The sequence below is a fragment of the Neobacillus terrisolis genome (assembly GCF_051233475.1).
Taxonomy (GTDB): Bacteria; Bacillota; Bacilli; order Bacillales; family Cytobacillaceae; genus Bacillus_BU.
Map to the genome: position 1 here is coordinate 57,672 of NZ_JBKFGH010000020.1, position 115,343 is coordinate 173,014.

At 39.4% G+C, this 115,343-nt stretch carries 101 protein-coding genes and 2 pseudogenes (2 of these 103 cut by a window edge); 77 read left to right on the forward strand and 26 right to left on the reverse strand.

The annotated features are described in order from the left end of the window. On the reverse strand, window positions 1-12 hold the beginning of the coding sequence (gene pflB, locus ACI48O_RS13380; RefSeq protein ID WP_435562320.1) for a formate C-acetyltransferase. 2,214 nt of this gene lie to the left of the window's left edge; 12 of the gene's 2,226 nt are visible here — the first part of the coding sequence; it begins with the start codon at window positions 10-12; its stop codon lies off the left edge, out of view. 416 nt (window positions 13-428) lie between these two features. Next, the gene (locus ACI48O_RS13385; RefSeq protein WP_435562321.1) at window positions 429-878 is read right to left on the reverse strand and encodes a cupredoxin domain-containing protein; all 450 of its coding nucleotides are present in this window, start codon (window positions 876-878) and stop codon (window positions 429-431) included. Window positions 879-992: 114 nt separating this feature from the next. On the opposite strand from ACI48O_RS13385, the gene hutU reads away from it, so the two are divergent. The 4 genes from hutU to ACI48O_RS13405 all read left to right on the forward strand — a co-directional run bounded on the left by hutU (window position 993) and on the right by ACI48O_RS13405 (window position 6,303). Beyond that, window positions 993-2,666 carry a urocanate hydratase gene (gene hutU, locus ACI48O_RS13390; protein WP_435562322.1) on the forward strand — a complete coding sequence of 558 codons (1,674 nt, stop codon included), beginning with the start codon at window positions 993-995 and terminating at the stop codon, window positions 2,664-2,666. A gap of 1 nt (window position 2,667) precedes the next feature. Then, window positions 2,668-3,957, forward strand: coding sequence for an imidazolonepropionase (gene hutI, locus ACI48O_RS13395; protein ID WP_435562323.1), 1,290 nt, complete (start codon window positions 2,668-2,670; stop codon window positions 3,955-3,957). Next, window positions 3,939-4,937, forward strand: a complete 999-nt coding sequence (locus tag ACI48O_RS13400; protein WP_435562324.1) for an agmatinase family protein — start codon at window positions 3,939-3,941, stop codon at window positions 4,935-4,937. The genes hutI and ACI48O_RS13400 overlap by 19 nt, the downstream gene beginning before the upstream one ends. 307 nt (window positions 4,938-5,244) lie before the next feature. Continuing rightward, on the forward strand, window positions 5,245-6,303 hold the full coding sequence (locus tag ACI48O_RS13405; protein WP_435562325.1) for a D-alanyl-D-alanine carboxypeptidase family protein: 1,059 nt from the start codon (window positions 5,245-5,247) through the stop codon (window positions 6,301-6,303). Window positions 6,304-6,336: 33 nt separating this feature from the next. Here the strand turns inward: ACI48O_RS13405 and modB are convergent, their stop codons facing one another. Both modB and ACI48O_RS13415 read right to left on the reverse strand, forming a co-directional pair. After that, the gene (gene modB / locus ACI48O_RS13410; RefSeq protein ID WP_435562326.1) at window positions 6,337-6,990 is read right to left on the reverse strand and encodes a molybdate ABC transporter permease subunit; all 654 of its coding nucleotides are present in this window, start codon (window positions 6,988-6,990) and stop codon (window positions 6,337-6,339) included. A 236-nt stretch (window positions 6,991-7,226) separates the two neighbouring features. Beyond that, a complete protein-coding gene (locus tag ACI48O_RS13415; RefSeq protein WP_435562327.1) occupies window positions 7,227-7,469 on the reverse strand; it encodes a YkuS family protein in 243 nt (80 codons plus the stop codon). 105 nt (window positions 7,470-7,574) lie between these two features. Here ACI48O_RS13415 and ACI48O_RS13420 point away from each other — a divergent pair, with 105 nt between their 5' ends. Then, complete coding sequence (locus tag ACI48O_RS13420; RefSeq protein WP_435562328.1) at window positions 7,575-7,706, forward strand: YuzL family protein; 132 nt, start codon at window positions 7,575-7,577, stop codon at window positions 7,704-7,706. 57 nt (window positions 7,707-7,763) lie between these two features. Here the strand turns inward: ACI48O_RS13420 and ACI48O_RS13425 are convergent, their stop codons facing one another. Next, window positions 7,764-9,389, reverse strand: a complete 1,626-nt coding sequence (locus tag ACI48O_RS13425; RefSeq protein ID WP_435562329.1) for an ABC-F family ATP-binding cassette domain-containing protein — start codon at window positions 9,387-9,389, stop codon at window positions 7,764-7,766. Window positions 9,390-9,588: 199 nt separating this feature from the next. Between ACI48O_RS13425 and ACI48O_RS13430 the strand changes: the two genes are divergently transcribed. Next, window positions 9,589-9,729, forward strand: coding sequence for a hypothetical protein (locus ACI48O_RS13430; protein WP_435562330.1), 141 nt, complete (start codon window positions 9,589-9,591; stop codon window positions 9,727-9,729). Between the two features lie 41 nt (window positions 9,730-9,770). Here the strand turns inward: ACI48O_RS13430 and ACI48O_RS13435 are convergent, their stop codons facing one another. Then, complete coding sequence (locus ACI48O_RS13435; protein WP_435562331.1) at window positions 9,771-10,370, reverse strand: SCO family protein; 600 nt, start codon at window positions 10,368-10,370, stop codon at window positions 9,771-9,773. A 263-nt stretch (window positions 10,371-10,633) separates the two neighbouring features. Here ACI48O_RS13435 and ACI48O_RS13440 point away from each other — a divergent pair, with 263 nt between their 5' ends. From ACI48O_RS13440 to ACI48O_RS13480, 9 genes are all read left to right on the forward strand, one after another. After that, window positions 10,634-11,032, forward strand: coding sequence for a CidA/LrgA family protein (locus ACI48O_RS13440; protein WP_435562332.1), 399 nt, complete (start codon window positions 10,634-10,636; stop codon window positions 11,030-11,032). Further along, a complete protein-coding gene (locus ACI48O_RS13445) occupies window positions 11,007-11,693 on the forward strand; it encodes an LrgB family protein (RefSeq protein ID WP_435562333.1) in 687 nt (228 codons plus the stop codon). Before ACI48O_RS13440 ends, ACI48O_RS13445 begins: the two co-directional genes overlap by 26 nt. A 159-nt stretch (window positions 11,694-11,852) precedes the next feature. Then, complete coding sequence (gene napA, locus ACI48O_RS13450; protein WP_435562334.1) at window positions 11,853-14,393, forward strand: nitrate reductase catalytic subunit NapA; 2,541 nt, start codon at window positions 11,853-11,855, stop codon at window positions 14,391-14,393. Between the two features lie 14 nt (window positions 14,394-14,407). Beyond that, window positions 14,408-14,806, forward strand: coding sequence for a nitrate reductase cytochrome c-type subunit (locus ACI48O_RS13455; RefSeq protein ID WP_435562335.1), 399 nt, complete (start codon window positions 14,408-14,410; stop codon window positions 14,804-14,806). A 375-nt stretch (window positions 14,807-15,181) separates the two neighbouring features. Further along, window positions 15,182-15,448, forward strand: a complete 267-nt coding sequence (locus ACI48O_RS13460) for a chaperone NapD (protein WP_435562336.1) — start codon at window positions 15,182-15,184, stop codon at window positions 15,446-15,448. Continuing rightward, the gene (locus tag ACI48O_RS13465; protein WP_435562337.1) at window positions 15,441-16,010 is read left to right on the forward strand and encodes a 4Fe-4S dicluster domain-containing protein; all 570 of its coding nucleotides are present in this window, start codon (window positions 15,441-15,443) and stop codon (window positions 16,008-16,010) included. The genes ACI48O_RS13460 and ACI48O_RS13465 overlap by 8 nt, the downstream gene beginning before the upstream one ends. A gap of 147 nt (window positions 16,011-16,157) precedes the next feature. Further along, the gene (locus tag ACI48O_RS13470; RefSeq protein WP_435562338.1) at window positions 16,158-17,342 is read left to right on the forward strand and encodes an MFS transporter; all 1,185 of its coding nucleotides are present in this window, start codon (window positions 16,158-16,160) and stop codon (window positions 17,340-17,342) included. Between the two features lie 23 nt (window positions 17,343-17,365). Beyond that, on the forward strand, window positions 17,366-17,530 hold the full coding sequence (locus ACI48O_RS13475; RefSeq protein WP_435562339.1) for a hypothetical protein: 165 nt from the start codon (window positions 17,366-17,368) through the stop codon (window positions 17,528-17,530). Window positions 17,531-17,593: 63 nt separating this feature from the next. Further along, on the forward strand, window positions 17,594-17,788 hold the full coding sequence (locus ACI48O_RS13480; protein ID WP_435562340.1) for a hypothetical protein: 195 nt from the start codon (window positions 17,594-17,596) through the stop codon (window positions 17,786-17,788). A 51-nt stretch (window positions 17,789-17,839) separates the two neighbouring features. On the opposite strand, the gene yhfH (ACI48O_RS13485) is transcribed toward ACI48O_RS13480, so the two are convergent. Both yhfH (ACI48O_RS13485) and yhfH (ACI48O_RS13490) read right to left on the reverse strand, forming a co-directional pair. Next, window positions 17,840-17,977, reverse strand: a complete 138-nt coding sequence (gene yhfH / locus ACI48O_RS13485; RefSeq protein ID WP_435562341.1) for a protein YhfH — start codon at window positions 17,975-17,977, stop codon at window positions 17,840-17,842. After that, on the reverse strand, window positions 17,978-18,118 hold the full coding sequence (gene yhfH / locus ACI48O_RS13490; protein ID WP_435562342.1) for a protein YhfH: 141 nt from the start codon (window positions 18,116-18,118) through the stop codon (window positions 17,978-17,980). 328 nt (window positions 18,119-18,446) lie between these two features. Here yhfH (ACI48O_RS13490) and ACI48O_RS13495 point away from each other — a divergent pair, with 328 nt between their 5' ends. Together ACI48O_RS13495 and fdhF are read left to right on the forward strand one after the other, a co-directional pair. Then, the gene (locus ACI48O_RS13495) at window positions 18,447-20,597 is read left to right on the forward strand and encodes a PAS domain-containing protein (RefSeq protein WP_435562343.1); all 2,151 of its coding nucleotides are present in this window, start codon (window positions 18,447-18,449) and stop codon (window positions 20,595-20,597) included. A gap of 124 nt (window positions 20,598-20,721) precedes the next feature. Then, entirely contained in the window at window positions 20,722-22,800 is a 2,079-nt protein-coding gene (gene fdhF / locus ACI48O_RS13500) for a formate dehydrogenase subunit alpha (RefSeq protein ID WP_435562344.1), read from the forward strand. Window positions 22,801-22,839: 39 nt separating this feature from the next. On the opposite strand, the gene ACI48O_RS13505 is transcribed toward fdhF, so the two are convergent. The 6 genes from ACI48O_RS13505 to ACI48O_RS13530 form a co-directional block, all read right to left on the reverse strand. Beyond that, window positions 22,840-23,046, reverse strand: coding sequence for a DUF1657 domain-containing protein (locus ACI48O_RS13505; RefSeq protein WP_435562345.1), 207 nt, complete (start codon window positions 23,044-23,046; stop codon window positions 22,840-22,842). A gap of 56 nt (window positions 23,047-23,102) precedes the next feature. Then, window positions 23,103-24,047 carry a magnesium transporter CorA family protein gene (locus tag ACI48O_RS13510; protein WP_435562346.1) on the reverse strand — a complete coding sequence of 315 codons (945 nt, stop codon included), beginning with the start codon at window positions 24,045-24,047 and terminating at the stop codon, window positions 23,103-23,105. Between the two features lie 721 nt (window positions 24,048-24,768). Then, a complete protein-coding gene (locus tag ACI48O_RS13515; protein WP_435562347.1) occupies window positions 24,769-25,515 on the reverse strand; it encodes an amino acid ABC transporter ATP-binding protein in 747 nt (248 codons plus the stop codon). A gap of 52 nt (window positions 25,516-25,567) precedes the next feature. Continuing rightward, window positions 25,568-26,251, reverse strand: coding sequence for an amino acid ABC transporter permease (locus ACI48O_RS13520; protein WP_435562348.1), 684 nt, complete (start codon window positions 26,249-26,251; stop codon window positions 25,568-25,570). Window positions 26,252-26,265: 14 nt separating this feature from the next. Further along, complete coding sequence (locus tag ACI48O_RS13525; protein ID WP_435562349.1) at window positions 26,266-27,078, reverse strand: amino acid ABC transporter substrate-binding protein; 813 nt, start codon at window positions 27,076-27,078, stop codon at window positions 26,266-26,268. Between the two features lie 391 nt (window positions 27,079-27,469). Further along, window positions 27,470-28,213, reverse strand: coding sequence for a hypothetical protein (locus tag ACI48O_RS13530; RefSeq protein WP_435562350.1), 744 nt, complete (start codon window positions 28,211-28,213; stop codon window positions 27,470-27,472). 175 nt (window positions 28,214-28,388) lie between these two features. Between ACI48O_RS13530 and ACI48O_RS13535 the strand changes: the two genes are divergently transcribed. From ACI48O_RS13535 to ACI48O_RS13550, 4 genes are all read left to right on the forward strand, one after another. After that, window positions 28,389-29,360, forward strand: a complete 972-nt coding sequence (locus ACI48O_RS13535; RefSeq protein ID WP_435562351.1) for a DMT family transporter — start codon at window positions 28,389-28,391, stop codon at window positions 29,358-29,360. 81 nt (window positions 29,361-29,441) lie between these two features. Next, the gene (locus ACI48O_RS13540; protein WP_435562352.1) at window positions 29,442-29,750 is read left to right on the forward strand and encodes an iron-sulfur cluster assembly accessory protein; all 309 of its coding nucleotides are present in this window, start codon (window positions 29,442-29,444) and stop codon (window positions 29,748-29,750) included. 132 nt (window positions 29,751-29,882) lie between these two features. Continuing rightward, on the forward strand, window positions 29,883-30,176 hold the full coding sequence (locus ACI48O_RS13545; RefSeq protein ID WP_435562353.1) for a hypothetical protein: 294 nt from the start codon (window positions 29,883-29,885) through the stop codon (window positions 30,174-30,176). A 27-nt stretch (window positions 30,177-30,203) separates the two neighbouring features. Beyond that, window positions 30,204-30,881 carry a hypothetical protein gene (locus ACI48O_RS13550; RefSeq protein WP_435562354.1) on the forward strand — a complete coding sequence of 226 codons (678 nt, stop codon included), beginning with the start codon at window positions 30,204-30,206 and terminating at the stop codon, window positions 30,879-30,881. A 370-nt stretch (window positions 30,882-31,251) separates the two neighbouring features. On the opposite strand, the gene cls is transcribed toward ACI48O_RS13550, so the two are convergent. Continuing rightward, the gene (cls, locus tag ACI48O_RS13555; RefSeq protein WP_435562355.1) at window positions 31,252-32,697 is read right to left on the reverse strand and encodes a cardiolipin synthase; all 1,446 of its coding nucleotides are present in this window, start codon (window positions 32,695-32,697) and stop codon (window positions 31,252-31,254) included. Between the two features lie 123 nt (window positions 32,698-32,820). Between cls and ACI48O_RS13560 the strand changes: the two genes are divergently transcribed. From ACI48O_RS13560 to ACI48O_RS13645, 18 genes and pseudogenes are all read left to right on the forward strand, one after another. Next, window positions 32,821-35,814 carry a PD-(D/E)XK nuclease family protein gene (locus tag ACI48O_RS13560; protein ID WP_435562356.1) on the forward strand — a complete coding sequence of 998 codons (2,994 nt, stop codon included), beginning with the start codon at window positions 32,821-32,823 and terminating at the stop codon, window positions 35,812-35,814. Beyond that, a complete protein-coding gene (locus tag ACI48O_RS13565; RefSeq protein WP_435562357.1) occupies window positions 35,807-39,016 on the forward strand; it encodes a UvrD-helicase domain-containing protein in 3,210 nt (1,069 codons plus the stop codon). The genes ACI48O_RS13560 and ACI48O_RS13565 overlap by 8 nt, the downstream gene beginning before the upstream one ends. Window positions 39,017-39,253: 237 nt before the next feature. After that, window positions 39,254-40,114: an MBL fold metallo-hydrolase gene (locus tag ACI48O_RS13570; RefSeq protein WP_435562358.1), complete on the forward strand. Its 861-nt coding sequence runs from the start codon at window positions 39,254-39,256 to the stop codon at window positions 40,112-40,114. Window positions 40,115-40,269: 155 nt separating this feature from the next. Beyond that, window positions 40,270-42,003 (forward strand): SulP family inorganic anion transporter, encoded by a 1,734-nt coding sequence (locus ACI48O_RS13575; protein ID WP_435562435.1) that lies wholly within the window; start codon window positions 40,270-40,272, stop codon window positions 42,001-42,003. Window positions 42,004-42,048: 45 nt separating this feature from the next. Continuing rightward, window positions 42,049-42,405 carry an ArsR/SmtB family transcription factor gene (locus ACI48O_RS13580; RefSeq protein ID WP_435562359.1) on the forward strand — a complete coding sequence of 119 codons (357 nt, stop codon included), beginning with the start codon at window positions 42,049-42,051 and terminating at the stop codon, window positions 42,403-42,405. Window positions 42,406-42,548: 143 nt separating this feature from the next. After that, entirely contained in the window at window positions 42,549-43,631 is a 1,083-nt protein-coding gene (locus tag ACI48O_RS13585) for a branched-chain amino acid aminotransferase (RefSeq protein ID WP_435562360.1), read from the forward strand. A gap of 219 nt (window positions 43,632-43,850) precedes the next feature. Next, window positions 43,851-44,189, forward strand: a complete 339-nt coding sequence (locus ACI48O_RS13590) for a hypothetical protein (RefSeq protein WP_435562361.1) — start codon at window positions 43,851-43,853, stop codon at window positions 44,187-44,189. Between the two features lie 1,495 nt (window positions 44,190-45,684). Beyond that, window positions 45,685-46,221, forward strand: a complete 537-nt coding sequence (locus ACI48O_RS13595; RefSeq protein ID WP_435562362.1) for an HD domain-containing protein — start codon at window positions 45,685-45,687, stop codon at window positions 46,219-46,221. 95 nt (window positions 46,222-46,316) lie between these two features. Beyond that, on the forward strand, window positions 46,317-47,483 hold the full coding sequence (gene trpB, locus ACI48O_RS13600) for a tryptophan synthase subunit beta (RefSeq protein WP_435562363.1): 1,167 nt from the start codon (window positions 46,317-46,319) through the stop codon (window positions 47,481-47,483). A gap of 118 nt (window positions 47,484-47,601) precedes the next feature. Next, a complete protein-coding gene (gene ade, locus ACI48O_RS13605) occupies window positions 47,602-49,338 on the forward strand; it encodes an adenine deaminase (RefSeq protein ID WP_435562364.1) in 1,737 nt (578 codons plus the stop codon). 228 nt (window positions 49,339-49,566) lie between these two features. Next, a complete protein-coding gene (locus tag ACI48O_RS13610) occupies window positions 49,567-50,910 on the forward strand; it encodes a 5'-deoxyadenosine deaminase (protein ID WP_435562365.1) in 1,344 nt (447 codons plus the stop codon). A 139-nt stretch (window positions 50,911-51,049) separates the two neighbouring features. Beyond that, window positions 51,050-51,934, forward strand: a complete 885-nt coding sequence (locus tag ACI48O_RS13615; RefSeq protein WP_435562366.1) for an FAD binding domain-containing protein — start codon at window positions 51,050-51,052, stop codon at window positions 51,932-51,934. Then, on the forward strand, window positions 51,921-52,481 hold the full coding sequence (locus ACI48O_RS13620) for a (2Fe-2S)-binding protein (protein WP_435562367.1): 561 nt from the start codon (window positions 51,921-51,923) through the stop codon (window positions 52,479-52,481). Before ACI48O_RS13615 ends, ACI48O_RS13620 begins: the two co-directional genes overlap by 14 nt. After that, window positions 52,468-53,943, forward strand: a pseudogene (gene pucL, locus ACI48O_RS13625) (factor-independent urate hydroxylase). Before ACI48O_RS13620 ends, pucL begins: the two are co-directional and overlap by 14 nt. A 5-nt stretch (window positions 53,944-53,948) precedes the next feature. Then, window positions 53,949-54,305, forward strand: a complete 357-nt coding sequence (uraH, locus tag ACI48O_RS13630) for a hydroxyisourate hydrolase (protein WP_435562368.1) — start codon at window positions 53,949-53,951, stop codon at window positions 54,303-54,305. 119 nt (window positions 54,306-54,424) lie between these two features. After that, the gene (gene allB, locus ACI48O_RS13635; RefSeq protein WP_435562369.1) at window positions 54,425-55,696 is read left to right on the forward strand and encodes an allantoinase AllB; all 1,272 of its coding nucleotides are present in this window, start codon (window positions 54,425-54,427) and stop codon (window positions 55,694-55,696) included. A gap of 18 nt (window positions 55,697-55,714) precedes the next feature. Continuing rightward, entirely contained in the window at window positions 55,715-56,941 is a 1,227-nt protein-coding gene (locus tag ACI48O_RS13640) for a Zn-dependent hydrolase (RefSeq protein ID WP_435562436.1), read from the forward strand. A gap of 27 nt (window positions 56,942-56,968) precedes the next feature. Then, on the forward strand, window positions 56,969-58,219 hold the full coding sequence (locus tag ACI48O_RS13645; RefSeq protein ID WP_435562370.1) for an ArgE/DapE family deacylase: 1,251 nt from the start codon (window positions 56,969-56,971) through the stop codon (window positions 58,217-58,219). A 64-nt stretch (window positions 58,220-58,283) separates the two neighbouring features. On the opposite strand, the gene ACI48O_RS13650 is transcribed toward ACI48O_RS13645, so the two are convergent. After that, complete coding sequence (locus ACI48O_RS13650; RefSeq protein ID WP_435562371.1) at window positions 58,284-59,135, reverse strand: thermonuclease family protein; 852 nt, start codon at window positions 59,133-59,135, stop codon at window positions 58,284-58,286. A 159-nt stretch (window positions 59,136-59,294) separates the two neighbouring features. Here ACI48O_RS13650 and ACI48O_RS13655 point away from each other — a divergent pair, with 159 nt between their 5' ends. Then, window positions 59,295-61,109 carry an SEC-C domain-containing protein gene (locus tag ACI48O_RS13655; RefSeq protein WP_435562372.1) on the forward strand — a complete coding sequence of 605 codons (1,815 nt, stop codon included), beginning with the start codon at window positions 59,295-59,297 and terminating at the stop codon, window positions 61,107-61,109. A gap of 52 nt (window positions 61,110-61,161) precedes the next feature. Here the strand turns inward: ACI48O_RS13655 and yfkAB are convergent, their stop codons facing one another. Beyond that, window positions 61,162-62,274, reverse strand: a complete 1,113-nt coding sequence (gene yfkAB, locus ACI48O_RS13660) for a radical SAM/CxCxxxxC motif protein YfkAB (protein WP_435562373.1) — start codon at window positions 62,272-62,274, stop codon at window positions 61,162-61,164. 268 nt (window positions 62,275-62,542) lie between these two features. Between yfkAB and ACI48O_RS13665 the strand changes: the two genes are divergently transcribed. From ACI48O_RS13665 to ACI48O_RS13675, 3 genes are all read left to right on the forward strand, one after another. Continuing rightward, entirely contained in the window at window positions 62,543-64,072 is a 1,530-nt protein-coding gene (locus tag ACI48O_RS13665; RefSeq protein WP_435562374.1) for an acyl-CoA carboxylase subunit beta, read from the forward strand. A 238-nt stretch (window positions 64,073-64,310) separates the two neighbouring features. Further along, complete coding sequence (gene mug, locus ACI48O_RS13670; RefSeq protein ID WP_435562437.1) at window positions 64,311-64,817, forward strand: G/U mismatch-specific DNA glycosylase; 507 nt, start codon at window positions 64,311-64,313, stop codon at window positions 64,815-64,817. Between the two features lie 71 nt (window positions 64,818-64,888). Beyond that, window positions 64,889-65,329, forward strand: coding sequence for a peptidylprolyl isomerase (locus tag ACI48O_RS13675; RefSeq protein ID WP_435562375.1), 441 nt, complete (start codon window positions 64,889-64,891; stop codon window positions 65,327-65,329). 408 nt (window positions 65,330-65,737) lie between these two features. On the opposite strand, the gene ACI48O_RS13680 is transcribed toward ACI48O_RS13675, so the two are convergent. After that, a complete protein-coding gene (locus ACI48O_RS13680) occupies window positions 65,738-66,334 on the reverse strand; it encodes a hypothetical protein (RefSeq protein ID WP_435562376.1) in 597 nt (198 codons plus the stop codon). A 212-nt stretch (window positions 66,335-66,546) separates the two neighbouring features. Between ACI48O_RS13680 and ACI48O_RS13685 the strand changes: the two genes are divergently transcribed. From ACI48O_RS13685 to ACI48O_RS13695, 3 genes are all read left to right on the forward strand, one after another. After that, window positions 66,547-67,653: a CotH kinase family protein gene (locus tag ACI48O_RS13685; RefSeq protein ID WP_435562377.1), complete on the forward strand. Its 1,107-nt coding sequence runs from the start codon at window positions 66,547-66,549 to the stop codon at window positions 67,651-67,653. A gap of 123 nt (window positions 67,654-67,776) precedes the next feature. Continuing rightward, window positions 67,777-68,760: a spore coat protein gene (locus tag ACI48O_RS13690; protein WP_435562378.1), complete on the forward strand. Its 984-nt coding sequence runs from the start codon at window positions 67,777-67,779 to the stop codon at window positions 68,758-68,760. Between the two features lie 114 nt (window positions 68,761-68,874). After that, window positions 68,875-69,549 (forward strand): DUF2642 domain-containing protein, encoded by a 675-nt coding sequence (locus ACI48O_RS13695; RefSeq protein ID WP_435562379.1) that lies wholly within the window; start codon window positions 68,875-68,877, stop codon window positions 69,547-69,549. A gap of 144 nt (window positions 69,550-69,693) precedes the next feature. On the opposite strand, the gene ACI48O_RS13700 is transcribed toward ACI48O_RS13695, so the two are convergent. The 4 genes from ACI48O_RS13700 to ACI48O_RS13715 form a co-directional block, all read right to left on the reverse strand. Beyond that, window positions 69,694-71,022 carry an arsenic transporter gene (locus tag ACI48O_RS13700; protein ID WP_435562438.1) on the reverse strand — a complete coding sequence of 443 codons (1,329 nt, stop codon included), beginning with the start codon at window positions 71,020-71,022 and terminating at the stop codon, window positions 69,694-69,696. A gap of 277 nt (window positions 71,023-71,299) precedes the next feature. After that, complete coding sequence (locus ACI48O_RS13705) at window positions 71,300-72,841, reverse strand: solute symporter family protein (protein ID WP_435562380.1); 1,542 nt, start codon at window positions 72,839-72,841, stop codon at window positions 71,300-71,302. A 12-nt stretch (window positions 72,842-72,853) separates the two neighbouring features. Next, the gene (locus ACI48O_RS13710) at window positions 72,854-73,195 is read right to left on the reverse strand and encodes a DUF485 domain-containing protein (protein WP_435562381.1); all 342 of its coding nucleotides are present in this window, start codon (window positions 73,193-73,195) and stop codon (window positions 72,854-72,856) included. 315 nt (window positions 73,196-73,510) lie between these two features. After that, window positions 73,511-74,647 (reverse strand): IscS subfamily cysteine desulfurase, encoded by a 1,137-nt coding sequence (locus ACI48O_RS13715; protein WP_435562382.1) that lies wholly within the window; start codon window positions 74,645-74,647, stop codon window positions 73,511-73,513. Window positions 74,648-74,753: 106 nt separating this feature from the next. Between ACI48O_RS13715 and nadB the strand changes: the two genes are divergently transcribed. From nadB to nadA, 3 genes are read left to right on the forward strand one after another with little or no spacing between them, the layout of a single operon-like run. Beyond that, window positions 74,754-76,349 (forward strand): L-aspartate oxidase, encoded by a 1,596-nt coding sequence (gene nadB / locus ACI48O_RS13720; protein WP_435562383.1) that lies wholly within the window; start codon window positions 74,754-74,756, stop codon window positions 76,347-76,349. Further along, a complete protein-coding gene (gene nadC / locus ACI48O_RS13725; RefSeq protein ID WP_435562384.1) occupies window positions 76,303-77,142 on the forward strand; it encodes a carboxylating nicotinate-nucleotide diphosphorylase in 840 nt (279 codons plus the stop codon). The genes nadB and nadC overlap by 47 nt, the downstream gene beginning before the upstream one ends. 26 nt (window positions 77,143-77,168) lie before the next feature. Continuing rightward, window positions 77,169-78,272 carry a quinolinate synthase NadA gene (gene nadA / locus ACI48O_RS13730; RefSeq protein WP_435562439.1) on the forward strand — a complete coding sequence of 368 codons (1,104 nt, stop codon included), beginning with the start codon at window positions 77,169-77,171 and terminating at the stop codon, window positions 78,270-78,272. Between the two features lie 355 nt (window positions 78,273-78,627). Here nadA and ACI48O_RS13735 read toward each other — a convergent pair whose 3' ends face one another. Then, the gene (locus tag ACI48O_RS13735; RefSeq protein WP_435562385.1) at window positions 78,628-79,962 is read right to left on the reverse strand and encodes an APC family permease; all 1,335 of its coding nucleotides are present in this window, start codon (window positions 79,960-79,962) and stop codon (window positions 78,628-78,630) included. 269 nt (window positions 79,963-80,231) lie between these two features. Here ACI48O_RS13735 and ACI48O_RS13740 point away from each other — a divergent pair, with 269 nt between their 5' ends. The 5 genes from ACI48O_RS13740 (at window position 80,232) to ACI48O_RS13760 (ending at window position 89,274) form a co-directional block, all read left to right on the forward strand. Then, the gene (locus ACI48O_RS13740; protein WP_435562386.1) at window positions 80,232-82,799 is read left to right on the forward strand and encodes a DEAD/DEAH box helicase; all 2,568 of its coding nucleotides are present in this window, start codon (window positions 80,232-80,234) and stop codon (window positions 82,797-82,799) included. Window positions 82,800-84,150: 1,351 nt separating this feature from the next. Beyond that, window positions 84,151-86,337: a malate synthase G gene (locus ACI48O_RS13745; RefSeq protein WP_435562387.1), complete on the forward strand. Its 2,187-nt coding sequence runs from the start codon at window positions 84,151-84,153 to the stop codon at window positions 86,335-86,337. Between the two features lie 292 nt (window positions 86,338-86,629). After that, a complete protein-coding gene (locus tag ACI48O_RS13750; protein ID WP_435562388.1) occupies window positions 86,630-87,424 on the forward strand; it encodes a hydroxypyruvate isomerase family protein in 795 nt (264 codons plus the stop codon). Then, a complete protein-coding gene (locus ACI48O_RS13755) occupies window positions 87,421-88,353 on the forward strand; it encodes an NAD(P)-dependent oxidoreductase (RefSeq protein WP_435562389.1) in 933 nt (310 codons plus the stop codon). Before ACI48O_RS13750 ends, ACI48O_RS13755 begins: the two co-directional genes overlap by 4 nt. Window positions 88,354-88,434: 81 nt before the next feature. Continuing rightward, window positions 88,435-89,274 carry a pirin family protein gene (locus ACI48O_RS13760; protein ID WP_435562390.1) on the forward strand — a complete coding sequence of 280 codons (840 nt, stop codon included), beginning with the start codon at window positions 88,435-88,437 and terminating at the stop codon, window positions 89,272-89,274. A 142-nt stretch (window positions 89,275-89,416) separates the two neighbouring features. Here the strand turns inward: ACI48O_RS13760 and ACI48O_RS13765 are convergent, their stop codons facing one another. Further along, window positions 89,417-90,763: an MFS transporter gene (locus ACI48O_RS13765; RefSeq protein ID WP_435562391.1), complete on the reverse strand. Its 1,347-nt coding sequence runs from the start codon at window positions 90,761-90,763 to the stop codon at window positions 89,417-89,419. Window positions 90,764-90,967: 204 nt separating this feature from the next. Here ACI48O_RS13765 and ACI48O_RS13770 point away from each other — a divergent pair, with 204 nt between their 5' ends. From ACI48O_RS13770 to ACI48O_RS13780, 3 genes are all read left to right on the forward strand, one after another. Beyond that, window positions 90,968-91,789 (forward strand): uroporphyrinogen-III synthase, encoded by an 822-nt coding sequence (locus ACI48O_RS13770; RefSeq protein ID WP_435562392.1) that lies wholly within the window; start codon window positions 90,968-90,970, stop codon window positions 91,787-91,789. A 304-nt stretch (window positions 91,790-92,093) separates the two neighbouring features. After that, the gene (locus ACI48O_RS13775) at window positions 92,094-92,576 is read left to right on the forward strand and encodes a flavodoxin domain-containing protein (protein WP_435562393.1); all 483 of its coding nucleotides are present in this window, start codon (window positions 92,094-92,096) and stop codon (window positions 92,574-92,576) included. A gap of 228 nt (window positions 92,577-92,804) precedes the next feature. Then, complete coding sequence (locus tag ACI48O_RS13780) at window positions 92,805-93,701, forward strand: hypothetical protein (protein ID WP_435562394.1); 897 nt, start codon at window positions 92,805-92,807, stop codon at window positions 93,699-93,701. Between the two features lie 97 nt (window positions 93,702-93,798). On the opposite strand, the gene shc is transcribed toward ACI48O_RS13780, so the two are convergent. After that, window positions 93,799-95,697 carry a squalene--hopene cyclase gene (gene shc / locus ACI48O_RS13785; protein WP_435562395.1) on the reverse strand — a complete coding sequence of 633 codons (1,899 nt, stop codon included), beginning with the start codon at window positions 95,695-95,697 and terminating at the stop codon, window positions 93,799-93,801. A 156-nt stretch (window positions 95,698-95,853) separates the two neighbouring features. On the opposite strand from shc, the gene ACI48O_RS13790 reads away from it, so the two are divergent. Together ACI48O_RS13790 and ACI48O_RS13795 are read left to right on the forward strand one after the other, a co-directional pair. Next, entirely contained in the window at window positions 95,854-96,933 is a 1,080-nt protein-coding gene (locus tag ACI48O_RS13790; RefSeq protein WP_435562396.1) for a DUF2515 domain-containing protein, read from the forward strand. A gap of 7 nt (window positions 96,934-96,940) precedes the next feature. Next, the gene (locus ACI48O_RS13795) at window positions 96,941-97,324 is read left to right on the forward strand and encodes a CBO0543 family protein (RefSeq protein WP_435562397.1); all 384 of its coding nucleotides are present in this window, start codon (window positions 96,941-96,943) and stop codon (window positions 97,322-97,324) included. 31 nt (window positions 97,325-97,355) lie between these two features. On the opposite strand, the gene ACI48O_RS13800 is transcribed toward ACI48O_RS13795, so the two are convergent. After that, on the reverse strand, window positions 97,356-97,619 hold the full coding sequence (locus ACI48O_RS13800) for a DUF2533 family protein (RefSeq protein ID WP_435562398.1): 264 nt from the start codon (window positions 97,617-97,619) through the stop codon (window positions 97,356-97,358). Window positions 97,620-97,837: 218 nt separating this feature from the next. On the opposite strand from ACI48O_RS13800, the gene ACI48O_RS13805 reads away from it, so the two are divergent. The 18 genes and pseudogenes from ACI48O_RS13805 to ACI48O_RS13890 form a co-directional block, all read left to right on the forward strand. After that, window positions 97,838-98,473 carry a helix-turn-helix transcriptional regulator gene (locus ACI48O_RS13805; protein ID WP_435562399.1) on the forward strand — a complete coding sequence of 212 codons (636 nt, stop codon included), beginning with the start codon at window positions 97,838-97,840 and terminating at the stop codon, window positions 98,471-98,473. A 26-nt stretch (window positions 98,474-98,499) separates the two neighbouring features. Beyond that, entirely contained in the window at window positions 98,500-99,315 is an 816-nt protein-coding gene (locus ACI48O_RS13810) for a pyruvate, water dikinase regulatory protein (RefSeq protein WP_435562400.1), read from the forward strand. Between the two features lies 1 nt (window position 99,316). Beyond that, the gene (gene ppdK / locus ACI48O_RS13815) at window positions 99,317-101,992 is read left to right on the forward strand and encodes a pyruvate, phosphate dikinase (RefSeq protein ID WP_435562401.1); all 2,676 of its coding nucleotides are present in this window, start codon (window positions 99,317-99,319) and stop codon (window positions 101,990-101,992) included. Between the two features lie 301 nt (window positions 101,993-102,293). Continuing rightward, window positions 102,294-102,644, forward strand: coding sequence for a hydrogenase maturation nickel metallochaperone HypA/HybF (locus tag ACI48O_RS13820; RefSeq protein ID WP_435562402.1), 351 nt, complete (start codon window positions 102,294-102,296; stop codon window positions 102,642-102,644). Then, the gene (gene hypB, locus ACI48O_RS13825) at window positions 102,641-103,300 is read left to right on the forward strand and encodes a hydrogenase nickel incorporation protein HypB (RefSeq protein ID WP_435562403.1); all 660 of its coding nucleotides are present in this window, start codon (window positions 102,641-102,643) and stop codon (window positions 103,298-103,300) included. The genes ACI48O_RS13820 and hypB overlap by 4 nt, the downstream gene beginning before the upstream one ends. Next, the gene (gene hypF, locus ACI48O_RS13830) at window positions 103,252-105,570 is read left to right on the forward strand and encodes a carbamoyltransferase HypF (RefSeq protein WP_435562404.1); all 2,319 of its coding nucleotides are present in this window, start codon (window positions 103,252-103,254) and stop codon (window positions 105,568-105,570) included. Before hypB ends, hypF begins: the two co-directional genes overlap by 49 nt. A 36-nt stretch (window positions 105,571-105,606) precedes the next feature. Next, the gene (locus tag ACI48O_RS13835) at window positions 105,607-105,828 is read left to right on the forward strand and encodes a HypC/HybG/HupF family hydrogenase formation chaperone (protein ID WP_435562405.1); all 222 of its coding nucleotides are present in this window, start codon (window positions 105,607-105,609) and stop codon (window positions 105,826-105,828) included. Then, a complete protein-coding gene (gene hypD / locus ACI48O_RS13840; RefSeq protein ID WP_435562406.1) occupies window positions 105,815-106,921 on the forward strand; it encodes a hydrogenase formation protein HypD in 1,107 nt (368 codons plus the stop codon). Before ACI48O_RS13835 ends, hypD begins: the two co-directional genes overlap by 14 nt. A 5-nt stretch (window positions 106,922-106,926) precedes the next feature. Continuing rightward, complete coding sequence (gene hypE / locus ACI48O_RS13845; protein ID WP_435562407.1) at window positions 106,927-107,934, forward strand: hydrogenase expression/formation protein HypE; 1,008 nt, start codon at window positions 106,927-106,929, stop codon at window positions 107,932-107,934. Between the two features lie 56 nt (window positions 107,935-107,990). Further along, a complete protein-coding gene (locus ACI48O_RS13850) occupies window positions 107,991-108,518 on the forward strand; it encodes a cytochrome b5 domain-containing protein (protein WP_435562408.1) in 528 nt (175 codons plus the stop codon). Continuing rightward, window positions 108,518-109,423, forward strand: coding sequence for a hydrogenase small subunit (locus ACI48O_RS13855; protein ID WP_435562409.1), 906 nt, complete (start codon window positions 108,518-108,520; stop codon window positions 109,421-109,423). Before ACI48O_RS13850 ends, ACI48O_RS13855 begins: the two co-directional genes overlap by 1 nt. Beyond that, window positions 109,416-110,822 (forward strand): nickel-dependent hydrogenase large subunit, encoded by a 1,407-nt coding sequence (locus ACI48O_RS13860; protein ID WP_435562410.1) that lies wholly within the window; start codon window positions 109,416-109,418, stop codon window positions 110,820-110,822. The genes ACI48O_RS13855 and ACI48O_RS13860 overlap by 8 nt, the downstream gene beginning before the upstream one ends. Then, the gene (locus ACI48O_RS13865; RefSeq protein ID WP_435562411.1) at window positions 110,822-111,277 is read left to right on the forward strand and encodes a hydrogenase maturation protease; all 456 of its coding nucleotides are present in this window, start codon (window positions 110,822-110,824) and stop codon (window positions 111,275-111,277) included. The genes ACI48O_RS13860 and ACI48O_RS13865 overlap by 1 nt, the downstream gene beginning before the upstream one ends. Before the next feature lie 105 nt (window positions 111,278-111,382). Next, window positions 111,383-111,922, forward strand: a pseudogene (locus ACI48O_RS13870) (cupin domain-containing protein); the annotation flags it as partial. 54 nt (window positions 111,923-111,976) lie between these two features. Continuing rightward, on the forward strand, window positions 111,977-112,270 hold the full coding sequence (locus ACI48O_RS13875; RefSeq protein WP_435562440.1) for a DUF5661 family protein: 294 nt from the start codon (window positions 111,977-111,979) through the stop codon (window positions 112,268-112,270). A gap of 392 nt (window positions 112,271-112,662) precedes the next feature. Then, window positions 112,663-113,658 (forward strand): thiamine pyrophosphate-dependent dehydrogenase E1 component subunit alpha, encoded by a 996-nt coding sequence (locus ACI48O_RS13880; protein WP_435562412.1) that lies wholly within the window; start codon window positions 112,663-112,665, stop codon window positions 113,656-113,658. A gap of 17 nt (window positions 113,659-113,675) precedes the next feature. After that, complete coding sequence (locus tag ACI48O_RS13885) at window positions 113,676-114,704, forward strand: alpha-ketoacid dehydrogenase subunit beta (protein ID WP_435562413.1); 1,029 nt, start codon at window positions 113,676-113,678, stop codon at window positions 114,702-114,704. 17 nt (window positions 114,705-114,721) lie between these two features. Then, window positions 114,722-115,343: the 5' portion of a dihydrolipoamide acetyltransferase family protein gene (locus ACI48O_RS13890; protein ID WP_435562414.1), read on the forward strand. The gene runs 725 nt beyond the window's last position; only the first 622 of its 1,347 coding nucleotides appear in the window; its start codon is at window positions 114,722-114,724; its stop codon lies off the right edge, out of view.

A 115,343-nucleotide genomic window follows, 5' to 3' on the forward strand; every position in this document is an offset into this window, starting at 1 on the left:
CCATTGTTCCATGAATAAGCACCTCTTTAGGTAATTTAAGTATATAACAGTTTCGACGTATTTATCATACATTCATTATAACAGAATTCATGTGAGAAAAATCACTATTTTTACCTAAGAGAATTGACGATATTGTGAAATTGTTGGTATGTAAGGGTTTGTGGATTTTTGACATATTTGTGAACGGATATAAGTGGAATAATTTAGGATGAAAAATTCGAATCTGTACTATAATTGTGTGCTATTTTTCGTAGACTGTTATACAAAAAGATGATAACGTTTCCACTAACTCTATCTAATTAATAATTTGCCAATTTTCGAATGGAAAAGATACTGGAAATATTTTCAGTTCTAAAAAATTCCTACCTTGTCTATTCTCAATAAAAAAGAACAGAGATGTATTCCTCTGTTCTAGATTAGATTGCATTTTAATCTACTATTATATAGGCAATCATTGGTCCATTATGTGCTCGATCAGGATGGGTTAAACAAATGATTCGATAAACTCCTTCTTTTTCAAACTGTAGTGAAAGGACAGTTTCTTTATTTTGCTCAACAGTTCCCTTTATATTAGTGCCCTCAATAATGAAGGGATGGCTCCTGCCGTTTATTCCAAAAATAGATAAATTAAACTTTTCACCTTTATTTACAAAAATTGTACCGGGGTCCCATCTGTATGCTTCTATTTCTTTCCCATCGATTGTTTTTGCTTTAAATTCTCCTGTTACCAGATGGATCTCCCTGTTTTTTTCCTGTGGCTGGTTAATGGTGGCAATGGTTTTATTGTTTAAAAAAAGCCAAATAGAAGTCACAAAAAGGGAACAGCAAATGATGAATAGTATCGCAATCGTTTTTCTTTTTAAAATCAAGAAATGCATTCATCCACCCCCAAATAGTTGTCCATTACAATATATGCTCGGATAAGGGGAAAACTTGTCCGTTTTTTTCCAAATCTTTATTTTCCTTAACAAAATGGGACGGGAGGTCTTTAAATGGATAGTATACAAAGGAATGGAGATCCTCTGTTAGTCGGAACACAATTGCATGCGAAAGGATGGGTTCAGGAAGCTGCGTTAAGAATGTTAATCAATAATTTGGACCCGTGTGTTGCTGAAAATCCAGATGAACTAGTTGTTTATGGAGGAATCGGAAAGGCAGCAAGGAATTGGGACTGTTATAGGGCAATCAAGAAATCTCTATTGAACTTAGAAGACGATGAGACCTTGTTGATTCAATCGGGGAAACCCGTCGCCGTTTTTAAGACTCATGCTAATGCCCCGAGGGTTTTATTGGCTAATTCAAATTTGGTTCCTGCCTGGGCAAATTGGGAGACCTTTTTTGAGTTGGATCGAAAAGGTTTAATGATGTATGGACAAATGACGGCAGGCAGCTGGATTTACATTGGCAGCCAGGGAATTGTACAAGGAACATATGAGACTTTTGCAGAAGTTGCCCGTCAGCATTTTGGAGATACTTTGCGGAATACGATTACGCTGACGTCCGGGTTAGGTGGAATGGGTGGGGCACAGCCCTTGGCTGTTACCATGAATGATGGAGTATGTATTGCTGTCGAAATTGATCCTGATCGAATCGAGCGGAGGATAGCCACTAAATATCTTGACCGAAAGGTTGATTCGATTGAAGAAGCCATTCGGCTGGCGAACGAGGCAAAATGTCAGGGAGTCCCCTTATCAATTGGTCTATTGGGCAATGCTGCAGATGTCCTTCCGAAAATGCTGGACATGAATTTTCTCCCCGATATCCTTACAGATCAGACCTCGGCTCATGACCCGTTAAATGGATATATTCCTGTCGGTTTTTCCTGCCACAAAGCTGCTGAACTTCGCAATAAGAATCCTGATGAGTTAATAAGAAGGGCAAAAGAAAGCATGGCTGTTCATGTTCAAGCTATGTTAAAAATGAAGAAAAAAGGTGTTATTGCATTTGATTATGGAAATAACATTCGTCAGGTGGCGAAGGATGAAGGGGTAGGAGAGGCGTTTAGCATTCCAGGTTTTGTTCCCGCTTATATTCGACCGTTATTTTGTGAAGGTAAGGGACCGTTTCGTTGGGTCGCTTTATCAGGTGATCCAAAGGATATCTATAAAATTGATGAGATGATTCTGCAGGAATTTAAAGAAAATGAATCACTTTGCAAATGGATCAAGCTGGCTCAAACAAAAATACATTTTCAAGGACTTCCCGCCAGGATTTGTTGGTTAGGTTATGGGCAAAGGGCAAAGCTTGGGAAACTGATTAACGATATGGTGGCAGATGGACGGTTAACAGCACCTATTGTAATCGGAAGGGATCATCTTGATTCTGGATCGGTTGCTTCGCCAAATCGTGAAACAGAAGGGATGTTGGATGGCAGTGATGCCGTTGCCGATTGGCCGATCTTAAACGCATTGATAAACGCGGTCGGAGGTGCAAGCTGGGTTTCCCTTCATCATGGGGGTGGAGTAGGGATGGGATACTCTATCCATGCAGGAATGGTGATTGTTGCAGATGGGACAAAAGCCGCTGAACAAAGGCTTGATCGCGTATTAACAACTGACCCGGGTATGGGGATTATTCGTCATGCAGATGCGGGATATCCAAGTGCAATAATAGCTGCTAAGCGACATCACCTGAACATCCCAATGTTAAAGGACGAGGTGGAATGACATGGAAAGAAAGCCGATATTTATTAAATGCGCTGCCCAGCTATTAACGGTAAACGGCTTTTCTGATCGGCCGGCTAAAAAAGAGGAAATGAACAATCTTTCAATTATCGAAGATGGAGCGGTTTGGATTGAAAATGGAATCATCGTAAAGCTCGGAAAAACGGGGGAACTCGAACGATTTTTTGCTGAAAAAATTTCACAGGCAACCATTATTAACGCGAAAGGAAAGGTAGTACTCCCCGGTTTGATCGATCCTCACACCCATCTTATTCATGCGGGTTCAAGAGAAAAAGAATTTCAATTGCGCCTTGCTGGGGCAATGTATATGGAAATGATGAACAAAGGCTGGGGAATTCATGCAACGACTGAAAAAACACGTGCGGCCTCGATCGAGAGTTTAATAAATGAAGGCTTAAAACGGCTTGACCTGTTCCTATCCTTTGGTGTTACCACTGTGGAGGCAAAGAGTGGATACGGGCTGACCTGGGAAACTGAAAAAAAGCAGTTAGTCGCAGCGGGAATGATAAATTCCTTGCATCCAATCGATATAGTTCGGACCTTTATGGGTGCCCATGCGATTCCAAGTGAGTACAAGAAAAAACCGGAACAATATGTTAATGAAGTGATCGAAACGATGATCCCGAGGGTCGCTGAAGATAAACTTGCTGAATTCAATGATGTTTTTTGTGAAAGAGGAGTGTTTACACCTGAGCAATCAAGGAAAATACTTGAATCCGGCAGGGGCTATGGGTTAATACCTAAGATCCACGCAGATGAAATAGAGCCTTATGGAGGAGCCGAACTTGCCGCCGAGGTCGGGGCCATTTCAGCGGATCATCTATTAAAGGCTTCCGAAAAAGGGATTCAGGACCTTGCTGATCAGGGTGTTATTGCTGTATTACTGCCTGGAACGGCTTTTTTTCTAATGACCGGAATGGCCAATGCGAGAAAAATGATCGAATCAGGTGTGCCAATCGCCTTGGCCACTGATTGTAACCCGGGGTCCTCTCCCACATGTTCATTGCCTTTTATAATGACTCTTGCCTGTCTACAAATGAGGCTAACACCCGCAGAAATCATAACCGCTGTTACAATCAATGCGGCTCACGCCATTAATCGGGCTCATGAAATTGGCAGTATTGAAGCCGGGAAAAAAGCTGATATTACCATTTTAAATATTCCTGATTTTCTGCAGTTCTTCTATTTCTATGGACAAAACCATACTGATTGCGTAATAAAAAACGGTAAGGTAGTTGTCAAAGGAGGGGTGCTGTGCAAGACTTACCATTAACTCCTCCGTCGTTTTTTTGGTCAAAAGCAGCTTCAACCACTGACAAGATGGTTCATGAATGGATCTATCAAATGAAGGAACAGGATGAAATAAAAATGAAAGCATTTTGGGATGTCGTGTTATTTGGCGTTCCATTATCCCGATCCTCGATTAGCCCTTCCGGAGCCTCGGAATTTCCGGAAGCGTTCAGGCGATCGTGGAAAGGCTTTTCAACCTATAATATTGATCATGAAATTGATCTAAGTGAACTGTCTGTGGCGGATTTAGGTGATGTTTCCATGCATTTTACTGATATTAATAAAAGTCATCAAAATATTAAAGAAATTAGCCAATGGGCAAAACAAACATTTCCAAGAAGTTTTCCAGTGGCAATTGGCGGGGACCATTCGATTACTGCGATGCTAGTTGCAGGGATCAAAAACTGTGAGCCAGAGCAGAAAATCGGCTTAATACAATTTGATACCCATTTAGATTTACGGGATCTAAAACCCCATGGTCCGACAAATGGAACGCCTATTCGCAATTTGATTGAATCAAAGATAGTAGAAGGGGATCATATTTATAACATTGGGGTACACGGGTTTTATAATAATCATTCACTTATTCAATTTGCTAAAGAAAACGGGGTCCATTATATCCCATTAAGAGAAATGCGAAAACAAGGAGTCCAGCAAACTGTTACAAGAGTTCTCAACGAATTAAGTGCAAAGGTGGATTCGATTTATCTAACGGTTGATATGGATGTTCTAGACATTAGTATAGCTCCCGGGGTCGCAGCCTCAACACCAGGGGGAATGCATTCAAACGAATTATTTGAAGCAGTCTATTCTATAGGCATGGGTCAAAAGGTAAAAGCAATGGATATCGTTTGCATTGATCCTACTAAAGATAGTCTAGCTCTCCCAACAGTGAAAGCGGGTACTCATGTTTTTTTATCATTTTTATCTGGATTTGTGAAGCGCAGGCAAAAAATGAAATGAACATGTGAATGAAATAATACATGGAAATGTAATATCTATATAATATTTATAGTGATATAATAATATAGTTTGAATAACCGCTTTCCATCTGGTAGTGGTTTTTCTTTGTGTAAATATATGGATTAAGTTTTTCATTTAATTAACAAATGAATGACAAATAAAATTTGATTTTCTTTTTTTGATAAAATGATTTTAATTTTAAAATAGAAAGTTGTGTATATTAGTGCGGAAAATATTCATCCTTATTCTTTTTGTATTCAGTCTATTCTCAGCTCAAACCAATGCATTTGCACAACACCAGGAGCCGTTGCAGCTCAGAAGTGAAGCTGCAGTGTTAATGGATTCGACAACCGGGGCTGTTTTATACAGTAAAAATGGAAATGAAAAGATGTATCCGGCTAGTTTAACAAAAATTGCTACAGCCATATATGCAATCGAAAATGGAAATTTAGAAGATCGTGTAGTGATTAGTCATAATGCGGTAAATACAGAAGGGACAAGAGTGTATTTAGAGGAAGGTGAGGTTGTAACATTACACCACCTTATCCAAGGCATGTTGATTAATTCTGGAAACGATGCTGCGGTGGCAATTGCCGAGCATATAGATGGAGATATCGAGAAGTTTTCGAAAAGCTTTAATGAGTATTTGAAGAAGCAGATTGGCGTTTCGAACACTCATTTTTCTAACCCTAATGGCCTCTATGGAGAGGACCATTATACGACAGCAGAGGATTTGGCGAAAATTACAAATTACGCCCTCAAAAATAAAGTCTTTAAAGACATTTTCGGAACAAAGGAGCTCGTTTGGGACGGCTTGTCATGGGATACTACCTTATTCACACATCATCAAATGCTAAAAGGTGAAGTTCCTTATTCGGGCATTACCGGCGGGAAAACCGGATTTGTAAATGAATCGAAACAGACATTAGCTACGACTGCTGAAAATGGTAATATGAAACTGACTGCCATCGCTTTGAAAGCAGATTATAAACGTGATATATATAATGATACGAAACAATTACTTGATTTTGGATTCCAGCATTTTAAAACCTCATACTTGCCAAAAGCAAAGACTTTTACGGTTAATGACAAAACATTTCAGCCGGAAAAGTCAATCGTAATAAGTGAACCGCTTGAAGGGGCCGTCTATGAAGTAACGAAACAAGGTGAGCTTAAGGTTCAAACACAAAATCAAGATACAATTCAGGTTGTTCAATTAAAGAGGGTAAAAGAAAGGGAAGAGGAGCCTGTTTCAGGAGAACCTGAAACAGAGGATCCGTTTACTAGAATGAATTCCTTATTTGGGACGATTGTAGTGATGGCGGCTGGTGCGGTCTATAAAGTAACAAAAAGAAAACGAAAATAGAAGCAAAGAGGGTGCCCTTTAGGGGACCCTCTTTTACTTTATGATCGTCGTTAATAATAGCATCACAAAAGAAATTATAATCATCGCAATCACTAAAATCCATGCCAATTGCATATTCCCGGCATCTAAAGCGATATATACCGCAATCGGGATGGTTTGGGTTTTTCCCGGAAGGTTGCCGGCGAACATAAACGTAGCTCCAAATTCACCAAGGGCACGCGCAAAGGCAAGAATTAATCCGGAAATGATCGATTTAAGTGACAATGGGAGGGTGATGAATAAAAAGACTTTCCAGTTCGCTGCCCCATCCATTTTCGCCGCCGCTTCGATATCGGGATCTACTGTTTGAAAACCTGTTTTTGCAGATTGATACATTAATGGAAACGCGACAACAGCTCCCGCAATCAACGCAGCCCACCAGGTAAACATGATTGATTGGCCGAAAAGCTTTTCGATGGCAGCGCCAATGGGACTTTGATTGCCAAAAATCATAATGAGTAAAAAGCCAACAACAGTTGGAGGTAATACAAGTGGAAGGAGCAAAATGGTTTCAACGACGACTTTCCCCCTAAAGTGGAGGTTCCTCATCAAAATGGCCGCTACGATTCCAAATACAAAAACAATGATGATTGTCACCGAGGCAATTTCAAGGGAAAGTTTTATGGGTGTCCAAAATGATTCGTTCAAGTTTATCAGTCCAATACAAAAATCGATATGTATAATCATTTGCTGTTTTGCTTTATGAGCACACCTTAATAATGAAGGGATTTCTGTAAAGAGAAAAACCGTTCATTTTAGGCATATAAGAATTATACCGAATTGGAAGCAGAACGAACAGACTTGGAACGAGATGTGGGTGATTTTTTTGTGGAAAAAGTTGAGGGAAAAAAGACTAAAGAATGGACTTTAGTCTTTTGGTGGAATTATTGAATTCTTGCTTCGACCTGCCGGCAAACTTCATCAGCGGAAAGACCGTTTGCCTCAATGACGGAAGCACTCGTAACAGTTGTGCTAATGCCCATTACGTTGGAATCTAATCCTGTGATAACACAGCAATCACAACCCTTTGCATCCTGCTCTTGCTTTAATTCAACAACATCATAGCCCTTTTCGCGAAGAACCTGTTGAACATTCGTAAGAGATTGTTCTACACCGATTTTAGCCAAATAAAACACCTCCTCTTTCATGTAAGCTTTCCATTCTTTATCAGAAATATTCTTTTGATAAGAGGAGAAAATAATCATGTGAAGAGTGGTGAGGGAGGTGTCTTAATGTCAAAACGGAAAAAAGATCCATCAACTATTGGACTTAGTTCTCCACAGGTAGAGGGGCAGGGAACGACGAATTTTGAAACGGGAAATAAGCAAGCAGATTCGTCTCGACGGAAACAAAAGCGTTCTTAATGATTTTAGGATAGAAAAAGGGAGATGCTCGAATCATCTCCCTTGATTGTTATTGATTTATTCTTCTTTATACATCTCTGCAATTTGCTTCTGAAGCTCAGCATCCTCTAAATACTCGTCATAAGTCATTTGCTTATCAACGACACCGCTTGGAGTAATTTCTACGATCCGGTTAGCAATCGTCTGGATAAATTGATGGTCATGAGATGAGAAAATTAGCGATCCTTTAAAATTAATTAATCCATTATTTAATGCTGTAATCGATTCTAGATCTAAGTGGTTAGTTGGTTCGTCTAGCAACAGCACATTTGCACCGCTTAACATCATTTTAGAAAGCATACAGCGAACCTTTTCGCCCCCGGAAAGAACGGAAGGTTTCTTTAATACTTCTTCACCAGAGAATAACATCCGGCCAAGGAATCCTCTAAGGAAGCTTTCACTATCATCCTTAGGGGAAAATTGGCGCAGCCAATCAACAAGGGATTGCTCATCCCCTTCAAAATATTCAGCATTATCCTTAGGGAAATAAGCTTGAGATGTAGTGACTCCCCACTTGAAAGTTCCGCTATCGGCTTCCATCTCACCCATTAAAATTTTAAAGAGAACCGTTCTAGCTAGTTCGTTTTGACCAACTAGAGCAATTTTATCATCCTTATTCATGATTAAATTCACATTATTAAGAACCGTAACCCCGTCGATCACCTTTGTTAATCCTTCGATTCTTAAAAGATCGTTTCCAATTTCACGGTCTGGAGTAAAACCGACATAAGGATATTTTCGAGAAGACGGCTTAATATCGTCTAATGAAATTTTATCTAATAATTTTTTACGGGAGGTTGCTTGCTTCGACTTAGATGCATTTGCACTAAAGCGGGCAATAAATGCTTGAAGCTCTTTTATTTTTTCTTCTTTCTTTTTGTTTGCATCTTGAGTCATTTTAAGAGCCAATTGGCTAGATTCATACCAGAAATCATAGTTTCCTACATAGATTTGGATTTTTCCGAAATCAAGGTCAGCAATATGTGTACAAACCTTATTCAAAAAGTGACGATCATGGGAAACAACAATAACGGTATTTTCAAAATTAATAAGGAACTCTTCGAGCCATTGAATGGCTTTAATGTCTAAGTGGTTAGTCGGTTCGTCCAGAAGTAATACATCCGGTTTCCCAAATAGTGCCTGTGCAAGTAGTACTTTAACCTTTTCGCCACCAGTCAATTCGGCCATTTTTTTGTAGTGAAGTTCTTCTGTAATTCCAAGCCCTTTTAATAAAATTGCCGCTTCTGATTCTGCTTCCCATCCGTTTAACTCGGCAAATTCACCTTCAAGCTCAGCTGCGCGCATACCATCTTCATCAGTAAAATCTGCTTTCATATAAATAGCATCTTTTTCCTGCATAATGTCATAAAGGCGTGTATGACCCATAATAACCACTTTTAATACTTCATCTTCCTCATATTCAAAGTGGTTTTGCTTTAACACTGCAAGTCTTTCTCCTGGCCCCATAGAAACAGAGCCGGATTGCGCTTCAATTTCCCCAGATAAAATTTTAAGAAATGTGGATTTGCCGGCACCATTAGCACCAATTAATCCATAGCAATTTCCAGGGGTAAATTTTATATTTACATCTTCAAATAACTTTCGCTCACCGTATCTTAAACCTACATTACTTACTGTAATCATGATATTAATCCTCCAAAAACATAATCTACGAAATTATACCATAAAAAATCAACATACCGAAATATTTGTCATAAAGGATAATAAAGCAGAAATTTTCGAAAGGCAAAAAATTTAGTTTATTTTTTTGATTTTTTTAATTTTTTCTGTTCATTTTGTTGTACAATAATAGTGAGTCGGGGAAAATAAAGGGGTTTTTAAAATGGCTAAAAAGCAATTAATAGACTTTGTCAACAAATTAAAAGAATCCGGGATTAACGTAAGCTTTACAAAGCCTAGATCTCAATTTTTATTAACATTAGTCCAGCCAAAACCTTCTGCAACTATAACGATTAAATCGTAAATAAAAACAAGCGGTGAATCTATATTCACCGCTTCTCTTTTTTATAATTCATCCATAATTTTCTCGAATACTTCTTTTCGATCAAAATCTTCGCCCATTGGGAATTTTTTTATGAATTGATTGTTTTCATCCACCAGGAATGTAAGGGCTGTATGGACATAGTAACCATCACCAGGGTCGCGGAACTGAAATTTAAATGGTTCGGCGGCTTCTTTAATTTCCAATAAATCCTCACGTACATGATTCGGATCAGCGGTTAGAAAGAACCAATTACCGTCATTTTCGATTTCGAAGTTATTCATATAAGTTGTCAGTGCTTCAGGATTGTCTTTATATGGATCAATCGTTATCGATATAAATTGAACCTTACTTCCAAACACACCTTCTTTTTCTAAATCCTTTTTTAATAAATTCATTTTTTGTGTAGTAGTTGGACAAATATCCGGACAGTTAATATACATAAATTCTATCAGTTTTAATTTTTTATCCGCATTTTTAAATATGTATGGGTCCCCATCTTGAGTGACTAATGAAACATCATCCGGAATTTTTGCGTTCGCATCACGTATAACGAAAAAGAGAATTCCAGAAGTAATGCCCAATATGATTAGTCCAATCGTAATAAAATATCCTTTTTTCATCCTTATCCCCCCTAACTCAAAGATAAGGAAAAATCTCACAGAATCATATGGACATTTTGTGAACACTTATGAATATACATTCATTATTTACTTAATATGGGAATATATATAAAATAACGAATTAATATTCTGAATTTATTGAAAAGATAACAAATTTAAGATATTATTATTTAAATATATAGATAGAACGGCCGATATAGGAGAATGTAATTCAAGCTTTCTGGCTTTTTGTCACGGGTAAGGATTTGAAAGGAGAATTCTTTTTGAAGTTCGCAAGACTATTTTTCATCTTGTTCCAGCTTTGTATCTTATTTTTAATAAATAAAGCTGGATACTACTTTGTCGAGATTACACATCTACCGATTCCTGGAAATGTTATGGGGATGCTATTTCTTTTTCTACTATTATACACAGGTGTAATTCGATTGCAGTGGATTGACGAGGTTGCTTCTATGTTGATTAAACATCTTTCATTCTTTTTTATACCAATTTCAGTTGGATTAATGACATTAGCACCGGTCTTTATGAAAAGCGGAATCGCGCTGCTTGTTGTGTTGGTTATTAGCACTTTAGTGGGGATTGTCGTCTCGGGATCTCTTTCTCAAGCACTTGTAATTAGGAAGGAAGCGGTTCAAAGTGAGCAACATCATCACAGCTTATAGTATTATTTTAACCATAGTAGTCTATTATTTTGTTAAAAGAGTTTCGAAAAAATATCCTTCGCCATTTACAACACCGGTATTCTTAGGAACGATTATTGTCATTGCCATTTTACTTTTAAGCTCAGTATCCTATGATCAATATGAAGCAGCAAAGGACGTCATGACATACCTTTTAGGACCTGCAACGGTAGCATTAGCCGTTCCTTTGTATCGTAATCGGACACTATTAGCTAAATATCTTGTCCCTGCTTTGGTTGGACTTATCGTTGGTACAGTTGTGACCATAATGTCGGCCGTTTATTTAGCGAAAATATTTCATCTTGCCAAATATATATTAGCATCCATCAGTATTAAATCTGTTACCATTCCAGTAGCCTCGGAGATTTCGAAAATTATTGGGGCTGATACGATCCTGGTGGCAGGAATTGTCATGATCACCGGAATGTGCGGAGCGATGTTCGGACCTTGGCTTATGAATCTTTTAAACATAAATCATCCATTTGCCAGAGGCTTGGCAATCGGTGCAATGGCGCATGGAATTGGAACGGCAGAGGTTGCAAAAGAGGGAGAGCTCCAAGGAGCTGTTGCAGGTGTTGCAATGGGGGTAGCCGCTATTTTCATTTCAACGGTATTGCCATTTGTTTTACCTCATTTATTGTAGGTACGGATATGAGTCAAGTAAAGACCCGAGCTCTCGGGTCTTTTATTTGTATATATAATGAATTTTGGTAATCTGTGCAATAAGTCACGGATTCCATTTGTTTTTCTAGAATACGATGGTAGTAGCCCTTTATATATAGATAGGAAAGGAAAGTTGTCAATGGAATTTACGAGAAGAACGCTGTTAAAAGCAACTGCAGTGTCGTTAACAATGGCTGCTGCAGGGTGTGCACCAAAAAGCACAAACACATCTCAAGAAAATGACGCCAAAGCTGTAACAGAACCAGACGAATGGAAACAATCTGTCTGCAGGTTTTGTGGGACAGGCTGCGGTATCCTTGTGGGTATTAAAGATGGCAAAATAATCGCTACCAAAGGGGACCCTGATAACCAATCCAACAAAGGGTTGAACTGTATTAAGGGGTACTATATTGGGAAGATTTTATTTGGGAAAGACCGATTAACGAAACCATTAATTCGTGAAGATAAATCAAAAAAAGGATCGATGGAAGGGTTTAGAGAAGCAACATGGGAAGAGGCATTGGATTTAGTTGCAGCAAAGTTGAAAGAAGCTAACGCACAAGATCCAAAATCGATTGCTTTTTGGGGATCGGGCCAACAAACCATTACGGAAGGGTATGCGTCTGTTAAGCTTTGGAAAGCCGGTCTGTTAAATAATAATATTGATCCGAATGCAAGACTATGTATGGCAAGTGCAGTAGCAGGGTTTATGACAACTTTCCAGTCAGATGAGCCAATGGGATCCTACCGTGATTTGGACGAGGCGGATGTGTACGTTACATGGGGCGCGAATATGGCGGAAATGCACCCGGTTCTCTATTCACGTATGACAGCACGGAAGCTTAAAAATAAAGCTCAGGTTAAACATTATGATCTAACAACAAGAACGTCCAGAACATCAGAAATGGCTGATGTGACGATGGTGTTCCGACCTCAATCCGACCTAGCAATCGCTAATGCCATTGCTAATTATTTAATAGAAAAAGACTTGTATGATAAGAAATTCGTAGAGGAACACACCCAGTTTAAGGCTGGAACCGAAAATCTAGGTCACTCCTTTGAAGATCAATATGATATGTCTGATATTGGCCAAGCTGCCGACAAAGACTGGCCGATCAGCTTTGATGATTATAAGAAGATGATAAGTTCTTATACCCTTGAAAAAGCTTCGGAATTATCGGGAGTTTCCGTGGAGGATATTGAAGCATTGGCATTGGAATTTGCCGACCCAAATAGAAAGGTTTTATCATTGTGGACGATGGGAGTTAACCAGCATACAAGAGGAACCTGGATGAACAATCTCATTTATAATCTCCATTTGTTAACTGGAAAGATTTCCAAACCAGGCTGCGGGCCATTTTCCTTAACCGGTCAACCGAGTGCATGCGGCACTGCTAGGGAAGTTGGGGTATTTTCACACCGCTTACCTGCTGATATGGTGGTGAAAAATCCAGAGCATCGCCAGTTTACTGAGCTAGTTTGGAATTTGCCTAAGGGATATCTAAATCCCATCGAAGCCCCAGGGTTCCACACAATGAAGATGTTCCGTGAATTAGCGAACGGAAAGGTAAAGTTTTTATGGAGCATGTCCAATAACTGGGCTCAAACCCTCCCGAAATTAAATCGTTTTACAGGCAAAGATGAAAATGGAAAAGGGGTATTGGACGCATTTATAGTTGTGTCAGAGGCGTACCCTACAAAATCAACAGAGCTTGCAGATGTCGTTTTTCCAGCTGCAATGTGGGTGGAACGAGAAGGTCAATTTGGAAATGCCGAACGCAGAACCGCAATTTTTGAAAAATGTATCGAGGCACCCGGCGAAGCAAAATGGGACCTATGGCAAATTGTTCAAGTGGCAAAGCGAGTACTGGATGGAAAATTAATTGGTGACAAACTAGCATTTGACGTTTTATTTGGCTCAGTTTGGGATAAAAACAAAGACGATTTAATTGAAGATCAACGTGAGGTTAATAAACGATTGTGGGACGAGTACCGTGGATTTACAAATCCCCATGAACACCCTAACATCGAGGTTCAACAACTGGGGAATAAGTTGAAATTAAAAGCCAAGCAAATTGCACCATATGATGAATATATTAAAGACCATGGTTTGTGCTGGCCAGTAAGGAATATCAATGGTAAATGGATGGAAACCAATTGGCGCTATTCTTATGGAAAACAAGAGGATGGTTTTGACCAGGTTGGAATTGAAGAATTTGGTTCCGCCAATAAATTTAAAGAAATCGATTTTTATAAATCGACTGAACACCGTCCATCCATTTACTTCCGACCGTTTGAGGAGGCAGCTGAGGTTCCGGATGAGGAGTATCCTTTCTGGTTAAGCACAGGACGAGTGTTAGAACATTGGCATAGCGGTTCGATGACAAGGCGGGTACCTGAGCTGCATCGTGCCTTTCCGGAGGCTCTTTGTGAAGTACACCCTGATGATGCAAAGAAATTGGGGATTAAAACAGGGGACATGATTAAATTAGTATCCCGCCGCGGTGAGATTAACATAAAGGTCACTACCACTGGCCGCGGAAATCCGCCAACAGGACTTGTCTATGTTCCGTTTTTTGCAGAGGAAACATTAATCAATAAATTGGTTCTGGACTGTTATTGTCCAATATCAAAGCAGCCAGATTTTAAGAAATGCGCTGTTAAAATCATAAAGGCTTGATGGGAGGCACAACAGTGAAACATAGAGAACTACTATTCATCCTTGCATTTGCGGTTCTTTTGGCAGTGGCAATTGGATCGTACGTTATATTTAATGATTCTAAGTCAAGTGAACCGCAAAAGAAGAACGGCTTAATTCAATTGACGGAAGAAGGCAGACAAGATGCAACAACAATGGTCCTTTTGGATGCGCCCCCAATGCAGGGTGCAGACCATAAAGACCGTTGGGTTCCGGAACTGCGTCACGAGGCATGTTTAACCTGTCACGGAAAAGAAGGAACTGGAGCGCCTACACCGCCTAAGGACCATTACTATAATAATGATGTAGCAGGAAAGATCTTTAGAGACAACTGTGTTCAATGTCACGCAGAACAAAATGAAGTTGCCGAAACATCTTTTAATAAGAATAAATGAACAGGTTTAAAAAATATGCTGTGTTAAAGAACAATGTTGATTAGAACACTCTGTTGATTGGAGTGGAAGGTGCGAGACTCCTGCGGGAGAAGGTGTCACGGGAGACCCCACAGGCGCTATGGCGCCGAGGAGAAGGAAAAGCGGAAGCGGCTTGCCCAGGGGCGACAGGCATAAGTCGAGCCGGCATGAAGGTCGTTCTTTGACCTTCTTGACGGATTGGCTTATGACCCCGAGCCCCTAGCTGCTGTAGCTAGACAGGCTCCCGGACTCCCCCGCGGAAAGGGAGCACCTGGAACAGAAATCAACAGCCAAATTTAACAAAGCAAAAAAATAAAACAGATTTTTTTAAAGGTTTTCAACTAAGGAGAGATTTTCATGGTTATATCGGGTTTATACGTTGAAACCATTCCTGGCCAAGCAAAGGGTGTTGCTGCGAGCCTGGATCAAATCGCGGGAGTTGAGGTTCATCATATACAGGATGATTATAAAATCGTCCTGACTATTGAGGCGGACACCATCGAGAAAAGCTACAAAACGGCTGAATCCTTTAATAAAATTAATGGTATTTTAGCCATTTGCCTCGTATATACCAATTTTGAAGATGAACCGTTTTATCAAACGGTGGAAACAAATCATGCCTGAAAAGCTAACAAGAAGGGATTACCTGACATTAAACTGGGAGTCAACGGTTGGATTCCTTAGTAACTTCCTTGTTCCTCAAATGGAAGTAGAGCGCACCTTTATCAGACCACCTGGATCGAGTGAAGAGCTTCAGTTTTTAACGAGTTGTTCAAGGTGTGGGGATTGTAAAAAGGCTTGTCCCGAACAATGTATCCAGCTATTTTCCATGTCCAATGGGGTGAAAATAGCTGGTACACCTTACCTGGATTTAACAGAAACAGCTTGTACATTTTGTAAAAAATGCATTGAGGTCTGTCCAACTGGAGCATTAAATGAGAGGGATGAAAGGCTAAACCGTTCGATTGGTTCAGCAACAATTAATCGTCAATTTTGCTTGGCTTATCATGATGTAATGTGCGACTATTGTGTGCGATCATGCCCAGTGGAAGGGGCGATTCGACTTCGTGAAGGAAAGCCGGAAATACAATTTGATTTATGCACGGGATGTGGAATTTGCCGTCAACATTGCCTCTCAGAAAATAAAGCAATTAGCATAATCCCTCAATCAAATGGAATGAAATAAAAATATAGGAGGCTGGCTCAAAAGGAGTCAGCCTCTTAGTTCATTTTATCCAGATCATGCCATAGATAGCGGTTCGCCTAGTTTAGGTGATACAATGGATGATGGACCGTCAAGGTTTTAGGCTTTTTTCATCAGGAGGATTCTTTAATGAACAATGAGATAAAAAATAAGATATTAACAATGAAAGGATTTTATCTTCTCACCTTTTTTGGCGTCGGAAGTTTGTATCCATTATTAAGTGTATATTTGAGTGAAGTAGAGCATTTATCCGGCTATCAGATTGGAAGCGTTATGTCGATTAGTCCCATTATGATGATATTTTTTCAACCGGTTTGGGGGATGATTGCAGATGCCACTAACTCGCCTGTAAAGGTGTTAACGATCACGACATTGCTTGCCGGGATTTTTTCCCTTGGTTACGTTTTTTTTCATACATATTATTGGTTTTTATTTATTGCTATTTTGGTTGCATTGTTTCAAAGCGCGATTATCCCGGTCTCCGATAGTATTTCCTTAACCTATACTAGCCGGGTAAGGGTGAATTATGGGAGTATCCGACTTTACGGGTCGCTCGGATTTGGCGTAGCTGTTTTTGTAATGGGCCGTTTGTCAGAGCTTAATGAATCGATCATTTTTTATGCTTTCTTTAGCGCACTCGTCATATCTGCGGTTTTGGCGACCAGACTCCCACGCGAAAAGACAACAGGTAACAAACAAATTCTTTCTGGCATTAAAGAAATCTTATCCGTTAAACGGTTTATCTTGTTCCTGTTGATTACTTTTCTCATTTTTGGTCCTAATTTGGCTAATAATGTTTATTTTGGTTTGTTTGTAGAGGACAGAGGTGGTTCTTATACAGGAATTGGGATTGCGTTTTTAATTGCGGTCCTTTCTGAAATACCTTTTATGCGGATGTCGGGAGGATGGATTCAAAGAGTGGGGCTCCTGCCGATTGTAGCTTTAGCGGGTATCGTTTCGCTTGTTAGGTGGTTTTTTTATTTTACTGAGCCTAGTCTTTCAATCATTTATGTTTCCGCATTTCTTCAAGGTGCTTCGGTAGGATTATTTATTCCGGCTGGATTACAGTATATTCGTGAAATTACACCGAAACATATTACCGCTACTGCTGTTACCATTTATTCAGCAATTGGAAATGGTTTTGGTAATTGGTTCTCTACCTTTGTGGCAGGAATCATTTTTGACCGTTTTACAATTTACTCGGTCTATCTATTCTTTGGAATATTGGCGTTTATCGGAGTTATTTTAAATATATGGTTAATAAAAATGGACAAAAAATCTCATATTAGTAAAGAACTAATTGCAAGAAATTAGCACATTAGGGGGGTATCAAAGAAATGTCAGAAAAAGGCGAGTTTCAAGCTAATGAAGAACAGTACAAAATGCCAAAAGCTCTTAAAGGAGAAAAGAATGGTGTGTACCGAGTGGGATATAATGCTACGACAGGAAATCAAGCAAATGGTGAGCCGAATTTAGGAAAAAGATCGGATTTAAATAGTTAAAATTTGGCTAAAATGAAATGGCTGATTCTGAAATTGAAAGTTTTCCTTTGAAGGAGAGAGAAAATGAAAAAAGGTATAAAGAATTTAAACTACGAAACAACAGCACCAAAGCAGCCTTCTTTCACCATTCAGACAGATAATGCCTCACCAAACCCTACAAGTATCCCTGGTGACTCAGTAAATGAACATAAAAATCTTGAGTTGGCCAACGCGATCATTACGGGTGATGAAATAAAGCAGCAAAATGAGAATTTGTAACAAAATACCTTAATGTAAACAAAAAAAGAAACGGCTCTTTTGGCCGTTTTTTTATTCTTCTTTTTTAGATAAGCAGCGATCGCACTCTTGCAGATAGGATTCTGCTTGTTCAGTCATATGTTCACCACATTCAGAACAGACCTTATACGGAAGTTGGCGGTAAAATTCAACTGGGCTTTTCATTAACATTTAGAATTCCTCCTTTTTAGAAAGACAACGATCACATTCTTGGATATACGATTGCTCCTGCTCGTTCATTTGTCCTCCACACTCCGGACAAACCTTGTAAGACCCTTGGCGGAAATTCTCAACTGGATTTTGATAAATCATTTAATATTCCTCCCTTTTTATAATACAGAATTTATTGTTTTCCTTCTGTTATAAAACAGTATATTACGGACATTGAGTTTTGTATAGCCCTTTTTTCAAAAAAATCAAAAAATTTTAACAAATCCGTTTTGTTATCTTTTTAGAACAAAAAAAATCAAAAAAGTTGGTAAAATCTATAAAGTCACTAACATTATTTTCCATATATCAGGAAAGTTTTATTTTTGTAGAAAATTGTTGAAAAATCGTCAAATTTAGCTTCCATTCAGACTGATTTTCCATTACAATCATGGTAGATAACTGATGTCAGATTGATAGGAGAGATGGATAAATGATTACATCCTCAAGTCCGATCCTAATGATGGTTGCTATCATATTAACAATGATGTCCACCTATGCAGCATTAGATCTTTATTCTTTGTTGAATTCATCTGAACAGAATAAAAGACTTCTATTTTTAGGAGGCACCTTTTCAATGGGAATCGGAATTTGGGTGATGAATTTTTTCGGAATGTTATCCGGAAATATGAATGGCTCATTAATCTTCCATCTCCCAATCGTGTTGCTTTCGATGATACTGGGAATATCATTTTCTGGTATGGCCTTTTATTCTGTTACGGGAAAATCAATCAAACTTACTAATATTCTGCTAGGCAGCTTCTTTATGACAATGGCTGTCTTTGCCAACAACGTCATCGGTATGTACTCGATGAATCTTACTGTTCGTTACCACCAACTCCTTATCTTATTATCAATCGTATTAGTCTTTAGTGCATTTTTGTTTGCATTTTGGCTGTTGTTTTATAATAAGAGCTTTGCACATAGCAATCAGGTTTGGGTGAAACCTGTAGGAGCGCTCATTATTGCGGCTACCATTGTTAATGGGCATTTTTTACTCATTAGAGCAGCGGCTTTTCAGCTTGGCAACCAAGCTGGACCGATTCAAACTACTTCTGAAAACTTTGTATTCTATGTCATCTTATTTGTATCCATCATCATCTTAGGTGGGTTAATTAGTTCAAGTGCATTAATTAGCAAACGCTTGGCGGTTAGCGATACAAATTTAAAGGATATTACAGCTGCGCTTGATGAATCGGCGATTGTCGCCATTACAGATCCAAAAGGGATCATTACCTTTGTTAATGAGAAGTTTACCGAGATATCAAAGTATTCAGAGGCAGAACTGATTGGAGAGGACCACCGGATTTTAAATTCCGGTTACCATTCAAAAGAGTTTTTTAAAGAGTTATGGGCTACAATTGGCCGAGGAAACGTATGGAAGGGTGAAATCCAAAATAGAGCGAAGGATGGAACGCATTATTGGGTGTATACGACTATCGTTCCATTTTTGAATAAAAGTGGAAAGCCGTATCAATATGTTTCAATTAGAACGGATATCACGTCAAGGAAACAAGCTGAAGCGGACTTAAGAAATTCTGTAAAAGAATTAAGCGATATAAAATTTGCCTTGGACCAATCTTCGATTATTGCTTTTACGGATGCAAAAGGAAGAATCACCAGTGTAAATGACAAGTTTTGTGAAATCTCAAAGTATGAACGCAGTGAATTAATCGGCAAGGATCATAAAATGCTGAATTCCGGTTATCATACAAAAGGGTTTTTCAAGGAGCTTTGGAGAACGATTGGACAAGGCGAAGTTTGGAAAGGTGAAATAAAAAATAGGGCTAAGGATGGCACGTTTTACTGGGTTGATACGACGATTATTCCTTTCTTAAATGAAAACGGGGAGCCGTATCAATATTTGGCGATTCGGAATGACATTACAGAACGAAAGAAAACTGAGGAAACCTTGCACCGTCAGGACAAACTGGCTGCTGTAGGTCAGCTTGCCGCAGGGGTAGCCCATGAAATACGTAATCCACTAACTTCTATTAAAGGCTATGCGGAGTTTCTGCAGTTGGACGAAAAAAATCCAGAGCGCCTAGAATTTCTTGACATTATTTTGGATGAAATTGAACGTGTGAATACTATTGTTGAGGAATTTATGGTACTTGCTAAACCGAAAGCAGCCAATCTAGAAGAGAAAAATATTGTACCAATCATCAAGGATGTTCTTAATTTACTCGCTTTCGAGGCTAGAAAGAAGCATGTCCGCCTTCATTTTTCTTCTTGTGATGAGATTATTCAAGTGGAATGTGATAAGGACCGTTTAAAACAAGTCTTTTTAAATTTAGTGAAAAACGGAATCGAAGCCATGCCCGATGGTGGAGATTTAAGTGTTTATACAAAAGTTCGTGAAGATAAGGTTGAAATTTCGTTCCAGGATACGGGTATAGGAATTCCACAGGAAAAGCTAAATAAAATAGGGGAGCCTTTCTATACGACTAAAGAGAATGGAAACGGTCTTGGACTGATGGTCAGTTTTAAAATTATTGAGAGCCACAATGGCAATGTGTATATTGAAAGTGAAGTGGACAAAGGAACGACATTTAATATTGTTTTACCGGCCCGAACGGCATAAATATTGGTAACGTGAGCTTAATCACTGCTCACGTTATTTTTTTTTAATAAAATGTACTAAAAGTTTAATACATTTCTACCAAATTCTCGATTAATATAGTAATATGTGTTTTATTTTTTTTAAAATGTATTTTGGAGGGGAAATTGTGGGGACTGAGAGCATAAAAACAGTGTGCGGATATTGTGGCACTGGCTGTGGTCTGATTGTTGAAGTAGAAGATAATCAGATAAAGAGAATAAGAGGGGACAAGGATGCACCCGTTAATAATGGGCAAACTTGTGTAAAAGGTGCTTTTGCCTATAAATATGTCCATGCACCGTCACGGCTTAAAACGCCATTAATCCGTAAAGCCGGAGAGCTTGTCGAAGCTACGTGGGAGGAAGCATTGAATTACGTAGCAGAACGATTAAATTCAATTAAAACTACTTTTGGGCCTGAAGCGATTTCAATGTTCGCATGTGCGAGAACGACAAATGAATCGAATTTCGTCACTCAGAAGTTTATGCGTACTGTAATTGGATCAAACAATATTGATGGCTGTAACCGAACGTGACACGCCCCTAGCGTTGCCGGTCTGGCAACTGTATTTGGAAGCGGTTCACCAACAAGCCGAATTGAAGATATCAACGAAGCAAAAGTTTTATTACTAATGGGTTCTAATACAACTGAAGCCCATCCAATCATTGCAAATCGAATGAAAAAGGCTGCAAAGTCAGGAACAAAGATTATTGTAATTGATCCACGAAAAATAGATATGGTGAAAGTGTCACACCGTCACCTTCAAATAAGTGTTGGTTCAGATATTGCCTTAATCAACAGTTTGATGCATGTCATCATTCGAGAGGGGCTTTATGATGGACAGTTCATTCTGCAAAGAACGAATGAATTTGAACAATTAAAGCAGAAGGTTGAGCAATATACGCCAGAATTTGCTGCATCCATCACAGGATTGAGTCCTGAAGATATTATTGAAACCGCTCGTGAATATGCAACTAGCGGCAGCTCGATGATTGCCTATACACTTGGTATTACAGAGCATCATTGCGGAGTAAACAATGTCTTTGATATTGCTAATCTTGCATTATTAACAGGAAACATTGGTAAACCAGGAACGGGAATTATGCCGCTCCGAGGTCAGAATAATGTTCAGGGCGCTGGAGACATGGGCTGTCTACCAAATCAGCTAACTGGTGCGATTAGCCTTGCTGATGATGAGAAAAGAGCACGCTTTGAATCTCATTGGGGTGTTGAAATCAATCCAATGGCCGGAGACACGCAAACAAGAACATTTGATAGAATCGAATCAGGTGCTCTTAAAGCATTGTTTGTAATCGGAGAAAATCCACTTATGGCGGATGTTCATATGAATCACACAAGAAAATTACTTGAGAAGCTTGATTTGCTGATTGTTCAAGATATTTTCTTAACCGAGACGGCCTTAATGGCTGATGTTGTATTACCAGCAAAATCTTGGGGCGAAGTGGATGGTACATTCACCAACACAGATCGTCGTGTTCAACGGGTTCGCAAAGCGGTTGATGCCCATCCGAATGTGAAAGAAGACTGGCAAATTCTTTGTGAACTAGCTACGCTAATGGGCTATCCAATGTCCTATGAAACGAGTGAACAAATTTGGGATGAAGTACGTTTACTTGCCTGGGAGCTGTTTGGTGGAATGTCGTATGCACGACTAGATCAACAGTATTGCCTGCATTACCCATGTCCGGATGACAGCCATCCAGGTACGTTCCTAATGCATGAACATTTCCATCAAGAACCAGGTGATCAAATCCAAAAATCTTCCTTTGTTCCGGTTGATTATACAGCACCACTTGAATTGCCTGATGCGGAGTATCCGTTTACTTTAACAACAGGCCGTCGCTATGAATCATATAATACACATTCACAAACCAAGTTTTATGCTGACGGTGTTAAAATAAAACAGACAGAAGAAACACTAGACATCCATCCAAGTGATGCAAGTGCTCTTAACATTGAAGACGGGGACCTAGTTGAAGTGAAATCCCGTCGTGGAGAGCTTACAGTTAAAGCAAAAGTAACAGAGCAGGTTGTTCCAGGGCTTGTCTTTATGAGCTTCCACTGGAGTGAAGTGCCAACGAATGTCTTAACATTAAATGAGTTCGATCCAATCTCCGGTACAGCAGAATTCAAAGCATGTGCCGTTGCAATTAAAAAGGCTTAACAAGAAACAGAACCAGGTGAGAATCCTGGTTCTGTTTCTTTATGTTTTTTTATATTGCGGTTCCTCTAGCTCAAGTTGGTTTTTTCGTTCATTCAGATCTTGTTTTATTTCTTCAAAAACGAGCATCGCTTCATGAAATATTCGCTGGGCTTCTTTATCTAAGGAGTTGAGCGCAAGGGTGGAAAGCTGCGCTTCTATTCCTTTAATGGTTGCAAGGCATTGGCCTACATTTGAAGCAACGGTCAATTTTGTTCACATCCATTCGTAGAAGTTTATTGAGAGTGGAAGAGAATGTAATTCGTTTATTTTTGTTCATTTTTACCCCACCAGCCTTTGACTCGAAAAAATGCCGCGATGATTGTACCAACCCCGAACATCAATATAAGTGCAGCTCCATAGCCAAAACGCCATTTTAATTCCGGCATATGCTCAAAATTCATCCCATATAACCCTGCAAGAAAGGTCATCGGCAAAAAGATAACACTGACTAACGTTAATGTTTTCATGATGGCATTCGTATGATCCGCTTTTAATGACATTTGAAGATTGTATATACTCATCAGGTTTTCTTTGAAAGTATCAAGTGCACTGATGATTCTGGATTGATCACTTTCTAAATCTTGAAAATAAAATCTAGATTCATCATTGGAAAATGGGAAATCCTCTTTACCTGCCACCTTTATTACCTCTTCTTGAGGCTCAATCATTTGCCTTAATCCATGTAAGCGTGATTTCCAGCGATAGGCCGTTTTCCCTATTTGATTTTCAAAAGGGTCTTTAAAAACACTTTTTTCAAGCTTCAATAGTTCATCGGCTATTTCATCAATGGCAGTTAAAATGTGGTCTGTTGCCGTATTAATAACATGGAACAGTATTTGCCCTGGATGAGCCATCTGCTTCGGATCTTCTCTGAATAGAGTAGGGAGTGGCTGGAAAAGCTTTTTTTCTTTTTCATCCACAATCGTTATTACATAGTTTTTCGCAGCTAATATATTTACTTTTACTGTTTCATAATTTGGGGTTATCGAACAAATCGACAATACTACTTCATTTTCATATTCATTGACCTTGGGGATTTCGGAAAAATGAAGCAGATTTTTCTTTGCCAGCTGGTGGATAGGAAGCTGGTCTATAATTTGTTTTTTGTTTGAATGATCGAGATAAAACCATGCAACTTCATCCTGGTTTGGGATTGAAAAAGTATCGAGTTTTTGGATTTGGTTGTTTGATGCTTGATAGAGCCACATGTAAATGCCTTCTTTCGGAAGGAGGTTAAATTTATGATGCTGTCTAAGTTAATTTTCCCAATATAGGGTTATTTATTTAATAGGTTATGTTAAATATTTCTGTGGAAAACCCTTCTCAAGGACAAAAGGAGGGTAATTGTGGGGTGATTTGTCCTTTAGGGGCTCTTTCAAGGACAAAAGGAAGGAAATTGTGGGGTGATTTGTCCTTGATGGGCTCTCTCAAGGACAAAAGGAAGGTAATAGCAGTGTGATTTGTCCTTGACGCCCTCTCTCAAGGACAAAAGGAAGGTAATAGCAGTGTGATTTGTCCTTGACGCCCTCTCTAAAGGACAAAACGAAGGTAATTGTAGCGTGATTTGTCCTTGAGACGCTCTCTATAGGACAAAACGAAGGTAATTGTAGCGTGATTTGTCCTTGAGACGCTCTCTATAGGACAAAACGAAGGTAATAGCAGTGTGATTTGTCCTTGATGGGCTCTCTCAAGGACAAAAGTAAGGTAATAGCAGTGTGATTTGTCCTAGACACCCTCTCTAAAGGACAAAACGACGACAATTCCAGCCGGATTTGTCCTTGAAACCTCCTCTCAAGGACAAAACGACAACAATTCCAGCCAGATTTGTCCTAGACACCCTCTCTAAAGGACAAAACCACGGAATCTTAACCCGAATTTGTCCCTGAACCCTCCTCTCAAAAACAAAAAAATGCATGGATATCCATGCATTTAACGGGCGATTACTTTATTTAGAAATTGCGACATGCGGGGGTTATTTGTGTTGTTAAATATTTCCTCTGGTGAACCTTTTTCAATGATTTTTCCTTGATCCATAAAAATAACTTGATCGGCAACGTCACGGGCAAATTGCATTTCATGGGTAACAACGACCATGGTCATGCCTTCTTCTGCCAAATCCTTTATGACCTTTAGTACCTCGCCAACAAGCTCCGGATCCAGTGCAGAAGTAGGTTCATCAAATAGTAGCACAGCAGGATCCATTGCCATCGCCCGTGCGATTCCAACGCGTTGCTGTTGACCGCCTGAAAGCTGGTGTGGATACATTTCAGCTCTTTCCAATAATCCGACCTTTTCCAGAAGGTGAAGTGCTTTCGTTTTCGCTTCAGCTTTTGAACGCTTTAAAACGACTATTTGCCCCTCCATAACATTTTCGACAGCCGTTAAGTGGGGGAATAGATTGTAATTTTGAAACACCATTCCGGTTTGCTGCCGAAATGATGTGACCTCAGCCGAGGCGAGTTTTGAATTATTGGTTAGAACAATCGATTTATCGCCTAGAGATATTTTTCCTTCGTTTGGAATCTCAAGCAGGTTCAAACAGCGTAAAAGTGTTGTTTTTCCTGAGCCTGAGGGACCAATAATAACGGCTGTTTTTCCTTTTTCGATTGTTAAATTAATCCCATGGAGTACCTCTAAGCTATCAAACCGTTTATGCAAATTCTCAACAGAAATCATTGTTTCCCTCCATCCTTATTCAGCTAAAAAAGGCATATTTGAAGATGATTTTTTATTTTGCAATACCACGTTCAAATCGTTTTTCAAGCTTTTCTTGGAAATAGGATAGTATCGTACTAAAAATTAAATAAATAAAAGCTACCTCAATATAGAGCCATAATGGTTCATAGGTTACCGCAACGACCTGCTGGCCTTTTTGAAACATTTCTGGAACGGTTATCGTAGCAGCTAAAGAAGTATCCTTTACAAGGCTGATAAACGAATTCCCTAATGGAGGAATCGACACCCGAACGGCCTGTGGTAAAATGATTCTTCTCATTGCCTGAGCTCTTGTCATTCCTACTGAGAATGCCGCTTCCCATTGCCCTTTATGAATCGATTGAATAGCTGCTCGAATAATTTCAGAGCCATAGGCTCCTACATTCAGAGAGAAGCCGATAACAGCAGCAGGGAAGGGGTCTAACATTAGTCCTACACTTGGTAAACCGTAAAAAAGTATGAATAGTTGAACTAAAAGGGGAGTACCCCGGAAAATCCAAACATAGAACTTGGTAATGAATATTAACGGCTGGAAACCTGATAATCGTCCCAGCGCAGTAAATAAAGCAAGCATAAGTCCAAGTACAAATGAAATTAATGTTAACGGGATCGTAAAAGAAATCCCTGCCTGTAAAATAGGAAAAAAGGAATCACTAAGGATTCCTATAATTCGTTCTGAACGATCGGTTGTAAACATTGTCCCTCAATCCCTTATTTGGATACGTCTGTACCAAACCATTTTTCTGATATTTCTAAGTACGTTCCATCTTCTTTCATTTCTGCAAGTGCACCGTTTACTGCTTCAATTAATTCATCGCTGCCCTTACGGAAAAGGAATGCGTTTTGTGTTGCATTTTCTTCTTCTGCAGCAATCTTAGTTTGAAGCTCAGGGCGTTGTTTTTTCAAATCCAGGTATGAAAGGTTATCGTTGATATGAGCGTCGACTCTACCTGATGTAACGAGGTCAATCGCCTGGCTGAATCCTTCAACTGGAGTAATCGTAGCTCCAAGCTCTTCTGCCATTTTGTAATAGTTACTGTTTAAAGATTGAGCAGACTTTTTCCCTTTAAGATCATCAAACGATTTAAGGGTATCATTTCCTTCAGCAACAATTAGAACTGCTTTCGATACGATATATGGTTCAGAGAAATCGTATTTTTCTTGACGTTCAGGATTAATGGATACTTCATTCGCTACTAAATCGTAACGTTTTGCATCTAAACCAGCAATTAAGCCGTCCCATTTTCCTTCAACAAACTTTGGTTTAATACCAAGGCGCTTAAACACTTCTTCAGCTACTTCCACATCAAATCCAGTAAGTTTTCCATCTTCATCATGGAACGTAAATGGAGCATATGTACCTTCAGTACCAATTGAAATTTCGCCTTTTTCCTTAATTTGGTCATATAGGCTTGCAGTTTCATCGGATTTGTCAGCAGCTTTTTCATCGTCGTTCTGAGTGTTGCAAGCTGCTAAGGCTAGTACAAGAAAGAGACTGAGAAAGAGTAATAGTGTTTTCTTCATGTTAGGAATCCCCCAGTAATGTAATAGGTTTTATATAGAATAGCTATTTTAGGATAATATACAGGATGTATAGTGTCAATAATTAGCTAACAATAATCTTATTTTCTGTAATGAAACATTTTTTAAACATTATTTTTAAAAATAGTAAGAGGCTGACCAGGGTAATTGATCGTGCCCTGTCAGCCCCTTTTTTAGTCTTATTAAACTTGCCTGTTGATTTCCACTCCAGGTGCTCCCTTTCCGCGGGGGAGTCCGGGAGCCTCCCTCGGCGCAAGCGCCTGTGGGGTCTCCCGTGACACCTTCTCCCGCAGGAGTCTCGCACCTTCCGCTCCAATCAACAGAGTGCTTAAAAATAACATTGTTCTTTAACACAGCGTTCATATTAAAAATCTTAAAGAATGGTTGTCTGTTCTTTGTTGTCTTCTTCATTACTTTTTGCTGGTTTAAATAGGAGTCCGGAAAATGTTTTGATCATATGCTTTGTTTGGGATTCGATTTTATCTGATATGTGAGCGATTCGTTCAAAAAATAATGCTTTTAGGCTGTCAAGCTGACGGTCCATTTTATGAGCGAGTGCCTCCTGGTGGTCAATTCTTTCCATCACAGTTTGGTGATAAACATCTTGAACCTCTAATTTTGAGGAAAGATTTCGCTGGTTTTCTTGCATTTGCTCATTTAATTCATGGGAGAACTTTTCAAGATCAGTTAATTTTTTTAATAATGTATTGGTAATTTGGTCTTGAGTTGTTAATTGGGCAAGGAGCGCCTGATGGAAAATTTCTTCTTTGCTGGCTAATTGAGTGAGCTTGTCATGGTCCTTATTTATTTGCTCTAGTTTTTCAGTAACGGCTGCTTCCAAATGGGTTAAGTTCGACAGTATCAGTTCCTGAGCTTCGTTTTGGTGTTCAATTCTTGCTGTGATTGTTTCATGTTGGTTTTTGTGGCTAACAATCTCATTTTCGAACAGGTTGTTAATCGATTCAATTGAATCGGCTAATTTTTGATTGATTGATTCTTGGTGTCTTAACAGCTCCTCCATATATTGAAGACGGTAAATATCCTGATTTGATCCTGAATCTTCTGGTATGGATAAATGGACCTTTGATTCAGCTTGTTTATTTTGGAATAAATTCATCTTTTCACCTCGATTACGTATTTTAAGGGCAGTACTCTTTATCCTATGTAAAAATAATGAATTTTGTTAGAACCGCTGTTGCATCTGTAGAGAAAGAAAGATTCGGTTTTATAACCATTTAAATAGGTTTTATAGTATGATAATGGGAACTACATTAGTAGAAGAGGTGATGTGATTGCGCCCAATTGTGTTAGGAATTTTTGCGGCCTTCTTTTTTGCATTTACGTTCGTGCTCAACCGGTCAATGGAGCTTGAAGGGGGAAGCTGGATTTGGAGTGCTTCGCTACGCTATTTTCTAATGGTTCCCTTTTTGTTTTTAATCGTATTCATTAGAGGGAATGTGGGACCGTTATTTGTACATATGAAAAATCATTATTGGCAATGGCTCCTTTGGAGTTCAGTCGGATTTGGCTTATTTTATGCTCCACTATGCTTTGCAGCCGCTTATGGACCAGGCTGGTTAATTGCAAGTACTTGGCAAATTACGATTATTTCAGGATCACTCCTTGTCCCGCTTTTTTATATTACGATAGAAACAAAGAACGGTCCCATGAAAGTCCGTGGGAAAATCCCATATAGGGGACTGGCCATGTCCATGATTATTGTTGTGGGTGTAGTCATTATGCAAATTGATCATGCAACTCAGCTTTCTCTGGCACAAGCGGCCTTGTCTATTGTCCCGCTCATTGTTGCCTCGTTTGCTTATCCTTTAGGGAATCGAAAAATGATGGACCTTTGTCAAAGTAATCTGGACGTTTATCAACGGGTATTGGGAATGACGATGGCTAGTTTACCGTTTTGGATCATTCTTTCTATGGTTGGTTTATGGACAGTAGGAAGTCCTAGTTGGGACCAAGTCGTTCAATCGGGAGCAGTAGCTTTATTTTCGGGTGTCTTTGCGACCGTGTTATTTTTTGCGGCAACTGATTTAGTGCGAGGAAATATGCAAAAGCTTGCAGCTGTTGAAGCAACACAGTCGTTAGAGGTTGTTTTTGCGTTAGCAGGGGAGGTTTTCGTTCTTTCCAGCCCTTTTCCATCCCTACTATCTAGTACCGGAATGGTGCTCGTAATTGGGGGAATGATTCTACATAGTCTTATGTCTGTAAGGAAAAGGAGCTCTGCCAAGCCAAGAGCAGTTCAGCTTTAAGGGAAGCTTTTCATTTGTGATTTTTGCCTTTCATTAAAGGACAAGATATGATAAATAAAAAACAACAAAAAGGTGATTAAGATGAAGTGTAAGATTAATCGTATGGCAGCAAAAGCGTTAAATGAAATGTTAGCTAATAATGATGCAGCTGATGGAAAAATGCTTCGTGTTTATATTACACATATGCATGGAGACCATGCTCACTATGATATAAAATTTGATACCCCGACTGAACATGATGAAATTGTCAAAACCGATAAAGGAATCGACATTTTATTAGATAAACGGGAAGAATTTCTTGATGGGGTATGGATTCAATATTTCCAAGTACCGAAAGAGGAATTTGTCATTACGAACCCGTCAAAAGCAGGACATCACCACCATCATTAATTCATGTTTGAGTTAAAGCCAGGGAAAATCATTCCTTTGGCTTTTTTTATTTGTATGGAAATATTTCTCTTCTTATAATTTTTCTTCAGTCGAGAAAACTAAACTTGATGAGTCATAAAGGGGTGAGGCGGAATGATTTTTTTTGCTTGTACAAAACATGATGAATCCGATCCTAAAAATTACAATGGAATCGAAGTAACAACTTTAGGAGATCCGAATATCGTTGTCGCAACATTTAATTCCTATGACCCGCTATACGATTATCAAAATTTTATTAGCTGGACGGAAAGTATAGGAGATGATAATGTCGGTTTTTGTGATAGTCTTAAAGCATTTGCGAAAAGCTATAAAAATGTCTCAGAGCATGATTCTGCTTTAATGCTGTCCATGGTTTATGGTGATCACCAAGATTGTGAAGATCAATAAAAAATTTAAAAAAAGGATGCGGTGAATATGTCATTAGAATGGTTTGATCGAGTATGTGGTGAACTTGAGGATCATCTTGAATCGATTTGTGCAAAATACGATCAAGTGGGTCATATGACCATTGAACGTGGAGCAAAGTATCCGAGAATTGAATTTTTTGTTGAGACCGAGGATGATGAACGGGTATATTTTTGCACGATATCCTATGATCCGGCACACGAGGATTTCTTTTATGAATCATTTGACGCTGACTTAGGGCAGACCTCGAGGGTGGTTTTATTTGATATCGAGGATATTGTTGATGCGGTTCATGAGAGCTTACATGACTTTATCAATGATGACGATGAAATAGATGAAGATGTACTAGTCGCTGTTGAAGATGATGATTTTGATGAGGAAGAATACCATATGGCCGAAGCCGATGAACCTAGAGATATTTTTGAAGAAATTGATGTGGAATGGGAAACCCCTGAAGTGACAGCATACATGGAAGAGGATGATGTTGAGGTTACATACCAATTTGGAATTGTAACTGAAACAGGAGATGGAGTACTCCGAAGAGTAAACCGTATTTGGACAGACGATGATGAAATGATTAGGGATGAGTCAAATTTTATCTTTAGCAAAGAGGAAGCTAGTACGATCATCGCTATGATTGCATCCCATATGGATAAAATGAGCAATTTCGAAACTGATTTCTCTTAAGGAACAAATGGGCTTCTAACTAGATTTTTTAGTTAGAAGCTTTGTTTGTTCAGCGCGATTGATCATATATGCGGACATACGTTCCGCTATTTTTCCAAAAAAGTGTTGTTTTGTTGGTTAAACGGACACCAGATTCCTTATTTGTTAAAATGAGAGGCTGATTTGCTTGTTTTTACTACATTAACGGATCGTGTGTCCGTTAAAATGTATTTAATAGGCAATATGGTCAAAATAAGGGCCTCTATGTCCGCCAAATACCCTAACTTCGTTCAACTAAGGATCTATAATAAAGAAAACTCGCCAGCAAAATTGGCGAGTTTTCCCTTTGTTAAGACCAAGCCCAAATTACTCTTGACCAGTTACACAGTAATTATAGAATTGGCGACAAAAGGCGTGAAATGGATTCTTTTGTTTGAATCATGATCGAGCGTTTTTGGTATTTTTCCGGCGTTAATTCGGAGGAATGTTGAATATCTTCCGCGAATATCTTGACTAATTTCTGGGCTGTTTCTGAGTGATACAAAAAGGCGTTAACCTCAAAATTCAATCGGAAACTACGAACATCAATATTTGCTGTTCCGACTGAGGCAATTTGACCATCGACAACTATCATTTTGGCATGGAGGAACCCGTTTTCATAAGTGAAAATCTTTACGCCGGCTCTTAATAATTGCCCTGCATTAGAGTAGGTTGCCCAATAAACAAATGGGTGGTCAGGCTTATTCGGAATCATGATTTGCACATCAACACCCGAAAAGGCTGCTATTTTAAGCGCATCCAATAAACTTTCATCAGGGATAAGATAGGGCGTTTGAATATAGACATATTTTTTGGCGGATAAAATCATTTTTATATAGCCGTGTTTAATCTGTTCCCATTCTGAATCCGGCCCGCTCGAAACGATTTGAATCCCAATTTCCCCTTGTTTTGCTAAGGTTGGGTAGTAATAATCTTTAAAGGAGATTTTGACTTTTGAGGCTTGGTTCCAGTCAAGCATGAATCTCGATTGGAGATTGTTCACCGCTTCTCCCTCTATCCTCAGGTGAGTATCCCGCCAATAGCCGAATTTTGGATTTAACCCTAAATACTCATTGCCGATATTGAAACCACCAATATAGCCAATTTTGCTGTCAATAATGGCCATCTTACGATGATTTCGGTAATTCACCCGCAGGTTGATTAACGGAATTTTTCCTGGAAAGAACGATTCAATCTTACCGCCTGCCTGCTCAATTTGTTTTTTAAAGCGCCTCGATAAATATCTCGAACCGCTGTCATCATATAGCACCCTGACCTCTACGCCTTGCCTTGCTTTCGCTGCAAGAGCATCAGAGATTTTTCTGCCTAAGTCATCATCACGGATTATATAGTAGATTAAATGGATATGTTCTGTTGCACTATAAATGTCGCTTAACAATGCATCAAATTTTTCGTGCCCATCTGTAAAAATTCGCAGACCGTTATTTTCGGTAAACAATGCCTCATTGTTATTTAAATGTAAGTAAATAAGGTCCTTGTATTCATGAATGACCGGCTGCCGAAATTCGGAACGGTTTTCCTCAATTAACTTCATCTGAGCAAATACCGCTCTTTGTAAATATGTATGTTCATGTTTATCCCATTTAAAGATTCTTCTTCTGCTTAAATTTTGACCGAAAATGATATATAAAATAAATCCTAACACAGGGATAAAAAATAATACCATTAACCACGCCCATGTTGCACTAACATTTCGCCGTTCTAGGAATACTACGATACCGGCTAACAACAAATTCAATACCATAAAAATCCCTAATAGTACGGTCGTTATTTGCATTATATTCTCCTCTCTTGTCATTCTTTATTATAGTAGAACATATATAGGATGAAGTTTCAATAATTGCTGTGATTTGGAGGAAATGGGATAATAAGGACAGGTTATGAGGAGGGATGAAATTTAATGAAGTCACTGCTGTCAAAACTGCACACTATTTGTAACTTATATCCACTTAAGAGAAAAACGATCATTGTTGAATCGCACGCAATCGGAGAAGAGCTAATTGAGGCTATTTCCAATCATGGGCAATTTGCCATCAATCTTTCCTATAAGACTACACGAGACCTTGCATTGGAATATTTTGAGTTGCATTCAACGACACCTGGCAATTTTTTAGAACATACAGTTGGAACCCATCTTACATACCAGTTTCTTAAGAAATTAAGGGACAATGTTCAATTTCGCTATTTTTCCAAATTAGAAATAACACCTTCATTTAGTCATGCAATTTATCAAACCATCCAAACCCTTCGTTTAGCCAATTTTACTTCGAAATCCTTAAAAGCTGAGCTGTTTCTTTCACCTGAAAAAGGAGAAGATATAGTTTTACTTATGACAGAATTTGAACATCTATTACAAAGCCTCCATTTCATGGACGATGCTGAACTTTACCGTAAAGTGATGTCTTTTGAACCGCCACAAGCCGATGACATTTTCATTTTACAATCCAATTTACCATTGACCCAACTTGAAGAACAATTTCTTACCAAGCTGCTCAACGAAAATGTTTATAAGCTTCCTCTAGAACATGTGTATGGGATTGATATTCCTGAGCGGACAAGCCTGCGGTCTATTGCCTGGGAAGGAACATCTCCATTCAGTTATCTCTATCAACCGGGGGCGAGTAAAGAAAAGGCCAATCTCGCTATTTTTATAGCCAAAACAGAAGACATTGAAGTGAAGCGAATAGTTAAGGTTCTGATTGACAGCAATACAAAATTAGACGAAGCAGCTGTATATTATACGAATCCGGAGCCATACGTAACCTTGTTTTACCACTTATCCGAAAGTATGAGTCTTCCGATTACCTTTGGGGAAGGAATTCCTGTTTCCTTCAGCCGCCCGGGCAGGCTCGTGGCCTTGTTAAAGGAGTGGATTCAATCCAACTATAGTTTGCCCGTATTTTTGACAATGTTAAATGAAAATATCATTGAACTTGAAGATGGTGCACCATCTAAAGTAAAGATAATGAAATATCTTCGTGATTGTCAGATTGGCTGGGGGAAAGACCGTTACGTGTCTAGGCTGCAAGCGGAGATGAATCGCCTAAATGAAAAAATGGACCAGCAAGACAGCTCCTCCAATATTGAACGATACGAAACAAGAATCAGAGAATTAAGCTGGCTCATGCAAATGTTTAAAAAAATGTTTAAGCATTTACCAGCGGTCGAACCAACCATCAACTTCAAGTCTTTGTTATCAGGAATAGAGTATTTTCTTTCCAAAATTGCGCGTGCGACATCGATTACCGATCAGTCAGCAAAAATCGATCTTATAGAAGAAATCCAAAAAATCATTCCGTATTCAAATCAAGATATGAAAAACTATGATGCATTCGAGAAGCTGATGGACCTGCTGATGTCCGTGAAAATCAATCGGTCGCGGCCGAAGCCAGGCCATTTACATGTAACTTCGTTCAAACAAGGGATATACCAAAATCGTTCCAAGCTTTTTATCGTCGGATTGGACAACCGAAGATTTCCAGGTGATTCAAGTGAGAATCCGTTACTGCTTGATGCAGAAAGAATGAAATTAGGGAGCGGTCTTCCATTAATGAGGGAAAAAGGAAAGGAAACCATTTATACGATGCTCCAGGTTTTTGCTCAGGCCGAGGGCGAAATTACCGCTAGCTTTTCAAATTTTGATATCTGTGAGAACCGAACCGTAAGTCCTGCCCACCTTTTTCTGCAATGCTATCGAATGGTAATCAACAATCATAATGCAGATTATCAGGATTTATCCGCGGTTTCTGTGTGTACTTCTGCACCTGTCATCGAACCACTGGATTTTTGGAGCAAAGAACTTAATACAGAGCAATCCCGCCATGTGGGTGAAGACATTCTGAACCAGTTTCCTAACATTAGGAGGGGAAGAAAGGCAGAAGAAGCAAGGAATACTGATTTATTTACTGAATTTGATGGACGAGTAAATATTAATCCGGAAAGCTATGACCCGAGAATAAATTTAGAAAAAAAGATGACTGCAGGGAAGCTAGAAACATTGGCAACATGTCCGTATTCTTATTTTCTGCAAGAAATATTAGGGGTTCGTCCAGTGGAGGAAGTCCATTTCGATCCTTATCGATGGTTAGATCCGCCAACGAGGGGAAGTTTAATTCACGAAATCTTTGAAACGTTTTATAAAAAAGTAACCGAGAATGCCGAGACACCTTTTTTCAACACACATAAAGCTGCCATTATTGAAATAGCAAACGACTTAATTCAGAGACAAACAGCCGTAACACCTCCGCCAAGCCAACGTGTATTTGAGAAGGAAACGGAAGACATTTATAACTGTTGTATGATCTTTTTAAAAGAAGAGGAAGAACATTGTAAACATCATTCACCAAAATATTTTGAGTATTCATTTGGGATCGGCTCCATCGAACCTGCGAAAATACAGCTTCCTTCCGGGGAGGTAATGAGTCTTGCGGGGAAAATAGACCGAGTGGACGAAACGAATATTGGTAAATATCATATTATCGATTATAAAACGGGAAGCACCTATGGTTATGGAATGAATAAGCCATTTAAAGGAGGCCGGCAGCTCCAGCATTTTGTTTATGCACTAGCCATAGAACAACACTTAAAATTAGCTGACGGTGCAGTCGAAGAAAGCAGTTATTATTTTCCAACAACGAAGGGATATGGACAACGCTTTTCTAGAAAACAAGATCATCGATTACGAGAGAATGGATTGGATTTGTTAGAGAAGCTCATCAATGTAATTCGCTCCGGTCAATTTCCAATGACAGATGATGCAAATGATTGTACTTACTGCAAGTTTCAGGCTGCCTGCCGCAGAAGCTTCTATGATCCTAGCATTCTAGAGGCAAAACGGATGGATCAATCGGTTAATGGACTCAACAATTTCAGGGGGGTTCGAGCATATGAATAACCAAATCATTGACCAATCTGCCCGTGATAAAATTACATTTGATCTTCAAACGAATTTTTTGGTTGAAGCGGGTGCGGGGTCGGGAAAAACAAAAAGCCTTGTAGACCGAATGGTGAATCTTATTTATACCGGATCATGTGAAATCAATGAAATTGTGGCCATCACCTTTACAAGAAAAGCGGCTGATGAATTAAAGATTCGCTTTCAAAGCATGTTAGAAAAAACATGGAAAGAGGAGCAAAAAGATAAGGAAAAGCATCGTTTAGAAGTGGCACTCCAAAATATCGAAAGTTGCTTCTTGGGAACAGTTCATGCATTTTGTGCGAAATTGTTGCGGGAACGTCCGATTGAGGCCGGTTTGGATCTCAATTTCTCTGAGCTTGAGGAAGGCGATGATGTAGAGCTTCTAGAAGAGGCGTGGCAAGTTTATCTATATAAACTTCAACAGGAAAATTCAGGGGAATTACAGAAAATCTATGAATTGGGAATGACAGTTGATCAATTGTTTCATTGTTTAAAAGAAATGAAGGAATATCCTGATGTGTTATGGGTAACAACCAAAATGGAGAAACCTGATTTAAGCGCTCCTTTTAAGTCATTTATTAAATTAGTCAAGGAGGCGCAAAATTCAATCCCTGAGCAGGAACCAGATAAAGGCTATGACTCTCTTCAAAAAACAATTGTAATCGCCTGTAAAAAAGAGCGCCATATCGATCCAAAAAAAGATCGGGATTTGATCGAGTTTTATGAGTTGTTTAACAAGAACTTAAAACCAACCTTGAATCGTTGGAAAACGAAAGAGGATGCAAAATATTATGCGGAGCGGATTTCTTCGGAATTTGAACAGTTCATTAAGCCTTTAATAAAGCAATGGAAGGAGAATTGTCATCCTATTATTGTTGCTTTTTTACAGGGGGCTCTTGCCGAATATGAAAAACTTAAATCCGAACGATCCCTTTTAAACTTTCAGGATCTGTTATTAAATGCAGCTCATTTACTTAAAGAAAATCCACCTGTACGAAAGTATTTTCAGGAAAAATACAAAGTTTTACTGATTGATGAATTTCAGGACACTGATCCAATCCAGGCTGAGCTGATGTTTTTTTTAGTAAGTGAAAATATTCATGAAAAAAACTGGATTAGCTGTCGCCCCAAACCGGGCTCTTTGTTCATTGTTGGTGACCCGAAGCAAGCAATCTACCGATTCCGCAGGGCCGATATTGACACGTATAATCGCGTGAAACAGTTAATGGAGGAACACGGCGGTGAAGTATTACAGCTAACAATGAATTTTAGAACGCTCGATTGTGTTACGACCAAATTAAATAGTATTTTTGCAAACTACTTGCCTCAGCAAGAAACTCTTTATCAAGCAGCTTACCGTCCATTAAACTCGTTTCATTTAGACGATGGAAAAGGTTTTACCGGAATGAACAGATTGACTGTTCCGTCGGATTATACACTGAAACAAGACATCATGACGAAGGATGCAGAAAATATCGCTGCTGCGATTCTTAATCTGATGGAAAGAGGCTACTCTCCTAAGGATTTCATGGTGTTAACGCGATATACAGAGGGGATTGCCTTTTATGCCAATATTATTGAACAAGCCGGGGTTCCAGTCAGTATAAGCGGAGAAATCGTCATCGGGGAAATAAAAGAGTTCCAAGAACTTGAGATGTTAATGCAAGTGTTCACCGATCCAGCAGATGAGGTAAGTCTAATTGGAGCTATGCGAGGAATGTTCTTTGGAATCAGTGATGAGGAACTGTATCGGTTGAAAATGGCTGGTGGCAGCTTTTCGATTTATAGCGAGCTACCGTCATCATTGGATACCGAGCTAAAAGAACGGTTCGACGAGACGTTTGCTAAACTAAGATTATATCAAAAATGGATTCGGACCTTGGCCCCGACTGTGGCAATTGAAAAGGTAATAGAAGATATCGGCCTTCCTGTTTTATTAATGAACAGCGGCCAAAGTAAGCGTGCGTACAAAAGTTTAATGCAAATTTTAGCAGCGCTTCGCAAACAAGAAGCGAACGGAAACACGACCTTCAAACAAGTCACAACTTTATTAGTAGAAATGATAAATGAAAAAACAGTAGTCGCGAACCTTGAAGAGGATGCAGATGCAGTTCGAGTCATGAATGTTCATAAAGCAAAAGGGTTGGAGGCGCCAATCGTTTTCCTTGCTCACCCGGCAAAGCAGGTTAGCACTGATTCATTTTTATCCAAGCACATAAAGCGTGAAGATTTTCTTTCTAAAGGCTACTTTTGCTTCCGAGTAAAAAATGGAAATGTTCAAAAAGACTTGGCACTGCCATTTAATTGGGAGGTATTCAAAGAAGAGGAGCTTTTATACTTAGCGGAAGAAGAACTCCGGATTTTATATGTTGCAGCAACAAGAGCAGAAAAGGCGTTAATCATTAGCTCAAGTGCAAAAAGTGATAAGAAAAATCCTTGGGAACCTCTTTTCATAATTGATGAAATAATCGAGTTGGAGATAACAAATGAGACGCCAATTTTGTCTACCTATATGTCCGAGTCGATCCTCATCGAGGAATACAACCAAGCATCTTTAACAATGGAGAAACTCAAGAATTTGAATGAGAAAAGCTATGATCACTGGAATCCCACTAAAGAAAAGGATTTCTCCACTGTGTCCTTTATTGAACGAGAGGAAGGCGGTGGAAAGCAATTCGGTTCTTTCATTCATGATGTTTTAGAAAAAGTGGTACAGGGAACTGTGAGTTTGGATGCTTATTTAAAAATAGCCATGGAAAAATACTCGATACAAACAGAGCGGACAGAAGAAATAAAAGAGTGGGTTTCTCGTTTTATGATGACCTCTATTTGGGCAGAGCTTAAAATCGCAGAAGAAATTATTACCGAGGTACCCTTTACGTTTAAGGTAAAGAAAGAGCAGCCATTGTATTTAAGTGTGGCCAAATCTGAGCCGCATCAAGACCACCCTATCTTAGTTAAAGGTATCATTGATCTTATTTATAAACTAGAGGATGGCTGGGTGATTGTTGATTATAAAACGGATCGTCCAAAAAATCCTGAAGACATTCCTAAGCTAGCCAGCTTTTATCAAAGTCAGCTATCCTTTTATAAAGATGCTTGGGAGGAATTAACAAAAGAAAAAGTAAGCAAAACAATCCTTTATTTTATCGCGGTTGATTCATTGTATATAGAATAGGTTTTGTTTTAATAAGGGTCTGACTCTCAAAAAATTATGGGAGCAGACCCTGTTTATTTTTCTCCAAAAACCGCAGAAAATTGTAGAATAGTAGGATGAATCAGCATGATGTAAGTTTAAGCCAGCAAATTTAAAATTAATAAAAGGAATTTCACTTTTCACATAGAATAATCGTACGATAGGAGAAGTTATCTGAATAGATTATTTAATGAGTAATAGGAATGGAGTAAAGGTCATATGGGAAACCAAAAATTAATCAAGTTTTCTGAACGGATCTTTTATTTATCGGCATCACATGAGACGGATCGCCCCATTTTGGGAGCAATCATCGGGGACCAACATGTTTTAATGGTGGATGGAGGGAACTCGCCAAAGCATATAAACCTATTTTATAAAGAATTAGCCGACCATGGAATTCCAAAACCTTCTTTTGTTGTATTAACTCATTGGCATTGGGATCATATTTTTGGACTTTCACAGTTTAATATACCAATCATTGCCCACATAAAAACCGCTAACCACATGCTTCGATTGCAAGGGCTAAAGTGGGATGATGCTTCATTAAATGAACGTGTTCAAACAGGTAAAGAAACTTCCTTTTGTGCCGAAATGATTAAAAAAGAGTTTAAAGACAAAAGGGATATTCAAATCTGCATGCCAAACATCCTATTCGAAGATAAGCTATTCATCGATTTAGGTAATCTTACGTGTCAAATTGAGCATGTAGGCGGGGACCATTCCGATGATTCTACGGTTATATATGTACAAGACGAACAATTTTTATTTTTAGGAGATTGTAATTCCTGCGATATTTACTCAGAGAAGCGGCAATATACAAAAGCGAATGTAGTACCCCTTTTAGAACGGTTAGAACGTTTTCAGGCTCAATGGTATCTGCATTCGCACTCAGAACCGATTAACCGCACCGAGTTTCTCCAGGAAAATCGAGAGTGTCGTTCCATTTTAGAAAGCTTAAATAAACATGGTGAACATTTAGACTTAATTTGCAAAGATGTTCAACCCATATTTGGCCGAAACTTAACGCAGGATGATCTTGAGTTCATTCAATATTTTATTAATGGAAAAAATTCGAATTAAAAATCAAATGGTAAACTCGAAAAAAATAGAAGGATAGGTAAAATTTACTCTCCGTTTTTTCTAGACAAACGAAAAAACGGAGAGTAATATATTTCGTATATTCAAAAATTCAAATATATAGATATTGCGAGGGTGGTTTTTTAGTGAAGAGCTTTATGAATGGTTTTAATGATTATTCTATCGAAAGCTTTAGAAGAGATTTTCTGTCAGGGACGATCGTTGGTGTGATTGCAATCCCCCTCGGAATGGCGTTTGCGATTGCTTCTGGAGTAAAACCGGAATATGGGATCTACACGACGATTATCGCAGGAATTCTCATATCACTTTTCGGAGGATCAAAATTTCAAATTGCCGGTCCAACAGGTGCATTCATTCCTGTTTTATTAGGAGTAGTCATGACATATGGCTATGAGAATTTATTAATTGCAGGATTTATGGCTGGTATTATGCTATTTTTGATGGGTCTATTTAAATTAGGCTCACTTATAAAATATATACCTCGTCCAGTAACAATTGGGTTTACGTCCGGAATTGCCGTGATTATTTTTACCGGCCAGATTGCTAGCTTCTTAGGGCTTACAGGAATAAAGAAACACGAGGAGTTTATCGCTAATATTGGTGAGATTGTCCAGCATTTCAATACAATTAATATATATAGTGTCATCACGTCTGCTATTTGTTTAGTGATTATTTTACTGACGCCAAAATGGGTTCCGAAAGTTCCAGGACCGTTAATTGGCCTGTTAGTATCAACTTTAGTAGCAACTCTGTTTTTTTCGGGACAAGTGGCGACTATTGGTTCAGCCTATGGGGAAATCCCCAATAATTTGCCTAGTTTTCACCTGCCTGATTTCTCCTTAGAAAAAATGATGCTAATGCTTCAGCCAGCATTTGTGATTGCTATCTTAGGAGGAATAGAATCATTGCTTTCCGCCGTGGTAGCAGATGGGATGTCTGGTACAAAACACAATAGTAATAAAGAACTGATCGGCCAAGGAATTGCAAATATGGTAACGCCATTATTTGGCGGTATTCCTGCTACAGGTGCCATTGCCAGAACGGCGACCAATATTAAAAACGGGGCAGTATCCCCCATGTCAGGAATCATCCACGGTCTTATTGTTCTGTTAGTACTGTTACTGTTTGCACCATATGCTTCCCATATTCCGTTAGCCAGTATGGCCCCAATCTTAATGGTAGTGGCTTGGAATATGAGTGAGCGCAAAGCATTTGCACACGTTTTATTTACAAAAACCAGTGACTCTTTTATTTTGGTTATCACATTTTTATTAACGGTATTTTCCAATCTAACCATCGCTGTCGAGGTGGGGTTAATATTGGCGGCAATCTTATTTGTAAAGAGAATGAGTGGATTATTAACAGTAGCAAAAGTGCTGCCTGATCATTCATCAGAGGATAAAAAGGTTGCACCTTACGTGGTACATGACGGGCATGACTGTCCGCAAATTGGCATTTTTACTATAGAAGGACCTCTGTTCTTTGGGGCTGCGCAAATGTTTGAACAGTCCATTATGTCGACGATTAATCACCGTCCATTGGTGCTCATCTTACGGATGGGGAAGGTTCCTTACATGGACACAACGGGAGAGGGGACATTAACGAGCATTGTCCGACATTATCAAAAACATGGTGGTACTATTTTAATCTCAGGAATTCAAGCACAGCCAATGGAGGTTTTAAGAAAAACAGGACTGCTTCATGAAATCGGGAACAATCACTTTTTTGAACATACTGGAGATGCCATTGATTATGCGCTTACCCATTTAAATTATCATAAATGCGTTGGCTGTCGAAACTTCGCCTTCCAAGAATGCTCACAATTGTCGAAACACCAAGAAATTGGAGGAAAAATGACACTTCAAGTATAATAAAGAAAATAGTAAAGATTATTGTAGTTATAATTGGAGGAGAAAATGGAATTACAGTTACAGCAATTTAAAGCAGATTTTTTTAAGGCTCTTGCTCATCCGTTAAGGATTAGAATTCTTGAGCTGCTGGCTGAGGGCGACAAAAATGTTAATGAATTACTAACGATTATTGGGGCTGAAGGTTCTTCAGTTTCACAGCAATTAAGTATTTTAAGAAGTAAAAACATTGTCTATGGAACAAAGGAAGGAAATCGTGTCCTTTATTCCTTGAGGGATCCAATGATTATTGACTTGTTAAACCTTGTTCGGCAGATTTTTAATAATCATCTAATTGATACGGCATTATTACTGGATAAATTTAACGAAGATTTTGGGAAGGATTTGAAAGAGAAGGACGTATAATATACTGTGAGAAAATCTTACCGTAATTTTCAAAAATTTTTGCTAAAATGTTGTTGTAGCATATCATTAGAGGTAAAATAGCTTTTATAGATTTTTAATATGGGAAGTTTTACTAAAACTTTTTAATAAGGAGACTAACAAAAATGGGTGGGCACAAAACAATTGATATCCAACTAACCACTACTAAAAAGGAAAAACCTGATTTTCACAATTTAGGATTTGGAAAAGTTTTCACAGATCATATGTTTGTGATGGATTACAATGAAGGTGAAGGCTGGCATTCTCCAAGCATCATTCCTTATCAACCGATTTCACTTGATCCAGCTTCAGTGGTTTTCCATTATGGTCAAACAGTATTTGAAGGACTCAAAGCATATCGAACAAAGGATGAGAAAATTTTACTATTTCGTCCAGAGAAAAACTTCCAACGTTTAAATTCTTCTAATGATCGTTTATGTATTCCACATATTGATGAGGAACTAGCTTTAGAGGGTTTAAAAAAATTAGTCTGGATGGATCAAGACTGGATTCCAACCGTTGAAGGAACCTCTTTGTACATTCGTCCTTTCATTATTTCAACCCAACCTTATCTTGGCGTAAGTCCGTCATCACAATATAAATTTATGATCATTATGTCACCGGTAGGTTCCTATTATAAAGAAGGAATTGCTCCTGTAAAAATTGCCGTGGAACAGGAGTTTGCCCGTACGGTAGAAGGTGGAACCGGTACGGCTAAAACGGGTGGTAACTATGCAGCCAGCTTAAAGGCACAAGAAATTGCTGGTGAAAAAGGCTATTCCCAGGTTTTATGGCTCGATGGGAAAGAAAAGAAATATGTTGAAGAAGTTGGAAGCATGAACATCTTCTTCAAAATCAATGGTGAAGTGGTTACTCCTTCCCTAAATGGCAGCATTTTAGAAGGGATTACAAGAAATTCAATCCTTCAGCTATTAAAACATTGGAATGTGCCAGTTTCAGAACGCAGAATTTCAATTGATGAAATTTATGAGGCTTATCAAAAAGGTCAACTAGAAGAAGTGTTTGGTTCAGGCACAGCTGCAGTCATTTCTCCAGTAGGCGAATTGCTATGGAACGGGCAAAAAATGATCATTAACAACGGAGAAACAGGAAAGTTAACAACAGATATATATAACACAGTAACCGGAATTCAAAATGGTAAAATCGAAGATCCATTTAACTGGGTTCTTGAGGTTAAAGAAGATTAATTTATAAAACAGAAAGAGGCGATCCTTTTAGGTCGTCTCTTTTATTTGCCATCCAAATCTTCCTAAAAAATTCAATTTTTATACTCTTATTAATATTAAAATTATAATACAATAAAACTGGTGGCTTAGCTGAATACATACTGGCAGTTTCATAAACACAATAATGAATACTTTCCAGGTTTACATAAGAAAAAGTCGAAAAAATGGGAGGTTAGTTAAATGTCGGGAAGCCAAAAATTCAAGGTCCCTATTTTGAACCAAGCTGATGAATACGACAATTCGAGTACAATTTTGGAAAGTACAAACTTTTTAAAAGATGGACGTCCAATCATTACTCAAGTTTGGAAAGAGGATGAGTACACTTTCATTACATATTATCTTCCCTCGCTCGATCTTGAAGAGTTTACGCAAAACCAACTCCTTAACTATTTAATTCAACAGGAAGTAAAAATTCCTCCAGATGTAAATGAACTAAGAGTTTCGTCAATGAAGTTTAATGACATGCTTAATATGGAATGTTGGAGTATCACCATTGTGGTCGGCGGTTTAAATAATTAAAGATTGTAATATTACTAAAGACATATGGTTTTTTAGCCTATGTCTTTTATTATTTTTTGGCGGGATTGGGGCCCGATGATTGTCCTGGCCTGGGGCGCTATAAAGGAGTATTAGTGATCTATTTTTTGAAATCAATGGGGATTTAGGTCACTAAAAGGGGAGTTAGTACCCTGTTTTTTAAATCAATGGGGAGATTAGGTCACTAATAAGAGTTTTAGGACCCTGTTTTTTGAAATCTCTGGGGATCTAGGCCACTAAAAGGGTGTATAGTAACAGCACAAATTATTAAAATGATAACTCACCAATAAGACGTTAACACTATAAAAAACGGAATAATGCTACTCGTAGTGTTAATTGAACGAATATTCTAAACAATTAGAAATATTCACAGTTTCGTCACAAACTCGCCGGTCATAATTCGAAATATATGATATATTATGAATATAGAAACAAAACAATTTAACATCTTAGGAGACTCAGCCATATGAGTGTTCGTTCCGTAAAGTGAACGAGTAACTCATTCCTTATCAACTGCATTTTTTAGATCATGAAAGTCCTGGCCTAAATGGTCAAAAGAGAAGCAGCAGCGTTTGTGGAGGAATAAATAGCCAAGCCACTAAACAAATTTTATCTACTAAGTAATGGCCTGAAAAAATCTTAAACCTGAAAGTCATATCAACATCAACTGAATGAAAATGGAAATTCTACCTATGAAAAAAACATACGTAGAAAGGAAGTCTTCTTTCAGAAACACAAAGTTCCAATAATCCAAAGTAATGGGTGTAAAGAAACTCTTTATGTAAAAGGACAATGGAAAATGTGGATGAAGATATGGATACGATAACTTTTTCGGTGAGAGGGTTATTGGAAAAAGTAGGGGAATGATTAAAAAGGCATGAACTATTGATGAAGTAGATAAAAGATCTGCTAGCTAAAGGAAGAAACATTTTTTAACTGAATATGGTTGAAAAACAAGTATTTCGCTCTAACCATTGAAGGAACGGAACAGAAGTGAACCTAGAAAAAAGCATAGGATGAGTGAGTCTTCGATTAAAGATCGAAAGTTTGTGTTTGTCAGGAAAGAAAATTCCAGTGTGAAGAAATTGGTAATTTAATTCCTCTAGCGGAACAAACACGGATCGGCTAATCCGTAATTAATTAGTTCTTCAATTCAAAATAAACACTATTTTGAGTTGTAAAGAATGAAAGAATTGGCTGATTTTTATGGTTGGGTCCCCTAAGATGTTAATCCAAAACAAAGCTCTTTGGTTCTTATACCAAAGGGCTTTGTTTTTTTTGCCCTATTTCTACATACCTCAGTATTTATAACAAAAAATAGTCAAGAACATATATATAAAGAAATAACTGGATTTAGAGTTGAATCAGTTGAATTATTTTTTATTTTTGATAAAATTATAAAAATTTACTCTAATTTTCCGTCAATAAATAATCCGGATTGAAAGAATGTTCAATAATTCAAAAAGGAAGTGAGAGCATGAGAGATGTTAAAATGGCAGATCTATTCAACCACCATATTGCACAAAAATATATCACCCGATCTGGCTTGGTTCATGCGATTGCTGTTGCTTACCACGCATTTGATTTGGCAAAGAAAGCCAATGAAGATGTTGATGTAGCAGCCAAGGCCGGTTTCCTTCATGATATTGGTCATTATACTTGGTACAAGGATGGAAAATGGGATTATCAATTATATCGCCAAAATGATATTCATGCGATTAAAGGGGCAGAACGGGCCCATAAATTATTAATTCGCTGCGGTGAAAATCCAATTAAGGCAAAGGAAATTTCATTAGCAATTCTGTTTCACACGGATTCCTTCCTTCCGGGTGGTGAGGTAGTCAGAACACCGATGCAGTCAATCATAAAGTTAGCGGATGAAATGGACGAGGAACCGGGAGGAATGCACCATTACAGACAAATTGATCCAACTCGTGCCGCTAAAAGCCTTGAAATTTTAGATCAAAAAATCGATCATTATCTTACAGCACGAAATAGTGTTAATGGTATTTGAAAATAGAATAGTCAGAAAATGAAGTTGAATAAGCGATACTAGTAGTGGTATAATTTTATAGTGAATTTCTTCCATTAACAAGGAGATGAGTCTAGATGAGTCAAGTTAGTCAAGAGAAAACAGGGTATTTTGGTGAGTTTGGCGGAAGTTTTGTACCAGGTGAGCTTCAAAATGTATTGAATATATTAGAACAGGAATTTTTGAAATATAAAGATGATCCTGATTTTAACGAAGAACTTAATTATTATTTCAAAGAATATGTAGGAAGAGAAAATCCGCTTTATTTTGCTGAACGGTTAACAAATGAATTAGGCGGTGCAAAAATTTATTTAAAGCGTGAAGATCTTAACCATACAGGTTCTCACAAAATTAATAATGTTCTCGGCCAAATACTTCTTGCTAAACGGATGGGTGCGAAACGAGTCATTGCAGAAACCGGTGCGGGACAACATGGGGTTGCAACTGCTACTGCATGTGCGATGTTCGGGATGGATTGCACGATTTATATGGGTGCAGAAGATACGAAGCGACAAGCACTAAATGTATTCCGGATGGAATTACTTGGTGCCAAAGTGGTCGCTGTCACAAAAGGACAAGCCCGTTTAAAGGATGCAGTTGACGAGGCGTTTGCAGATTTAGTTCAAAACTATGAAAATACTTTTTATTTATTAGGCTCTGCAGTGGGACCACATCCGTTCCCAGCTATGGTCAAGCATTTCCAATCTGTTATTAGTAAAGAGAGCCGGAAACAAATTCTTGAAAAAGAGGGAAGACTTCCTGATGCAGTGCTTGCATGCGTAGGAGGCGGAAGTAATGCGATTGGAGCATTTGCTGAGTATATTCCTGATGAACAAGTTCGCTTAATCGGTGTCGAGCCAGCGGAGGCTGCAACGTTAACCCAGGGGACTCCTGGTGTGCTGCACGGCTTTAAATGTCTTGTTCTTCAAGATGAAGAAGGTAATCCGCTTCCAACTTATTCCATTGCTGCAGGCTTGGATTATCCAGGGGCAGGCCCAGAGCACAGCTACTTGAAGACAATTGAACGTGGTGAGTATGTTTCCGTTACAAGTGCCGAGGCTTTAAATGCGTTTCAAGTATTATCAAAGCTGGAAGGAATTATACCTGCACTAGAAAGCTCACATGCTGTTGCGTATGCGATTAAACTTGCACCAACCTTAGCTAAGGACCAAATCATTATTATTAACATTTCCGGTCGCGGTGATAAAGACGTTGAACAAGTATTTGACATGCTGAATAAATAATAAATAAAGAATCAAAATAAAAAAGCGCCATTTGGTGCTTTTTTTAATTTTTATAAATATAAAAGAAACAAAGTAAAAATATCAATCATATAAACAGACATTTTAGGGAGGCAGGGACTTGACATTAAACAAAGAAGCTATAAAAAGAAGAATTGAAGTAGCCTCAAAGCGAACAAAGGCTGATCTAGTGATTAAAAATGGGCATGTTGTCGATGTATTTAACCTCGAATTAATGAAGTGTGATGTAGCAATTGTCGATGGAGTGATTGTTGGAATTGGTGAATTTGATGGACTGGAAGAAATAGATGCAACGAATAAAATTATCTGTCCATCGTTTATTGATGGTCATGTTCATATTGAATCGTCGATGGTTACTCCAGCGGAATTTGCTGAAGTTGTTTTGCCTCATGGTGTAACGACTGTTGTGGCCGATCCTCATGAAATTGCCAATGTCGCTGGTGCAGAAGGAATTAAGTTTATGCTTGATTCCTCAGAACAGATTCCCTTGCATGTTTATGTCATGCTTCCTTCATGTGTTCCGGCGACTCCATTTGAAAATTCCGGTGCCACTCTTTACGCAGAACAACTAGCCCCATTTTTCGATCACCCGCGTGTATTGGGACTTGGTGAAGTAATGGACTACCCTTCAGTTTTTCATGGAGACGATCATATCGTTGATAAATTGGTAAGTACCCATTCTAAAGCAAAAAAGATTGATGGTCACGCCGCCGGCTTATCAGAAGATGATCTTAATATTTATACCTCGGTCGGAATTAGAACAGATCATGAGGCCGTTTCTGTAGTAGAAGCCGAGGAGAGATTAAAAAGGGGAATGTATCTTATTATTCGCCAAGGTTCGGTCGCTAAAGATCTTCTCAACCTTATTCCGGCTGTTACGAATAAAAATGCGCGGCGCTGCCTTTTTGGAACGGATGATAAGCATATTGATGACCTAATAAACGAGGGTAGTGTGGATTATAGCGTTCGACTTGCTATCGAGTATGGCATAGATCCGTTAACAGCAATCCAAATGGCATCCTTAAATGCGGCTGAATGTTTTGGGTTAACTACTAAAGGTGCTATTGCACCAGGTTATGATGCTGATTTTCTCATTCTTGATGACTTGCAATCGATTCAAATCGATCATGTTTATAGCTCCGGTAAATTAGTCGCCAAACGCGGTAAATTAATAGGTGAATTAGATTGTCAGCGAACAACCACCTTACAACAATCGGTTCAAACACGAATGATGAATGATCAGGAACTTCAAATTCCTATCGCTGAAACGAGACGAGCAAATATTATTGAAATTGTTCCTAATCGTTTAATCACAAACCATGTCATTGAAGAGGTAAATGTCGAAGCAGGGAATTTTTTGCCTTCCATTGAGAAAGATCAATTAAAGATGGCCGTCATTGAAAGGCATCATTTAACTGGAAATATTGGGCTTGGTATAGTAAAAGGCTTGAATCTCAAAACGGGGGCGATTGCAACCACCATTGCCCATGATTCACATAATTTGATTGTCGCCGGAACCAATGATGAAGACATGTTATTTGCGATTGAGGCCATTAAAGCGATCGGCGGAGGCTTAATCGTAGTTGAAAATAGAAGGATTTTAGCAGAACTTCCGTTAGCCATCGGGGGAATCATGTCAGAGCATGACTATCGAACTGTTTTCCGACAGTTAGAGCAAATTAACTCAGCTCTAAAAAAGTTGGGAGCAACCGAACTATTTAATCCGTTTTTGACTTTGTCATTTTTAGCGCTTCCTGTTATTCCTCATTTAAAGCTTACCGATCTAGGATTGTTCAATGTACGAACATTTCAGCATATTAGTGTTTCAGTAGATTGATTATGAAAATAACCTTTGTTTGAAAATCACTGTAACATTCCCTTACAATTCTGTTACTTTTTCACAGCTATTTCATTAAGATAATCATATTAGTTTCGGGTGTTCACATATGTTAATAGAAAAATCGGAGCTAGATTAACCTCTACTAAACCATATCTTCATGTTGAATGACAACTCGTATCCTTTTAAGAATCGATTGGATATTACGAAAAAGGTGAGGATAAATGGGTGAAAATTTTAATAAAAAATACTGAGATTATCACGATGAATGATGAAAATGATATTGTATTCGGAGATTTATTAATTGAAAACGATCGAATTGCAAAGATAGGGAAGGATTTACAGCTTCACGACATTGATAAAATCATTGATGCTAAAGGAAAAACAGTCATACCAGGATTTGTGCAAACGCATATTCACCTTTGCCAATCCCTGTTTCGTGGTCAGGGGGATGACCTGGAATTATTAGATTGGTTAAAGAAGCGGATTTGGCCATTAGAAGCGGCCCATGATCCAGAATCAGTGTATTACTCAGCGATGCTAGGCATTGGTGAGCTGATTCAAAGCGGGACTACCTCTATCGTTGATATGGAGACGGTTCATCATACAGAATCAGCTTTCCAAGCGATGGCTGAAAGTGGTATTCGGGCTATTTCCGGGAAAGTCATGATGGATCTTGGGGTGGAAGTACCAGCACGATTACTTGAGAGCACCGAAGATTCTTTGCAGGAAAGTGTCAATCTGTTAGAAAAATGGCACAACTTTGATCAAGGGAGAATTCAATACGCCTTTTGTCCGCGATTTGTTATTTCCTGTACCGAAAACCTGCTTACCGAAGTAAGAGATCTTGCGAGCTATTACAGGGTGAATGTTCACACACATGCTTCTGAAAATCTTGATGAAATCAAACTTGTTGAGCAGGAACGGGGAATGAGAAACATTGTCTATCTCGACCATATTGGTTTGGCCTCACCCAATCTCATCCTCGCACATTGTGTCTGGCTTAACGAGGAAGAGAAAAAAATTATTAAAGAACGAGGAATTAAAGTAAGTCATTGCCCAGGATCTAATTTGAAGTTAGCTTCCGGTATCGCTGAAGTCCCTGATTTATTAAGCAGGGAAATCCCTATGAGTCTCGGTGCCGATGGTGCGCCTTGCAATAATAATTTGGATATGTTTAATGAAATGAGGCTGGCCTCGATTATTCAAAAGTCCTTTCATGGTCCGACAATTATGAGTGCGCAAACAGTGTTTCGAATGGCGACCATAGGAGGAGCTAAAGCAATGGGGCTTGATCAGGACATCGGTAGCTTAGAGGAAGGAAAAAAGGCAGATATCGTCATTTTAAATATGAATGATTTTCATGTGTATCCATCATTCGGTGTCGATCCGATCTCACGGATTGTGTATTCTGCTACGAGAGCGGATGTCGAAACAACAATCATAAACGGTAGTATCGTGATGGAGAACCGCATCATGAAAACAATCGATAAATCGATCATTCTCCGTGAAGCAAATCAATCGATTAAACGATTATTAAAGCGTATAGCCCGGTTAGAAAAGTTCAATTAGTCTATCAATCTAGAAAAATCTTATAGAAGGCGTTCGCTTCGATCATTAGTGATAACAAAAATCCAATCCAAAACCGGAGGAGTGATGTCATGAACCATAACACTTTTTTCACAATTGTGCTGCCGCAGGATGGAACATTATGAACCAATCAAATGCCCTTAATCGGCTGTTTTCAAGGGTTGACTTGCCAAACAATGTTAAAGATGCCTGGCAGCACAGCCTGACATCCGACTCTTGCTTTGTCGCGGGTGGCACACTGCTTCAAGCAAAATGGGAGATGGAAGCTCCCATCCCCGAGTGCCTTATCAGCCTTGAATCAATCGATGGTTTTAGAGGGATTGGCCTTGTCATAATCGACGGGGCAGAGTATGTGAAAATCGGAGCGTTAACGCCCCTGTCTGACTGCTTAGTCGATCCATTGATTTTTGACAGAGCCCCGCTTTTACAAGAAGCTTGCAGGAATATTGCTGCACCAGCCATCCGCAATCGTGGCACGCTTGGCGGAAATGTAGCAGGCAAAATAGGGGATAGCCTCCCTGTTTTACTCGTTTTGGAATCGAAACTTATCCTTTACAACGATGATGGATATTACATGATTCCCATTATTGATTGGCTCCAGTCTAATCATAGTAATCTGGATTTAATCTGCTCGATTTTGATCCCAAGTGCCCCATTAGAACATTCTGTTCAGACCTTTTTTCGAAAAATAGGCCGAAGAGAAGCCTTTACGAGTACAGTAGTAACCACTTCAGCCTGCTTTGAAAAGACGAAAACGAATCGAATTAAAGACATTCGTCTCGCAGTAGGTGGCGGTCAGCATACTCCGATGAGATTGTTTGATAGTGAGACATTGCTTGAAGGAGCCTTAGTAAACCCTGAATTAATCGAATCCATCCATCCAGTCATTTTTTCAGAAATACAATCCTATACAGATGTCTTTGCTTCAGAATCTTACCGAAAAATCGTGGCTGCGAATCTACTTGTGTCTTTTTTAAAAGGAGATGGGATCGATGTCGCTCGATAAACTTTTTCCAAATAAACTCAAGTGCAAACCGGTGCCATTAATCCCATTCACGTGTAAGGTGAATGGGGAACAACGAAATCTTGAGGTACCTCCGACTTACCGACTGGCAGATTTGATCTGCGGTGAATTTCAATTGTCTGGTACCAAAACGTTTTGTGGAAATGGTCACTGTGGGGCTTGCTCAGTAGTAATGAATGGCAAGCTAGTAAACTCGTGTTTAATAATGGCTTACCAGGCAAACCATACTGAAATTGAAACAATTGAGTGTATTTCGAAGGGAACACTCCATCCACTTCAGGAAAAATTGATGGAAGAGGGCGAACTTCAATGCGGATATTGTACACCAGGAAGGGTAATGGCCATTAAAGCGTTATTAGATTCCAATAAAAGACCAACGCGTGAAGAAATCGTCGAGGCACTTTCGGGAAATCTTTGTCACTGCACTGGGTCTGGCGGGATGATACGTGCGATTGAAAAGTATCTTGATGAATCCCCTGTTTCAAAAAAATCGACCGAGGTGTTAGGGGGCTACGATGATCACACTTGAGGAACTTAATCAAATGGATAAAACGACCTTTATATGGAAGATTGGTGTTGTTTTTGAAAATACACCGTGGATCGCAGCTGAAGCTTGGCAATACCGCCCCTTTTCAACGGTGGAATGGCTCCATACCATTATGTACGAAAGAGTTTCAAGTGCATCAAGTCAGCAAAAGCTTGATCTCATTCGCGCTCATCCGGATTTAGGCTCACGCTTAAAAATGAACCCATTGTCAAAGCTGGAGCAAAAACACGCAGGTTTGGACCAACTTACCCCTAGTGAATATGAGGATTTTCAAGAACTCAATCATAGGTATCAAAAAAAGTTTGGTTTTCCTTTTATAGTAGCAGTTCGTGAACATGATAAAGATTCGATCTATGCAGCAATGAAAAATCGCATCAACCATTCATTTGAGATTGAATTTGAACATGCTTTATCAGAAATTGCCAAAATCGCCTATTTTCGATTAAAAGATTTAGTGGATGAAGAAGGGAGAGGATGAAGAGTGGATGAACGGGTGATGTTTTATGGGAAAGGTGAGGTATTTGCGTATCGAACACATGCGACACCTCTAAAGGGAGTAAAATCGATTCCTGAATCAACAGCTAATGAAAAAGATAATACGATTTTAGGACTTAATGTCCAAGTCGCGATTGGCGGTAATCAATTTCTTTCCTCTTTTACAGAAGGAGACAATCAGCATGTAGTTGCTACAGATTCAATGAAAAACTTCATCCAAAGACATCTTGCAACCTATTCAGGCAGCACCGTTGATGGATTTTTATATTATGTTGCGACAAGATTTCTGGAAACCTATCCGCAAATGGAAACAGTGAAAATAACCGCAGACGAGATCCCCTTTACTTCAACCAAGTGTATTAGCCATCATCAACTCCAACCAAGTAAGCTTGTCTTTAAGAAATCACGAAATGAAACAGCTTTCGCCACAGTGGAAATAATCCGAGAAAACAACTCAATTAAACTTAAGGAACACCAAAGCGGGATTAAGGATCTTCAGCTGATTAAAATAAGTGGAAACTCTTTTGCAGGCTTTGTTCGCGATCAATACACAACACTGCCAGAGGACCAAAATCGGCCCTTGTTTATTTATTTAAATATAAGTTGGAAATACGAAGAAGCTGTTGATGCGTTTGGGGATCATCCTCGAAGATATGTACTGGCTGAACAGGTTACCGACATTGCTTCGGCTGTCTTCGATAGCTTGGAAACGAAATCGATTCAACAATTAATCTACCAAATCGGTTTAAGAGTGCTCCTACGATTTCCGCAGTTGACGGAAGTTCAGTTTGAATCCCAAAACCGGACTTGGGAAACCGTGGTGGATGAGATTCCTAATTCCCCAGGGAAGGTTTATACAGAACCTAGACCGCCATATGGCTTTCAGCGATTTAATGTGTTCAGAAGAGATTTGGAGAATGAAAAAATGTCGCCTCAACAAAGGGGCTGACGATTATGAAACAGGGCTTAACCACTCATGTTTTGGATTTGACGAATGGGTCTCCTGCGATGAATCTTAAGGTGGAATTATCAAGAATCCTTGGACCAGACAATGAGAAGCATTGGCTCGCGACAGCCTTTACGAATGAGCAAGGCCGGATTGACGACGGCCTGTTATCGGAATGCTTAACCGGGGAATTTGAAATGCTTTTTCACATAGGAACCTATTTTTTAAAAATGGGGACGCCCTTGGCTGAACCGATTTTTTTTAATCAGGTTCCGGTTCGTTTTACCCTTAACAAGGATGTAGGTCATTATCATATCCCGCTACTTATTTCACCATGGGGCTATCAAACCTACCGGGGAAGCTAAACATGGTCGGAAGATAGCTTCCCGAAAATATATGCAGATATAGATGGAAGGGGTGGGGGATTATCCGTCAATACGATGTCATTTTCAAAAATGGTGCCATTGTTTCCGATGAGAGGATTGTGAAAGCGGATCTTGCTGTTAAGGATGGCAAAATTGCTAGCGTTTCAGCTGACATCCCTGTTCACTTGGCTGAACATTCCTATGATGCTTCCAATCTTCATCTATTGCCGGGGCTTATCGATACCCATGTCCATTTGAATGAGCCTGGAAGAACAGAGTGGGAAGGAATCAGCTCAGGAACAAACAGCTTAGCTGCAGGGGGAGTAACGACCTATTTTGATATGCCGTTAAACAGTTCTCCTCCGACCACAACAGCAGCAGCCTTTCAGGAAAAAAAACGGTTGGCAGATGAAAAAGCGGTAATAAATTATCGGCTTTGGGCTGGACTAGTACCGGAAAATATTGAACTGTTAGAACGTCTAGGCGAATGTGGTGCGGTTGGGTTTAAGGCATTTATGTCTGGGAGCGGGATAGATGATTTTAGCGCTGCAGACGATGAAACATTACGAAAAGGCATGGAAAGGATCGCTAAGTTAGACAGCGTGTTAGCCGTTCACGCAGAAAGTGACCATATAATACTGCCTCTCACTAAAAAAATTCGGGAAGAAAAGCGATATACTGCAAAGGATTATGCAGAGTCCCGACCGATTGCCTCAGAAATTGAGGCCGTTCAAAAAGTGATTAACCTTTCAAAAATAACGGGCTGTAAGCTTCATATTGTTCATGTTAGCAGCAGTAGAGTTGTGGAAATAATCGAAAATGCAAAACGCGCCGGGGTTAATATCACGGTTGAAAGCTGCCCCCATTATTTATCATTATCGGTTGACGATTTGGAGAAATTAGGCCCAATCGCAAAATGTGCACCGCCGTTACGAGATCGGCATGAGATGGAAGGACTATGGAAATGTATCAAAAAAGGGCAAATCGATCTGATTGGCTCCGACCACTCTCCAGCTCCAATCACGATGAAGCGGGGGCATCTATTTGAAGCCTGGGGGGGTATCTCCGGTGCTCAAACAACGATAAATATTTTATTAGAGGAAGGGTATTGGCAACGGAATATCCCTCTAGAGACCATTGTCAAGCTTACTTCAAGCAATCCGGCCAGGAGATTTCAGCTATATCCTGCTAAGGGATGCCTTGAAGTAGGAAGTGATGCTGACATTACCGTTATCGACCTTAAGCCAACATTTATTTTAAAAAAAGAGCAGCTATTCTATAAACACGCACATAGTCCATTCATTGGGAAGAAATTCCGTGGAAAAGTTCTTTCAACCTTTGTTGCTGGACAGTGTGTCTATCATCATGAAGAACGCAATCCACTCATGTGACAGGGGGAATTGTTGGAAATGATTAATGTTGAAAGAATTGTAGAACGGATTGATCAATTGGCGGAATGTTCTCAAACAGGACCCGGTGTAACTAGATTATCGTTTACAGAAGAAAGCGAACAGGCTGATCACTTACTGATCGAATGGATGCAGCAAGCTGGAATGATTGTCAAAAAGGACGCCATGAATAATATTATTGGGCGGTATGAAGGAAGAAACAAACAAGCCCCGGTCTTATTAATTGGCTCTCATAGCGATTCGGTTATCAATGGCGGGAAATATGATGGAGCATTAGGGATCATCGCTGCCATTGAAGTCATTCAAGTTCTCCACGACCAAGTACAAATTCCAGAACATCCCATTGAAGTAGTAAGCTTTTGCGATGAGGAAGGAGCAAGATTTCACACAACCTTCCTAGGAAGCAAGGCAATGGCCGGAACATTAACAAATAATGACTTAGATCTAATTGATGATCGTGGAATTTCTGTCCGCGAGGCAATGCGAAACAGCGGGCTCATCCCCGAATGTTTTCAAATGGCCAAGCGGGACCCGCAAGAAATATTGGCTTACCTTGAGATGCATATTGAGCAGGGGGTGATTTTGGAACAACTGAATCAGCCTTGTTGTGCGGTTGCCGGTATTGCAGGAGCTTCAAGATATACATTTACAGTGAAAGGAGTCGCCGGTCATGCTGGAACGGTCTCGATGCACAATCGAAGGGATGCCCTGGCTGGAACGGCAGAGATTTTGTTAATCATCGAAGAATTGGCTAAACAGTATGACCCGCTGGTGGCAACAGTTGGGAAGCTTACTGTCCTTCCGGGTGCGAGCAATGTTATTCCTGAATCTGTTACCGGTACCCTTGATATAAGAGCGATGGAACAAAGGCAAATAGCAGTGTATATTGAGCGTTTATATGAACTGATGGTTGATATTTGCAGCAAGAGATCCCTTTCATTTCAGCTGAAAAAAATTATTGAGGCAGATCAGGTGTCTTGTTCCGATTCAATCATCATGACCATTGAAAATGTGCTGATTCAAAATGGGATTGAGCCTAAAAGATTAATTAGCGGAGCTGGACATGACGCAATGGTAATGGCACAAATCACGAATATTGGGATGATTTTTGTGCGATGTGCAAAGGGGATCAGCCATAGTCCGGAAGAATTTGTTTCGAAAGCTGATATAGAGATAAGTGCGCAGGTCTTACTTGAGACAATTTGGAAGCTGGCAAATAACGAATAATCAAAGCGACGATAGAGGGGTGGACGGATGGCAGAAGATCATACGAAACAAAAGCTGATAGAATTCATTGATAAGAGGGAAGAAGATTTAGTTCGATTTTTACAGGAATTGGTGGCAATTCCTTCCGATAATCCGCCGGGAAATTGTGGGAGGATAGCAGACCATATTTTTCAACAACTTCAATCGTATGAATTTGTTGATGTTTCCTTACATGAAATAAACGAGGACGAATTAACAAATGTTGGAATGATGAAAGCGGCCAATGTTGTCGCCTATGAACGATTTGGAACGGACCAGGGGCCGGAAATTACTTTGAATTCCCATGGGGATGTCGTACCGCCAGGAACAGGTTGGACAACCGATCCATATGGTGGGGAAATTATTGATGGAAAACTTTATGGCCGGGGAGCAGCGGTGTCGAAATCAGATATCGTCACCTACACTTATGCTGTTTTAGCATTGAGAGAAGTTGCCGGTCATCTTCACGGGAACATCTCGCTTGCATTTACGTTTGATGAAGAAACGGGCGGAGAAATCGGTCCAAAATGGCTCCTGAAAAACAAGCTGATTAACCCGGATTTAGCGATATGCCCTGGTTTTACTTACTCCATCATTAACGCCCATAATGGGTGTCTTCACCTTGAAGTCAAAGTAAAGGGGAAACAGGCCCATGCTGCTGAACCACAATTCGGTCATGATGCATTAGAAACGATGACAGCTATCCTTTCGGCTCTTTATCAGTATCGAAAATCACTAACGGTTAAAAAGTCTAAGGTAAAGGGTATTGAATCACCAACATTGGTAGTTGGAAAGATTTCAGGCGGGATAAATACCAATGTTGTGCCGGATGAGTGTACAATTCGCTTGGATCGGCGCATGATACCAGAGGAAAATCCCGAGGAAGTGGAAAAGGAAATCCTCTCGATCCTTACTGACACCGTAGCCAGTTTTGAAGGAGTGGAGTTGGAGATTAACAGGATTTTATTAGCAAAAAGCTTCGGTCCCGTTTCTGAAAACACTCCCCTCGTGAAGGCATTCAAACAGAACTGGAGTCAATTAATCGGTGGTGAGCTTCCTGTTAGCGGATCTCCATTGTACACCGACGCCAGACATTTTTATGAAGCGGGGATACCGGTTGTTTTATTTGGTGCTGGCCCCAAAACGCTGTTAGAAGCAAATGGACATCGGGCAGATGAACATGTGAAAATAGATGATCTTATAAAAGCAACGAAAATCGTCGCTCTCAGTTTATATGATCTTCTGAAACGGAATGATTGATTAGGTCAAAAAACAAACAGGCCCCATCTTTTGATCAGATGGGGCCTGCAAGAGCATGAGCATATTATTGCTTAGATTTTCGAAATCCTGCTGCTTGAGCATCTTCTTCTGAACAGAACCAAACAATATTATCCTTTGTACTTTCATAATATCTACCACCGGGAACGTGGTAAATCTTGCTATTGGCGTTTCCTTTTATTTTCCCTTTGCAGGCAAGGTTTGTTTCAATGTCATCACTGGGATCATTGATATAAGAACCGCCTGAATTTGTAGCGGGGACCGGTTGTTCTTGTGGTGTGCCATCAGAATTGTAGCCATCCTCTTTTGCATAATCCTCAATACTCCAAATACCAACCCCGTCAGCTTTCGCTTTCTCCTGAACCTCAAGGAATTGGTCCACATACTTCGTATTCGGTGGAAAAATGGCAACCCGGGCTAATCCTTCTTCAATTAATCTTTCATTAAATAGCGTAGTACCAATCCAAACATACGCCAGCAATCTACCATATTTGTCTCTTTGCTCAATATCCAATTCAAGAGTTACGTCTTTTCCGGTTAATTCCTTTTTCGTGTAAGAGGATGCTTCCGGACCAAAGGGCTGTACTCCAAGGCGTGGGTGCTTTGTTTCGGGCGTATCGACTAATATTAGCCGAATCGTTTCACTCATGCCATTAGCCAGTTGAACCTTTATCGTATCTCCATCTACAACGGACAGAACTTTCGCTTGATAACCTTGAGGAGGACTCTCAGCGTTTTGCTGCTTTTCTTGCTCAGTTAAGGTGTTATCTACCTGATTCTCAGTTGGTAAAGCTTTCTCTTTCTCATCTTTAGATAAAGATGTCTCAGAGGAAGTACAGGCAGTCAACAATCCGACAGCCAAAGTGATAATCGACATAAATGCAACTATTTTTTTCATTTTTAATTCCGCCTTTTACGTTCAAAAAGTCTTTGTTAATAGTAGCACAACTCTTTAAACTGTAAAATAGGAAAAAAATTCGGAACATTTGGTATAATGAAATGAAAATAATTTTGTTATCATATTTAACGTGATTTATAAGGAAAGGTTTGATTTGTTGTGAGTATTAATCGAAATGACGCTTGTCCTTGCGGAAGCGGGAAGAAATACAAGAAATGCTGTTTAAATACTAAAAAGGTCATTCAAATACAAGAAGTAAAGCAAGAACGATTTTTTCAACAGAAAAAAATGTTAGTAGAAAAAATCAGAAGATTTTTAGATGATCGAGTGGCCGTCAACTATCCCCCGTTAAGAAACGAATTTATTCAAAGGTCGGGAAATATGATCCCGGCAAACGTTCAAGATGGATTTTTCCAGTTTTGGTTATATTTTTGTTACACATACAAAAATGGTCTTCGTGGGATTGAATGGTTTTATCAAGATCATGGATGTAAATTAACCACTGAAGAAAGGGAAATGGTAAAGATCTGGACAAGCCTAACGCTTAAATTAGTAGAAGCGGTGGATCAACAGGAAGATATGATTATCTTTGAAGATGTACTGACAAGAGAGAAATTTAATGTTTTTAATATAAGAGAAAATATCCCAACATTTATTCCGTGGTACGGGACGTTTGCACTGCTGGAAAATTTCGAGGAGAAAGATTATTTCAATGGGATAAGCATATTTAAAGGCCCAACGAATGTTGGACATGCCGCAAAGAAAGTACTGGAACTTATGAGTGCTGAAGAGAAAAGCCGTGAGCAGATTCTATTTACCTATTATCCTGAAATTTTAAGCGCTATGCTGAAAGAAGATTATGGTCAATTAGACGAAGGACAAACTCAACCCATACATCAGCATATTATCGAATATAGAATTCTAAATGAGGCTTTACTGGATAGATTCGTCGAAGAACATAAAGAGTTTATTGTTGATAAGCGGGACGGGAAACGAAAGACCTTTTCCTATGCGGGAAATTGGAAGGAATATCAAGATAGTGAATTACAGGAGCCGGTCCTTATCGCAGAAGTGTTTGCTACGATATCGATCGAGAAAAATAGGCTTATCTGTACGGGGTTTGATGAACAGAAAACAGAAGAGCTTAAATCCATTTTAAAAATGGCCGTATTAGCCTTGCAGTTTGTTTCGGATACAACGAAAACGTTTGAGATCCCAATCAATGCAGCGATAAAAAATTATTTTGTTCAAATGAGTAAAACAACACCACACTATTTTTCTTTTTATGCTCAGACGGATTTACTAGAGGAAATCCGGATTCCGATCCCTAAATTTGATCATATGTCGATACGCGAGTTAATAGAGGCAAACCAAAAGGACTTAGCAGAGACTTGGCTCAAACAAGTGGAACATAATCTGTATCAACAAGTTCTCCAGCAAAATACCAGTGTAGAGGTTACGGCAGATGTAAATACAGTACGGAAATTACTCGACCTTCCATTATCACCGTTTGTTACAGGCGGAGCACAACGTCAAACGGCTTTAGTGTCGATTAAAAATCCTTTTGACACTGTTCTGGTAGAAAAAGAGGATATTCCATTTTATGAGGAATTAGGGTTCTCCCCAAATACGATTGATAATTTTTATGCAAATGATTTTGTTGCCTTCTATAAAGAAAAAACAATTGGCAAGGGGGAAGGAACCAAAAGGAAATATCGAAACAGTTTATTTGAAATAAGAATGGAACTTGAAACTCTTACTCCAAAAAGCTGGCATGAATGTGATGATGCGTTTTGGGGGAATTTGATTGTAAAATTAACGGATGAAGGCGTAAGTAAATCATTTATGAAGGACTTCTTTAGTACGATTAAGGCGCTGTCTAAATGGGTTGATCAAAAAATAAACACAGCGATCGCTCATTCAGTTTTACATGGAATTCAAGAAGCAGAGGATAGAATTTTACAAAAAGCTTAACACGAAAAAAAGGTCAGTTAACAACACTAGAAGTGGTTGACTGACCTTTTGTTTATTTTACTATATTTGTCGTTAATGTTGTGAAGTCGACCTCGGGATAATAGCGATCCTTTACGAGAATATTAGGTCCTAAGCAGGTAACCTCCGGACAATGACAAGTCAGCTGTTTCGCAAGTGGAGTATGCAGCCAGTTCTCGTAGGCAAGTTGCAAACTAGTCTCTTTAATATTACCTAATGGTGGTATTTCCCCAAAGTCCGTTACAATCACATCTCCACTAAAAATATTAACATTAAGACGAGAGCGGCCGTCCGGGTCATTCCGAACCGTTACATTTTGACTTTCATAAAGCCGCTTTAATAACCGTAAATCCTCCTCATTTGAACTGCAAGGATAAAATGGTAATGTTCCAAACAACATCCACACATTTTGATCACGTATGTCCAGCAGGTGGTGGATTGCTTTTCTAATTTCATCTATTGTCAGGTATTCTAAATTATTGGCAAAGTCACTTGGGTACATCGGGTGTATTTCATGACGCTGACACTGCATTTCATCAACAATTTGGCGATGGATTTTTTCTAAAAACGGCAATGTTCGTCTATTAAGCATCGTTTCGGCTGAAACGGTGACACCTGCTTTTACAAGGGCACGGCTGTTGTCTATCATTCTCTCAAAATATTTTACTCGTTGTTGATAGGAAGGCTTTTGTTCCATTCTTGCAAAGCCTGCTTGAGCGAAATCCTCCTCGGTTCCCCAGTTATGAGAAATATGTAGAACATCTAAATAAGGAGTAATAAGCTCATACCGCTCCAAGTCCAAGGTTAAATTTGAGTTAATTTGTGTTCTGACTCCACGTTCATGAGCGTACTTTAGCAGTGGTACAACATAATGTTTTAACGATGAAAGCGAAAGCATCGGTTCTCCTCCGGTAATACTTATCGCTCGGAGTGTAGGGATTTCTTCTAATCTTTTTAAAAGTAGATCAATTGGCAGGGCAATCGGGTCTTTTGTTTGCAATGTATAGCCAACAGCACAATGCTCACAGCGCATGTTGCAAAGATTAGTAGTTGTAAACTCTACATTGGTTAATGCTAGCTTTCCATATTCAGTTACATCCAAGTATGCTTCCCACGGGTCGTACAATGGGCTGATCGGTTTTAGCATGGTTATTCGTTACTCCTTAATCTTCGAAATGAAAACAAACTATATTATAGACCATAATAATTGATGATTGGTAGGGTTTATTAGAATTTTATTAATTTTCTAGAAAGAGAACTTATTGTAGTTTATGATGGTTAATTTTAAATATGAAGACAAACTGGGGGCTTATATGAGCATAAGTCCATTAATCGTGAATAAAATGAAGATGATACAAATGATTGGAGAATATCAGCAAGAAAGGCAATACGATACGTCTTAAGGAGGAAGTATCATGTCTTTTGAAGAAGACTATAACGAGCGGGTTGAGCAAATAAAAAAAGGTGGAGCGTCCAAATATCATCAAAAAATAAAGGCACAGAGGAAATTGTTTGTCCGCGATCGATTAAACATTCTTTTTGATGATGGAGTAGTTATGGAGGATGCTTTGTTTGCGAATTGTTTAGCTGACGATTTACCTGGTGACGGTGTTGTTACAGGCTTTGGTAAAATCAATGGACAAACAGTCTGCTTCATGGCCAATGATTCAACGATAAAAGCCGGGTCATGGGGTGCGAGGACGGTTGAAAAAATCATCAGAATCCAAGAAAACGCTGAAAAACTAAGGATTCCGATCTTATACTTAATTGATTCGGCTGGAGCCAGAATTACCGATCAGGTTGAAATGTTTCCTGGACGCCGGGGCGCTGGGCGGATTTTTTATAATCAAGTGAAGCTTTCAGGCATGGTACCCCAAGTATGTATATTGTTTGGACCGTCAGCGGCAGGCGGAGCCTATATCCCTGCTTTTTGTGATGTTGTGATAATGGTTGAAGGGAATGCCTCGATGTATTTGGGATCACCACGAATGGCCGAAATGGTCATTGGTGAGAAGGTCACCCTTGAAGAAATGGGTGGAGCCAAAATGCACTGCACGGTTTCCGGGTGTGGTGATATGCTGGTTAAATCGGAACAAGAAGCCATCGAGATGGCAAGAAGATATTTAAGTTATTTTCCAGCCAATTTTACGAAGAAGCCTCCCCTTTTTGAGTCAATCGCTCCTAAGCAGTTTGATAAAACTTTAGCGGAGATTTTACCGGTGAACCATAATTCTCCTTTTGATATGTACCGTTTAATTGAAAGAATAGTAGACGATGCTTCCTTCTTTGAGGTCAAAAAACTATTCGCCCCAGAAATTATCACAGGACTGGCTCGAATCGAGGGGAATCCAATTGGGATTGTTGCGAATCAGCCAAAGATTAAGGGTGGTGTCCTTTTCCATGATTCCGCAGATAAAGCCGCAAAATTCATCACGCTCTGTGATGCGTTTAATATTCCCCTGCTTTTCTTGGCGGATATTCCAGGCTTTATGATTGGCACCAAGGTCGAAAGGGCAGGAATCATTCGCCACGGAGCGAAAATGATTGCGGCAATGAGTGAAGCGACTGTTCCGAAAATATCGGTTATTGTACGTAAGGCATATGGTGCCGGCTTATATGCGATGGCGGGACCGGCATTTGAACCGGATTGCTGTTTAGCATTACCAAATGCGCAAATTGCTGTAATGGGGCCAGAGGCGGCCATTAATGCTGTATATGCGAATAAAATCGCTGAAATTTCTGACGAAGACCGGCAAAGCTTTATCGAGAAAAAAAGAGCTGAATACAAGCAGGATATCGATATTTATCGGCTGGCGTCAGAGATGGTGATTGATGGAATTATCCCCGCTGATTCGTTGCGGTCGGAGCTTTCAAAGCGATTTTCTGTTTATATGGAAAAATACATGACTTTTTCGGTGCGAAAACACCCGGTTTATCCGGTTTAAATGATGATAGAATAGGAAGGGGAAGTTTAAGGAGTGCTCGATATTGGGAGACTATATAAAACATGTAAGCGGTAAGACTGTCGCGGTGCACTTTTCTGCTGACAGTCTTTTTTTACTAATGGCTGTGTTATTGTACATTTTTGATTTTTGAACACTCTGTTGATTGGAGCACCTGGAGAGGAAATCAACAGCCATGTTAACACAGCCTTACTAATAAAAAAGGGGGAGGGTTTGTATGCTGAAACCAATTGAGGATCATATTAAAGAGGATCTTGCCGTTTTATTTGTTGGCTTTAATCCAAGCATCCGCTCAAGTGAAACGGGTCATCATTTTGCCAATCCCAATAACCGCTTTTGGACGATCTTGCATAAAGCTGGTATTACGCCAAAAAAATTCACAACCGAAGAGGATAGGTTATTGCTGGATTACGGGTTTGGTTTTACCAATATTGTACAACGTCCAACAAAAGCTGCTCAGGAAATTTCAAAAGAAGAGTATAAACTGGGTCAGAAAGAGTTAAAAAGAAAAATAACTCGATACAAACCGAGGATCGTTTGCTTTGTTGGGAAAGGGGTGTACCAGGAGTATAGTGGAAAAAAAGATGTTCCATGGGGAGTGCAACCAGAGTCAGTTGTTGAGGGAACATTAGATTTCGTCGCTCCTTCTTCAAGTGGATTGGTACGTATGAAAATAGAGGACATTATCCGCATTTATGCTGAACTGCCGAACTTGATAAAACATTAATGTGCTATATTTTGTCTTAAAGACAAAATAATGGTATGATAAACGTGATTTTACATAAGGAGATGTTACCAATGGCAAAAAAAGGATACATAGTAATGGAAAATGGCGAGAAAATTGAACTTGAATTTTACCCAAATGAAGCACCAAATACAGTAGCGAACTTTGAGAAATTGGCTAATGATGGTTTTTATGATGGCGTTATCTTTCACCGCGTAATCCCAGGCTTTGTAAGTCAAGGAGGAGATCCTACAGGAACAGGTATGGGTGGACCTGGCTATCAAATTAAATGTGAAACTGTTGGAAATCCGCATAAGCACGAAGTGGGCAGCCTTTCAATGGCACATGCAGGACGCGATACAGGTGGAAGCCAATTCTTTATCGTCCACGAACCACAACCACATTTAAATGGTGTTCATACTGTGTTTGGAAAAGTGACAAGCGGTATGGAAACAGTTTTAAACATGAAGAATGGCGATAAAATGACAGAAGTAAGAGTATTTGATGCAGAATAAAGAAATGAAAATGTAGCGGATAACGGGTTCCGTTCCTATTACAAACACTAAAAATGACTAACAAATTGTATATTAATTTGTTAGTCATTTTTTTGTTATATCAAATTTTTTCGTGATTATATTTGAAAAAGGATTGCGTGGTTTCGTTTGGTTCAGGTTTGCGGACACCAATGCCGCTATTTATGTTAAAAAGGGTCTTTTTGATAGGTTAACGGACACCAGAGCCTTTATTTGTTAGTTAGGGGGCTTGATTTAGTGTTTTTTTTGAAAATAAGGGATCCTGTGTCCGGTAAATCTAAAAAATGGGTGATTTCTATCAAAATAAGGTCCTCTGTGTCCGGTTAGGACTAAACTGCATTTTGCGTTATTAAAAAGCTTGTAGATTTCACTCTCTACAAGCTTTTCTATTTATTTTTTGTTTGATAATCTTAACGCCCACATATTTTGGTCTAGCCAATATCTCTTGTGATACTTATAGTGAGTCTGTTGACAGTCTGAACTGTTTCGATGCTTACGGCGTTTGTTGCAGGAACTACGGCGTGAACTGCGTTTTTTGGAACGTTTCTTGGATCGTCGAGTGGTACAACGAGAACTTTTTCTGGAGCTTCGTTTTTTGTTCCGTTTTTTAGAGCGTTTTGAAGAATGACGAGAACTGCACCGGGAGCTTTTCCGAGAGCTGTGCTTGGTGGAACGTTTCGAAGAACGATGTTTAGAGCGTTTTGAAGAATGACGAGAACTGCACCTTGAGCTTTTTCTGGAGCTTCGTTTTTTGGTCCGTTTGCTGGATCGCCGGCTGGAACTGCTAGTAGTTTTTCGAGAGGATGTTTTCTCTTTTATTTGCTGTACAACTAATTCCTCTTCCCCTTCTTGAAGCTCTTCATCTGGAAGTTCATTTTTCCTTGTTCGTCCCTTTGCGTTTGGGTCTTGGAACATAAAATCTCTTAAGCCTCTTCTATCTGCTCCTTCAGCTGCCCTTAATATCTCATCCCATGAAAAAAAACCCACTAAAGAAACCTCCTTAATTTAATTGCTGTTGAAAAGAAACTAAATTATTGAAAATAAATGCTTAAAATGTCTATCTAGTTCTTTTCCCTTGTATAAAGTACGCAGAAATAAACAAATTGCCTGAGACAAACGTGTATTTTTTAAAAAAATTGATGAACGCCTTATGTGTCAAATGTCATTGCTCATCATACGTATAAATTAAAAAGAAAGGGATGAAAAATTTGAATAAACATACAAGTACGGACCTCCCTATTTACCAACTATATATTCATCCTTTTGATGTAAGTGAGATGAAAAAAGATATTTGGTGTGACGACCCCGTTCCGGCAAAATTGACAATTGAAAAAAAGAAACTAAATGTTGATATTTCCTACCGTGGCTCTCATATTCGAAAGCTTAAGAAAAAATCCTATCATCTACGTTTTATAAAGCCGGCCATGTATAGAAATTCGAAAGAAATGCATCTCAATGCAGAGTTTAAAGATCCTTCTTTAATAAGAAACAAATTATCTTTAGATTTCTTCTCGGATATCGGTGTGCTATCCCCACGATCAAGACATGTATTTATTAAAATTAATGGCAAAAATGAGGGTGTTTACTTGGAATTAGAGTCTGTGGATGAAAATTTCTTAACATCAAGACAATTGCCATCCGGGGCTATTTTTTATGCAGTTGATGGCGATGCAAACTTCTCCTTGATAAGTGATTTAGATAAGGAAGTAAAAAAATCCTTAGATTTGGGGTATGAAAAAAAGGTTGGCTTAGAGCAGGATGAGTATTACTTACAGGAAATGATATTCCAAGTAAACTCAATATTAAGAGCTGATTTTGAAAAAGAAATTGAAAAATATATAAATGTTGATAAATATCTCCGTTGGCTTTCAGGGGTGGTGTTTACCCAGAATTATGATGGTTTTGTTCATAATTATGCGTTATATAGAAACGGAGAAACCGGACAATTTGAGATGATTCCATGGGATTATGATGCGACCTGGGGAAGGGATGTCAACGGGAAATACATGAATGAAGATTATGTTAGAATCTTGGGTTTCAATACTTTAACAGCAAGGATTCTGGATGTGGATCCTTTTAGGAAAAAATACAAAGCTCTCCTCGAACAAATCATGAACCACCAATTTACAGTTGAATATATGAAACCATTAATCTATGAACTTACATCACAAATTCGACCGCATGTCCTAATGGATCCATATGAAAAGGGAAATATTGATCAATTCGATAAAGAACCGGAATTTATTATTCGATATATCAAAGCAAGGACAAAATACTTAAAAAGTAAATTATATAAACTAGATTAGTGGTAGGGAAGTATAAATAATTTTTTTAAATAATTAGGCATGTTTACTAGGTCAATAGACACCAATGATACGTATATATGGATTATAAATAACCATCATGGATATTTGACAAGGAGGATAATAATGAACAATGACCTTGCTGAATCATATCACGCATTTCTTGAGTCGTTGAAAGGAAAGACCGTGACCATTTATCGAGGGGGGCCAGAGTCAAAAACAGGGTTGCTGCTTGATGTCAAAAGCGACTACGTAACTCTTTATTCACAAAACAACAATAATAATAACAATCAAAACAATCAACAAAACAACCAACAAAACAATAATAATCAAAACTCAGTAATCTATTATCAAGCAAAACACGTAAAGAGTATTAGTGAGGATTCTATTACGAATTCAACGCAAACGACTCAAGTTAACCAAGAAAATGTAGAATTTTTAAAAGCAGAAGATTTTGTCGGTTTAATCAAAAATTTACTAAAAGAAACAATTCAGATCAACCAAGGTGGTCCGGAATCAAAATACGGTACATTGCTTGGTGTTTCAAATGATTTCATCGCTATATATACTGAAGATGATGGAATTGTGTATTTCAATGTAAATCATGTAAAAAGTGTGAGCAAATATCAAGATAATAATAACAATCAAAACAGCCAGCAAAACAATCAAAACGTCCAAAATATTGTTACGCAACAAGTGTACCCGGAAATTATTGAAGCGAAAGATTTCCAAAATGTATTTCAACACTTAGCCCATAAATGGGTTTCCATTAACCGTGGTGGTCCTGAAGCAATGGAGGGTGTACTGGTTGAAAATGTTGGAGGCCATTATACGCTTGTCAGTAACCAGGAAGTGCTAAGAATTCACCCTTACCATATAAAAAGCATTAGTTCTGGACCAAAGGGATCTTTAAGTGAAAATAATCAAAGCGATGATAACAATGAGAACGAACAAAATAATCAAACTGTCCAAAACAATTCCAATCAAACCAAATCTAATAATAAAAATAAAAACAGAGAATCGAAAAAGTCTTCTTCGTCTAGAAATGTAGAGAGTAAACGTGAAAAAGTGGTAAAAACCATCGATTATGTATGGAAGGGAATAAACTAACTGTAAAACAGATGTTCTTAAAATATACTCATATTCTATTTCAATGAATGGTGCATTAGTGACTAAGCTGATGCACCATTTTATCTAACTATCAACAACGGGAGGGGGGAAGACATGACAAGCATAAAAAATCTATTAGGTAAGGAAGTTGAAATTGAAATCTCCGGCAAAACCTTCTTTAAAGGGCTGCTGATTGACATGGGACTCGATATTATAGTTCTTTTTAATGGGGAGCAGTACTTATACATCCCCTTAATGCACCTTCATAATTTAAGCGAAAGAACGATTAAACCAAATGAAGAAAATACCGAAAAACCAACAATGAAAATGCCTTTTCAAAATGAGCAAGAAACGATCTCGTATCGGAAAATTTTAAATAATGCCAAAGGGCAGTTTTTAGAAATCTTTGTTACCGGAAACCGCTCTATCCATGGCTACATTACAAGCGTTCTCAATGATTATATTGTATTTTATTCACCTGTTTATAAAACAATCTTTGTTTCAATGCAACATTTAAAATGGCTAATTCCTTATTCAACAGCGTTAACACCTTATACATTAAGCAATTCAGTGTTACCTGTTGTCCCTTCAAGCATTCCGCTTGCACGTTCGTTTGAAGAACAATTAAAAAAATACGAAGGTCAGCTTCTAGTCTTTGATTTAGGTGATAATCCAGATAAGGTTGGTTTAGTAAAAGGCATTAGCAATAATATTGTTACTCTCACCACTGCTGGGGGCCAAACAATCTTTTGGAAACTCATGCATCTAAAGACAGTTCATATTCCATAAAGTGTGAAAAACTTCTGGACTAAAACGCCCCTGAAGTATTACCTTCAAAAAGAACTACCAATGAGAATGCTCATTGGTAGTTCTTTTTGAGTTTTGCTAATAAAATACAGCTACATGAGTATGTTGGTTCTGAATCATACCTATTTAATAAAACACAAGTTTAATCCAGTAGTATAGACAAATCAACGTAAAAAACATGGCCGAGGGAATGGTGAGGATCGTAACGCTAATATATTGTTTCCAGGTTATTTTTACATTGTTTTGCCGTAAAATATGCATCCATATTAATGAAGCTAATGTGCCGATAGGGAGGAGAAGGGATCCAATATCACTACCGATAATATTCGCTAAATAGATGGTTTTTACGGTAAGCGGGTCAAGCCCCATATCTGTTAGCGCAAGGGTGCCAATCATTAACGCCGGGTGATTATTAAATAAATTCGAAAGGACAGCTGTTAATGTACCCATTATTAAGCTCGCATGTAACAGACTTGTTGAGACAATCGGTTCAAGGAAATCAGTGAGCACGTCCGTTAATCCAATATTGTTTAATCCAAAAATAATCACATACATATTAAAGGCAAAAACGAGAATGTGCCATGGAGTTTTCTTAAACATATCGATCGGATTAATTTTTAAAACATACCAACGCCATCCTAATAATACAATAGAACAAAGGACGGAAACGAGCGAAATAGATATCCCGAAATAGGAGGCGACAAATAGGCTAATCCTTACAAAAATAATAAAAAGTACGACAAGGATTAAGAATCTTGACTGTTTTTTTAAAAGAACCTTATCAGGTTTAAACTGTAATGGATGAAGGCTATTAAACTGTATTTGGTTATATTGGTTTGTGTTCATTGGAATGGTTTTAGGAAGATTATTATAAAAGGTAATAAAGAGGAGGCAGGTTAGGAAAATTAACCCTAAGGTTGCAGGTACAAACATCATGGCTGTTTGAAGATACAAATCCAATCCGATAATTTCAAGAGAAATGAGATTTACAATATTGCTAACTCCAATGGCTGCACTTGATGCTGTTGCAATAATGGCTCCACTAATTAAATAGGGTATTTTTTGATGCGATTTTAACCCAATATTTTTAAAGGCCATGATCAATATAGGTGTTGTTATTAAGATACTGCCATCGTTATTCAAAAATAGGGTCATCAAAAAGCAAAGTAAATTTGTCAACCAAAACAGTCTTATACCTGAATTCTTAGTTGCAATGAGCAGCTTCGCTGCAACCCAATGAAAGAAGCCGAAGCTTTCAAGTGCGAGTGCCATGACCATGGTTGAAATAATTGTAATGGCAGCTCCACTAACCTTTGATCCAATTTCCCCTAAATCTGTAATCGAAACGCTTCCACTTAAGAATACAAGTATCGCTCCTAGAGTGGCGGGGATCGCTTCGTTTATTCCTTTAGGTCTCCAAAAAATAAGTGTCATTGTTAATAAAAATGCAAAGATAGTGAAAAAAGGTGTGAACTCTGTCAAATTCAACACCTCCTCTCTAATGATTGGAAATGTATCGAATGTACCACTCCTTTGTGTCCTATATTATTATCCGTACTGTATGTATACGTGTCCAAGCGGGAAGTTGTACTAAACGATTGAATCAAATCAGCAAAAATCCACGTTTGTCTTTTAATGATATTTGCCCCATTAAGATATAAGCCTAAAAAAAACCCCCTTTGAAGGGGGCAAATCTATAAATTAGGGTAGGAGTGTCACTTAAGGGTGAAAATTAATTGACAGAGTTGTGGATTCCAGTATTCGCTTTTACGACAATTTCATCAAACTTCTTCGCATCGGATTTTTTCGAAGAAAGAAGTGTGCCAAGGATCGCAGCGATGAAACCTACAGGTATTGAAATAATCCCTGGATTCGTTAAAGTAATTAATGGATCCCCAACAAAGATGGCTTTCCCCACTTCTGGAGACCATACATTCGGGCTAACCGCCACTAGGATTAGTGCAGAGAATAATCCCACTAACATACCAGTAATCGCACCTGTTGTATTAAAGCGTTTCCAGAAGATTGTTAACAGGATAATTGGTAAATTGGCACTTGCTGCTACTGCAAAGGCAAGGGCGACTAAGAATGCAACATTCATTTTTTGAGCAAATAAAGCGAGGATGATAGACAATATTGCAACACCAACAGATGCCCAACGAGCAGCGACGATCTGCTCCTTTTCAGTTGCCTTGCCACGACGGATAATGTGGCTATAAAAATCATGTGCGAAAGCAGATGCTGCTGTAAGAACGAGACCGGCTACTACCGCTAAAATAGTAGCAAATGCTACAGCCGATACAAACGCAAACAGGAAGTCTCCGCCTAATGCTTTTGCTAGAAGAGGTGCAGCCATATTTCCACCTGCATCAGCAGCAATAATATTATCAAATCCAACAAATGCTGCCGCTCCAAAACCAAGGAAGATCGTCATAACATAGAAGATACCGATAATCCATGTTGCATAAACAACGGATTTACGAGCTGTAGTCGCATCTTTTACAGTGAAGAAGCGAATCAAAATATGTGGTAATCCAGCAGTCCCGAGTACGAGCGCCAGATTAAGAGATATCATATCAAGCGGATTTTTAAACTTGTTGCCTGGATTTAAGTATGAACCTTCTAAAGGAGTTGCAGCTTTTAATTCTGAGAACATTTTCATTACACTGAAATCGAATTTTGCAAATACGATCATTGAAATGATAAAAGTCCCGATCATTAACAATACGGCTTTAACAATTTGTACCCAGCTTGTTGCCGTCATACCGCCGAATACAACGTAAACTGTCATTAAAGTACCTACAATAAGGACAGAGTATACATAATCAATACCAAGTAAAAGCTTAATGAGGCCGCCAGCACCTACTAGTTGCGCAATCATATAGAAAATTGAAATGGCCATTGTGTTAAGCGCTGCTACACCACGAACCTTTTTATCATCAAATCTTGCTGCAATCATATCAGCTAATGTATACTTTCCGAGATTACGAAGAGGTTCAGCAACTATATACAAAACAACTAAGTATGCAACAAGGAAACCAATACTGTAAAAGAATCCATCGAATCCATTAAGAGCGATCATTCCGGCGATCCCTAAGAATGAGGCAGCGGACATATAGTCTCCTGCAATCGCCATTCCATTTTGCCATCCAGTTAAACTGCCGTCTGCTGTATAAAAATCACTAGTGGTTTTAGTCTTTTTTGAAGCAAAGTAGGTAATAACAAGTGTTAATCCAACGATGGCCAAAAATAGTATGAATGCGAGTGTATTCAAGTTTTTTCCCCCTTAGTTCTTAGATTCTTCGATAATTTCCTCAACCATTTGGTCAAATTTGCCAGCTTTTCGAGAATACACGCCGCAGAGGGACCATGTCATGACAAATTGTGCAAATGCAAAAACCCAAGCCCAGCTAATCTCACCAAAAGCTTTTCCGTTTAAAACGTCTGAGTATGCGGTTAGTAACGGAAGGGTGAAATAAAACGCTAAGAAAAACACAGACATTGGCAAGATAAAGCTTCGTTTCTGACTAAGAAGTCTTTTAAACGATGGTGTTTGTACAATTTGTGAGTAATCAAGATCTGCTGTTTTTTCAAATTCCCTCTTGTAAGCCTTTTCATTTGCTCCCATATAAATCCTCCTTATAATTAATTTGCTATGACTGACCGCCAATCACATGTTTCATTATAATCTTTTTGCATTATTTTGTAAATTTAGAAAATTAAAAATATTTTCTTCAATTTTCTACAAAATAGTTTAAAAAATTCACGATAAAACAGAATATTTACGTTTTAAAGCACGAAATTTATGTTTAAAACAAGAGATTTTTCCGTCTTGGTGAAATGGGGTTTCTTGATCGGAAATCAACATCCAACTTTAAATAGGCATACATAAAAAAGCCCCAAATCCGTCTTTGTAGGATTTGGGGTAATGTATTAAACTACCTCATAACTTATTTAACTTCCCTATCTTAACCAAAAGTTGAGCAAGATTTTTCATATCCTCTTCGGAAGTATCCCGACCAAATGAGATTCGAAAATATTCTTTTGCTTTTTTTCCCGAAATCCTTAAAGCTTTCATTGCTAGGGCAGGCGTCAGCATGCCACTATGACAGGCGCTGCCAGTCGAAATAGCGTATCCATTTCGGTTACATTCCAACAACACCCACTGACCTTCAATACCATTCATGCTCATCCCGATAATACTAGACAACTGATTTGGTCCAATTGATCCGTGGATTTGAATGGAATGTTGAAATGAACTTAGGGCATCAAGGAAGATATTTCTAAGCTTTAAATACTTTTGTTTATTTTCGTGTAGCTGTTCGTGAGCTTTTTTTGCTGCGATCGTTAAAGCGGCAATGCCAGGAACATTAACGGTTCCGGGCCGGAAGCCTTTTTCATGTGTTGTACTGGGGAAAAATGGAGCCCAGTTTACTTGTGGTCGGAGATAGACTGCCCCAGTTCCTTTAGGGCCATACACTTTATGACCGGAAATAGCGAGACTATCGACAAATGGAGAAATTTCTTTAAGATCGAGCTTTCCAAAGGTTTGAACACAATCAGAATGGAAGAGAATGTTCCGTTCTTTGCAAATTTCCCCAATTTCCGCAATGGGCTGAATCGTGCCAATTTCTGAATTTCCATGCTGAATGACCGCAAGAACTGTATCATCTGTTATCGCTTTTGCGAATTCCTTAGTTTCAATTAAACCTTCCTCATTAAAAGGTAAATAAGTAATTCGATAGCCACTTCGTTCCATTCTCTCCATTACACTGTGAATCGAAGAGTGCTCCGCTATACTGGTAATAATATGGCTACCAGCTTTATGTCTACAGGAAAGTAAGGCTTCTATTGCCAGGAAATTCCCCTCAGAACCTCCACTTGTAAAAAAGACGCCATCTTTTTCAACACCCAGAATTCTTGAGAACTCAGCACGGCACCCTTCAAGAAGGTTCCTGGCTTCCTCTCCGATATCGTGGAGACTGTTTGAATTCCCAAAGTATTGGGTTGCAACCTTTACATATATATTTGCTGCCTCTTCATCAAGGGGACAAGTTGCGGCGTAGTCTAAATATTTCATGTTACCCTCCCGTTTACAGCAAATTTCGAAAAAAATACTTGTCATAAGTTTAAAACTGTGTAAAGATATGTGTCAAGACACTTGTTGCGTCCAGGAGGGAATAGTTTTGAAAAAATCTGACGTAATGATTATTGGCAGCGGGATTGCGGCATTGCAATTGGCGCACCATCTTAGCGCGGATAAGAATGTGATGATACTCACAAAGTCGAATATAAAAGCTAGTAACTCTTCTTTAGCCCAAGGGGGTATTGCTGCCTCTGTTGGTTCGGACGATCATTTTTATAATCATGGCAAAGATACAATGGAAGCGGGCCGATTTCATAATAATGAAGAGGTTGTTTTACAAGTAGTGAGTGAAGCCCCTCAGTTAATTTATGAACTTCGAGATGCTGGTTGTCCGTTTGATGAAGCACCTTCAGGACAATTAATTTTGGGGATGGAAGGTGCGCACAGCAGAAACCGAATCGTCCATTCCGGTGGTGATGCTACAGGGAAGCACGTCATTGATTTCCTTGTCGAAACATTAACCAACAATGTATCTGTCATTGAAAATATATTTGTATACGAATTGCTTTTGAATGATAAAGAGGAATGCATTGGCGTAAAGGCAAAGGATCAGGATGGAGAAATTCAGTATTTTTATGCTGACCATATAGTCATTGCCACAGGAGGCTGTGGTTATTTGTATAGTCTTTCGTCAAGCAGTCCTACCGTTACAGGGGATGGAATTGCGATGGCTTTTCTTTCCGGTGCAGAAATAGCAGACATGGAATTTATTCAATTTCATCCAACCATGCTTGTAAAAAATGGAGAAGTAAAGGGGTTAATTTCTGAAGCGGTGCGAGGCCAAGGTGCTAGATTAGTAACAAAAAGCGGCACTGCCATTATGGCGGAGGTACATCCATTAAAAGATTTAGCCCCCCGCCATATTGTTTCACAAACCATTTTTGATTACATCCAAAGCGGTGAAGAGATTTTTCTTGATATTACTTCAATTGATCGATTTGAAGAGAAGTTTCCAACTATCACTGCTCTTTGTTTGGAAAATCAAATTGACCTCAAAGGTGGTTTGATCCCTGTTGTTCCAGGAAGCCACTTTCTTATGGGTGGGATAAAAGTAAACATGGACGGTCAGACGAACATTAGTGGTCTTTATGCGGTTGGAGAGGCAGCTTGTACAGGACTTCATGGAGCCAATCGACTCGCCAGTAACTCATTATTAGAAGGATTGTCATTCGGAAAGCGGTTGGCGTTATTTTTAAATAAATTTGAATCAAAACAAAATACAATCGGAATTCCATTTCATAATCAACATGGAACGGTTAGCCCTGTGGCTATTCCGGATCTCACTGAATTAAGAAAAAAGATGATGGAGCGGGTTGGAATTGTTCGTACGGAAAAGGGACTTCAGCAGCAAAAGAATTGGCTTGAAGGATTCTTTCGTCTTGATCAACAACCACCTTCATTAGATGATTGCACTATTGATGAAATACAAAGGTTTCTTAGCACGGTGATTGCCTTATTGATTACCGATGCGGCATTGGTGAGAACGGAAAGCAGGGGAGGGCACTTCCGTTTGGACTATCCAAGTGAGGACGAAAATTTAGGGAGTAAACAATTAATCTATCAATATTGTAAAGGGAGATTAGCATTAAATGAACACAATAAAGCTAAAGACCATGCTGGAGCAGTTTTTTCTTGAGGATATGGGGGAGCGGGATATTTCAACCGAACTCATTTTTGGAAAAGAAGAACATGGTGAAATTTCCTTTATTGCCAAGGATAACGGAGTTTTTTGCGGCGAAGAAATTATTACTTTAGGGTTTGGTTTATTAAATAATGAAAACCGGGTTGAGCTTTTTGTTCGAGACGGGGATGTGTTCAAGAAGGGAGAAATCCTTGCAAAAGTCTCTGGTAAAATATCCGATTTATTATCTGGTGAACGAGTTGTCTTGAATCTTGTTCAAAGAATGAGCGGCATTTCAACATTAACCAGTAAAGCCGTTCTGGAGCTCAACAGCTCTCATACTCGCATTTGTGACACGAGAAAAACAACGCCGGGATTAAGAATGCTCGAAAAATATGCTGTCCGTGTTGGTGGAGGGTTTAATCATCGCTATGGATTATATGATGGGGTCATGATTAAGGATAATCATATTTCCTTTGCGGGCTCGATTACCAAGGCTGTCGAAAAAGTCCGTTCTCAAATTGGTCATATGGTGAAAATTGAAGTGGAAACAGAGACCCTTGAGCAAGTAAAAGAAGCCATTAGTGCCGGGGCCGATGTCATTATGTTTGATAACCGAACACCGGAAGAAATAAAAGAATGGATCGAGTTCGTGCCTAAATCGATTATTACAGAAGCATCGGGTGGGATTACACTAGATAATATCGCTTCTTACAGCGGAACCGGTGTTGACTACATTTCACTCGGATTTTTGACTCATTCAGCTAAAGCTATTGATATTAGTGTTAAAGTATCGATCACAGCTTGATGATACATTCATAGGGGGATATTATGATGAATTTATTTGATACGATTGTAAAACCAACTTCTATTCCCGAAATTTATCGCACCATGAAACATGAAGAGTTAGAAGAAAAGGTTAGAGAAATAAAAGCAAGACTAGGGAAAAAGTTATTCATTCCAGGCCATCATTACCAAAAGGATGAGGTTATTCAGTTTGCAGATGCAACGGGTGACTCTTTAAAGCTAGCCCAATATTCTGCTGAAAATAAAGAAGCAGAAGCAATTGTTTTTTGTGGGGTTCATTTTATGGCTGAAACCGCTGATATTTTGACAACCAATCAGCAAACAGTATATCTGCCTGATATGCGTGCCGGCTGCTCGATGGCTGATATGGCGGATATTTACCAAACAGAAAGAGCTTGGACAGAATTAACGAGATTATTCGGTGACTCAATGATCCCGTTAACGTATGTAAACTCTACTGCAGCGATTAAAGCGTTTGTCGGACGTTATCACGGTGCAACCGTTACCTCCTCAAATGCAGAAAAAATGGTGAAATGGGCTCTCGAGCGTCATAAACGTTTATTATTTTTGCCTGATCAGCATCTTGGTCGCAATACTGCTTATAATCTTGGCATTAAGCTCGAAGAAATGGCTGTTTGGGATCCAATGACCAATACGCTCGAAGCACAAGTTGAAACTGATAAAATAAAAGTGATTCTTTGGAAGGGGCATTGCTCTGTCCATGAAAACTTTACAGTAGAAAATATTAAACAGGTTCGTGCAGACTATCCGGAAATGAACATCATCGTTCATCCGGAATGCCGTCGTGAAGTCGTCGCATTGTCAGACTTTGCCGGCTCAACGAACTATATAATTGATCGTATCCAAGAATCTAAACCAGGCTCAGCGTGGGCGATTGGAACTGAAATGAATCTGGTTAACCGAATCATTAACCAGTATCCTGACCGCCACATTATTTCTTTGAATCCGCATATGTGTCCTTGTTTGACGATGAACCGAATTGACCTTCCGCATTTAGCATGGAGCCTTGATCAAATTGAACAAGGTTCTAGCCACAACATTATTAAAGTGGATGCAGAAATAGCAAAAGACGCAAAGCTTGCCTTACAACGGATGCTGGATTTAGCGTAATAAAAATCCCCACATTAAGTGGGGATTCAGATTTTATGTCGAGAAAGCTGTATTTTCTCGGCATTTTTTTATTTTGTGGTGGTGACTGCAAATGGTCCTGTTTCAAAGCTACGTTATTGAGCGGACACAGAGGCCCTTATTTTGAAAAAATTACCATACTTCCAGACTTAAGAGGACACAGGAGACCTTATTTACATAAAAAACATTGAATAATGCCAATTTTATATCAAATAACGGATCTGGTGTCCGCTTAGCTTATCAAAACAGCCCTTTTTGTGAAAATAGCGGAACGTATGTCCGCCACCAAATAATTGCAATTAAAATGCAGGGTTACACCAGCCTCATAGTGTTGTAGTTAACTAGCCTTAGCGAGAGTCTTTTGTTTATTTTTAGAATTTAAGATGGTGTAAACCGGCAGACCGATTAATGCGATAATGATAGACAAAATGGCATCCTTTGGAGTGTTCATTAATGTGCTGCCCAAAATGTAGATGGCCCCTAAAATCGCAACAATCGGTGTGATTGGAAAAAAAGGCACTTGGTATAATGATGTTTTTTCAGTATTTCGTTTTCTTAATATAAATACGGCAATGAAGGCTAAACCGTAGAAAGAGAATACCGCAAAAATTGCAATGTCTGAAAGGCGATCAGCACTTCCAAGCAGCATCATTAAGATGGCGATACCTAGCTGAAGCAAGGTGGCCATCATTGGCGTTTGATATTTAGGATGGATCTTAGCAAATATTTTTGATGCAGGCAATAAACCGTTTTCTGCCATCGCAAATGTAATACGAGGGAATGTTAACACTTTTCCATTTAAACATCCAAAAATTGAAATTAAAATACCAATTGTTAATAGATTTCCGCCCATTTTTCCAAATAGAATCGTAGCGGCCGTGCTTGCAGCATTAGGACCTAATTCAACAATTTTGCTTGCTGGAAGTACATGAAGCATAGCGATGTTAACCGTTAAATAGGATACGATAACAATTGTAATCCCAGTAATGATCGCTCTAGGCAGTGTTTTACTTGGATTTTTCATTTCTCCAGCCATATAACCAACATTCATCCAGCCGTCATAAGCCCATAGTGTCGCTAAAACCGCGGCACCCATACTAAACGAACGGGCATCACCGCTGTCCATATTGAGAATTTGTACATCCCCTTGGAAAATACCAAATGATGCAATTAATGCGATCGGAATTAATTTACCAATTGTTGAAACTGTTTGGATAAACCCTCCGTACTGTGTACCTAAAATATTCATAAATCCTAGGAATAGAACAGTGATGATTCCGATATAAATATAGCTGCTTTCTGAAAAGCCAAAAAGCGCTGCTACTAATGAGCCGAAGTATAAGCCAAGTGCACCCATAATGGCAGGGCCATAAATAAGTGTCTGCACCCAGCCGCATAGAAAGCCCCACATTTTGCCGTAAACCTCTTCAATATAAGCATATAAGCCGCCTGTTTTCGGGATCTTTACGCTAACCTCTGCAATGGTTAAACCACTTGCGAGAGTAATGATTCCTCCGATTACCCATGCCCATAATGCTAGTGTGGAATTACCTGTTGCAGAAATAACGATTCCTGGCTTCATAAAGATTCCGGAACCGATAACTGTTCCAACCACTAATGAAGTAGCAACAGCAAATCCAACATTTTTTTTCAAATGCGCTTCAGTATTCATGATGTCCTTCTCCTAGGTACAGATGTATTTAAGCTCTAAACGAATTATAGCATATATATTTTTGTAGAATAATTTTGAGAAAATTTATTTTATTAATTTTTGTGAATAAAAATTCAGAAAAAAGCATGTTTTTCGATTGTTAGAATTAGCAGTATTTATTTTATTAATATAATGAAAAAGGGCGTAAGGTTGCATGTTTTAGAAAAATAAGCAAGAATACATACTAACAGTATTCGTCTATGCAGGAGTGCGTAGAAAAGGAGACCAAAATGAATTCATTACTATCCATTTATCCCCAAGCGATAGATCATACGAAAAAGAAGGTACTAGAGGACATCGATCGATATTTGGAAAAAAGGGATGCGCTGCCATCTTTTGAGCAATTTCGAAGCGACCGCTCCTATTTTCTTGAGCAAATTTGGATAAACGTTTGGATTAATAAAGCGTCCAATTCCATTACTAAAAAAGAAAAAAAGTCATTTCTAACGGAGCGAGGATTTGAGGTAGACGGTGTAGACCGAAAGCTGGTCAATCAATTGTTTCGAACTGAAATTCGTACCTATCAGCCGTTTGATGTATTAACTTGGATCGATTCGGTATTCCTTCATCATGAAGAAGAATGGAAGGAGCGGTACGATACCGCACGTGAAAATTTTTTTATCAAAATCGAGGAAGTGCGATTAGCTGAACAAACCAAAAAGATAAAGGAAGAAATATTAGTAGTAGCAGAGGATTTCCTGCGGAAAGAGTATTTGCGGTTATATTTATATATTCGGTTTTATGTTGTCAATCAAATTGCAAATGATCTGGAACGAAATCCAAAATACGATATTACAAAATCGCATCAGGTCGAAAAACTAACGGTAATCGATGACACTATGACTAAAGAGGATTATCGACTCGTGTCCGATTTTTTTGATGAATTAACCGGTGGTATTCAAGAAGCCTTTCATTGGGGCAGAAACTATTATGAATACGAGACGTATTATTCGCTTTATGAAAACTTGATAACTGAATATTTATTTGAAATAGCTCCTGATTTTATCATGAATCATTCTTCAAAAATGAGGAAGCTTTATGAGAAAACCAATGAACATTCTAAAAGGTTACCAAATTTGATCGAGATTATTTCGGAACTGCTGTTTGACCTTGCAGAGGATTATACTGCTTTTATTCAAGAAGAATATTTATTAGACCTCATCAAACTTAGAGCTGTACCGTTTGATGAAATCATGCACCGCGACATGTTTGAACATGATCTTGAGGAACGAGAAAGACGTCAGGCTGAGGAACAGGCTGAACTCGAGCGGAAGCAGCAGGAAGAAGCCAGAATCATTACAAATGTTTTTGGAATCGAATACAGTCCTGGTGTTGGGCGGAATATTCAATTTGTATTGCATATTGGGGAAACAAACACAGGGAAAACTCACCAAGCACTGACAAGAATGAAGGAAGCAAGCAGTGGATTATATCTTGCCCCGCTTAGGCTGTTGGCACTTGAAGTATTTGATAAGTTAAATGCGGAGGGAGTGCCTTGTTCGTTAAAAACAGGAGAAGAGGAGAAGTTGGTCCCTGAAGCCTCTCACATTTCATGTACGGTCGAAATGTTTCATGAAAAAGAACATTATGAAGTGATTGTCATTGATGAAGCGCAAATGATTGCCGATAAAGACCGCGGCTTCTCCTGGTATAAAGCGATCACTAAAGCAAATGCCCGGGAAGTTCATATTATAGGAAGTCGAAATATTAAAGAGCTTCTCCTTCAGTTATTGGGTGATGCCAAGGTTGAGCTGCATGATTACAGCCGGGACATACCGCTTGAGGTCGAAGGAAGTGAATTCAAACTTTCGAACACAAAAAAGGGAGATGCTCTCGTTTGTTTTTCAAGAAGAAAAGTGCTGGAAACGGCGGCAAAGCTTCAACGTATGAAGCTTTCTGTCAGTATGATATATGGAAGTATGCCTCCAGAGACACGTAAAAAGCAAATCCAGCGTTTCAACGAAGGGGAAACGACTGTCATTGTTTCCACGGACGCGATTGGAATGGGATTAAACCTGCCAATTCGTCGTATTGTTTTTCTTGAAAATGAAAAGTTTGATGGAACAAGAAGGAGACGTTTAACCTCTCAGGAAGTTAAGCAAATTGCCGGTAGAGCGGGACGAAAAGGGATTTATAACGTCGGGAAAGTGGCCTTTATAAGTGACATTAACACAATGAAAAAGCTGCTTCAGCAGGAAGATCAACCTGTCCTAACCTTCACGGTGGCTCCAACAAATGCTGTTTTTGAACGGTTTCAAAAATATTATCATGATCTCGGAACATTCTTTGAGCTTTGGGATAAATTCGAAAGCCCGAAAGGCACGAAAAAAGCAAGCTTAGCGGAAGAGCGTGAACTGTACAGGATGATTCGCGGGACGGAAATCGAGGCGCGTCTTTCATTAATGGATCTTTACGGATTTTTGCATCTGCCTTTTTCATCAAAAGAGGTTGAGTTGAAAAATCAATGGAGAAAAACAATCTATGCCATTATCGAAGGCCGAGATCTTCCCGAACCTATTATTAAAAAGAAGAGCCTTGAGGAACTTGAGCTTAGCTATAAAGCCATTGGGCTCCATCTTTTATTTCTTTATCGCTTAGAGAGACGAACGGAAGCCCATTATTGGGAGCGAGTAAGGGAAGAGATTAGTGATGATGTTCATGAGCACTTAAAGCATGAAATTAAAGATTTCAAAAATAAATGCAAGCGTTGTGGCCGCAACTTGCCGTTTGACTTTCAATTTCCAATTTGCGATTCCTGTCATTCAGCAAGGTATCGACGAGACTATGATGATTATTAAATAAAAGTGTGGAGGAATCTGACCGTAATTCGGTTGGATTCCTTTTTTGTTTAACAATATGCTTGGTCTGGAGTGGGGCTCTTGTTGATTTGTGTAAACTTATAAAAAAGTCCTTGAGTAGGGGGTATCAAGGACAAAAAGTCGTGGGGAAGCTATGGAAATGGAGGGAACAATCAGAGCGTGAATGTGCCCGCAGACGTCAAAAAAAGGCCACAGAGGGAACGATCAGAGCGTGAATGTGCCCGTGGACGTCTGAAAAGAGCCACGGAGGGAACAATCAGAGCCTGAATGTGCCCGCAGACGCCTGAAAAGAGCCAAAGTGGGAACGATCAGAGCGTGAATGTGCCCGCAGACGTCTGAAAAGAGCCACGGAGGGAACAATCAGAGCGTGAATGTGCCCGCAAACGCCTGAAAAGAGCCAAAGTGGGAACAATCAGAGCGTGAATGTGCCCGCAAACGTCAAAAAAACGCCCCAGAGGGAACAATGTCCTAGAGAAGGGATTTCAAGGACAAAAAAGCATGCGAAAGTTATGGAAATGTCCTAGAGAAGGGGTATCAAGGACAAAAAGGCGAGCGAAAGCTACGAAAATGTCCTTAAGAAGGGGTATCAAGGACAAAAAGTCGTGCGGAAGCAATGGAAATGTCCTTGAGAAGGGGTTTCAAAGACAAAATGAAGGGGAAAAGGCTCGGAAATGTCCTAGAGAAGGGATCTCAAGGACAAAAAAGCATGCGAAAGTTATGGAAATGTCCTAGAGAAGGGATCTCAAGGACAAAAAAGCATGCGAAAGTTATGGAAATGTCCTAGACAAGGGATCTCAAGGACAAAAAAGCATGCGAAAGTTATGGAAATGTCCTAGACAAGGAATCTTAAGGACAAAAAAGCGTGCGAAAGTTACGGAAATGTCCTAGAGAAGGGGTATCAAGGACAAAAAAGCGAGCGAAAGCTACGGAAATGTCCTAGAGAAGGGGCATCAAGGGACAAAATGGCGAGCGGAAGCTCCGGAAATGTCCTAGAGAAGGGCGATCAAGGATAATAAGGAGGATCTGATGCACCGATCACCCTCTTTTTACAAAAATAAGAAAATTACAAAAATAATCTATTATTTATCAGGAATGCCTTTCAATGTGTATCTTTCTCTGTTACAATATTTAATAAATTGGAAAAATTGTTTTATAACAGGAAGGAAATACCTTTAGGAGAGAGAATAAATAGTATCGTAGAAATAGAAATTTTTTAGGAGTAAAAACACAAAATCCATTTGGAGTAGAAAAAGCTTGTGTTGTCTGATCATGCAAAGATGAACTCAGCAGTGAAGTAGTTATTTTTTATTTTTGAAAGGTAGGAAAAGTAATGACTAAATATGTAGAAATAGGCAATTTGAAAATAGCTTCTGTACTTTATGATTTTGTGAATTCTGAGGTTCTTCCTGGCAGTGGTGTTGAGCAGGATAGCTTCTGGACAAACTTTGAAGGATTAATTGACGAGCTTTCACCTGAAAATAGAGCATTGCTTGCCCGTCGTGATGAATTACAGAAAAAAATAAACGAGTGGCACTTAGAAAATAAGGGTGACTATGAATTTAGTAAATACAAAGCATTTTTACAAGAAATCGGATATCTTGAGCCAAAACCGGAAGAATTCCAGATTTCTACAGAAAATATAGATAATGAAGTAGCCTTACAGGGCGGTCCACAGCTTGTTGTGCCAATCAACAATGCCCGCTATGCAATTAATGCCGCAAATGCACGTTGGGGAAGCCTTTACGACGCACTTTACGGAACAGATGCAATCAGTGAAGAAAATGGAGCTGAGCGTGGAAAAGGCTATAATCCAGTTCGCGGCGCTCAAGTTATCGCTTACGGAAAAGACTTTTTAGATAATGCTGTTCCCCTGTCAAATGGATCTCATAAGGAAGCGGTTAAATATGCGCTAATTGATAATGAATTAGCTGTTACACTTGAAAGCGGTAAAATTGTCGGCTTGCAGGATGCTTCAAAACTAGTAGGCTATCAAGGTTCAAGTGAAGAGCCAACTGCTGTTCTTTTGAAAAACAATCGTCTTCACCTTGAAATTCAAATTGACCGCAATCATCCAATTGGAAGTACAGATGCTGCAGGTGTCAAGGACATTATCCTTGAATCAGCGGTAACAACAATTATGGACTGCGAAGATTCTGTTGCGGCAGTTGATGCTGAAGATAAAGTTGAAGTATACCGTAATTGGTTAGGTCTTATTAAAGGTGACCTTTCTGCTACTTTCGCAAAAGGTAGCAAAGAATTGTTGCGAACGTTAAATCCTGATCGTGAATATAAAGCCATTGATGGCGGAACGATTACTTTATCTGGACGTTCACTTATGTTTATCCGTAACGTCGGCCATTTAATGACCATTAATGCGATTCTTGATAAAGACGGGAACGAGATTCCAGAAGGTATTATGGATGGAGTTATTACGAGCTTAATAGCCAAACACGAAATTATTGGCAATAGTAAATACCGTAACTCTCAAAAAGGCTCAATCTACATCGTTAAGCCAAAAATGCACGGTCCGCAAGAAGCAGCATTTGCTAATAAATTATTTGCAAAAGTTGAAGAATTAGTAGGGCTTAAACGAAATACTTTAAAAATTGGAGTAATGGACGAAGAACGCAGAACTTCATTAAACTTAAAAGCTTGTATCCGTGAAGTAAAAGATCGCGTAGCGTTTATCAATACAGGATTCTTAGATCGTACTGGAGACGAAATGCATACATCGATGGAAGCAGGTCCAATGATTCGCAAGGGTGATATGAAAACATCCGAATGGCTCGCTTCCTATGAAAAATCAAATGTGTTTGCAGGACTTGATTGCGGCTTGCAAGGACGTGCGCAGATCGGAAAAGGAATGTGGGCAATGCCTGATTTAATGGCCGATATGCTTGTCCAAAAAATTGGACATCTTAAAGCAGGTGCCAATACAGCATGGGTTCCATCTCCAACAGCAGCAACACTTCATGCAACCCACTATCATCTAATTGATGCAGTTGAAGTTCAAAACGGATTGAAGAAAGAATCAACAGATCTTGTTGATGGGATTTTACAAGTTCCAGTCGCGAAAAATCCAAATTGGACTCCAGAAGAAATTCAACAGGAATTAGATAACAATGCACAAGGAATTCTTGGTTATGTTGTGCGCTGGGTTGAGCATGGGGTAGGTTGTTCGAAGGTTCCTGATATAAACAATATCGGATTAATGGAAGACCGTGCGACACTTCGCATTTCCAGCCAGCATATTGCCAACTGGTTACACCATGGTGTGTGTACGAAAGAGCAAGTGGTGGAAACATTGCAACGGATGGCCAAAGTCGTTGATGAGCAAAATGCGAATGACCTATTATATCGTCCAATGGCACCAGACTTTGAAAACTCTGTTGCCTTCCAAGCAGCTTCAGATTTAATATTCTTGGGCTATGAGCAACCAAGCGGCTACACTGAGCCGATCTTACACCGTCGCCGCATTGAAGCAAAAGCTAAATTTTCAGCTGAACAAGTTCGATAAACATAATTTCGTTGTAAGGTTGTGTTAAAAGCAATGTTGATTGGAGCGGAAGGTGCGAGACTCCTGCGGGAGAAGGTGTCACGGGAGACCCCACAGGCGCAATGCGCCGAGGAGGCTCCCGGACTCCCCCGCGGAAAGCGAGCACCTGGAGCGGAAATCAACAGCCAAATGCAACAGAGCCTTTCGAAAAAATAGGACCTATTTAAAAAAGCAGCCAATGTGTTTCAGGAAAGCTCTGGAGCACATTGGTTTCGTTTATTTTGAAGATAATACATAGTTAGGTGAGGTTATCATGCATTCATTTGCTGCAAATCTATCAACCATTTTTACAGAAGTTCCGTTTTTGGAACGATTTAAAAAGGCCAGAAATTCCGGATTTTCATACGTCGAATGTCAATTCCCGTTTGATGTGCCGATTGAAGCGATTAAGGCTGAGCTTAACAAATATGAACTTTCACTCGTATTAATCAATTTTCCCGCTGGGGATTGGGGAAAGGGAGAACGCGGACTTGCCATTTTTCCAAACAGGCGGGATGAATTTAAAAAATCGATTGCCATAGGAATTGAATATGCTCGCAGTTTGGGAGTTTCGAAGCTTCATTGTTTAGCCGGGGTTCTTGAAACTGGTGACAATCGAAGTTTAGCTAGAGCCATATATCTTGAAAACCTTAAATATGCAGCAGAATTAATGGCGCAGGAAAACCTCACATTGCTTATCGAGCCGCTCAATCCTTTTGATATGCCTGGTTATTTTTTAACAGACATCGAAGAGGCAGTGGAGATTATCAATGAGATTGGGAAGCCTAATGTAAAGCTTCAGCTTGACTTTTATCATGTTCAAAGAATACAAGGGAATCTGATTGCAACCTATGAAAGGTATTTTGATCGAATCGGGCATATTCAAATCGCCGACGTTCCTGGACGACATCAGCCCGGAACGGGAGAAATCCATTATGAACGAGTATTGAAAGCTGTATTTGATAAGTGCTACAAAGGGTTTGTTGGCTTGGAATATATTCCGCTTGGAAAGAGTGAAGATAGTTTCACGTGGATAAAACAGGCGCAGTTAGGGGGAATGGAAAAATGAAAATCGGGTTCATTGGGACCGGAGTAATGGGCAGCAGAATGGTTCGAAGGCTCCTTCAGGCAGGGTTTGAGGTTATCGTTTATAATCGCTCTCAGCAAAAAGCCGCCGCCTTAGTTGAGCATGGTGCCGTTCTTAAGGACACGATCGCTTCGTTGGCTTCACAAGCGGATGTGATTTGTACCTGTTTGCCAATGCCAGCGGATGTTCAGGCTGTTTATTTAGGGTTGGATGGGATATTGGCTAATAGTAAACAAGACACGATTTGTATTGACTTCACCACGGTTGGAGTTGAGACGAGCCGAACGATTTTTGCAGAAGCGGTTTCCAAAGGAGTATCCTATTTAGACGCACCTGTAAGTGGTGGACCTGAAGGGGTGGAACAAGGGACGCTAACGATCATGATCGGTGGGGAGAAAGCTGCTTTTGAAAAAATAGCGCCCGTTTTGGCTGTGTTAGGGAAAACGATTCAATATTTAGGCCCGAGTGGCTCAGGGAGTATTGCCAAATTAATTAATCAGTATCTCGTTGCAGTTCATTCCGTAGCCGCATCGGAGGCAATGGTTGCGGGAAAGGCTTTGGGACTCGATTCTGAGCAACTTTATCAATTATTAAAAGTCAGCTACGGAGACAGCCGTATGCTGCAGCGTCATATGGATGGGTTTGTGCTTGATCGCGAGTTTACTCCTGGTGGAGCGGTGAAATACGTCCATAAGGATGTTGTTCTTGCGAATCAACTATTTGAGCAAGCTGGTATTGAAAAGTTTTTGGGCCGATTTGCGGAGGAATCGTTTGCATTGGCAATCGATAATGGCTTAGGAGATCTCGACATGTCTGCTGTTATTCAGCCGCTGGAAAAAGAATGCGGTGTGGTCGTTCGTAGGGAAGAAAATCCGGAGCCGATCAAGTCTACAAGCAGCATACAACCTTAAAAATTCGTGGTTCGGATTATTTGACATTAAAACAGTGGAAATATACGATACTCTTAATTCGTATTCACTGAGGAGGATGTTATGACCATTCAACGTGGAATTCGTCGTGTAAAAACAGTTCAGTATCAGACAAATAGTCCGATCCATCGAAATGGATTTATTTTAGAGCCAGGCAATTGGGAAGAGCATGACCCGTTTTTATTTTTAGCCGAAGATTTTTTCCAAAAAGGTACTTTTGATCTTCATCCGCATCGGGGCATTGAAACGGTTACCTATGTAATTGACGGTATATTAGAGCATTTTGATAATAAGGCGGGCGAGGGAAAGCTTGAGCCAGGCGATGTCCAGTGGATGACGGCTGGGAGTGGTGTGATTCATAAAGAAGATCCGGCGCCAGGCTCAACTGTCCACAGTTTGCAGCTGTGGGTAAATTTACCGAGCGCTCATAAGATGACGACACCTCGCTATCAAAACTTAAAAGCAAGCGATATGCCTGTACGCAAGGAGAACGGAGCAGTAATCCGGATTTTTTCCGGTTCGTCAAAAGGGATCAAGGCAGAGACTCTCAATTATGTTCCAGTTACGATGGTAGAAATAGAGTTAGAGCCGGGTGCAACTGTAAATCAAGATTTGCCGGGAAGCTATAGTGGCTTTTTATATGTGCTTGAGGGTCGTGGGACATTTGGAGTTGATCAAGTGGAAGGGTACGCTGGTCAGGCTTTATTTATGAGCGGGGCTGATGGGAACGATGACAGCGAGTTGACAGTGACAGCCGCAGAGGACAGCAAGCTCCGTGTCTTGCTGTATGCAGGAGAACCTGTACGTGAGCCTGTCGTTGCCTATGGTCCTTTCGTTATGAATACGCAGGAAGAAATCCGCCAAGCGTTTAAAGATTATCAAAGCGGCAAATTTGGCGAATGAACGGGACCACATTTTTTGCCAAAACCTATTAAACTAAAAAAGTGCTCATTTACCTGCAAGGTGAATGAGCACTTTGATTTTTTTCATATATTAATTATCTATTTATCATCTTGGACCAATAGGTTTCAAGTGAAGCCAGATCTTAGCCAAATTGTTTCTTCATTACTGCCGGTTTACTTGAGTGCTCATTTTTGATAAGAAAGGAAGTCCCTAGAGCAACAATACTGCCGATGAAACCGAACATGAACAGGTTATGAATTCCTCCCATAAATGTACCAGAGCCGGTCAACAACGCTCCCATGATCGTCACTCCAATTGCTGTTCCCATGTTTCGGCTAAACATAAAAAACGAAGTCGAGATTCCTTTTTCATGGGCACCAACAAGCTGTTGAACTCCTATTAAACCAACCGTGCTGATTAATCCGTAGGCTAAGCCTTGAATGGTCATAACGAAAAGCACATACCAAAATCCGTGACCTTCGTTTAGTCCTATTAATAATAGGCCAGACAGCAATAGAAGGGCATTCCCGATGATTAACAACTTACGATAGCCATATTGAGAGATCCAATTTCCAGCCGGTACAGAGACGATCATCCAGCCAATTGCAACACCTAGCAATGCCGCACCGCTTAAAAACAAAGATAATTTGGCGACATCCTGTAAAAAGAGTGGAACAAAGCTCGAAGTACCAAACAAGGCGACACATCCGATAAACGAATTAATATTGATCCATGAAATCGTTTTGTTTTTAAACATTGAAATTGGTACGATAGGTGAGGGATGTCTTTTCTCGAAAAAGTAAAACCCAATAATAAACAATGCCCCAACTGCCGCATATAAAAACTGATTAGTCTCGACGACTGTTACTAAAAGAAGTAAAGTAACTCCAATCGCAAATAAAACGGTTCCGATGTAATCAATATTTGCACGTCTTGGTTCATAAACCTCTTTATAAGGTAAAAGGGTTAAGAAGGCGACAAGACAAACAGGGATATTTACATAAAAAATCCATCTCCATGTCATGAATTCAACAAAAAAGGCTCCAAGTAAAGGGGCCAAAATGGCGGATAGCCCCCACATTGCCGTAAAAAGCGCTTGAATTTTGCCGCGTTTTTCAGGCGGGAATAAATCTCCCGCGATAATGGCTGGGAAAGGCATCATAAACCCGGCGCCAATTCCCTGAAAGGCACGGAAGATCACGAGTTGAATCATGTTAGCCGAGAGACCGCATAGTAATGACCCAATTAAAAATAAGATAATTCCGAACGCAAATACTTTCTTCCTACCAAATAAATCCGACAATCTTCCGGCAACAGGAGATAGGATTGTGCTAGCTATCATATAGGAGGCAAAAGACCAAGCATAAAGGTCAAATCTTCCTAATTCTTCTGCGATGATTGGCATCGTTGTATTCATAATCGTTGAATCAATTGATGCAACGAGCATGGCTAAAACAATACTAACCATGACGGATGTTCTACTGTTCATTTCAAATACCTCCTAGGTGCTACATAAAACCATATTATAACCTTCTAAAAGTAATTATGAAAACTAAAATGAATATCATTATTTTTTCAAAAGATTGGAGAATGGTCGAAAAGTCCTACTATTCTTATAAAATATATTAGTTTTTTTGGGTGATTTTTGGTAATGTAATCTATATACATAAATTTAGAAAAGGGGAACGTATAAATGGGAAAAAGTTTAACCGGAAAAACGGTCGCCATTGCCGGAAGCAGGAAATTAGAAGAAATCTCAAGCCTAATTGAAAAGCAAGGCGGAACGGCTGTTATTCGACCGTTACAAGGAACAGTATTTTTAGCAGAAAAGGAAGTGGAGCCTGATTTACGCCGCTTCGTTGAGGAAGGTGCAGACTGGGTCATTTTAACAACCGGGATTGGCACCGATAGTCTTGTTGACCTTGCAGGCAAGCTTGGAATTCAGGAGGAATTCTTGAATCGATTAAAGGAAGCGAAAATTGGTGCACGGGGTTATAAAACTTTAGGGGTACTAAAAAAATTAGCGTTAACACCTGATGCGGTAGATGATGATGGGACAAATAGAGGGCTTGTCCGTTCCTTGCAAAAATACGATTTTTCTGGAAAGAGAGTATTGGTCCAACTACATGGGGAAGCTGCTCCTGCATTGATTCGTTTCCTTGAAGAAAGCGGTGCAACTGTCCAACAAATTTTACCATACCGGCATACCCCTCCCAAAACAGAAACCATAGAGCAATTATGTCAAGAATTGCTCCAGCATAAAGTACAGGCTGTCTGTTTTACGACTGTTGTACAAGTTCGGTTTTTGTTTGAATATGCAAAGGAAAAAGGATTTATAGACGAAATCATTAATATTTTTAATCATCATGCCCTTGCGGTTGCGGTTGGAAAAATAACCGCGGAAGGTATTCGTGAAGAAGGGATTGAACGATTGGTTGCGCCCGAATTTGAACGAATGGGTGCAATGATTATCGAACTAGCTCGCTATTATGATGAGGAAGCAAAGTCTCTTTAAAGATGAATAATCACGACGAGTCGATATACTGGCTCGTCGTATTTTTCTATGAGGCAATCAAAGGCAACTTAAGATTGGAAGGCAGATCTAAACATAATTACCATTCTTTTATTAATTCAAAAAAATTTCGATATTTAGAAACGGAAAATCATTGAAATCAACTATGATAATAGTAAGAGATATCCACTTTTTAGCAGAAAGCCCATTAATGTAAAGCTCACGCTTCCAATACATCTAGCTAAACATAAGAGCTTATGTTGGGCAGGTGTTTTTTTATTTGTTAATTATATGAGGAGGGTTTCGAATGAATAATTTAATTGTTTATTGTTCTTCGCACGGAACTACCGCCAAAGCCGCACAAATATTGGCTGACCGCTTAGATGGAAAGGTGGAATTGGTCGATTTAAATAAGTTTAAAGATCCTGATTTAACAGCTTATGATTCAGTCATTATCGGAGGATCGATCCATGCTGGAAACATTCAGCGTAAGGTAAAGCAATTCATCAATAAAAACCACGACATTTTATTAACGAAAAAAATAGGCTTTTTCCTTTGCTGCTATCGTGAAGGGGATGAGGCCAAAATGCAATTTGAACAAGCATTTCCTCAAGACCTAAGAGCGATTGCCAAATCTGAAGGTTTATTTGGCGGAGAGTTTATCTTTGCCAATATGAATGTCATCGAACGGATTATTATTAAAAAAGTTGCTGGAGTCGCAGGCGATCATTCCACATTTAATGTTGACTCAATTAAGAAATTCGCTCAACAATTTAACGAGGCATCATAATCGCTATTATTATAAGCTATGATAAAGCGGAGTGTTGATTCTATACACAATGTTGATTGGAGTGGAAGGTACGAGACTCCTGCGGGAGTAGCTTGCATGGGAGACCCCGCAGGCGCAGATGCGCCGAGGAGGCTCTCAGCTAGCCCCGCGGAAAGCGAGTACCTGCAACGGAAATCAACATTTAAGTTCAACAGATCATATTATAAAAAGAAACGGGGATTGGTTGAAATGAAATTTAAGAAACCGATCAGTATCTTGGTTTTGTGTATCATCGTTTTATCCTTGTTTGCTTCTGCTTATGGGTTATTTTCGAATCAAGGACCAGGTGAACATACCTTTACTTCACTTGAAGGTCTCACCGTTGCCATTTATGGAAAGGGCTTGTATCAAAATGATAGTGTAGCGATGGCCATTCAAGCAAGAGCACAGGATGCCGTAACCCTATTCCTGGGCATTCCGCTCCTTTCAATATCATTATACTTATCTCGAAAAAAATCCTTAAAAGGCAGATTGCTATTAACCGGGACATTGGGCTATTTTTTATATACGTATGTAACATATAGCTTCATTGCCATGTATAATTCCTTCTTTTTGATCTTTGTTGCGTTAATGTCATTAAGCTTTTTTGCCTTTGTTTTAGCGGTCATGTCATTTGATGTAGAAGCTTTGGCAGAGTCGTTTAGTATAAGGCTGCCAGTAATTTTTATTGGGTCTGTCCTCTTATTTTTAAGTGCAGCTGTAGGGCTGCTATGGTTCGGAAAAATTGTGCCGCCGCTTGTGAAAGGAAACCCACCGCTTGGCCTGGAACATTATTCGACTATGGTCATTCAAGGAATCGATCTTGGAATTGTTATTCCCGCTTCCGTTCTCGCAGCATTGCTGTTAATAAAAAGAAAACCGTTTGGATTTTTATTGTCATCGATCTTGATGGTAAAAATGATTACCTTGTTAAGTGCGTTGACAGCAATGATTATTGGTCAAGCTTTGTCGGGTATTCATATGAGTGCCGGGGAAATGATTATTTTCCCATTGTTTAATGTCATTTCAATCTTCTGTCTATACTTGATTTTGAAAAATCTTCGAGAGTCAAAATCTTATCGTGATCACCTTCCGATTGCAGGCTAGACGAAGTCATTCTCATATTAATTGATGAAAACCAATACCCATTCCTTAAGTCAGGTTAGGGTATTGGTTTTTTGAGTCTTGAGCCAATAGTTTCATTTCATCCATTTTTAAATTTATTACGATAATGAGTTAGTGCTAATAATGGGAAAATCATGTCGTAGCTATGATAATGTATATAAAAACCCCCGGCCATCCCTTGACCTTTCGGGTAGGCGGTGGTCCAATCCTTTTCATCAAGAGAATTAATTATATAGTTAATCCCGGACTGGATTGCCGGTGTCATTCGCGGAGCTGCGGAAATCAGCCCATCCAATGCCCACGAAGTATGGGTGAGTGTACTTTTCCCCAGTGGGACAAACTTTTTCTCGATATCACTTCGGCACGATTCCCCCCAGCCCCCATCTGGATTTTGAATCTCCTCGAGCCACTTTACCGCTCTTTGAATCGATTTCTTGTTTGGCGACACTCCAACCGCAATAAGTCCGGTAAGTGCTGCCCAAGTTCCATATATATAACAGATACCCCAGCGGCCGTACCATGAACCATCCTTTTCCTGCTGTTGCAGTAAGGCTGCGATTCCACGTTGGATAGCGGGGTGATGGTTGGAGACCTTTGTATAGGCTCCGAAAAATTCAAGAGTTCTTCCGGTTAAATCTGCTGTCGAAGGGTCGGTAACTAAAAATTCCCCTTTTTCGATTGGTAAAAAGTGGAGCCACTTTTGATTTACTCCTCTTTCAAAGGAGGGCCAGCCGCCATCATCGTTTTGCATGGAAACAATCCAGCCAATCCCTCTTTCCCAAGCAAGACGGGTCCGAGCATCATGTTTAACACTTCTTGCTAATGCTCGTAAAGCTGCCGTTGTATCATCTACATCAGGATGGATTGTATTGATATCAGAAAAGCCCCATCCCCCTGGCAATCCTCTTGAATTGTGAACTCTCCAATCTCCAAATTTGGTGTGCTGCCGGGAAAGCAAGTATTCATTTGCTTTTTTTACGGCTGGATCAGCTGGGGAAAGCCCTGCCTCCTGTAAGGCGGTGCTTATCAATGCCGTATTCCAAACCGTTGCGGTAGTGTATTGCATATGCGTTTTCTTGTCGATCTTTGTAGTCATTCCTTTTAATCCGTCTATCGCTTTCTCGATGATCGGATCCTCTTTAGAATGTCCGAGTGATAGGAGTGCAAATATCATCAGAAACGTCGAGCTAAAATAACTATAGAAAGTTCCATCTGGTTCAATTCTTTCAAGCATATATTGTTTTGCCTTCGAGGTAGCCATCGCGTGGATTCGTTTTGGCAGACCGATGATACTTTCCAATCCTTGCTGAATGAACGTGGTCAAGGAACGCCACTCCTCTGACCGGAACCCCCAAAAATCATCCTCCCGATCATTTTCTGCTCTTTTCAAAAATAAATCAGACAGATCGGGGCTGCGTGCTGTCCGGAGTTTAAATTTTTTATCCGCCAAAATCATAATGGGGCACAGATTCGCTCTGCCATAGACCGAAAAACTGAAGAAATTGATAGGGAACGAAGTTGGAATCAGCAAAATTCCGATCGGAATCGGAAATGAATGAGGCCAGCGATATTGATCGGTAAGTGCAAGCATAATTTTAAAAAGAATATGAGTCTGCTGTAATCCCCCATTAGAAAGAATGAATTTTTTTGCTGCCAACATTCTTGGATGATGGTTACTAATGTAGCCAGAATATAGCAAGGCGTAATAAGCTTCGGCTGTTGTTGTAATATTTCCAGCTCCCTCGTCATAATAAAGCTTCCAAGCACCATTATTAGATTGCCTGCTTAAGATTCTTTCTGCTAGTTTCTTGATTAATTCTTCTTCATTTATTTCTAAAGTTCTTAATAAAATGATCATATAGGCATCAGTTGAGATTCCGGTTTCAAACGGAAAGGTCCAGGAGCCATTGGGAGATTGATCATTTCGAATCATATCTGTCATTCTATGAATCTCCTTGTCTACATTGATCCTTTTCAATATTCATATCTCTCCCAACTATAAGGTTTTACTCAATAGATATTCGTAAGGAAGTTTGAGAATAACTTGAAGGGGGGATACAGGATTATTTTTCTGAAAAAAAAGCAAAATACACCCGTTTTCCCCTCTGTATTATTGGACATCAAAGAGGAATTAATGAAAAAAAGCAAAGCGGACAATACCTTATCAATAACTGCACTCTCCAAAGAAGAAATAAAGCTTATTGAACGGATTAATAAGCAAACCGAGGTACTGAATCGAAATAATCTAACGAGGACAAGGGCTTACCTTGATTTTTATCGGTCTCATCCCGAAATTCATTGGGCATTTCTTGGCCATATGGTTTCAAGAAATGGAGGATGGAATATGACGGATTTAAAAGGGGAATTTCTGTCCCTCTTGCTAACGGGAAAGGAGCAGGCCTCATTTTTCTCATTTTTAGAACGGGGAAATTGGCTGATCTTTCAGGATGCCTATCCACAATTTTTACTTTATGAGGAAAGTGTAAAAAGAGGAAAGTCCTTGTTTCACCTGCTCAGTCAATTTCAAGTTTCCACCTTTATGGAGACAATTTGGAATCATTTTTTAGTTCATCAAAACCGTTATATCTTAACAATGTCTCTCGTTATAAATGAACAAAGTTATCTTGAGAAAAGAGTAGTCCAAAACTCAATATATAAAAACAAGGTTCTTGATACGCTTGAATTTAAATTGCAGGATCTTTTTTCCTTCACCCATATCCTTTTTCCATTTAAAAAAGGTGAAAAAATCAAAATGGTTGGCCAGCCGTTAAGGCAATTTGAAAGTTTAAATGAACGCATTCTATTAGGTAAACGGCTCTATGCACTATTGTTTCAAAATAAAAATAGATTGGCAGGGTCGCTCAAATGGGCAGTCTCACAGCCTCATACTGGGTCACGCCAAGATTATTGGCCCCATTTATTTCACCAGGTGAAGGAAGGCGTTCCGGGAAAGGGATATAAACTTCGGATCCACTCATGCGAAATTAAGCGCGGAACGCCAAGATTGTTTAGTCCACAGTTACCTTACGCTTGGAAGGATGTCAATCAGGCAGCGGCGGAACCGGGTGACTGGTTTCATGATTGGAGAATTATCGACTATTTAATCGAACAAGAAGAAAACATCGATGGGGAGATTGAACATGAATATTGTCAAGCACTCGAAAGATTGGAGCTCGCGGTCATGGCAAAGAAGGCTTTTTCTATTAGGGAATGATCGTTTAATGGAATTCCTGCCAACGATTTTTTTAGGTATGTTGCTTGGGACTTATTTAGACCTTTATTTTGTTGGGAAAAAGATGTATTCCTTCCCATGGAGGCCTTTGTCTGACATCTTTTCCATCAACATACTGTTCACCCTGGTTGTCCTTCCGATTCTGATCGGGTTCTTTTTATCGTTTGTAAAAAAAATGCGATGGTGGGCAAGAGTAAGAGTCATTTTCTTTATAAGTTTACTTGCAGCAGTTTGTGAAAAGTCCGCAGAGGAATTGGGAATATTTATTCATTCAAGCAACTGGAAGCATTACTATTCGTTTATTGGGTATTTTGTATATTTGATGTTCCTGCTTTTGTTTTATTTAACAACGAAAAGGGATAGAAGAGGCTGACTCTTTGTAGGAGTCAGCCTCTTTTCCAATATTAGCTATTTTGTTTACTAACAAATTCCTGAATCATTTGTACCGTTACATATTTTCGATCAGGAAGGTTGGCAATACGTTTCGATAATTGATTCATCTTATCGGTTACTTCATTAATTTTATCTGTTGTAAAGGCCTTTCCTTCTTTACATAAAGTACAGGCTTCTTCAATAAACGATTCCCGTTGTTGATCTAACATGGCAAATTCCCTAATCATTTGATTAAGTTCATTCACATGTTTTGTTAGGGCTATATGGACACTCATTAGAAAACACTCCCATTGTTCGATTCATTTTCTGTCTATCATACCATACTTTCTTTTTATGATTAATAAGTGGGTACAATCCTTTTCGGAAAAATTGTCACAAATTGTTTGAAATTATTATTCCAACAAAATGTATTATACTATATATTATTTGTATAACACATTTTAATAAAATGACTTAAATATGATGCACAATTATTTTTTAAGGCAGGAGGGTGGTGGCTCCCATTAAACTTTCAAAACGGCAAGAAGAGATTCTGCAAATCGTTAAAGACGAAGGACCGATACCTGGTCAACAAATTGCCCAGAAGCTTTCACTAACAAGAGCTACATTAAGACCAGATCTGGCTATTTTAACGATGGTCGGAAATTTAGAAGCTCGCCCACGGGTTGGATATTATTATAAAGGGCCTGAATTAGATCAGCTTGAAGACTGGTTTTCCAGTCATTTTGTAAGTCAATATAAAGCGCATCCAATTGTCATAAAAAAATCGGTTTCCGTTTACGACGCCATTGTTCATATTTTTTTAAAGGATGTAGGAACGCTTTATGCTGTAGATCAATATGGGCATCTTGCCGGTGTCATCTCGAGGAAGGACCTATTACGGGCAGCAATTGGAAATAAAAATCTCCAAGAATTGCCGGTAAACGTCATTATGACGAGAATGCCAAATATTATCACAATAAAGCCGGATGCAACTCTGATTGAAGCGGCGAAAAAAATGATCGACTACCATATTGATTCGTTGCCGGTTGTAGAAGATGTTGACCCTAAAAGCCATCTTTTTAAAGTGGTTGGCCGGATAACGAAAACGACTATTGCTAAAGCTTTTTTAGAAATGGGCGGTCAATAAAATAGAATATAGAAAGGTAGAGCATTTTGGACGAAAAAGAAAAAGTGTATGTAATCTCTGATTCAGTCGGAGAAACTGCCGAGTTGGTTGTGAAAGCGGTTGCGACACAATTTAATGGTGGTTATGTAGAAATCAAAAGACATCCTTACGTGGAGGATTTTGATGATATTGAAGACATCTTAAGTGTGGCTAGTAAGAGCAACTCGATCATTGCTTATACGATCGTCATTCCGACATTAAAAGAGTATATCGATCGCCGTTCAACGGAAGAGGGAGTGATCGCAGTTGATCTGCTGAATCCACTTCTTAACGCCTTTGCTCTGAAGTTTAATAAAATACCAAATCATCAGCCAAAATTAATGAGGCAATTAGACGATGACTACTTCCGAAAAATTGAAGCGATTGAATTTGCGGTTAAATATGATGATGGGCGGGATCCACGTGGAATTCTCCGTGCCGACATCGTTCTAGTTGGGGTTTCGCGGACATCCAAAACGCCGCTTTCCATGTATTTAGCTCATAAACGCTATAAGGTTGCCAATGTGCCATTAGTTCCCGAAGTAGCACCACCAGAGGAGCTGTTTAACATTCCGAGAAATAAGGCAGTCGGTCTAATTATTTCACCAGACCAGTTAAATGCCATTCGTACCGAGCGGCTAAAAAACCTTGGTTTGACGACTAGGGCTAATTATGCAAGCTATGAGCGCATCCTTGAAGAATTGGAATATGCAGAAAAGATAATGAAACGGATTGGCTGTCCAGTCATCAATGTATCGAACAAAGCAGTAGAAGAAACAGCAGATTACATTTTAGACGTTCTAAAAAGAGAGAGGAGTTCGTAAAATGAAAAAATTCGTTTATCTGTTTAATGAAGGAAATAGTGAGATGAAAGATCTTTTAGGGGGTAAAGGGGCGAATCTCGCCGAAATGACGAGAATTGGGCTTCCAGTTCCTTTTGGATTTACCATCTCCACAGAGGCTTGTAATGCATACTACGATGCGGGGAAAAAGATTTCGATTGATGTCGAAAAGCAAATTTTAGATGCATTAGCAAGTCTGGAAGAAAAAACAGGCAAACGTCTTGGGGATCCAACGAATCCTCTCTTAGTATCAGTTCGTTCCGGTGCAGTATTCTCGATGCCGGGAATGATGGATACCGTTTTGAACTTAGGCTTGAACGATGAAACCGTTGAGGGCTTAGCAACATTAACGAATAACCCACGCTTCGCGTATGATTCTTATCGCCGTTTTATTCAGATGTTCTCGGATGTTGTTCTTGAAGTAGATGTGTTTTTCTTTGAACAATTATTGGAAGAATATCGTGAAGAAAAAGGTTATACCTCAGACCCGGAATTAACGGCAGAGGATTGGAAAGTTGTCATCGAGGGTTACAAAGAAATTGTAAAGAAGCGGACAAAAGCGAACTTCCCGCAAGATCCAAAAGAACAACTATTCTTATCTATTAATTCAGTGTTTGATTCTTGGAATAATCAACGCGCAATTGTCTATCGTCGTCTTCATAAAATCCCTGGACATTTAGGTACAGCGGTAAATATTCAAAGCATGGTATTTGGTAACATGGGTAACGATTGCGGGACTGGAGTTGCCTTTACGAGAAATCCATCTACTGGCGAGTATGCTCTTTATGGTGAATACTTAATCAATGCTCAAGGTGAAGACGTTGTAGCCGGTATTCGTACGCCGCTGCCAATTCACACTCTACAGGGTGAAATGCCTGGAGTTTATCAGCAATTTGCTGACACATGCCGTCAACTTGAAATGCATTATAAGGATATGCAGGATATTGAATTTACTGTTGAAAAAGGGAATCTTTTCATCCTTCAAACCCGTACTGGAAAAAGAACAGCTCAAGCAGCGATTCGAATTGCTGTAGAAATGGAACAAGAAGGAATTATTGATAAAAAGACTGCGCTTCTTCGCGTCGATCCAGACCAATTAAACCAATTGCTGCACCGTCGTATTGACGATTCATATGACCGCAAGCAGCTTGCCAAGGGTCTTCCAGCTTCGCCTGGCGCCGCAACCGGCAGTGTTGTGTTTGATGCAGATGAAGCAGAAGTATTAGCGAACGAAGGTAAGAAAGTAATTCTTGTCCGTCCAGAAACGACTCCTGATGATATTCATGGAATTGTTGCCGCACAGGCTGTTGTAACAAGCCGAGGCGGAATGACGAGTCATGCTGCCGTTGTAGCACGCGGTATGGGGAAAGCATGTATTTGCGGTTGTGAAGCAATGAAAATTGATTTGCGTGCAAAGCAGTTTGTTGTTGGTGAAACCGTTGTCAATCATGGCGACATTATTACCATTGATGGTGGAACAGGTGAAATCATGTTAGGAGAAATCCCAATGATTGACCCTCAGCTTTCCGATGAGTTCTTACTATTATTAGAGTGGGCGGATCAAGAACGGAAGCTTGGCGTACGCGCGAATGCAGATAACCCGGAGGATGCTAAAAAGGCGTATGACTTTGGTGCAGGCGGTATCGGATTATGCCGCACTGAGCATATGTTTATGGATATTAAACGAATTCCGATTGTCCAAAAGATGATCCTTTCCACTACTTTTGAAGAGCGGAAGGAAGCATTAGATCAGCTTTTACCGATGCAACAGGGTGATTTTGAAGGGATTTTCAAAGCGATGGAAGGACTTCCTGTTACGATTCGTTTATTGGATCCACCGCTTCACGAGTTCTTACCTGACAAGGAAGAGTTACTTGTTGATGTGACAAGACTTCAAATTACCGATCCGGATTCTGAGGAATTAAAGCAAAAGGAAATTCTTTTGAAAAAGGTACGTCAGCTTGATGAATTCAACCCAATGCTCGGACTTCGCGGCTGTCGTCTTGGCTTAATCCATCCGGAAATTTATGAGATGCAGGCGAAAGCCATTTTCTACGCTATCGCTAAGCTTGCTGACAAGGGAATCGTTGTGAAACCGGAAATTATGATTCCACTTGTCGGACATGTAAACGAATTGAAGGAAATGCGCCAGCTTGTCATAGATGCTGGAGTGGTCGTTCAAGAAGAAACTGGAGTAGAGCTGGAGTATTTAATCGGAACGATGATTGAAATTCCACGTGCCGCTCTTACAGCAGACCAAATTGCAGAAGAAGCAGATTTCTTCTCCTTCGGTACAAATGATTTAACCCAAACAACTTTTGGCTTTAGCCGTGACGATGCGGAAGGTAAATTCCTGCAAGCATATATCGAAAATAAAGTTCTTCCAGAAAACCCATTTGCGGTTCTTGACCAAGAAGGGGTGGGCCAATTAGTAGAAACAGGTGTAAGACTTGGCCGTCAAACAAAGCCACAGCTAAAAACAGGAATTTGTGGTGAGCATGGCGGGGAAAAATCATCTATCGAATTCTGCTATAACGCTGGATTGGATTATGTGAGCTGTTCACCATACCGTGTACCGCTTGCGCGACTTGCTGCTGCCCAAGCAACAATCCGCAAGGAACAAGTTGTCGACGTAAAACAATTGCAATCCCAAGCTTAATGGTATTGTATCAAGGAGCTGTCTTCCTAATCGGAGGCAGCTTCTTTTTATGCATGGAGACAAATATTTTAAAGCGTTTTTTTATCGATCAACTAAGGCTGTGCTTTTGCCCGGTTTTTCTTAATGTTATATGAACAAAAATATTCATGGTTGTGTTAATGGTTAACACTGCAGAATGTCCTTTACGCCCATGTTCGCTTATACTAACTCATGAGCCGTATGTTACTAAGGTTCTTTTTAATAAAGCTAAGCATAAACATTATGAGAGATAATAACAGAAGGTGTGTTAAGGATGCATGAGATGTCATTGATGTTGGAGATTATTAAAATTGTTTCCGAGGATGCTAGATTACATGGTTTTCGCAAAGTAAATAAAATTGATGTGATTGTTGGTGATTTATCGAATGTACTGCCTGATGCTCTGGAGTTGGCATTTTTCCATTTTCGAAAACAAGGATTAGGCATTCTTGATGAAAATACGGAATTAGAGATTATTTGTGAAGCAGCGAAAGCAAAATGCCAAACGTGTTTGTTTGAATCTATCCCCGATTATAGATTGGCTCTATGTCCAAAGTGCGGGCTGCCAAATTGTTTAATCATTTCTGGTGAAACCTTTAGGGTTGAATCCTATGAAGGGTGTGATGAAATATGAAAATTAAGCTGCAAGAAGAGGTGTTAAAAGACCAGAACTTGGCTGCAGCATTCAATAGAGAAGCATTTAAAAAGAATCATACTCTTGTCATTAACATAATGAGTTCTCCAGGAGCAGGTAAAACGAGTTTACTGGAAGAAACGATTAAAGCCTTAAGGAATGAGTTTCGTATCGCTGTGATTGAAGGTGATTTAGCAACGGATCTCGATGCAGAAAGATTGCGTTCACTGGGAGTCGAAAGTGTACAAATTAATACGGTAGGCGGATGTCACCTTGATGCAAGGATGATTGCGAAAACATTGCCAGAATTTGAACTAGACTCTATTGATTTTCTCTTTATTGAAAACATCGGGAACCTGGTTTGCCCATCTGGTTATGATTTGGGACAAGAGTATAAAGTGGTCGTTTTAAGTGTCCCTGAAGGAAATGATAAAATTCCGAAATATCCTGTCATGTTTAGACGTACAGATGTAACTATCATTAATAAAATCGACCTCCTTCCTTATGTATCTTTTAATTTAGAAGAAGCGATCAGAAACTTAAACGAAATTAACCCGCAAGCGCAATTGAAAGCATTATCCGCAAAAACGGGTGAAGGGCTGGAAGAATGGATCAATTGGTTAAAGGATGCTTACCATCAATGTACAAAGCGATAAAAGTCATCGTAAATGGAAGGGTACAGGGAGTTGGGTTTCGGCCATTTATCTACTCTCTTTCAAAAAGATATCACCTCAATGGAACCGTCCAAAATAATCTTGATGGGGTCATTATTTTGGCTGAAGGAGAGGAAAATCAATTAGAGAAAATGGTGGACGACATCAAAAGGAATCATCCTAAATTGGCCAAGATTAATGAGCTCAATATCCAGCACATTCCACTCAGCCATTATAAAGAATTTACGATTATTCCCAGTCGGGAAAACGGAAAATCTATTCCCTGGATCCCTAGTGATGCGGCGATTTGCAATTATTGCTTGGAAGAAATGAACGACCTCCATAATCGACGATTTCGATATCCATTCATTAATTGCACTCAATGCGGGCCGCGCTATACGATTATCAATCGTCTTCCATATGATCGTTCCAATACGACCATGAAGGAATTTGCTATGTGCCATGATTGCCTAGAGGAGTATGAAGATCCATGCAATCGGCGGCACCATGCGCAGCCTGTTTGTTGTTCAGATTGTGGACCAACGCTTACGCTTTATAACCAAGCTGGGAAATCTTTGGGTGAAAATCAATCAGCCATCACGCAAGCGATTGATTTGATTAAACAAGGAAAGATTGTGGCCATTAAAGGAATAGGCGGCTTTCATTTAGCTTGTGATGCCTATCAACAGAAGGCTGTTGAACAATTAAGACATCGAAAAAAACGACCGCAGAAACCGTTGGCTATTATGGTCAAGTCTTTAGCAGCTGCAAGAAATCTTTGTTTTATTTCCAGCCAGGAAGAACACCTCTTAACGAGCTCCGAAATGCCGATTGTTATTTTACAAAGAAAAAGAAAGGGCGTATTGCCGCCAAATATTTCTCCAGGTTTATCGACTATTGGAGTGATGCTTCCTTATACTCCCTTACATCATCTTATATTTGAAAATCATAAGTTGGAATGCATCGTCATGACGAGTGCGAATCCTTCCGGTCTGCCCATTTTATACCGTGACGATCATGTAAAGGATTTAGAAAACATTTGTGATTACATCTTAACCCATAACCGTAAAATCGACTTCCCCATTGATGATTCGGTTGTTCAATATGATGGAGAAAAAACGATATTTGTTCGCCGTGCGAGAGGATTTGTTCCAGGGCCGCTCAAGACAACCTCCACTGTGGATCATATTATTGCATTGGGAGGAAACCAAAAGAATACATTCTCCGTTGGAAAACAGAATACTATTGTCATGAGCCCTCATGTAGGTGATTTAGAAAACGAAGAAATGATTGCTTCCTTTGAAGAACAACTCCATCATTTTAAAGAATTTTTAGACGTTAAAGAAGGGAATGTGGCTGTCGACAAGCACCCACTTTATGCATCCACTTCGATTGCCAAAAAACTCAGTCGTAAAATCATATCGGTTCAGCACCACCATGCACACCATGTATCTTGTATGGAAGATAACGGTCTGAACGAACCTTGTTTAGGAATTATATTGGATGGTACGGGATACGGCGAAGACGGAAATATTTGGGGGTTTGAATTTCTATATGGAGATGCGAAATCTTTTGAACGACTGGCTCATCTGAAATACACTCCTCTTCCAGGTGGAGAAAAAGCCGTGAAAGAACCGTGGAGAAATGCAGTTGGGATGCTGCTTTATTACTGGCCGCAAGAGGGAAAAGAGTTATGTATGAAACTTTTTCCTGAGAGATTAAAAGAAATAAACATTATGGAACAAATGATAGTCCATCAGGTCAATACGCCTATGGCCGGAACGTGCGGCCGCTTATTTGATGCCGTTAGTGCCATTCTCGGTATTTGTTCGATTTCGACGTATGAAGGCGAGGCAACGATCAAATTATCGGATTATATGAATAGAGCCGAACTTGAAAGTACAGGGGAGAACTATTCCTATCATTTCATCACACACTCTCCAAACCAACTTCAACTTGACTTATCTCCTATGATTGTTCAAATCATTCAAGATAAATTTCAACAACAATCCATTCCTGCCATCATTCAGAAGTTTCATAGCACATTGGTGTCTTGCTGTGTACAGATGGTTTTAAAACTAGTGGAAAACAGACCTGAATTAAATAGAAGAGTTGTACTGTCAGGAGGATCCTTCCAAAATATTTTTCTTGCCAGAGAGATCCAGAAAGGTCTTCTAAAAGAAGGATTTACCGTCTTTACACATAGACATATTCCATGTCACGATGGAGGCTTGTCATTGGGACAAATCATCATTGCTGCTCATCATTTGTAAAGATGATAAAAGAAAATGAAGGTGGTGTGAATTGATTTGTGCTTAGGAGTACCGGCTAAAGTCATTGAAATAGAAGGGCATAGAGCTCTAGTAGATGTGATGGGTTCGAGGATGTATGCAGGGATCTTTTTTGTTCCAGATGTTAGGATCGACGATTATGTTTTACTCCATGCAGGGCAGGCGATGACTATAGTAGACGAGGAATATGCCAAAGAGAGTATAGAGGAATGGAGGAATGTGCTGGATGGCAAGCATTGACCTGTTTTCAGACCCGGTCTTAACTCGTGAGTCAGTAGAAGCGGTTATACATTTAGGTAAGAGATTTAAAGAAGAAAAAGGCAGAATTCCGGTATTCATGGAGGTATGTGGTTCACATACGATGGCATTAGCCAAAACAGGAATAAAAGCGAGATTGAAAGATTATGTCCAGTTGATTGCCGGGCCGGGATGTCCTGTTTGTGTCACAGATCAAAAGTCTATCGATGCGATGATTCAATTATCAGAAGAGCCTAACACCATTCTTTGTACATTTGGCGATATGATGCGTGTCCCTGGTTCTAAGTCTACCTTAATGAAAGCGAAAACAGATGGAAAGGACATCAGAGTCGTATACTCTCCATTAGATAGTGTGAAGATAGCAGAGGAAAATCCTGAAAAGGAAGTCATTTTTTTAGGAATTGGCTTTGAAACAACCATTCCCATTCTCGCTCTTGCTGTTCGCGAGGCAGCAGGAAAGGATTTAACTAATTATTCGATATGGATGACAACCAAATTGGTGGAGCCTGTTTTAAGAGCACTTCTTAGTTCAGGAGAAGTAAAGCTTGATGGGTTACTTTTGCCTGGCCATGTTTCGGTTGTTTTAGGAAAACAGAGCTACAAATATTTAGCGGATGAATTTGCTATTTCGGGTGTCATTACTGGTTTTGAACCCGTTCAATTACTCAGCGGTATCTATAAGCTACTACATCTTCAGCTGGAAAAAAAGGTTAAAATCATCAATGATTATACATATGTTGTAAAAGATGAAGGAAATGTCGTTGCTCAAAGTTTACTAGTAGAATATTTAGAAAGTGATGACGAAACATGGAGAGGGATAGGGACGATTCCTAAAAGTGGGTTGGTACTGAAAGAACTGTATGCACAATACGATGCAAAAAAGAAGTTTAACATTTTGATAGGAGAGCCAAGGGTAACCAAATGCCGCTGTGGTGAAATTGTTCGAGGTTTAATTACACCAGAAGATTGCGTGCTGTTTGGGAAAGGTTGTACATCCGCTCACCCGATTGGTCCTTGTATGGTATCAACAGAAGGAACCTGTGCGGCACATTATCAATTCATGAGGGAGGTGTAACTTGAGTGCAGCGAATTAGTCTAGCTCATGGAGAAGGCGGAGAATTAACGCACCAGCTCATACAGGATCTCTTTATTCAGTCATTTGGACATTCAGTGCAAACAAAGTTTGATTCTGCAGTTCTTGCTATTTCTGCACAAAAAATCGCTGTCACCACAGATAGCTATGTGGTAAAACCTATTTTCTTTCCAGGCGGAAATATCGGGAAACTGGCGATAACTGGAACGGTGAATGATTTAGCTGTAAGTGGTGCTATTCCTCACTTTATAACAGCTGGATTCATCATCGAAGAAGGGTTTCCAATAAAAAGTCTAAAAGAAATTGTCAACAGTATGGCAGAGGAAACAGAAAGAGCCGGGGTGAACATCATTGCCGGTGATACTAAAGTAGTCGAAAAGGGGAGTGTGGATGGCCTATTTATTAATACGACAGGAATCGGTGTGATCCATGAACAGCATGTATTGAAACCTGTAAGTGTTCAAGAAGGAGATTCCGTCATTATCAGCGGTACAATTGGGGATCACGGGGTCGCTATCCTGAGTGCTCGCCAGGAGCTTGGGTTATTCACAGATGTTAGGAGTGATTGTGCATCATTAAACCACCTGATTCATGAACTCTTGGAAGAAATCAAAGGAATTCGGATCATGCGGGACCCAACAAGGGGTGGAGTAGCCACAACACTAGTAGAACTATGTGAAGACTTTCATTTTACAATGGAAATAGATGAAGCTTCTATTCCCGCACGCAGGGATGTTCAAGGTGCATGTGATATTTTAGGTTATGATCCTCTTTATCTAGCAAATGAAGGGAAAGTAGTGATCATCGTGGATGCAAATGATCAACAAAAGGTACTTGATATCTTGAAGAATCATGAGATGGGAAGGGATGCAAGTGTCATTGGACAAATTACTACTTGTCATGTTCAATCCGGAAAGCTACTTTTAAAAACAGCTGTTGGTACAACAAGAAGACTTAATCGCCTGTCTGGTCAGCTTTTGCCTAGAATTTGTTAAATCATTTTGATATGAAAGCATAGGATAGGGGGAAACCGCCTAAAGGGGAGAACATCATGCAAAACATCGAAATGATTAGAATGCAAATAAATTATCTTGTGACACAAGCACGTCATGATATTTATACGTTATCTTCATTAAGTGACACTTCCATGAAGCCGCATATTCTTCAACGGTTATGGGATGCACTATCAACTATTCATTTTCTTAGTGAATGGCTGGCAAATCAAGCGAAGCCTGGTTATAATATTTTACCTTCACAACCATCTATTCCAGTTCCTTCAGGGGCTTTAAATCAGTCACAAATTCCTCCCATTACTCCTTCACCCACTCCACCTATATCACAGTCTAATCAACGAACGTTTACAATTGGAGAATTAGCCACATTTACTGGGAAAAATGGGAGGCCTGCTTATGTTGCAGTCAATGGAATTGTTTATGATGTGACGAACAATCGGGCTTGGGCTGCGGCTACCCACTTTGGCTTAAATGCAGGCAAAGATTATACGCAGGAATTTGCTTCTTGTCATGCTGGGCAACAATCGATCTTAGCTACACTACCCGTTGTAGGGAGGTTGGTTTAATGGAAGGACAAATTTTGCCGCCAGAGTCGTTAACAAATGAAGCTATTGCGGAAAGGTTAACAAGTACAGCACTAGAGAGCCTCAAAAAGAGAATTATCAAGAAAAAAACCCTCATTTACTTAGAATTAAATGGTTGTTCCGGTAATATCATTTCCTTGTTAAACGGACAGAATCCCGACTTTGAATACTCGTTAAATTCAATGGTTGATCTCAAGTTTTGCAATAGTTTAATGGCGGCTGAAGGAGAGCGGGCCATCGAGAAACTAATAAAGGCGATGGATGAAGAGTATATTTTAGCAGTTGAAGGAGCTGTGGCGTTAAAAAACAATGGTTTATACAATATTATCGGCAGCTGGCAAGGAAAGCCTCTTACAGGTCTTCAAGCAGCTAAGATGCTCGGGGAAAAGGCTTCACATATTTTAGCAGTGGGGGCTTGTGCCACACATGGCGGGGTGTCAGCAGCAAAACCCAATCCATCCCAATCTGTGGGGCTGCAACAGGTCCTGCCTGACAAAAACATGATTAAACTTCCCGGATGTCCTGTTCATCCAGATTGGTTTTTAGGGACATTAGCGCATCTTTTATTATATGGGGAGCCGGAAACAGACAACTTAGACCGGCCTTTAATGTTTTATAGTACGCTTATCCATGACCGTTGTCCAAGAAGACCGTTTTTTGACCGAGGGATTTTTGCTGAAAAATTAGGGGATAAAACCTGTTTGTTTAAGCTCGGATGCCGGGGCCCAGTCACGAGAGTGGATTGTCCAACAAGGCAATGGAATGGTCATGTGAATTGGCCGATAGGAGATAATACGCCATGCATTGGCTGTGCTCAGTTTGGGTTTCCAGATGCCATGGCGCCGTTCATTAGCTATGACACGACAAGGGTGGTGAAGAATGAGTAAGAGAATCGTGATTAATCCGTTGACACGAATTAGCGGTTTTATGGAAATTGATGTGATTATTGACCATAATCAAGTCATTGATGTCAAAACAAAAGGAAATTTATTTCGTGGCTTTGAGCAAATGTTAGTAGGAAGAAGTCCGTTCGATGCCGTTTATTTTACTCAGCGAATATGCGGCATTTGCTCTGCAGCCCACTCAATGGCTTCATCCCTTGCTTTAGAAGATGCTTTAAACATTGAACCAATGGAACAAGGAAAATATTTACGAGATATCATCCATTGTTGTGAGTTTTTACAAAATCATATCCGCCATTTTTATCAATATACTGTTCCTGACTATGTAAGGATGGACCAAAACACTCTTTTCCAGTCCGACCATGACGATTTTCGATTACCCAAAAACATTAATGACCGGATTTCACAGCATTATTTTGATTCCCTCAAGTTCAGTCGTCTTGCTCACGAGATGTTAGCCGTTTTAGGCGGTAAAGCTCCCCATAATCATGGGGTTTTTATTGGAGGGATCACAACACAGGCAACAGCCGAGAAAGTCGTTCATATCGATTCTATTTTAGGGGAAATTTCCAGATTTATTAACGAAAAAATGATACCAGATGTATATGACATTGCGCGCTTCTATGAGGACTATTTTCGCATAGGCGGAGGGTATGGCAACCTTTTAACCTACGGTGCTTTTAACCATTATAAGGAGTTAGGTACACTCTATGTGGATCCACTTGTATCCGCAATGGAATCTGTTGAAGCATTTGATGAAAGTAAAATTCAAGAAAATATAGATTACTCCTATTTCAAATCAATAACGCACAGCAATCAACCAAATGAACAAGTGACAGAGCCCGATATGGACAAAGAAAAAGCCTATTCATGGGTGAAGGCTCCAAGATACAAGGGCCTCCCTTTCGAGGTCGGACCGCTGGCAAGATTAATATTAAGTGGAGAGTATAACAACGGAATCTCTGCTATGGATCGAACGATTGCCAGAGCACTTGAAGCAAAGAGAATCACAGAAATTATGAAAATATTACTTAAGCAAATTATTCCCGGAATAGATGTGCAAAAAAAATATGAACTTCCAGAATCAGCATCTGGAAGGGGGTTAGTGGATACAACGAGAGGGGCACTAGGCCATTGGCTAAAAATTCGAGATAAGAAAATTTCTTTCTATCAAATCATTACTCCGTCCACATGGGATTTTTCAACCAGGGATGATAATGGTTATAGAGGTACTGCAGAAGAAGCATTAGTCGGTACGCCTATTCAGAATCCCGATAAACCTGCAGAGATTGGCAGAATTCTGCGTTCCTTTGACCCGTGTATGTCATGTGCGACTCATGTATATAGACCAGGTAGTGATGTGAAAACGATCAAGGTGTTTTAATGGAAAACATAATCGTTTTGGGTATTGGCAATCGATTAATGATGGATGATGGAATTGGAATTTATCTAATTGAGCAACTATCCAAGCTGAACCGTATATCTCATGTATCTTTTTTGATTGGAGAATCAGATATTGATTACTGCATGGATCAAATAATGAAAGCTACATTTGTCATCATTGTGGATGCAGTATTTTCAGGGAACAACCCAGGAGACCTTACCGTTTATCCACTTTCCAATTTACATGAATATCAAACCTTAAACATATCGGCGCATAACTTTCACTTGTTTCAATCATTGTACCAACAGAAAGAATCAATAAAGGGTTATCTTATAGGAGTGGAGCCACGTGAGATAAGGTTCCATATTGGATTAAGCGAAACATTAAGGGAAAAATGGACAGCGATTCTACATGATGTATCACAGACCATCGATAGGTTGATTGCAAAGAATTGAGTGTGTTATATAGATCTTCAGATTATAAATTAATTTAAGTAGAAGAACATTCCCTAAAGCATACTCATATGATGTTTTTGTATATCTGTGAAGGGAATGAAAAAAATGTACAATGTCCCTAGTATGTATCCATATCAAAATCAATATCATTATTATGTTAATGCACCATTGTATAACTATGAAAGACAGCCTGTTTATAGAAATATTCCTAATGGCACTATCCAAAGTGGTTTTAAAGATTATGGACTAGACCCATTTGTAGTTAATATCAATGAGGCTACTAAGCAAAACAAAACCTATCGTACCGCTTTATGGACAGGGGATCGTTTGCAAGTTACTTTAATGAGTCTCAATGTTGGTGAAGATATCGGTTTGGAAATGCATCCTGACGTTGATCAATTCTTACGTATTGAACAAGGACAGGGGATAGTTCAAATGGGCAAGCGTAAAGATAATTTGGACTTTGAACATAGTGTCTATGACGATTTTGCCATTATGATCCCTGCTGGAACATGGCATAATCTAACCAATACAGGTAATATTCCGCTAAAACTTTACTCGATATATGCTCCTCCTAACCATCCATTTGGTACTGTTCATGTTACCAAATCAGATGCAGTAGCTGCGGAAGAAGCCTATAATCATCGCTATGACAAAAAAAAAACTACAAAAAATTCAAATATGTTTAGAGCGAGAAATATGAATACAACTAATTCAAACACCTCTAAAACTAGCTTTTCTAAAGAGGAAGCAGCAGCAATAGCGTTACTTTTAGGCATTGATTTTACCAAGAGTAAATTTGATTTAAATGAGTTTTGGATGGGAGTAAATACAGAACTTGAACATGGAAGAAAATACAATCTGACAAATGTTACTGCGGATGAACCTATCATTACCGGAAAAATTGCATTGGCTCATCTCAACGAATTTCCTGATTATTATAAAAGGTTGAAAGTGCTTGAGGAAGAAGCAAAAGCGTATTGGAAAAAATAATACACCACACTTGTCTTTTATTTGTTTAAAGGACTTTTTCGTACTAAAGGAGCTTTAGTTTGAGAAAGATTGCAATTTATTATTTCCACCTTAATTGATTAAATAACAAAAATCATTAAGAAGGAAAGGAGCACTCAGCAATGTGTGTGTTTTTAAAAGATAAGAAAGTATAAAATTTTCATCTACCACAGTCCTTGATACTGTGGTATTTTTCGCTAAAGTAAACAAAAGTGGACACTTCGAGACAAGTGTCCACTTTTGTTTACTTTTCCTAATAAAAATCCCGGTAAAGCAACCTCAAAAACTTGGTACACAAATTGCATATAAAATAAGTAGATTGTGTTTCAACCAGCTCCCTCATCAAAATCCAAATCTACTGTAAGGAGGATTTAATGGTGAAAACGGTATTGGTAAAGAAACCACATTTTACAATGGAAACAGCCGAATGGATGTTTCGAAAAATGCTTGAAATTCGTATGTTTGAGGACAGGGTTCATGAAATTTTTTCCGAAGGCAAACTTCCGGGATTTGTCCATTTATATGCTGGGGAAGAAGCAGTGGCAGTAGGAGTTTGTGCACATTTATTTGATAGCGATATGATTACCAGCACCCACCGCGGTCATGGTCACTGCATTGCAAAAGGCTGTGATTTAAATGGCATGATGGCCGAAATTTATGGGAAAATTACCGGACTTTGTAAAGGAAAGGGAGGCTCCATGCATATTGCTGATTTAGACAAAGGGATGCTTGGGGCAAACGGGATTGTTGGCGGTGGTTTCCCGCTAGCATGTGGTGCTGCGTTAACTGCAAAATACAAAAATACGAAAGATGTCGTCGCTTGTTTCTTTGGTGATGGAGCCAACAACCAAGGTACCTTCCATGAGGGTCTTAATTTAGCGGCGATCTGGAAACTCCCTGTCATATTTGTAGCAGAAAATAACGGCTTTGCCGAAGCAACTCCAGTCACCTATGCAGCAAGCTGTAAAACAATCGCAGACAGAGCGATCTCCTACAACATCCCAGGGATAAGAGTGGATGGTAAAGATGTAGTTGCTGTGTACAACGCTGCCCGGGAAGCAATTGAAAGAGCAAGACGTGGCGAAGGTCCTACTTTAATAGAATGCGTTACTTACAGAAATTATGGTCACTTTGAAGGAGATGCCCAAAAATATAAAACCGAACAAGAACGAAAAATGCATCTAAAAGAAAATGATGCCATCCTAAGATTTAAAAAATACCTCCTAGATAACGAGTTAATGAGTGAAGAAGGAATCAGAGCATTAGAAGAACGTGTTCGAGAAGCCGTCGAAAATGCTGTTGTTTTTGCAGAAAAGAGCCCTTATCCTGAAGCCCGAGACTTATTTACAGACGTGTACGTCTCATATTAAATCGAGGAGGACCTATGATGGAAAGAAAAATTAGCTTTTCTTATGCCATTAATGAAGCGATGAAGCTTGCCATGCAAAAGGATGAAAATGTAATTCTTATGGGTGAAGATGTAGCAGGTGGTGCAACCCTTTCCCATCTAAGAGACGATGAAGCTTGGGGTGGAGTAATGGGGGTATCAAAAGGTCTTGTCCAAGAATTTGGCCGTGAACGTGTTCTTGACACTCCGATTACAGAAGCTGGATTTATTGGTGCGGCAATGGCTGCAGCAACCACAGGGTTGCGCCCAATTGCTGAGCTGATGTTTAACGATTTTATCGGAAGCTGTTTGGATCAAGTAATGAATCAGGGTGCTAAATTTCGCTATATGTTTGGTGGAAAGGCCAAGGTTCCAATCACCATCAGAACCATGCATGGTGCCGGTAATCGTGCGGCAGCGCAACACTCTCAAAGCTTATATGCCATGTTTGCGAGCATTCCAGGATTGAAGGTCGTTGTGCCTTCATGCCCTTATGATGCAAAGGGTCTTCTTCTCGCGGCAATCGAAGATGATGATCCGGTTATCTTTTTTGAGGATAAGACCTTATATAACCTAACTGGGGATGTACCAGAAACTTACTATACATTACCTTTAGGAAAAGCAGAAGTTAAGCGGGAAGGCTCCGATTTAACCATCGTTGCGATCGGAAAACAAGTTCATACTGCTCTGGCAGCTGCCGAGCTTCTTTCACAAAGAGGTATTGAGGCGGAAGTAGTTGACCCACGCAGCATTTCACCACTAGATGAAGAGGCAATTCTCTCATCTGTTGAAAAAACAAACAAACTGATTATTATCGACGAGGCAAATCCTCGTTGTAATGTGGCAACCGATATTGCAGCGCTCGTAGCCGATAAAGGATTTGATTTTTTAGATGCACCAATTAAGCGGGTGACCGCTCCGCATACACCGGTTCCATTTTCACCAGTATTGGAGGATATGTATCTTCCAAGTCCTGATGATGTCGTAAGAGCAGTTTTTGAAATGGTGGGAGAGCCAGTTCTATCATAATAAAAGGGGGTCTTGCAATGGTTAAGGAAGTGGTTATGCCCAAGCTTGGAATGGCCATGAAAGAAGGGGTAGTTTCAGCGTGGTACAAGCATGCTGGTGACCCCATTGCAAAGGGGGAAGTGATTGCAAGTATCCATTCTGAAAAAATAGAAATGGATCTCGAAGCGCCGGATGATGGTGAGATTCTCAAAATTGAAGTGGAAGAAAATTATGAGGTCCCACCAGGAACCGTAATTTGTTATATTGGTGAACACAGTGAGAAGCTTAACGATCCTCCTTCTTTAAAGCCAGACCAATTAAACAATGAAGAAGCGTCAGCCACATCTAAGCAATCTAATTACGGCGGAGGGGTGGTAATGAACCGGAATACCTCTGTTAAGATCTCGCCTGTTGCCAGAAAGATGGCAGCAGCTGCAGGAATGGATGTTCATACAATACTTGGTACAGGACCTGGTGGAAGAATAACAAAAGAAGATGTCGAGAGAACATTAAGATATGGGACTCCAGTGGAAGTTCAGCAAGAAAGAAAAACGGAAGTCGATGCGCCAATAAATAAACAATGGCAAAAAGAATTGCCAAGTCCAGACATACCATTAACATTACCAAAATTTGAAGCTGAACCGCCAATGCATGAACCGA

Excerpts from the sequence above, each read along its gene's own strand:
- ACI48O_RS13385 (WP_435562321.1), bottom strand. The coding sequence starts at position 878 with ATGCATTTCTTGATTTTAAAAAGAAAAACGATTGCGATACTATTCATC.
- hutU (WP_435562322.1), top strand. The coding sequence starts at position 993 with ATGGATAGTATACAAAGGAATGGAGATCCTCTGTTAGTCGGAACACAA.
- hutI (WP_435562323.1), top strand. The coding sequence starts at position 2,668 with ATGGAAAGAAAGCCGATATTTATTAAATGCGCTGCCCAGCTATTAACG.
- ACI48O_RS13420 (WP_435562328.1), top strand. The coding sequence starts at position 7,575 with ATGTCAAAACGGAAAAAAGATCCATCAACTATTGGACTTAGTTCTCCA.
- ACI48O_RS13425 (WP_435562329.1), bottom strand. The coding sequence starts at position 9,389 with ATGATTACAGTAAGTAATGTAGGTTTAAGATACGGTGAGCGAAAGTTA.
- ACI48O_RS13430 (WP_435562330.1), top strand. The coding sequence starts at position 9,589 with ATGGCTAAAAAGCAATTAATAGACTTTGTCAACAAATTAAAAGAATCC.
- ACI48O_RS13435 (WP_435562331.1), bottom strand. The coding sequence starts at position 10,370 with ATGAAAAAAGGATATTTTATTACGATTGGACTAATCATATTGGGCATT.
- napA (WP_435562334.1), top strand. The coding sequence starts at position 11,853 with ATGGAATTTACGAGAAGAACGCTGTTAAAAGCAACTGCAGTGTCGTTA.
- ACI48O_RS13460 (WP_435562336.1), top strand. The coding sequence starts at position 15,182 with ATGGTTATATCGGGTTTATACGTTGAAACCATTCCTGGCCAAGCAAAG.
- ACI48O_RS13465 (WP_435562337.1), top strand. The coding sequence starts at position 15,441 with ATGCCTGAAAAGCTAACAAGAAGGGATTACCTGACATTAAACTGGGAG.
- ACI48O_RS13470 (WP_435562338.1), top strand. The coding sequence starts at position 16,158 with ATGAACAATGAGATAAAAAATAAGATATTAACAATGAAAGGATTTTAT.
- ACI48O_RS13475 (WP_435562339.1), top strand. The coding sequence starts at position 17,366 with ATGTCAGAAAAAGGCGAGTTTCAAGCTAATGAAGAACAGTACAAAATG.
- ACI48O_RS13480 (WP_435562340.1), top strand. The coding sequence starts at position 17,594 with ATGAAAAAAGGTATAAAGAATTTAAACTACGAAACAACAGCACCAAAG.
- yhfH (WP_435562341.1), bottom strand. The coding sequence starts at position 17,977 with ATGTTAATGAAAAGCCCAGTTGAATTTTACCGCCAACTTCCGTATAAG.
- yhfH (WP_435562342.1), bottom strand. The coding sequence starts at position 18,118 with ATGATTTATCAAAATCCAGTTGAGAATTTCCGCCAAGGGTCTTACAAG.
- ACI48O_RS13495 (WP_435562343.1), top strand. The coding sequence starts at position 18,447 with ATGATTACATCCTCAAGTCCGATCCTAATGATGGTTGCTATCATATTA.
- ACI48O_RS13510 (WP_435562346.1), bottom strand. The coding sequence starts at position 24,047 with ATGTGGCTCTATCAAGCATCAAACAACCAAATCCAAAAACTCGATACT.
- ACI48O_RS13515 (WP_435562347.1), bottom strand. The coding sequence starts at position 25,515 with ATGATTTCTGTTGAGAATTTGCATAAACGGTTTGATAGCTTAGAGGTA.
- ACI48O_RS13520 (WP_435562348.1), bottom strand. The coding sequence starts at position 26,251 with ATGTTTACAACCGATCGTTCAGAACGAATTATAGGAATCCTTAGTGAT.
- ACI48O_RS13525 (WP_435562349.1), bottom strand. The coding sequence starts at position 27,078 with ATGAAGAAAACACTATTACTCTTTCTCAGTCTCTTTCTTGTACTAGCC.
- ACI48O_RS13530 (WP_435562350.1), bottom strand. The coding sequence starts at position 28,213 with ATGAATTTATTCCAAAATAAACAAGCTGAATCAAAGGTCCATTTATCC.
- ACI48O_RS13540 (WP_435562352.1), top strand. The coding sequence starts at position 29,442 with ATGAAGTGTAAGATTAATCGTATGGCAGCAAAAGCGTTAAATGAAATG.
- ACI48O_RS13545 (WP_435562353.1), top strand. The coding sequence starts at position 29,883 with ATGATTTTTTTTGCTTGTACAAAACATGATGAATCCGATCCTAAAAAT.
- ACI48O_RS13550 (WP_435562354.1), top strand. The coding sequence starts at position 30,204 with ATGTCATTAGAATGGTTTGATCGAGTATGTGGTGAACTTGAGGATCAT.
- cls (WP_435562355.1), bottom strand. The coding sequence starts at position 32,697 with ATGCAAATAACGACCGTACTATTAGGGATTTTTATGGTATTGAATTTG.
- ACI48O_RS13560 (WP_435562356.1), top strand. The coding sequence starts at position 32,821 with ATGAAGTCACTGCTGTCAAAACTGCACACTATTTGTAACTTATATCCA.
- ACI48O_RS13565 (WP_435562357.1), top strand. The coding sequence starts at position 35,807 with ATGAATAACCAAATCATTGACCAATCTGCCCGTGATAAAATTACATTT.
- ACI48O_RS13570 (WP_435562358.1), top strand. The coding sequence starts at position 39,254 with ATGGGAAACCAAAAATTAATCAAGTTTTCTGAACGGATCTTTTATTTA.
- ACI48O_RS13575 (WP_435562435.1), top strand. The coding sequence starts at position 40,270 with ATGAATGGTTTTAATGATTATTCTATCGAAAGCTTTAGAAGAGATTTT.
- ACI48O_RS13580 (WP_435562359.1), top strand. The coding sequence starts at position 42,049 with ATGGAATTACAGTTACAGCAATTTAAAGCAGATTTTTTTAAGGCTCTT.
- ACI48O_RS13585 (WP_435562360.1), top strand. The coding sequence starts at position 42,549 with ATGGGTGGGCACAAAACAATTGATATCCAACTAACCACTACTAAAAAG.
- ACI48O_RS13590 (WP_435562361.1), top strand. The coding sequence starts at position 43,851 with ATGTCGGGAAGCCAAAAATTCAAGGTCCCTATTTTGAACCAAGCTGAT.
- ACI48O_RS13595 (WP_435562362.1), top strand. The coding sequence starts at position 45,685 with ATGAGAGATGTTAAAATGGCAGATCTATTCAACCACCATATTGCACAA.
- trpB (WP_435562363.1), top strand. The coding sequence starts at position 46,317 with ATGAGTCAAGTTAGTCAAGAGAAAACAGGGTATTTTGGTGAGTTTGGC.
- ACI48O_RS13615 (WP_435562366.1), top strand. The coding sequence starts at position 51,050 with ATGAACCAATCAAATGCCCTTAATCGGCTGTTTTCAAGGGTTGACTTG.
- ACI48O_RS13620 (WP_435562367.1), top strand. The coding sequence starts at position 51,921 with ATGTCGCTCGATAAACTTTTTCCAAATAAACTCAAGTGCAAACCGGTG.
- uraH (WP_435562368.1), top strand. The coding sequence starts at position 53,949 with ATGAAACAGGGCTTAACCACTCATGTTTTGGATTTGACGAATGGGTCT.
- ACI48O_RS13640 (WP_435562436.1), top strand. The coding sequence starts at position 55,715 with ATGATTAATGTTGAAAGAATTGTAGAACGGATTGATCAATTGGCGGAA.
- ACI48O_RS13645 (WP_435562370.1), top strand. The coding sequence starts at position 56,969 with ATGGCAGAAGATCATACGAAACAAAAGCTGATAGAATTCATTGATAAG.
- ACI48O_RS13650 (WP_435562371.1), bottom strand. The coding sequence starts at position 59,135 with ATGAAAAAAATAGTTGCATTTATGTCGATTATCACTTTGGCTGTCGGA.
- yfkAB (WP_435562373.1), bottom strand. The coding sequence starts at position 62,274 with ATGCTAAAACCGATCAGCCCATTGTACGACCCGTGGGAAGCATACTTG.
- ACI48O_RS13665 (WP_435562374.1), top strand. The coding sequence starts at position 62,543 with ATGTCTTTTGAAGAAGACTATAACGAGCGGGTTGAGCAAATAAAAAAA.
- ACI48O_RS13675 (WP_435562375.1), top strand. The coding sequence starts at position 64,889 with ATGGCAAAAAAAGGATACATAGTAATGGAAAATGGCGAGAAAATTGAA.
- ACI48O_RS13685 (WP_435562377.1), top strand. The coding sequence starts at position 66,547 with ATGAAAAATTTGAATAAACATACAAGTACGGACCTCCCTATTTACCAA.
- ACI48O_RS13690 (WP_435562378.1), top strand. The coding sequence starts at position 67,777 with ATGAACAATGACCTTGCTGAATCATATCACGCATTTCTTGAGTCGTTG.
- ACI48O_RS13695 (WP_435562379.1), top strand. The coding sequence starts at position 68,875 with ATGACAAGCATAAAAAATCTATTAGGTAAGGAAGTTGAAATTGAAATC.
- ACI48O_RS13710 (WP_435562381.1), bottom strand. The coding sequence starts at position 73,195 with ATGGGAGCAAATGAAAAGGCTTACAAGAGGGAATTTGAAAAAACAGCA.
- ACI48O_RS13715 (WP_435562382.1), bottom strand. The coding sequence starts at position 74,647 with ATGAAATATTTAGACTACGCCGCAACTTGTCCCCTTGATGAAGAGGCA.
- nadC (WP_435562384.1), top strand. The coding sequence starts at position 76,303 with ATGAACACAATAAAGCTAAAGACCATGCTGGAGCAGTTTTTTCTTGAG.
- nadA (WP_435562439.1), top strand. The coding sequence starts at position 77,169 with ATGAATTTATTTGATACGATTGTAAAACCAACTTCTATTCCCGAAATT.
- ACI48O_RS13735 (WP_435562385.1), bottom strand. The coding sequence starts at position 79,962 with ATGAATACTGAAGCGCATTTGAAAAAAAATGTTGGATTTGCTGTTGCT.
- ACI48O_RS13740 (WP_435562386.1), top strand. The coding sequence starts at position 80,232 with ATGAATTCATTACTATCCATTTATCCCCAAGCGATAGATCATACGAAA.
- ACI48O_RS13745 (WP_435562387.1), top strand. The coding sequence starts at position 84,151 with ATGACTAAATATGTAGAAATAGGCAATTTGAAAATAGCTTCTGTACTT.
- ACI48O_RS13750 (WP_435562388.1), top strand. The coding sequence starts at position 86,630 with ATGCATTCATTTGCTGCAAATCTATCAACCATTTTTACAGAAGTTCCG.
- ACI48O_RS13755 (WP_435562389.1), top strand. The coding sequence starts at position 87,421 with ATGAAAATCGGGTTCATTGGGACCGGAGTAATGGGCAGCAGAATGGTT.
- ACI48O_RS13760 (WP_435562390.1), top strand. The coding sequence starts at position 88,435 with ATGACCATTCAACGTGGAATTCGTCGTGTAAAAACAGTTCAGTATCAG.
- ACI48O_RS13765 (WP_435562391.1), bottom strand. The coding sequence starts at position 90,763 with ATGAACAGTAGAACATCCGTCATGGTTAGTATTGTTTTAGCCATGCTC.
- ACI48O_RS13770 (WP_435562392.1), top strand. The coding sequence starts at position 90,968 with ATGGGAAAAAGTTTAACCGGAAAAACGGTCGCCATTGCCGGAAGCAGG.
- ACI48O_RS13775 (WP_435562393.1), top strand. The coding sequence starts at position 92,094 with ATGAATAATTTAATTGTTTATTGTTCTTCGCACGGAACTACCGCCAAA.
- ACI48O_RS13780 (WP_435562394.1), top strand. The coding sequence starts at position 92,805 with ATGAAATTTAAGAAACCGATCAGTATCTTGGTTTTGTGTATCATCGTT.
- ACI48O_RS13790 (WP_435562396.1), top strand. The coding sequence starts at position 95,854 with ATGAAAAAAAGCAAAGCGGACAATACCTTATCAATAACTGCACTCTCC.
- ACI48O_RS13795 (WP_435562397.1), top strand. The coding sequence starts at position 96,941 with ATGGAATTCCTGCCAACGATTTTTTTAGGTATGTTGCTTGGGACTTAT.
- ACI48O_RS13800 (WP_435562398.1), bottom strand. The coding sequence starts at position 97,619 with ATGAGTGTCCATATAGCCCTAACAAAACATGTGAATGAACTTAATCAA.
- ppdK (WP_435562401.1), top strand. The coding sequence starts at position 99,317 with ATGAAAAAATTCGTTTATCTGTTTAATGAAGGAAATAGTGAGATGAAA.
- ACI48O_RS13820 (WP_435562402.1), top strand. The coding sequence starts at position 102,294 with ATGTCATTGATGTTGGAGATTATTAAAATTGTTTCCGAGGATGCTAGA.
- hypB (WP_435562403.1), top strand. The coding sequence starts at position 102,641 with ATGAAAATTAAGCTGCAAGAAGAGGTGTTAAAAGACCAGAACTTGGCT.
- hypF (WP_435562404.1), top strand. The coding sequence starts at position 103,252 with ATGGATCAATTGGTTAAAGGATGCTTACCATCAATGTACAAAGCGATA.
- hypD (WP_435562406.1), top strand. The coding sequence starts at position 105,815 with ATGGCAAGCATTGACCTGTTTTCAGACCCGGTCTTAACTCGTGAGTCA.
- ACI48O_RS13850 (WP_435562408.1), top strand. The coding sequence starts at position 107,991 with ATGCAAAACATCGAAATGATTAGAATGCAAATAAATTATCTTGTGACA.
- ACI48O_RS13855 (WP_435562409.1), top strand. The coding sequence starts at position 108,518 with ATGGAAGGACAAATTTTGCCGCCAGAGTCGTTAACAAATGAAGCTATT.
- ACI48O_RS13860 (WP_435562410.1), top strand. The coding sequence starts at position 109,416 with ATGAGTAAGAGAATCGTGATTAATCCGTTGACACGAATTAGCGGTTTT.
- ACI48O_RS13865 (WP_435562411.1), top strand. The coding sequence starts at position 110,822 with ATGGAAAACATAATCGTTTTGGGTATTGGCAATCGATTAATGATGGAT.
- ACI48O_RS13875 (WP_435562440.1), top strand. The coding sequence starts at position 111,977 with ATGAATACAACTAATTCAAACACCTCTAAAACTAGCTTTTCTAAAGAG.
- ACI48O_RS13880 (WP_435562412.1), top strand. The coding sequence starts at position 112,663 with ATGGTGAAAACGGTATTGGTAAAGAAACCACATTTTACAATGGAAACA.
- ACI48O_RS13885 (WP_435562413.1), top strand. The coding sequence starts at position 113,676 with ATGGAAAGAAAAATTAGCTTTTCTTATGCCATTAATGAAGCGATGAAG.